We start from the raw sequence: 111566 nt of genomic DNA on the forward strand, positions 1-111566 counted from the left end.
CGCCTCATCGTCCCCGGCAAGCAGAACCTGTCCATCGCCATGACGATCGTCATCGGGATCATCGGGTCGTTCGTCGGCGGGTTCCTGGGCTACCTGCTGTTCCACAAGGACGCCGACGACGGCTTCCTGCAGCCCGCCGGCCTCATCGGATCGATCATCGGCGCGATCATCGTGCTGCTGATCTGGATCCGCGTCGGCGGACGCCGCTCGATCACCAACTGACCCCGCGCCGGGTCACCCGCAAGGATGAAGAGTGGCGCGCGCCGCGCCGTCGTCGTCCTGCAGTGCCATTTTCCTGTCATGGGAGATGAGCGCGGACCCGCACCTACGCGGCCCAAACGTGAAAGCGAGTTCTTCTTTGGGGCGGCTGCTCGATGGGCGCCGGGCGACATCCCGAGGACGTGATCTGTGCCGAACCGCAATCCCGGCCTGACGACAGGAGCGGCTAACGATGACGAACGTGCACAACGATGGCTTTGAGTCTCTGGATGAGCTGGCGCCCGCGCTCGACGTCGACGCCCGGCTGACCGAGATCGAGCGCCGCGTGAACCTGCTCGTCAACGTCACGCCACTCAACGCGGCGGAGGCCTGGGCGGACTTCGAACGCAGTGACTTCGGCACGGCCCCCACGCTGCGGCTGCGGCCGTTGGACTTCGACCCGGACCTGGCGCAGCGGGACCTGTACGACCTCGAGGTCGAGAAGGTGGACGACCCGGCGCTGCACACGCTCTTCCGGGCGAAGAGGGACGAGATCGCCCGGCAGATCACCGCGTTGGAGGACCGCGACACGTCACGGTTCCTCTACGGGTCGCTCCAGCTCTACGGAACGGTGGCCCCTCCGCTGGCCGCGGTGGCCCAGGAACTGCTCGAGACCATCCCCCCGCAGGCGCCCAGCACGCAGACCGTCACCGCCGGGGCGTTCGCCGACGCGGCCCGTGCGGAGTTCGAGCGCTACCGCGCCGTGTACCCGGACTTCCCGGTCCGTGTCGAGGTACGGGACGACATCTCCGAGCTGATGGTCTCCTTCGGCCGCTTGCTCATCCCGGAGTCCGCGGCCTTCCGGGCCGACCGGGTCGAGCCGTTGCTGCACCACGAGGTCGGCACCCACGTGGTCACCTACCAGAACGGTGCCCGACAGCCACTGACGCTGCTGACTATCGGCCTGCCCGGCTACGACGAGACGCAGGAGGGCCTCGCCGTGCTCGCCGAGTACCTGACCGGCGGGTTGGACCCGCGGCGACTGCGCGTGCTCGCGGCGCGAGTGGTCGCGGTCGGCAAGCTGCTCGACGGCGCCGGATTCCTGGACATCTTCGAGTCGCTGCGGGCCGACCACCGGATCCCGGCACGGACCGCGTGGTCCATCGCTATCCGTGTCGTCGTCGGGGGCGGTTGGGTCAAGGACGCGATCTACCTGCGCGGGATCTCGCGCATCCTCGACGCACTCGCCGAGGGCAGCAGCCTCGACGTCCTGCTCGTCGGCAAGCTCGCGTTGGACCACATCCCCCTGGTGCAGGACCTGCTCGACCGCGAGGTGCTCCACGCGCCGTGGGTTCGACCACGATGGCTGGACATGCCCGGTACGCACGAGCGTCTGGAGAGGCTGCGCGCGGGGGCGACGGTCACCGACCTCTACGAGGGAGACGTGGCGGCATGAGGATTGCATTTCTCGTCAACGACGTCGAGACCGAGGTGGACGAGTACACGACCACCCGACTCGCCAGAGCCGCAGCCAAGGGCGGGCACGAAACCTGGTATGTCGGCCTCGGGGACCTCGAGCTCGGCAGCAGCGACGGGCTGCTCACTGCCGGGGCTCGCGCCGCGAGATGGAAGAACGACGACACCCTCGCGACCTTCATGCAGGGGATCAAGGCGCGCGACGCCGAGCGGGTCGTCATGGACGACCTGGATGCACTGTTCCTGCGCAACGAGTCGATCGACGACCTCCAGCAGCGCCCGTGGGCCAGCCCGATGGGCGTGGTGTTCGGACAGATGCTCGCGGCCCGAGGTGTGACGGTGGTCAACGACCCGAACACCCTCCATCGAGCGACCAGCAAGCTCTACCTGGAGGAGTTCCCCGAGAAGATCCGGCCACGGTCGCTGGTCACACGAAATCCGGAGGCGATCGAGCAGTTCGTCGCCGAAGTCGGCCATTGCGTCGTCAAACCGCTGTACGGGGCCAAGGGCCGCAACGTCTTCATGATCGAGGGCCCGGGCGAGACCAACCTCGCGCAGATGACGGAGGCGGTGCTGCAGGACGGCTACGCCATCGTCCAGGAGTTCATCGACGGAGCCACGGACGGCGATGCCCGGATCTTCCTGCTGGAGGGCCGCATCCTCGAGCGCGACGGCAGGCCGGCCGCCTTCCGACGCGTGCCCACCGGCAACGACCCGCGCGCCAACATCAGCACCGGCGGTCGGTCGGTGCCCCTCGAGGTCGGTGAGGCCGAGCTCGCCGTCGTCGAGGCGATGGGCGACAAGCTCGTCGCCGACGGCTTGTTCCTCGTGGGCATCGACGTGATCGGCAGCCAGGTGGTCGAGATCAACCCGGAGAGTCCCGGTGGGTTCCAGAGCGTCGAGAGGCTGTACGACATCGACATCGCCGAGACCGTCATCGAAGCCCTCGAGAGCCGCGCGAGCCCGAGGTCCTGACCCGTACCGCCGGTCATCCGGCGACGGGGCTTCCGCGGCCGGGTCGCGAAGGACCCTGTGGGCCTTCGGCGAGCGGCCTCACCGCACGTGAACCTGCAACTCGCGCTCCCGCGGGCGGTCCGCCGCTGGCCGCTCTACCCCTCCCACCAGGCGCAACGCGGCTCCCAGATGCTGCGAGTACCGCGAAAAAATCGTCGACGATATAGATTCCCGAAACCGAAGGTGCGTGGCATTGATGACCGTGGCACAGAGCTTGTGGGCCTCCATCCAGGAGGACCCCGTGTTCATGCGCAAGATCAACGGGTGGTTGACGATCTTCTGGCTGCTGAACTTCCCGCCCGTGATCGCGGTCTACATCTGGGCACCCGATGCGTGGAAGCAGGCGTCGATCCTCTACCTAGCTTTGGTGTCCATCTACGCCAACGTCGCAGGTCACCTCGCGGCGTGGCAGGCGTCCCGCATCGAGGTCATCCAGAACGAGGACGCCAACGTCGCCGACGTCCTGGAAAAGGTCGACGAGATCCATGAGCTCACCGTCATCAAGAGCGCCCCCGAAGCATGACCCCAGCGGCACCGGAGAAGTGACACCCCACACCAGCCACCCGGTCACCGCTACCCCGAGCCGCAACCAGCGCACCGACCCTTACCGGCGGCGAACAAGGTCCGCGTGGATCTAGGTCCACTGCCGCCGCCGTGCGAATCGCTCACACCGAACGACACGGGACGCCGAGTGAGGAGCTTCGACGCGGTCGCTCACGTCAGTCCGAGTGCACTGAGGTACGCGGGCCACGCGAGCCTCTCTTGCTCGAGCCACACGCCGCCGAGCGCACGGTCTCGGTTGACTCCCCGGCGGCGGAGCGTGACTCCCCAAACGAGATCAGGGGCCGTCTCCGTGACTACGGAAACGGCCCCTGACCTGTGCGTTCACCGGTCGGGCTGACAGGATTTGAACCTGCGACACCTTGAAGAATCCCGGGGCGGACAACCTCTCCCCCGACTTCTCGCACCATCTGGTGAAACCGTGTGTGATCTGCGCATTTACGCGATCCGCGGCGGTCAACATCGCGCATCGTTGACTGTTGTTGAGCGTCGCCGAGCCTTGAATTCGTGGGGTAAACGCGGGGCTTCGCTCCCCGCCGACCGCGCGCTCGCCGACCTCTCAAGCATGCCGCAAAACGAGTGGCCCGCGCGGGATGTACACGAGATGTGGCAGGGACAACCACCTGGCGGGTCGTCGTCAGCTATCGCCGCGGATGTTGTTGCAGCGCTCGCCACGAACCTCCGCGCCATCGCGGACGCGGAGATCGAAACCCACATTCTTCCCTCTATGAAGGAGTCGAGACGCCCGTCATCGACACGCTGACCCGGCCCCTCAGCCTGAGCGCCCGCGGGTAGTTCACCGCATCCGTGTGCGGCGTTATGGCGGGAGCCGCCGCGGGTGAGCTCGCCGGTTCGTCACCGACGGGCGGCCGCGCCGATGCGGCTGCCACGTTGACACGCAGGTCTAGCAGGATGACGTCAGCCCACCACCGGTATCCGGCCCCAGGACCGCGACCAACACATCTGCTCAAGCTGCCCAGCCCTCATCGCTGCGCACCCCCAAACGGTGGCGACTGAGGCGGCGCCGGACGCACACGGGCCGTGCGCCCATGCTCAGCACGTGCACGCTCCGCCACCGCGCGGGCACCCTCACGGCGGCGTTGCTCCAGGAGCTGCCCCAGCTCGACATACACGGCGTCCTCAAGCATTCCGCCCCGCAGCATCTGCTCCGCGATCGTCGGGACCGTGTCCTGCCCGGGGAACACCACCACTCCTAGATCCGCGAGCGCCTGGTCCAGACGCCGCGTGAGGAACCCGTCCGACTTCTTCAACCCGAGCAGGTCGTCAACCATGTGCCCCACCAGCTTCGCCGACCCGATCGACTGCACCGGACCCGGCCACCCGCACGCCAGCACGCAAAGCGCCGCGACCGTCCGTGCCGGCACCGCGGGGTTGAACACGTCCCGCCGCGACCACCGCGGCGCCGTTCCATCTATCTGCCCGTCAACCCCCGGCGGTCGCACATCACCCAACCCGGTCGTCACCGCGAATTTCGCCAACGACCCCCCATTGACTAGCTCAACCGTGAACACCCCCGACCGGAGCACGTGCTCCCCACCGAACGGCAGACTTGCCTCCTGCCCCCACCGATGCCGGTCAAGCAGCACCGTCCCGTGCCGCTGCGCAGCCACGACCCGCACCGCACCGTCGTGGCGTCCCTCGAGCCACACCGCGGACCGCGACAACGTCCGCGGCGCCCCCGGCGCAACACCAGCACCGACCACGACCGGGACGACAACGGCCCCCGCAGCGTCCGCCGGTGCACCCGTCGAGTCACCCGACGGTGCGCTGCCCAAGACCACCCACACACCCGGGCTAAGGTCCGCGATCACAGACCCGCCCGGCTCATCAAGAACAGCGCTCATTCCCCACGTTCTACCTGGTCACACCCCACACGCGTAACCCTCCCGCCACGAGAGCACCCTCCCGTGCGAATCGTCCCCGCGGGAGCGGGCTCTCGCGCGTCCGGTCCACTCACGGGACCTGGACCAATCCACGCTTGAGGGACTCCCACTGAACGCTCACCACCAGCGACAGGACAGGCGACATGACGACCACCACAACGCCGACCGAAACCCGCCCGACGATCGTGCTCGTACAGGGCGCCTGGGCCGACGTATCCAGCTGGGACGCGGTGGTCCCACGCCTCCGCCAGGGACGAGGTCACTGCCGCCGGTCATGACCCACCCCGACCGCTGGCGACTCGACCACCTGCTCGACTGGGAGGAGAACCGCATCGCGCGGCAGAAGGCTCACTGCAATCCTTGGTCGCTCGGCCCTCCCGTCCGGCGGCGACACGGTGGACGAACCGAAGTCGCAGCAGCGACGGCGGACCGTCCCGGTCGAGACGATCCACCCGGGCGCCGTCGCAGCTCTGCGGGCCAGGCGTGCCGCCCAGGCGGCAGACCGGCTCGACGCCATGGAGCGCGTCGGGGACGGGCCGGAGGGCGAGCAGTAGGCCAGGCGGCGCTCCGATGCGCGAGGTAGCGTGCGGGTTGCCCACGGCGGACGCAGAACAGGTAGGGAGCCCGATGCCCCGCGTCAAGACATGGAAGGCGCCGCTCGCCCTGTTCCTTGTGGGCTTGTTCGTGGCGAAGCCGGTCCTGAGCTTGCTCATCGACGACACCGCGGGGAACTGGGCGGCCGGAGCTTTCGGGTTCGTGGGGATGGTCACCTTCGTCCTGTACCTCTGGGACCGGGAGCACCCCGCTGAAGGCGGCCCTCCGAGTCCCTGGGCGGTGTAGGGCATCGCGCCCCTTCGATGGGTGTAGGCCGCTACACAGGGCGAGGCCCCTCCCTGGCGACCGTCCGGGAGGGGCCTCGCTGTACGACACCCCACGGCCCAAGCTACGGGGCACCACTGACACTCTGAGCCTCCGCCGCCAGGGCTTCCTTCAGGGCCCGCCGCATGGCTGGTGAGCGTGGGATGCCGCCCCAGATGCCGTCCGGCTCGTCGTTCGCCCGCAGCTCGGAAGTGCTCCGTGACCGGGCAGGTGCTGCACAGCTGAACAGCGCCCAGGACGCGGGCCGGGTCGAGGAGAGCGGCCTGGTGGCCGTGGACGCGCTCGGGCGGCCTGTCAGCCCCCGGTGCTCGGACCGGTTCAAGGCGATGTGCCGGACAGCTGGCGTGCCGGTGGTTCGCCTGCACGACGCCCGGCACGCCTTGGGCTCCAACCTGATCGACGTTGGGCTATCGATCCCGCTGGTGTCCACGATCATGGGGCACGCCTCGGTGCACATCACGACGCAGGTGTACGCCCGCGCGATGAAGGACGGGCAAGCACGAACGGGTGCGCGACGCGATGCAGCGGGCGGGCCTGTGACACACCCGGCGTAGTTCGTGTCAGTTTCGTGTCATCACGGTTCCGGGCAGCAGCAGAGGCCGATCCCAGAACTCCGGAAACGGCCTCTGACCTGCAAGTACATCGGTCGGGCTGACAGGATTTGAACCTGCGACCCCTTGACCCCCAGAGCGCCCGCGGCGTCCGTCCGGGGTGGCCCTGGTGCGGTTTCATGCGGCGCCATAGTCGCGGAGTGTGGTCCCGTCCGGTGCCGTCGGCCCGTGTCTGCCGCCGTTTGTGAGGGGCGCTGTGAGAGGTACACCCGGGCGCAGGCGCTCACGTGCGAGCGTCCTCCAGCGTCTCCAGGATCTTCCCGGTCCAGTTCTCGATCCGTCGCAGCACGTCGCCGACCGGGCCGCCGATCAGTTCAGGGTCGCGGTCGTCGGTTGTCGAGATGTGCAGCATCGGTCGAGACACGCCGAGCCAGTCGCCCGGGTCTTGGAAGTCGTCAGGAACATCGGCAACGCGGACGGCAATCGCCGTACCGGCAATGAGTTCCTCAGCCTTGTACAGAGTGACCTGGCGGTTCTCCATGCCAACGGTCGTCACCATCTGAACCGTGTCAATGGACGGACCTACCCGAACGACGGATCGGTGCTTGCCCACGACGTTGAGCCGGTGCAACAGCCAGAGGAGGCTGTTCCGATACGTCTGCGGAGCCACCATGTTGTACGGCTGGAGAGCCTCGACTCGTGCGAAGACGAGCGTCGTCGTACCGGCGATCGCGCGAGCGAAGTCGTGCGGACTCGCCTTCGTGAGAACCGGGAAGGCTTGGCGGTCCTGCGTCGACCCGTTGTCAGCGACGAGTTGCCAGATCGCGTGATCGAGCGCCGAGCGTAGGTGGTGCAGCGCCTCATCTACACCGATCACCAGTTCCGACGGAAGCGGCGCTAACCCCTCGATCCGGACCACCAGGTCCCGTTGCCCGACGACCGTCGGCGATGCCTCGACGGTGTTGGAAAGGTGGGGCGTAGAGGCCGTCTCCCATGTCGAGGCAGACGCGGTGATGCTCCCAATCAGTTCGCCTGCACGGACAGCCTTCAGTCGCGCGGAGGCGAATCCATCCATGCCGCCATCGTCCTTGGTCACGTCGCCATCGCGGGCCAGACACGCGCGGCGGACGCAACGGTCGATCTCGCGTGGCACGCCGTCGTGGGAGGCTGCGGCCATGCATGACGGAGGCGCGATCGACCCTGACGACCTGGACACCTGGCCCGACGCGCTCCGCGAGGCGCTGGAGCCCTACGCAGCCGACGTGCCCATCGATACCCCTACCGCTGAACTATCCGTGCCCCTAGACGACTCCTACGTGACAGAACTCCTCGACGGCCGCCCAATGCGCGCCTACCACTGCACGCGCCTACTCCCCCATGAGGTGGCGGGGGTCCGGCGTGACGGACTGCGCGCTCTTTCCCGCGATCACGCGGACGGGCGGATCGCCGCCGCCCTCGATGCCGGAGCCCTCAGTTCCGCGGATGCCGCGCGCGTGCTCGCAGCAACCCTCTACGCGACCGACGACGGCGAGTGGGGCAGTGCGACTGAGCACCGCGATGGTCGAGTCTTCGGCGTCGTCGGATCGACACAGTTCCGAGAGCGACCCCATGGCTTCGACTCCCTGCTGTCGACCTGGGGAGGCGAGGCGGTCTACTTCCCGAGCGAGCGCACCCCGCTCGCTGCGACCCTTCGGGCGCTCGGCCGGCCGTCCGTTGTCGTCCTCGATCTCGACCTGCACGACGGCGTGCGCACCGATGTTGGCTGGACCCTGGCCGACGTGCTGACTGCTCACGTTGCGCTCCTCGCCGATCGAGGAGGCACATTCACTCGGTTCGGAGACGTACCGCGCTCGCAGATTGTCGACATCTGGCAGCCCGGCAGCCCGGCCTATGACCGTTTCGTGGGGCTGCCGACGGTCTGAGCCGGCGCGTCGGTTCGTGCCACCAGCCCGCACATCACGACGAGTTCCCGCTACCCCGCGACGGTCGGTACGAGCCCGTCAGCGGCCGCAAGGTCGCAGCCACCCCAGCCATTCGGCGACTTCCAAACTGCCTGAATCCCAATCGAGTTGAGCAGCGCCACGTACGCATCACCGACTGGCTCGGTGAAGAGGGCGACCATCCGCACGTTCGAGTCGGCCGGATACAGAAAGTGTCGATACTGGAGCAGTTGACCGATTGTCTCGCGGACGGCGTTCGTCGCGTTACCGCTGTAGACCACCTTGGCCTCAATCAGCCACTCTGCGGCCGCCTTGACAAGAGTGAGATCGCGCGGGTGCACGTTCGTAGCGGCCGAGAAACCGTGGCCCACGGCCAGGGAGCCGTAATCGCGCACCAGCGTTTCGTGTCGCCGGCTCTTGACGAGCGACTGCCCCACCAAGTGCACGACGTACTCGTGATCATCTTTTGGTGCGAAGTGGCGAAGTGGATCCGACCCGGCTGAAGTCCTTTCGACACTCGACGACGAGACCGTGCCCGGCTCGCTCTGAAGAAGGGCCCGCTTCACTACGATCGCGTCCTGATAGAGCTTGACGAAGCGGATGAGGTCGGCGACCACCCGCGATTCGTCGTTCAGGTCGTCGCGACGATACTCAATCGCCGCAATCGTTCCGGCTTCGTATGCCCTCTGCAGCGCGCGACTCGTTCCGAAACTGACGGAGTCGGCGGTGCCCGCCGCCGAGTCGCCCAGACCGGCGCGGACTGCGTCGGCATCGGCGCGGAGCCTGCGCCGCGCTTCAGCGTCCGGAAATCTCTGTCGCAGCTTCGTCACGCCCTGGTTCAAGGTCAGGACAACGCGGTCGAGCTGCTCGGCGAAGATGTACACGAGATAGATGCCCTCTTGGGGTGTCTCTGTCTCGTCGGGATCAAACACCCCAATCCAGGGCGTGAACGTCGCTACGCCCTTGCCGCCGCTCCCCTCAACCCGGAGACCTGCTGGCAACAGCGGCAGAAGTTCGTCCGATGCCCGAGCCAACAGCGCGTGCCCGGCACTACGCATGGAGTCTCGCGAATAACCAGCAGCAATGCTGTTCAGATAGGACCCGAGAGGCATGCGCACACCATAGGACCGAACACCAACAGCCCGTGATGAACCGCGTGCAACGCCCGGGCGGCGAGTCGCGGTTGTTACCGCCGTCGCCGGGGGCKCGGCGACGGCGGCGCGATCCCGCCGCCCGGCAGCCCTCGCGGCATCCCCCGCGCGGCTCGGGCGACGGCGAATCGTGACGGCAGCGCCGGGCGGGCGTCGTGCGTCGCCCTGATGACCGGGCGCCCGCTGGCAGCGCCCGGCACCGTGACCGAACCCCGGCCAACCTCCGACCGCTCGGTCAGCGCCAGCGCCGCCAGGCCGAGCGCCACCGCCCGGTCGTCGTGCGCGTTCGCGTCGTGGTCCATCCGGTACACCCCCGGGGCGGACTCGCGCAGCCGCACGGTGCCTAGTTCGTCCAACAGCGCGGCCTCCGGTGGCAGCGCCAGCCGGTGCTCCCGCAGCAGCAGGTGCAGCGTCGCGGCGAGGTGCCCGACCGACGTGGCGGTGAACCCCCACGGGTCCGCCCGGACGCCGCGGTCCGTGAGCCGCTGCCCGAGACCGATCGCCTGCCACGGGTCAAACCGGATCGGCGCGCGGTACGCCGTGGCCGCCTCGTACGCCAGCGCCTCGATGTCCGCCAACTGCACCGGAGCGGCGGCGGTCCCGGCCAGCACGTGCATCCGGTCCAACACCACCCGCTGGGGCGGCGGCGCGTAGCGCGAGGCGGTGGGCGCAGCGTGGGCGGGGTCCGGCACGACCGGCTCGCTGTGGCACACCGCGAGCACGGTGCGGTCGTTCTTCAGGCCGAGGTCCAGCCCGATCACGTAGCGGTGCCGCGGGTCCGGGTCCTGCGGCCCGTCCAGCGTCACGCACGCCGCCAGGTCGTCCGGGGACACCAGCCGGTCCTCCGCGGCCGTCCATAGGTTCAGGTGCAGCCGCGCGTACGCCGAGGCGGGCAGCAGGCGGCGCTGCTCCGCGAGGTCGTCGGGGCTCACCCACGGCACCGGCCCGGGCATCTCCGACACCCGCCAGGCCGGGCTGGTGCGTGCGCCCGCGAGCACGGCCGCCGACCAGTGCACCGGGTCGCCCGCCGTGGTCAGGACGGCCAGCCGCGAGTCCGCCCGCTTGGGCAGCCCCGACACCAGCGCCTCCCACAGCGCACGCGCCTCGCGCGTCGTCGGCCACTGCGCCAACTCGTCAGCGATGACCAGCCACGGCAGGTGGCCGTACGCGCTGGCGGCGTCCGCGGACTCCACCACGAGCCGGGCGCGGGAGGCGCGCATCGTGACCGCACCCGCGGCGACGTCCACCAGCGAGCCGAGGCCGGTGCGGCCGACCAGGGCCGCCATAGCGTCCACCAGCAGCCCCGCCTGCCCGAGATCGCGTGCGTAGGCGTGCGAGGTGGAGCGCGGGGGCGCCTGCGTCACGAGCGCCGCCAGCGCGACCCCGGCGGCGTCGGTGGTCTTGCTGCCGCCGCGTGGGCGCGTCTGGTAATGCATCCGAGGGGCGGCGGGGTCCCGTGAGAGCAGCGCCGCCGCGTCGGCGCGCTGGTGCTCGGTGGCGACCTCGCCCCACAGCGCCCCGGACTCCAGCACGAGCCCGCCGAGCAGGTCCAGGGCGTCCAGCCCGCCGCCCGGGCTGTCCGCCGCGGGCGTCACGGCTGGCCGCCGTCGGCGGATGGCACGTCGTGGCGGCGGAAGTCCGGGGACCGGACGACCGGCGGGGCGCTGGCGCGCACGGCAGTCAGCGCCTCCCCCGCGAGGTCCCGCGTCGCCGGGAGCCCCGAGGCCTCCCGCGCCGCCAGTGCCGCCCGTCCCCGCTCGGCGAGCGCATCCAGGTCCACCGCGGACGCCAGCACCGACGCCGACGCCCGCTCTCGTGCCAGCCGCGCCTCACTCATCGGGTCGAGCCCGAGCGTGGCGCGGTGCCGCATGGCGGCGTTCTCGGTCCGGTTCAGCCACTCCAGCACGGGGGTGCGCGGCTGGCCGTCGTCGTCGAGTGCCCCCACCTCGTCGAGATGCCGCCGCATCAGCGCGGCCTGCGCCTCGGCTGTGGCCCACGCCGCGACAGCCTCCGGGTAGACGGCCAGGTCCGGGCGGTCGTCCATCAGCCCCGCGGCGAGCGCGGTTGCGAGGGTGCCGTACACCCGCGGCGAGCGGGCGCCGTGCCCGAGCGTGACCACCTGCCCGTGCTGCCCGGGCTCCACGCGGTCAGCGACGGCCACGCCTGCGCCCTTGGCGGGGATGCCAGAGGCGGGCAGGCCGGAGGCGGGCTTGGGCGTGGCCCACACCATCAGGCCACCCCCACGGCACGGCGCAGCGCGACGGCCAGCGCGTCCAGGTCCCCCGCGTGCGCCCACGGGGTCGCGTTCGGCGCCGGGGTAGGGCGTCCAGCCCGGTCCGCGTCCGCGACGAGCGCGCCCCAGCCGCGCACGCCCTCAACTTCCACCGTCGAGTATGGGCCGAGGCGCGCGGCGGCGTCGGGCGCAAGGTGGGCGAACAGTGCGCCCTCCAGTGCGGTCGGACCGAGCGCGCCCGCAGCGTCCATCGCCGTCGAGCACGCCGGGCACAAGTGACCGTGCAGGCGACTGCCAGACGCGGCGCCGAGCGCCGAGACCGAGGCGCTGACCGGGCGCCACACGTCGCGCGCCGCGCGGGGCAGCGCCAGGACGGAGGCGACCCCGCAGAGCAGGCACCCGCGAGGGCCGTCGCCCGGGGGCCGCGTGGGGTGGGGAACCTGCACCCGGTCGGCGAGCAGCGCGCCGTACCCCTCGCGCAGCGCCGCAGCGACGCCGCCGCCGTCGTCCCCGGTCAGGTGCGACCAGGGCGCCACGGCGCACGTGCTCGGGTGTGCTCCGGCGAGTGTGACGGGCGTGAGCCGCGACGCCCACTGCGCCGCTGCGCCGGGGCTCGTCAGGTGCCGTAGCGCCGCCGCCAGGTCGGCCGGAGTCTCCAGAGGCAGGTGCACGCCGAGGGCGTCGGCGGCGGCCAGTGCGCTCGCCACCCGGTGCGAGGCAACCGACGGCGAGCCGATCCGGGCGACGATCCGCGCGTGCGCCGGGTCGGCGACGAGCGCGGCAGCCCGGTCGAGCCGGTCGGTGCACGCGGCGCACGTGGCGAGGTGGACCGTCCCGAGCCTCCGGGCTGGCTGATCCGGGTGCGGTGGCAGGTCGCCGACGCGCCCGAGCACGTCGAAAGGGACCGGCGGCGAGCCGGTGCCGGGAGCCACCTCGCAGCCGCACCACTGGCACCCATGGGCGCCCTCGGGCAGCGGCCGGACGGTGGGCGCGGTGGGGGTGCGGGGGTCGCTCGTGGTCGTGGTCATCGCTCGTCCTCGTGTCGGGTGGGAAACGGCCTCCGCAGGGCGCGGGTTGTGAGAGCAGGTGTGAGAGGGCGCCGGGTCGTGCCACCTGACCTGCGGTGAGGCGGCCTGACCCCTTGACTCGGCATCAGGTGACGGCCTCCGGCGCGGTTGTCGCGGTTCACTGCGGCACCGCCTCACGAGCCCGTCCGGTCCTGCCCTTGCGGATGATCTCGGCGAGGAAGTCCACCTCCGCCGGGGTGAGGTCGATCGGCTGCGGATCGTTCGCGCTCGCCCGCCGCGCCCTCTCGGCGATCCACTCCGCGAGGTCGTGCGGGTCGTCGGGCGGGGGCGGCAGTGGCTCGCCTGGCGCGACGGACGGGCCGGGCGTCGGTGCGGCCCCGGCCAAGAGTGCGAGCACGGTCGGCAGCACGGCCGCCGCGGTGGGCGTGGCCGTAGGCGTGGCCTGCGCCGAGGCTCGGGCGCCCAGAAACTCGCGGACGCTCGCGGCGTCCCGCAAGGCGCGGGCTCGGCGGTGGGCGGCCAGCGCCTCGGGCGTGGGCTTGGCGTAGGTCATCACCGCACCGCCCTACGCGACGACGCCGCTCGGGACGCAGCCACAGCGGGGGCGAACCTGACCCGTCGGGCGCGCTCCAACCGGTCGCCGCACAGCCCGGTGAGCCTGCGCACGCCGGTGGAGGCGGCCACCGTCCAGCACGGCACACCGGCTGGGGCGTCATGGATGGGGCACGACACGGCCTCCACCACGACGAGCATCCGGCGCGTGTACGCGAGGTCGCCGAGCAGGTCGTGGTGCGGGCGGTAGTCGGACCGTGGCGGTGCGGGCGCCGGTGGTGGTGCGGCGGGCGGCACGACCGCGCGTGGGGCAGGTGTCCAGCCGGGCGCGTACATCAGTGAGCCCGGGTCGACGGGGCGGGCGTCGGGCTCGGGTGGTCGGTGCGCTCGGCGGCGGGCTCGTCTGCCGCCGGAGGCCGAGCGAGCGGGTGCGTGGGTGGGGGTCATCGGTCTGTCCTTCCGTTGGGTCGGGCGGGGTCAGTTCGTGACGCGCGCGCGTGGTCCGGCAGGGCTCGGGTCGGGCCGCTCGCGGCAGCGGAGCGCGTGTCCCTCTCCCCCGTCCACGGGGTCTGTCGGGAGCGCGTTCGGCGGCCCCACTGGTGTGCGCCTCCCAGGGGTGGAGAGGGTGGAGACCTCCACCCCTGGGGCGCGAGAACGCGAAAACGAGAACGGCCGGCAGCGCACGAGCTCGTCCAAGAAAGGAAAGGAGGGGGCTTTCGCGTGTAGCGCGAGAGAGGGCCGGGGGTGGAGCCCTCCACCCCTCCACCCCTGGCGGCCCGCGGTCTCCACCCCTGGGTCGCTCACGGTCGCCACCCCGCCACCGCCGCGTAATACGCCGTGCCCGCCTGCCTGCCCTCGCCGTGTCTGAGGACCGCGCCGCCCTCCGCCACGAGCAGCGCCAGCGCCGCGTCGGCGAGGTCGCGGTCCTTGCCCTGGGCCGCCTTGCGCAGCCTGCCGCGGGCGACCGCCACGGCCGCCGCGGTCAGGTGACGGTGCAGCACGCGCGCCACGCGGCGCGGGGCGTCGTCAGCGACTGCGCGCTGGACGACCACCGCGGTCCGCCCGGCCTGCGCTGCCCTCGTGGCGGCCTCTCGCGCACGCACGCCGGACAGCACAGCCTCCACGGCCGCCCGGGTCGCGTCCGACACCTCCAGCACCACGGCGGCCAGTTCCCAGTCCGCATCGCTCACCGTGGTGCGGCCCTCCGCGACGGCCAGCAGCGCGGCCACCTTCAGCCGCGACAGCAGGGCGTGGCCGTCCAGCGCGTCGCCGGGCAGCGGCGCGCCGATCGGGACGTTGCGGGCCGCCGCAGCCGCGGCGATCGTCGCGCGGGCCACCTCCGGCACGGTCAGCAGCACCGGCCCGCGCCCGCCCAGAGGCACCGGCCAGGGCACGGCGTGGTCCAGCACGTCGGCGTCGAACGTCAGCGCCGGGCCGGGCACCTGCCACGACCACCGCGCCGCCACGTCGCGCTCGTCCGAGGGCGCCAGCCCCTGCGGGTCGTACGTGGGCAGCCACAGGAAACGCTGTGCGAAACCGGAGGCAGTGGCCTCCTGGCCGATGAGGACGTCGGCCAGTTCAGGCTGCACACCCACCACGAGTGCGAGGCGGTAGTGGTGGGCGTCCAGGTGACGGCGGCGGGTCGGGTCGGCGTTCTGGGTGCCGAGCATCCCGCCCGTCCACGCCGTGCGCAGGAACGGCCCGAGCGTCGCCCCGTCGCGGCGGGTCAGCGCGGCGAGGCCACCCACCTCGTCGGCGTGCAGCAGCACGGAGGCCGCGTGCTGGACCATCCGTGCCCGCTTGGCGCCGGTCGCCTTCTCGGTGCGCACGTACGCGCCCAGCAGACCCTCACCGGTGCCGGGACTGGTCACGAGGTAGGGCAAGGCGCCCCGCGGGTCCAGAACCTCCCCCGCTGCGGTCAGCGCCGCCGACTTGCCCGACCCGGACACTCCGACGAGCGCGACGAACAGGTTGAGCGACGCGGCGGCGGGCGGCCCCGGGAGCGCCAGCGTCGGCGGGACCGACGCGGCGACCCGGGCGAGCACGGTCCCGAGCAGCGACCAGGGCGACAGCCCCCGCGCCCGGGCGTGCGCGTGCACAGTCGAGAGGAACCCTCGCGCTTGCCAGAACGCCTCAACTTCGGCGCCGGTCAGCACCTCGTCCAGCAGCCTCGCGGCTGGGGTCACCTGGTCGGCCACGCCGCCCCGTCCCTGCGGCTCACGGTCGTCGTCGCGCCMCGGCTGGCGCCMGCCGACGGCCCACCCGTCCGCCACCGTGCGCTCGGCGTCGGCGTGCTCCAGCCCGGCGGACACGAGGGCGGCCACGAACGCGGCGCGCACGGGCGCCGGGGCCAGGTCCCCCGTGCGGGCTTGCGGATCGACGCGGACGACCAGACCCGCGGCCATGCGGCCGAGGTCGTAGGCGCCCGTGTGCCGCCTGCCGTCCGCCTTGCCTGCGGCGGACCGGATGAGCCCAGCCAGCCGCCGCAGGGCGCTCGGCGGGTCCAGCGGTTGCCCGCGCCGGGCGCCGTCGTCATCCCCGTCGCCCGCGAGCGTCGGCCGCCCCACGCCGCTGCCGTCCGGCGCGGTCGCCACTTCGGGCGGGCGGAGGGGCACGGCCAGGCCGTCCAAGATCGCGCCAGGGATCGGGCGGACGAGCGACCAGACAGCGACCGGACCGCTAGCGGGGTCGATCTCCACGCCGCGGTAGACGGCCACGGTGCCGGGCACGTCCGGACGCTCCCCTGCCGTGCGGACCGTGCCCGCCTCGCCGGTCACGTCCGTGTAGCGCGTCCCGCGCGGGTGCGGGTTGCCAGGCAGCACGACGTACCCGCCGACAGCCTTCACGTCGAGGGCGTCGCGCTCCGTCTCCCCGGACCACGGGCGGCAGGTGGCCAGAGGCTCGCGGACGAGCCCGTAGTGGTGCCACCCGCGGCTCGTGCGGACGGTCAGGGTGGAGTCGAGCCACGCGGCGCCCTCAGGGGTGGCACGGCACAGGTCCACCAGTCGGGCGTCTGCCGCCACCGTGTCCGCGTCCAGCACGACTACACGCCACCCGTCGGCGTCGGCCTCGCCAAGCACGATCCCCCACGAGCACGACCAGACGACGGCGGCGCCGTACTGCGCCGGGAAGTCGTCGGCGGTGGCGAGCACGTCCACGTCGGTGGTGCGCCACAGCCGCGCGTGCCGGGGGCCGCTCTTGCCGTCCGGGGTGCGGGGGTCGGACGGGTCGGTCAGCGGCGTGCGGGTGTCGGGGCGCAGCGGGATCACGGGGCGTCCGGGGGCGGCCAGGGAGGCGGCCACCAGGGCAGCGTCCGAGTGATCCCCGGGGCGCAGTCGCGGCCCGTCCGTATCGTGTGTCGTGTCGGTCATCGTTCGTTCGTCCGTCCCTGGGTAGCGGTGGCTGTAGACCGGTCGGCTCCGGTCCGTTCTCGGCGCCCGTCCTCCGCGAGAGGGCGGGCGCTGGCGTGTGTCACGGCAGGTGCTCCAGCCAGAGGTCGGCGTACGTGCGCGTTCGGACGCCCGGCGCGACCTGATGCACGACGACACGCCCGCGAGCCGTGACCAGCAGAGGGTCCAGCCCGACCGCGATGACCAGGGCGACCGCCTCGGCGTCAGTGATCGGCCGTCGGTAGGTGGCGGCGGAAGGGTGCGCGGCGAACCATGCGCGGTCGGCGGCGCTCACGGCGTCCTCAGCAAGCGCGGCCGGGCACGAGTCCTCGTGCTCCAGCGCCTTGTCCGTGACACGGGCGCCACAGTCGGGGCACCGATGGTCAGCGGCGAGGCGGGGCGGGTGCGTCGTCGTCATGGTCCGTCCTAACGGCAAGGGCCGGAGCCCTCTGGTGAGAGCCCCGGCCCATGGCCAGCAGGCAGCGTGCGTGTGCGGTTGTCGGGCGGCGAGCGATGCCGAGTCAGGTTGTCGGCCCGGTGTCGCCGAGCATCGCCAGGAGGCGCGGCACCGGGACGACGACACGGCGGCCGAGCCGGATCGTGGGCAGGTCACCGGTGCGGGCCATGCTGTATGCGAGATCGCGGGAGACGCCGAGGACACGGGCCGCGCAGGGGCGGCTGGGGTGCCAGACGTCGATGGTCGAGAGGTTGCGGAGGTCCGCGAGCCCGTCCGATCGGGCGGGGTCGCGTCCTGCGATGGTCGTCGTCATGCGCACACTGTCGTCCGCCTCAGCCGCAGTTGCAAGACTGGTAAACTGCGGTTTGTGAGACCAATACACCGCAACTGGTCGGCCGTTCCGTGGTGGCGCCGGGAGTACGTGCCCGACCCCAAAGGCGGCCCCGGCCGCACCCGCCGCCACCCCGGTGCCGAGGTGCACGACCCGGATCGCCGGGTGACCTACCGGGTGTCCGTCGGCGTTCGCGACGGGCGCGCGGTTGTCCGGACGCTGGAGATCGAGCCGGACGACGACACCACACCGGTCGACGTCGCGATGCTGCGAGTGCCGGTCGATGCGCTCGCGCGGTTCGTCCAGGTGTTCCTCGCCGAGCACGAGAGCGCGGGCGGCGGATTCTTCATGGTCCGCCCCGGCGGCATCTCGCTCCCAGACGACGTGCCGACCCCTGAGGAGATCGCGGCCTTGCGCTCGCGGGGGGTGTCCCGCGAGGACATCGCCAAGCAATACAGCCGCAGTCTGTCGACCGTTGACGACTGGATCGGCCGCGCGTACCGCGAGGTGCCCGACCTCATGCCGCCCCGACGGCGTGGCCCACGCCCCAAGACTTCCGAGCCGACCACCGGCCCGGACCAGCCCGACGGACCGACCGCCGGGCACGACACCGAAGGAGCACAACCATGAGCACCACGACACGCGACCCGGGGCAGACGGCCCCGCCGCCCGTGCTGACCGACGAACAGTGCGCGAGGGTCGCGGCGCTGCTCACCCTGGCGACGACCCAGCCGACCGCGCCCGCGCCGAGTGCCGAGGTGACCGCGTGAGCACCGGCAACCGGCAGCGGCTGCCCGAGAACGCCGACGGCGTGTGTGCGGCCTGTAGCACGCGGCGCGGCAACCAACGGCGCGACTGGCACCGGATCACCGAGCGGGCCGCCGACGGCGCCGAGCGCGTCGTGGGCTGGACGTGCCCCCAGTGCCCGCAGTGGTCCGAGCCGATCCGGCGCCTCGGCGCCGACCGATTCCGGGTCGTCGTGGACGCCACCGCGCCCAAGGCGGCGCGGCGCAGGCAGGTGACGCGCACGCTGCCGACGCTGGAGGCCGCGCGCGCGTTCGTCGAGCAGGTCCGGGCCGAGGTCGCCGACGCGGGCGGCCTGCGGGGGCCGGAGACCATCGCGGCGCTGTGCGACCGCTGGCTGGAGTCGCGCAGCGACGTGCGGCCGGTCACTGTCGAGGGCTATCGCAACGCGCTGGCGCCCGTCCTGCGGCACCTTGGCGCCCGTGACGTCCGTGAGGTCACAGTGCGCGACATCGAGAGCCTGGCGGCGTGGATGGGCCGTGAGGGTGGCAAGCGTGGGCAGGCGCTCGGGCCGCGGTCGGTGCGGGCGGCGCTCGTCGCGCTGGCGCAGGCGCTCGACGTGGCGACGTATGAGGGCGTCGTCCCGCGCAACGTGGTGCGCCTCGCCCGTCGTCCACGGCAGCGGGCGCTGGTCGGGCGCGACCTAGAGCACTGGCAAGCCGCGGAACTGCTCACGTTCCGCGACACAGCCGACACCGACGCCCTGGCGGCGGCGTGGCGTCTCACGCTGTGCGGCCTGACCCGGGCCGACGTCATGGGGCTGCGCTGGTCTGACGTCGACCTGGCTGCCGGTGTTGTCACGATCCGTCAGGGTCGCGTCGCGCTGGACGGCGGTGACCACGTGGACGAGCCCAAGAGTGCGCAGCGTCGGCGGGCCGTGCCGGTCGAGACGATCCACGCCGGGACCGTGGCGGCGCTCCGCTCGCTGCGGGCTGCGCAGGCGGCCGACCGGCTGCGGGCGGGTGGCGCGTGGACGGACAGCGGCCTGGCGGTCGTGGACGCCCTCGGGCTCGGGCTGCGGCCAGAGGTCTACTCCGACCGCTTCCGGCGGCTCGCCCGCGCGGCAGGCGTGCCGCCGATCCGGCTGCACAGCGTCCGGCACTCGCTGGCGTTCTGGCTGCACTCGCTCGGCGTCCCGCCCGCGGACGCTGCGGCCTTGCTCGGGCACACGGTGGAGGTCCATCTGGCGACGTACCTGCCCGAGTCGGGTGCGACCGGAATCGCCGCAGCAGCGGCTGCGCTCGGCAGGGCCACGACAGCAGCGAGCACCATCGCGCAGTGACTGTGTAGGCGTCGGTGGGGGTCTAGCCGCGCGACGCCATTTGTGAGAGCCGCTGTGAGAAGCAACGAGAGAGGGCCGTACCGGGGTCTAGTCCGGTACGGCCCTCTCGTCATGTTTCCGCAGGTCGGGAGCGGTGTCCCGCCTCTGCGAATCTGTCGGGCTGACAGGATTTGAACCTGCGACCCCTTGACCCCCAGTCAAGTGCGCTACCAAGCTGCGCTACAGCCCGTTGGCCCCCGCAGGAGCCTCGGAAACTCTACCTCAGAGTCAGGGGCGTCCCTGCACGCAATCGGCCGATCAGCGCTTGCGCTTCTCGCGGACGCGCACCGAGATCGAGATCGGCGTGCCCTCGAAGCCGAACGTCTCGCGCAGGCGACGCTCGATGTACCGGCGGTAGCCGGGGTCGAGGAAGCCCGTCGCGAAGATCACGAAGCGCGGCGGGCGGGTGGATGCCTGGGTGGCGAACAGGATGCGGGGCTGCTTGCCGCCGCGCAGCGGGTGCGGGTGCGACGCGACGAGCTCGCCGAGGAACGCGTTCAGGCGGCCCGTCGAGATGCGGGTGTCCCAGGACGCCAGGGACTTCTCCAGGGCGGGGACCAGGCGGTCGGTGTGCCAGCCGGTCATCGCGGAGATGTTCACGCGCGGGGCCCAGGTCACCTGGACCAGGTCCTGCTCGATCTCGCGCTCGAGGAACGGACGACGGTCCTCGTCCATGAGGTCCCACTTGTTGTAGGCGATGACCAGGGCGCGGCCGGCCTCGATGACCTGCGAGATCACGCGCGTGTCCTGCTCGGTCATCTTCACGGACGCGTCGACCAGGACGACGGCGACCTCGGCCTTCTCGATCGCGGCCTGGGTGCGCAGCGAGGCGTAGAAGTCGGCACCGGAGGTCTGGTGCACGCGGCGCCGGATGCCGGCGGTGTCGACGAACACCCAGGGCTTGCCCTTGAGCGCGACGAGCTCGTCGACGGGGTCCCGCGTGGTGCCGGCGACGGAGTCGACGACGACGCGCTCGGAGCCGAGCACCTTGTTGAGCAGCGACGACTTGCCGACGTTCGGGCGGCCGATCAGGGCCACGCGGCGCGGGCCGTCGGGGATCGGGGTGCCGTGCGCGGAGACCTCGGGCAGCACGTCGATCGCAGCGTCGAGCAGGTCGCCGGTGCCGCGGCCGTGCAGGGCGGAGACCGGGAACGGCTCCCCCAGGCCCAAGGACCAGAGGTTCGCGGCGTCGGCCTCGCCCGCGGGACCGTCGACCTTGTTGGCGCAGAGCACGACGGGCTTGCCCGAGCGGCGGAGCAGCCGCACGACCTGGGTGTCGGTCTCGGTCACGCCGACGGTCGCGTCGACGACGAAGATCACGGCGTCGGCCAGCGAGATCGCGACCTCGGCCTGCTGGGCGACCCGCGCCTCGATGCCGGCGACGTCGACCTCCCAGCCACCGGTGTCGACGAGCGTGAACCGGCGTCCCGACCAGTCGGCGGGGTAGCTCACGCGGTCGCGGGTGACGCCCGGCTTGTCCTCGACGACGGCCTCGCGGCGGCCGAGGATGCGGTTGACGAGGGTCGACTTGCCGACGTTCGGGCGGCCGACGACGGCCAGCACCGGGTAGACGACGACGCGCTCGTCGGCGCCGTCCCCGTCGCCGTCGGAGTGCAGGAGGGCAAGGTCCTCGTCCTCGAGCTCGTACTCGGTCAGGCCGGCGCGCAGAGCCTGCTCGCGTTGGGCGTCGCCTTCTTCGTCGGGCAGCACCAGGGCAGGATCAGTCTCGGTCATGCGCCCATTGTCCCAGGTGCTGGCACCGCGGGACGACCCCGGCGCTCACGGGGTCCAGATCACGAGCTCGACGTCCACCGTGCGCTCCACGAACCGGCCCTCCGGCGAGGCTCGTCCGAGCAGCGCGCGCAGGTCGGACTCGAACGCCGCCAGCCGGTCCTCGAACAGGTGCGGGGCCGAGCTGGACAGGGAGAGCACGGCCGCGACGACCTCGTCGGTGGACCGCTCCACGAGATCTCCGCGCGCGATCTCGATGCGTCGCGGCCCCCGGTAGCCGGCCGCTCTCATCACGTCCTCCTCGCCACCGGCCGTGCCGTCCGGCAGCACCGACGTGCCCGCGCGGCGCACCGGGCCGAGATAGCGGACGACGAGCTCGTCGACGAGGTCCCAGGGCGGCGCACCGGCGGTACCGGGCACGCCGCGGTGGGTCATCGCTCTCACGTGCACCCACGCCCCCGCCGGATCGAGCAGCCCGCGGACCTTCTGCGCGACCAGCGGGCGATCCATCCAGTGGAAGGACTGCGCGAAGGCCGCCACCCGGAAGGTGCCGAGCTCGGCGGACAGGTCCTCAGCCCGCAGGTGACGCCACTGCACGTTCGTGACGCCCGCGCGCGACGCCGCGGCGTCAGCCTCGTGCAGCATGTCGCGGTCCGCGTCGACGCCGACCGCCTGCTCGACCAGCGGTGCGAGCAGCAGCGTGAGCGAGCCCGGCCCGCAGCCCACGTCGAGGAGCCGACCGGACCCGTCGAGCCCGAGCGCGTCGCGGACGACGTCGGCGAGCTGCGGTGGGTAGGCCATCCGCCCGACGCCGTAGTGGCGGGCGCTCCCGGCGTACAGGGAGTCGTCCATGCCGGGCACCCTACTCGGGCGTGCCGCTCCGCTCGCGCTGAGGGTCGTCGGTGGGCAGCGGGATGCCCGAGCGCGCCACGGCCGCCGCGACGACCTCCGCCAGCGCGATCCGGATCGCCTCGTTCGCCGCCTCGATGGCGACCTTGCCGGACATGCCAGGGGCGCGCTCGATGACCAGCGGCTCGCCGAACTCGATCGCGAGGCGTCGTCGCAAACCCGGGACCTTGTTCACGGATTCCCCCGTCCGTCGCGTCCCGAGCACCGCGACCGGCACGACCGGTGCGTGCCCGTTCAGCGCGAGCCACGCGATGCCGGCCCGCGCGCTCGTCGCGTCACCGCGGCCGCGGTTGCCCTCGGGAAAGACGCCCACGAGTCCGCCGCGCTTCAGCACGCCCAGCGCCTCCGTCAGGGCGGTCCGGCCACCCTCGCGGTCCACGGGGATCTGGCCGGCGGCGTGCAGGATCCACCCGATCGGTCCCCAGAACATCTCTTCCTTGACGAGCACGTGAGACGGCCGCGGCGCGACTCCGTGCAGCAGCGGGCCGTCGAGGATGCCGGTGTGGTTCGCGGCCATGAGCACGGGCCCGGTCGTGGGCACGTTCGAGGCACCCGTGACCGTCGTGTTCCAGACGACGCGCGCGAGGAACCTGCCGATCCACCGGGACCAGCGCGGCCCCCACACCGACGGGGCGCTCACGGCCGAGGGCCGACTTCGGTCTCGACGACCTCCAGCACCGCCTGCACCGTCTCCTCGAAGTTCAGGTGCGACGAGTCGACCGTCACCACGCCGTCGGCGGCGACGTGGAACTGCACGACCGTCGAGTCGTCGCGATCGCGGCGCAGCACCTGGTCCTTGGTGGCCTCGACCGCCGCGGCGTCGGCCGTGCCGTGGACGTCGCGAGCGCGGCGGGCCAGCCGGGCCTCCTCGCTCGCGGTCAGCAGCACCCGCACGTCGGCGTCGGGCGCGATCACGGTGGTGATGTCGCGACCTTCCGCGACGATCCCCCGCCCCTGCGAGAACGAGTCGGGCTCCTTCGAGGCCGCGATGGCGTCGCGCTGCAGCCGGGCCAGGAGCGCGCGCACCTCGAGGTTCGTCGCGATCGCGCTGACGACGGCGGTGATCTCGGTCGTCCGGATCGCCTCGTGGACGTCGATGCCGCCCACGTGCACCGTCGGGTGCGCGGGGTCCAGGCCCATGACCAGAGGGAACCCGTCCACCGCGGCGGCGACCGCGGCGTGGTCCGTCAGGTCCAGCCCCTGCTCCACGCACCACCAGGTGGCCGCGCGGTACATCGCGCCGGTGTCCAGGTAGGCCAGCTCGAGGGCGCTCGCCACGGCCCGGGACACGCTGGACTTGCCGGAACCCGAGGGCCCGTCGATCGCCACGACAACGGTCGTGCTCAACTCACCAGTCTCCAACCGCGGGCCGTGAGCTCCGCCTCCAGGTGCTCGACGCTGCCGGGCAGCACCGAGATCTCCGCCATGCCGACCGGTCGTCCGGCCGCGTGCTCGAGGTGCAGGTCCTCGAGGTTGACCCCTGCAACGCCCACGTCGGTGAGCAGCCGTGCCAGCTCGCCCGGCGCGTCCGGCACGAGGACGGAGACCACCGCGTACGTGCGCTGCGCACCACCGTGCTTGCCGGGGATCCGTGCGACGCCGGCGTTGCCCTCGCTGATGGCCCGCGCGATCGCGGAGAGCGCTCCGAGCTCGACAGTCTCGGGTCCGTCCGCCTTCGCGGCGTGCGAGAGGGCGTCGATCACGGCGTCGAGGTCCGTGCGCAGCCCGACGAGAACCTCGTGCACCGCGGCCGCGTTCGCCGCCAGGATCGAGGTCCACAGCGCGGGGTCCGAGGCGGCGAGGCGCGTGACGTCCCGCAGGCCCTGCCCGGCCAGGCCGAGCGCCTCGTCGTCCGCGTCGCGCAGGCGTGCGGCCACCAGGCTCGCGGCGACCTGCGGCACGTGCGAGACGGCCGCGACGGCGGCGTCGTGGGCGTCCGCGTCCATCGCCACCGGCACCGCGCCGAGGTCGACGGCGAGCGAGCGGACCGCCAGCACGGCGTCGGGTCGCGACGAACCCGAGTCGGCGATCACCCACGGTCGTCCGAGGAACAGGTCGGGCACCGCGGCGCTCGGCCCGGACCGCTCACGGCCGGCCATCGGGTGCGAGCCGACGTACCGGGTCAGGTCGGCCCCGGCGGCGCGCAGCTCGGCGAGCACGTAGCCCTTCACGCTGGCGACGTCGGTCACGACCGCGTCGGGGTACGCCTCGAGCTCGGCGCGCACCACGTCGGCGGTGACGTCCGGCGGGGCGGCGACGACGATGATCGCGGGCGGCAGGTCGCCGGCCGACGCGGGGCGTCCCGCACCGACGTCGCGGGCGAGCGCCAGCGCCGTGCGGGACGGGTCGTGCAGGACGACGTCGACGCCCTGGGTGGTCAGGGCGAGCCCGACCGACGTGCCGAGCAGCCCGGTGCCGACGATGCGCACCGGCCCACGGGTCGCCAGGGTCACATGCCCACCCGAACCATCAGGGAGCCCACCTCGGTCTTCGACAGGACGCGCGTGCGGCCGGTCTTCAGGTCGCCGAGCCGGATCGGGCCGATCTGCGTGCGGACCAGGCCGGTGACCGGGTACCCGGCCTCCTCGAAGATGCGCCGGACGATGCGGTTGCGCCCCTCGTGCAGCTCGACCTCGACCAGGCTGGCCTGCGGGGTCGTCTGCACGATCTGGAACTTGTCCAGCTTGGCCGGCCCGTCCTCGAGCTCGATGCCCTTGAGCAGGCGGCCGCCCAGGGAGTTGGTGACGCGACCCTCGAGCTGGACCAGGTAGACCTTGGGGACCGCGTGGGCCGGGTGCGCCAGCCGGTTGGCCAGCTCGCCGTCATTGGTCAGCAGGATCAGGCCCTCGGTCTCGGCGTCGAGCCGACCGACGTGGAACAGGCGCTCGGTGCGGTCCTGGACGTACTGGCCGATCGACGGGCGGCCCTCCGGGTCGTGCATCGTCGAGACGACGCCCTTGGGCTTGTTCAGCGCGATCGTGACGATCGAGGTGTCCAGCTGCACGCGCAGGCCGTCGACGTGGATCACGGCGCTCAGCGGGTCGACTCGCACGCCGAGCTCGCGGACGACGTTGTTGTCGACGGTCACACGACCGGCCGAGATGAGGTCCTCGCAGGCGCGGCGCGAGCCGAGGCCGGCCGCGGCGAGCACCTTCTGCAGGCGCACGCCGTCGGGGTCGTGGACGTCGATCGTGACCTCGGGGACGCGCTGGCGCGGCGGTCGTGCCGGGGTGCGGGACCGGCTGGCGCCGGCCGGAGCGCTGCTGCGCGGGTAGCCCGACTTCGCGCGCGGAGCACCACCGCGCGACGAGCTCGGAGCACCACCGCGCGACGAGCCACCGGTGCTCGCCCCACCACGCGACGAACCTCCGGTCCCGGCCGCGCCCCGCGAGGCGCCGCCGCTGGTAGAACCGCGCGACGAGCCGCCGCCCGACCCACCGCTGCTGCGGTAGCCGTCGCCGCCGCCCGTGCTCCCCCGGTAGCCCTCGCCGCCGCCCGAGCCGCGGTAGCCGCCGGAGCTTCCGCCGCGCGAGCCGCCGCCGCTGCTGCCGGAGCCGGAGCTGCGCGAGCCGCCGGAGCTGGGCTTCGAGCCGCCGCTGCGGCTCGCGCCCGACCCGCCGCTGCGGCCCTGACCAGAGCTCGAGCCTCCGGACCGTCCGCCGGTCGACCCGGTACCTCCCGAGCGTGGTGCCTGCGGGGTCATCATCTGTCTCCGATCGCCTGGTCGACGCCGTCGAAGGCGTCGATGTCCGGCAGGTAGGGCGCGAGCGGAGGCATCTCGTCCAGGCTGGACAGCCCCATCCGCTCCAAGAAGTATCCCGTGGTCGAGTACAGGACCGCACCGCTCGACGGGTCGGTGCCGACCTCGGCCACCAGCCCGCGGGTGGTGAGGGTGCGCACGACGCCGTCGACGTTCACGCCACGCACCGCCGAGACCTGCCCGCGCGTGACGGGCTGTCGGTACGCGATCACCGCGAGGGTCTCCAGCGCGGCCTGCGTGAGCCGCGCGGTCTGGCCGTCGAGCACGAACCGGCCGACCACGTCCGCGTAGACCGGTGCCGAGTAGATCCGCCACCCGTCGCCGGCCCGCCGCACCTCGAAGCCACGGGGACGGCCACCGTGCTCGCCGCGGTACTCGGCGGCGAGCGTCTGGAGCAGCTGCTCGACGCGGTCCGTCGGGAGCGCGAGGACGGTGGCGAGGCGGATGGCCGGGATCGGCTCGTCGGCCACCATGAGGACGGCCTCGAGGGCGGACAGGGCGCCGCCGGGCAGGTCGTCGACGTCGAAGGCGAGCTCGTCGGCGGCAGCGGCGTCGACCCCGGGGTCTGCAGCGGCCACGACGGCCTCGTCGGTGGTCGGCTCTGTCATGCGTCCTCCTGCGGCGCCTCGTCGGGCACGGTCTCGATGGTGGTGTCGAGCTGGTCGAAGTCGTCGGACACCTCGATGTCCCCCTCGGCCGAACCCGTCCAGCGCACGGTCAGCTCGCCCAGGGGCGTGACCTGGTCGAACGCGACGGCACCCTCACGGAACAACTCCAGCAGCGCGAGGAAGCGGGCCACGACGACGATCGTCGCGTCGGCATCCGCAGTCAGGGCACGGAACGACATCGCGCCGCCGTGCCGCAGCCGGTCGACGAGCACGGCGGCCTGCTCGCGCACGCTGACGGCCGGTGCGTGCAGGTGGCTGATGTCGACGCCGGGCGCGGCTGCCCGCGGCTGCTCCGCCTTCGCGGCGAGCGCGGCGAGCTCCTCGGGACCGATCTGCCAGACGAGCTCGGGCAGCAGGGCGGCGAGGTGCGGCTCGAGCGTCACCAGGCGCGGGAACCGGCGACCCTCGGTGGAGAACCGCTCGGCCAGGTCGGCTGCGACGAGCTTGTAGGCGCGGTACTGCAGCAGTCGGGCGAACAGCAGGTCGCGGGCCTCGAGGAGCTCGATGTCCTCCTGGTCCTCGACGTCGGCCGACGGCAGCAGGCGGGCCGCCTTGAGGTCGAGCAGCGTCGCGGCGATGACCAGGAACTCGCTCGCCTGGCCGAGGTCCCACTCCTTCTCGGCGGCGCGCAGGTACCCGATGAACTCGTCGGTGACCTGCGCGAGCGCGACCTCGGTGATGTCGAGCTTGTGCTTGGCGATCAGGCCCAGCAGCAGGTCGAACGGCCCGCTGAAGTTGCTCAGGTGGACGTTGAAGGCCTGGGTCCCCGCGGGCGACGTCGCCTCCGGCGACCCGTGTACAGCCTCGGAGAGCGGGGCCGCGCGCTCGTCAGGCGGCGTCGCCACGGGCGACGAGCTCACGTGCCAGCTGCCGGTAGGCCGCCGCACCGGAGTGCGTCGGGGCGTACGTGGTGATGGGCTCGGCGGCCACCGTCGCGTCGGGGAACTTCACCGTGCGGCTGATGACCGTGTGCAGGAGCGCGTCCCCGAACGCCTCGTGCACCCGCGCCACGACCTCGCGGGCGTGCAGCGTGCGGGGGTCGTACATCGTCGCCAGGATGCCGTCGAGCTCGAGACGAGGGTTGAGCCGGTCGCGGATCTTGTCGATCGTCTCGACCAGGAGCGCGACGCCGCGCAGCGCGAAGAACTCGCACTCGAGCGGGATGAGGACGCCGTGCGCGGCGGTCAGGGCGTTCACCGCGAGCAGGCCCAGCGACGGCTGGCAGTCGATGAAGATGACGTCGTAGTCGTCGAGGACCGGTCGCAGCGCACGCGCCAGCACCGTCTCCCGGGCCACCTCCCCCACCAGCTGCACCTCGGCGGCGGACAGGTCGATGTTCGCGGGCAGCAGGTCCAGGTTCGGCGTGGCGGTCTGCTGGATCAGCGTGTGGATGTCCGCGTCCCGCTCCATGAGCAGGTTGTAGACCGTGCGGTCCAGCTCGTGCGGGCTGACCCCCAGCCCGACCGACGCGGCGCCCTGCGGGTCGAAGTCGACGATCAGCACCTTGCGCCCGTACTCGGCCAGCGCGGCACCCAGGTTGATCGTGGTGGTCGTCTTGCCGACGCCACCCTTCTGGTTGCACAGGGCGATCACACGGGCGGGACCGTGCGAGGCGAGCGGAGCGGGGTCCGGGAACTCAGGCATCGGCCGCCCGACGGCGTCGAGCTGGGGGTCGGTCGTCTGCTGGCTCACCACGCCGCACAACCTACCGGAGCCGATGCCCCCGGCGCCGCGCGACAGACCGTGGGCGCCACAACGGTCATCGGGCGCGGGGGTGGGACGCGGCGTACACCTCGCGCAACGTGTCCGGCGTCACCAGCGTGTAGATCTGCGTGGTCGTCACGGACGCGTGCCCGAGCAGCTCCTGGACCACCCGCACGTCCGCGCCGCCGGCCAGCAGGTGCGTCGCGAACGAGTGCCGCAGCGTGTGCGGGGACACGTGCTCCGCACCGGCGAGCCCGGCCCTCTCGGCGGCAGACCGCAGCACCGCCCAGGCGCTCTGCCGGCTCAGCCGCGCACCGCGCGTGTTCAGGAACAGCCCCGGCGACCCGCCCTTGCTGCCGGTCGCCAGCCCGGGCCGACCGCGGACCAGGTACGCGTCCACGGCCTCCAGCGCGAACGTGCCGACGGGCACGACCCGTTCCTTGCGGCCCTTGCCGAACAGCCGGACCGACGCGAACCCGGGCGTCCGGTCGAGGTCGTCGACATCGAGGCCGACAGCCTCCGATATGCGGGCGCCGGTGCCGTAGACGAGCTCGAGCAGCGCCCGGTCGCGCAGCGGGACCGGTCCGTCGCCCAGCCCGGCCGCGTCCAGCAGCCGCTCGACGTCGTCGACCGAGATCGCCTTGGGCAGGCGCTTGGGCTGCGCCGGCGGACGGACCGCGCTGGCGGCATCCGTGCCGGTCACGCCGTCCAGCAGCAGGAACCGGTGCCACCCCCGCACGGCCACGACCGACCGAGCAGCTGACGACGCCGACAACGCGGTCCGTCCATCGGTTCCCGTCCGGACGGCCAGGAGGTAGTCCTCGACGTCCCGCTCACGGATCAGCCCCGGCTCGTCGCAGCCGCGGGAGGCGAGGAACGCGACGTACCGGGAGAGGTCGCGCCGATAGGCGAGCAGCGTGTTGGTGGACAGGCCCCGCTCGACGGTGAGGTGGGCCAGATAGGTCTCGAGGGAGACCTCGATGGTCGTCACGGCGTCAGAGCGGCAGGAACACGTCCACTGCCAGCGCGATCGACAGCAGCGTGAGGTAGGTGATCGACGCGTGGAAGACGGTCATCGCCTTGAGCTTGCCGCGGGTGGGGTCCTCGGCGCGGCGCAGCAGGCTGATGTTGGTCCAGAGGAACCAGATGCCGAGCCCGGTCGCGACGACCCCGTAGACCCAGGTCATGCCCTGCACCGGCCAGATCAGCAGGGAGCAGGCGATCATCGCCAGCGTGTAGCCGATCATCTCCCGCGCGACCTTGGTGTCCTTGGCGACGACCGGGAGCATCGGGACGCCCGCGGCGGCGTAGTCCTTCTTGAACTTCATCGACAGCGGCCAGTAGTGCGGCGGCGTCCAGAAGAAGATGACGCCGAACAGCAGCACGGCCGTCCACGAGAGGCCACCGGTCACCGCGGACCAGCCGATCAGCACCGGCATGCACCCCGCGGCGCCGCCCCACACGATGTTCTGCGGGGTACGACGCTTGAGGATCATGGTGTAGCCGACGACGTAGATCAGGATCGCGGCCGCGGTCAGCCAGGCCGACGCGGGATTGACGACGAGCCACAGCCAGGCCAGCGAGAACACGCCGAGCGCGGTCCCGAAGATCAGCGCCGCCCGCGGGCTGACCTCGCCGGTGACCAGCGGACGCCGCTTGGTGCGGTTCATGATCTTGTCGATGTCGCGATCGAGGTAGCAGTTCAGCACGTTGGCCGACCCGGCAGCCGCGGCACCGCCGACGAGCGTCGCGAGCACGAGCCCGAGCCCCGGCCAGCCACCGGCCGCGAGGATCATCGTCGGGACGGTCGTGACCAGCAGCAGCTCGATCACGCGCGGCTTGGTCAGCGCGACGTACGGGCCGACGACACGGCGCACCCGGTTCGTCGGGACGGACGTGGTGACCGCCGGCGAGCCGTGCAGCGGGCCGACAGCGGCCTGGTCGTCCGACGCTCCGGCGTCTTCGACTGACAGAGGGCTGCTGAGGCGCACGCGCTGCGGTTTCCGTTCGTGTCCGGCGGGGGTTATGTCGCGCAGCCATGCTACGGCCTGCACCTGGCGCCGGTGCGACAGGCCCGCCCGATTCGTCGCGGACCACGTGTGAGATCGGTCGCTCGGGCGGGTACGTGACCACCGGCACATGCGCGGTCCTGGTCACGCCCGGCGAGCATGGTCACGTGCGCTATAAGGTCGAGATGCACGGTCCGACGACCGCCGCGAAGGCGCGACGCCGACCCTGCCCGGCAGCCCGTTGTGGCTGCTCGATCTCGTCCGACACGTCACCCGGCCGCCTCGGTCAGGGTGGGAATGAGGTGCGGTGAACGCGAAGGCTCCCCTGGCGCAGACGGTCGGTTGGACCGATCTTGACGTGAAGGCGGTGGACACGGTCCGTGTCCTGGCCGCAGACGCGGTCGAGAAGGTCGGCAACGGCCACCCGGGGACGGCGATCAGCCTGGCCCCCGCCGCCTACCTGCTCTACCAGAACGTGCTGCGGCACGACCCGGCCGACCCCCACTGGCTGGGACGCGACCGCTTCATCCTGTCGGCGGGCCACTCCAGCCTCACGCAGTACATCCAGCTCTACCTGGCGGGCTTCGGGCTCGAGCTGTCCGACCTCGAGGCGCTGCGTACGTGGGGCTCCAAGACCCCCGGCCACCCCGAGTACAAGCACACGACCGGCGTCGAGATCACGACCGGCCCGCTCGGTCAGGGCCTCGCGTCCGCGGTCGGCTTCGCGATGGCCGCCCGCCGTGAGCGCGGCCTGCTCGACCCCGAGGCGGCACCGGGCACCAGCCCGTTCGACCATTTCGTGTACGTCATCGCCTCCGACGGCGACCTGCAGGAGGGCGTCACCAGCGAGGCGTCGTCGATCGCCGGCACCCAGGAGCTGGGCAACCTCATCGTGCTGTGGGACGACAACCACATCTCGATCGAGGGCGACACCGAGATCGCGTTCACCGAGGACGTCGTCGCGCGCTACGAGGCCTACGGCTGGCACACGCAGTTCGTCGACTGGACCGCCGGGCCCGACGGCTATGTCGAAGACGTCGACTCGCTGCACGCCGCGATCGAGGCCGCCAAGGCCGTCACGGACCGCCCGTCGTTCATCGGCCTGCGCACCCTGATCGCGTGGCCGACGCCCGGCAAGACGAACGAGCACTCGGCGCACGGTTCCAAGCTCGGCGGCGACGCGGTGCGCGGCCTGAAGGAGGTCCTCGGGTTCGACCCGGACCGGTCCTTCGACGTGGACCCCGAGGTGCTCGCGCACACGCGCGGGCTGAGCGAGCGCACCGCGCCGGTCAAGGCCGCGTGGCAGGAGTCGTTCGACGCCTGGCGCGCCGCCAACCCGGACAGCGCCGCCCTGCTCGACCGGCTCGTCGCGGGCGGGCTGCCCGACGGCTGGACCGACGCGCTGCCCGTGTTCCCCGCCGGCAAGTCGGTGGCCACCCGTGCGGCTTCGGGCGAGGTCCTCTCGGCGCTCGCCTCGGTGCTGCCCGAGCTGTGGGGCGGCTCGGCCGACCTCGCCGGCTCGAACAACACGACCATGAAGGGCGAGCCGTCCTTCCTCCCGGCCAAGCGCTCCACCACCGAGTTCGCCGGCGACCAGTTCGGCCGCACGCTGCACTTCGGCATCCGCGAGCACGCGATGGGCTCGATCCTGTCGGGCATCCGGCTGCACGGCCTGACCCGGCCGTACGGCGGCACGTTCTTCACGTTCAGCGACTACATGCGCGGGGCCGTGCGGCTCGCCTCGCTCATGGGGGTGCCGGCCGTCTACGTGTGGACGCACGACTCGATCGGTCTCGGCGAGGACGGCCCGACGCACCAGCCGATCGAGCACCTCGCCGCGGTCCGTGCGATCCCCGGCCTCACGGTCGTCCGGCCCGCCGACGCCAACGAGACGTCCGCGGCCTGGAAGGCCACGCTCGAGCACACCACCGGCCCCGTCGCCCTGATCCTCACCCGGCAGAACGTCCCGACGTTCCCCCGCGGCGAGGACGGCTTCGCGTCCGCGGACGGCGTCGCGCGCGGTGCGTACGTGCTCCTCGAGGCGAGCAAGCCCACGCCGTCGGTGATCCTCATCGCCACGGGTTCCGAGGTCCAGCTCGCCGTCGAGGCCCGCACGATCCTCGAGGCCGCCGGTGTGGCCACGCGCGTCGTGTCCGCGCCGTCGCTCGAGTGGTTCGCCGAGCAGGACAACGCGTACCGCGAGTCGGTCCTGCCGTCCACGGTGCGCGCCCGCGTCTCCGTCGAGGCCGGCATCGCGCTCTCGTGGCACAAGATCGTCGGCGACGCCGGCCGGTCGGTGTCCATCGAGCACTACGGCGCCTCGGCCGCGGCGGAGAAGCTGTTCGAGGAGTTCGGTTTCACGGCCGAGCACGTCGTCGCGGCCGCGCACGAGTCCATCGCGGCGGCGAACAGCGGCCCCGCCAACACACCCGGGCTGCCGCKCGCGMGCGGCACGGGCGACCAGCAGGTCTGAGTCTGACCGGACGCGCCGGCCCCGGGTCGACCGGGGCCAACCTCGCCGAGCTCGTCTCGGACAGCGGCGTGGTCGGCGTGACCACCAACCCGTCGATCTTCGCCGCCGCCCTGTCCAAGGGCGACGCCTACGACGCGCAGCTGCGTGAGCTCGTGGCCGCAGGCGTCAGCGACGTGGACGACGCGGTCTTCACCATCACGACCGACGACGTGCGGCAGGCGGCCGACGTCCTGCGCCCGGTGTACGACCGCACCGACGGCGTCGACGGGCGCGTCTCCATCGAGGTGGACCCGCGGCTCGCCAAGGACACCGACGCCACCATCGCGTCGGCGAAGTCGCTGTGGGCGACCGTCGACCGGCCCAACGTCTTCATCAAGATCCCTGCGACGGTCGAGGGCCTCCCGGCCATCACCGCCGTGCTCGCCGAGGGGATCAGCGTCAACGTCACGCTGATCTTCTCGCTCGACCGGTACCGCGCGGTCCTCAACGCCTTCGAGACCGGCCTGGAGCGCGCAGCCGCGGCCGGGCACGACCTCGCGCCGATCGCGTCCGTCGCCTCGTTCTTCGTCTCCCGCGTCGACACCGCGATCGACCCGCTCCTCGACGAGCTCGGCACCCCCGAGGCCGCGGGCCTGCGCGGGACGGCGGCGATCGCGAACGCCCGGCTCGCCTACGGCGTCTTCGAGGAGGTCGTCGCCTCGGACCGCTGGCGCGCGCTCGCCGCGGCCGGCGCCCATCCGCAGCGCCCGCTGTGGGCGTCCACCGGCGTCAAGGACAAGGCCTACCCCGACACGCTCTACGTGGACGAGCTGGTCGTCGCGGGCGTCGTGAACACCATGCCGGAGGCCACGCTCAAGGCCGTGGCCGACCACGGCGGCGACGGCAGCGACACGGTCACCGGGACGCAGGAGGCCGCGCAGTCGGTCATCGACCGGCTCGGCGGCCTGGGCATCGACATCGACCAGGTCACCCAGCAGCTGGAGGACGAGGGCGTCGAGAAGTTCACCACCGCGTGGGGACAGCTGCTCTCGACGGTGTCCGACGGCCTCGCGGCCGCCGCGAAGCAGATCGAGTCGGGAGACGCCAGGTGAGCCCCAGCAAGGTCAGCGCCGGGAACAACCCGCTCCGCGACGCACGGGACCGACGACTCCCGCGGATCGCGGGGCCCTGCGGCCTCGTGATCTTCGGGGTCACCGGTGACCTCGCGCGCAAGAAGCTCATGCCGGCCGTGTACGACCTGACCAACCGCGGCCTGCTCCCGCCCGGTTTCGCGCTCACGGGCTTCGCCCGGCGTGACTGGGCGACGCAGGACTTCGCGAAGATCGTGCACGACTCCGTCCGCGAGCACGCCCGCACGCCGTTCCGCGAGGCGACCTGGCGTCAGATGGCCGAGGGCATTCGGTTCGTGCAGGGCACGTTCGACGACGACGACGCGTTCGATCGGCTGCGGGAGACCGTCGAGGAGCTCGACGTGAACCGCGGCACCGGCGGCAACCACGCGTTCTACCTCTCGGTCCCGCCGAGCTCGTTCCCCGTGGTGTGCAAGCAGCTCGCCCGGTCGGGCCTGTCGCAGCCGACCGAGGGCACGTGGCGCCGCGTCGTCATCGAGAAGCCGTTCGGTCACGACCTGGCCAGCGCGCGCGAGCTGAACGACATCGTCTCGGACGTCTTCAACCCCGACGACATCTTCCGGATCGACCACTACCTGGGCAAGGAGACGGTGCAGAACCTGCTGGCGCTGCGCTTCGCCAACCAGCTGTTCGAGCCGATCTGGAACGCCAACTACGTCGACCACGTCCAGATCACGATGGCCGAGGACATCGGCATCGGCGGGCGGGCGTCGTACTACGACGGCATCGGCGCGGCGCGCGACGTCATCCAGAACCACCTCATGCAGCTGCTCGCGCTCACGGCGATGGAGGAGCCCGCGTCGTTCGAGGCGGACGGCCTGCGCGCCGAGAAGATCAAGGTCCTCTCGGCGGTCAAGGTCCCCCGCGACATCGGCAAGCACACCTCGCGAGGGCAGTACGCGGCCGGCTGGCAGGGTGGCGAGAAGGTCGTCGGCTACCTCGAGGAGGAGGGCTTCGACAAGGAGTCCACCACCGAGACGTTCGCCGCGATCCGCGTCGACATCGACAACCGCCGCTGGGCCGGGGTGCCGTTCTACCTGCGCACCGGCAAGCGCCTGGGCCGACGCGTCACCGAGATCGCCGTCGTCTTCAAGCGCGCCCCGCACCTGCCCTTCGAGTCCACAGCGACCGAGGAGCTCGGCAAGAACGCGCTGGTCATCCGCGTGCAGCCCGACGAGGGTGTCACCCTCCGGTTCGGCGCCAAGGTGCCGGGGACCGCGATGGAGGTCCGCGACGTCACGATGGACTTCGGGTACGGCCACGCGTTCACCGAGTCCTCCCCCGAGGCCTACGAGCGGCTGATCCTCGACGTCCTGCTCGGCGACCCTCCCCTGTTCCCGCGGCACGAGGAGGTCGAGCTCTCCTGGAAGGTGCTCGACCCGATCACCGCCTACTGGGCGGCGCACGGTAAGCCCGACCAGTACCGCTCGGGCACCTGGGGACCCGAGTCGGCGGACAAGATGATGGCGCGCGACGGACGAGCCTGGAGACGGCCATGATCATCGAGATGCCAGCGACGACCACCCGTGACGTCAACAAGCGGCTGCTCAAGGAGCGTGACGAAGGCGGGGCGATCGCTCTCGGCCGGGTCCTGACGCTCGTCGTGTCCGTCGGCGACCACGACCCGGAGGAGGCGATCGAGGCCGCGAACGACGCCAGCCGCGAGCACCCGTGCCGGGTCATCGTCATCGCGAACGACGTGGCCGACAAGGAGTCGAACCTCGACGTGCAGATCCGGCTCGGCGGCGACGCGGGCGCCAGCGAGGTGCTCGTCCTGCGCCCGTCCGGCGCGCTCGAGCGGCACCTCGACACGCTCCTGATCCCTCTGCTGCTGCCCGACGCCCCGATCGTGGCCTGGTGGCCGTACGAGGTGCCCGCCAACGTCGCTGAGGACCCGATCGGTCGCATGGCGACCCGACGGATCACCGACTCGACGCAGGTGCTGCACCCGTCGGCCACGCTCAAGCAGCTGGCGGAGACCTACGTCGCGGGAGACACCGACCTCGCCTGGACCCGCGCAACCCTCTGGCGCGGCCTCATCGCGGCGACGCTCGACCAGCCGCCGTTCGAGCCGGTGCACAAGGCCGTGGTGGTCGGGCAGTCGAACCACCCGTCCGTCGACCTCATGGCCGCCTGGCTAGCGCAGTCGCTGCGCTGCCCGGTCGAGATCGAGCGCGTCAGCGAGGCGCTCGCCATCACGCAGGTCCGGCTCGAGCGGACCTCCGGTGACATCGTCCTGGACCGGCCCGACGGCAAGACGGCCGCGCTGCACCAGCCCGACCAGCCGGAGCACCGCATCGCCCTGCCCATCCGCCAGCTGCGCGAGTGCCTGGCGGAGGAGCTGCGGCGCCTCGACGCCGACGAGGTCTACGGCGAGGTGCTGCAGAAGGGGCTTGCGAGGCTCCAGGCGTGACCGGCCCGCGCCTCCCCGCGCACGCTCCCCGCGACGTCGTGGTCCACCCCTCCGCCGAGGTCCTCGCGGAGGCGGTGGCCGCACGTCTGCTCACGCGCCTGGTCGACCTCCAGTCGCACCGGGCGCCGCTGCACGTCGTCCTGACCGGCGGCACCGTCGGCATCGCCTCGCTGCGTGCCGTCGCGGCGAGTCCGGTGCGCGACGCCGTCGACTGGTCGGGCGTGCACCTGTGGTGGGGCGACGAGCGGTTCGTGCCGGACGGCCACGCCGACCGCAACGAGACCCAGGCGCGCGAGGCGCTCATCGACGCGCTCGGCGACGCCCTGCCCGCCGAGAACGTGCACCCGATGCCCGCGCTCAGCGACGAGGTCCCGACGCCCGAGGTGTCGGCGTCCCTGTACGCCTCGGAGCTGGCGGCGGCCGGCGACCCCGCGTTCGACGTCCTGCTGCTCGGCATGGGACCCGACGGGCACGTGGCGTCGCTGTTCCCGGGTCACGAGGCGCTCGGTGCCCAGTACTCCACGACCGTCGGCGTGCACGGCTCCCCCAAGCCTCCCCCGCTGCGCGTCTCGTTGACGTTCGACGCGATCCGGGCCGCCCGTGAGGTGTGGGTCGTGGCCGCCGGCGCCGAGAAGGCCGACGCGGTCGCGTCCGCCCTCGGCGGTGCGTCGGTGACCGTGACGCCCGCGGCGGGCGCCGTGGGCACCGAGCGCACCCTCTGGCTGGTCGACGCCGCAGCGACGGCCGCGCTCGCCATTGCCGAGGCCCCGCCCGCCGGGCCGGCCAAGGACCTCTGGACGGCCGTCGACGACTACTTCGGCGTCCTCGTGCCCGAGGACGTCGCGCTCGCGGACACGCGCGCGAGCGCCGTCTCCGCCGGGCTGCCGGACATCGCCGTCGCCCCCAACCAGGGCAAGCTCCTTCACCTCGTGGCCCAGGCCGTCGGCGCGCGCCGGATCCTCGAGATCGGCACGCTCGGCGGGTACAGCACCGTCTGGCTCGCCCGCGCCCTGCCGGCGGACGGGTCGCTGACGACGCTCGAGATCTCCCCGGAGCACGCCGCGGTCGCCGCGGACTCCCTGGAGCGCGCCGGCCTCGGCGATGCCACGCAGGTGCTCGTCGGACCGGCCATCGAGACGCTCGACCGGCTGATCGCCGACGGCACCGAGGCGTTCGACCTGGTCTTCATCGACGCCGACAAGGAGTCGATCCCGCGGTATCTCGGGCAGTCGCTCGAGCTGACGCACCCCGGGTCGCTGATCATCGTCGACAACGTCGTGCGCGGCGGCGGGGTCCTCGACCCCGACCACCCGGACGGGCGGGTCCAGGGCGTGCGCACGATGGTCGACCTGCTCACGGACAACCCCAGCTTCGACTCGACCGTGATCCAGACGGTGGGCGCCAAGGGCTACGACGGGTTCGCCCTGCTGCGCGTCCTCTGACCGCCGCTCCTGTTGCGATGTGGTCCCACCGTGTCGAAAGTCGGTACGGGTGGACGTCGTAGTACGACGCCACTCGTACCGCGACACCGGAGGACAACCATGACGACCACGCCCACCCAGCCGAGCGCCCGCCCGCCCGTCGTCGACCTCGCCACCTGGCAGGCCGCCCGCGACGAGCTCCTCGTCCGCGAGAAGGCGCACACCCACGAGGGCGACGCGATCGCCGCCGCACGCCGCGGGCTGCCCATGGTCGAGCTCGACGGCACGGCCCAGGTCGTCGGGCCGGATGGTCCGGTGCCGTTCCTCGATCTCTTCCAGGGCCGCGACGAGCTCCTCGTCTACAAGCACATGTGGCACGACGGTGCGCCGCACCAGGGGCAGTGCGAGGGGTGCACGGTGTCGGCCTGGCACCTGCGGGACGCCGTCTACCTCAACGCCCGGGGCGTCTCGTTCGCCATCCTCACCGAGGGCCCGTGGAACGAGGTCGAGCCCTACCTGGCCTTCATGGGCTACACCCAGCCGTGGTTCTCCGTGCGCGGGCTGGACGCGCCCGTCGGCGGTGACATGGGGATGTTCAGCTGCTTCCTGCGCGTCGGCGACCGCGTCTTCCTGACGTACGACACCACGGGCCGCGGCACCGAGCCGGCCAGCGGGTCGTTCGCCCTGCTCGACATGACGCCCTACGGCCGCGGCGAGGCGTGGCAGGACACCCCCGACGGCTGGCCCGAGGGCGACGGCCCCTGCTGGTACTGGCGCATCGACGTGGACGGGAACGGCACGTGGGGCGGGACGGGTCGGCCTGCGCCGCAGTGGACGCGACCCGGCGCGACGCCCGAGACCACGCTCGGCCGGAACGGGCACCACCACTGACGACGCCGGACATGACGAAGGGCCCGGCGCCATTGCCGGGCCCCTCGTGGTCCGTCGGTCAGCCGCCGCGCTTGGCGCGCAGTGCCGCCAGGGCCTCGTCGAGGATCGCCGCGCCGTCCTCGTCGGAACGCCGCTCCTTCACGTAGGCCAGGTGCGTCTTGTACGGCTCGTTCTTGCTGGGGGACGGCGGGTTCGCCTGGTCCTGGCCGGCGGGGAACCCGCAGCGCGGGCAGTCCCACGTCAGCGGTGCCTCGAGCGCGGCCTCCTCAGCGAAGCTAGGACGCGTCTCGTGCCCGTTGGCACACCAGTAGGACACCCAGATCCGGGGAGCGGTGTCGCCACGCTCCGCCTCGCCCATCGGTCCGGCTCCGACTCGCGACCCCCTGATCGCACTTCCGCTCGCCATTGCCGACCGCCTCAGACCGTGCGCTCGAGAAGACCGAGCAGGATGATGATGACCGTCCAGAGGAGCGCCGTCCCGACCGTGATGCGGTTGAGGTTCCGCTCCGCGACGCCGGAGCTGCCGGCGCTGCTGGAGATGCCGCCGCCGAACATGTCGGACAGGCCACCGCCCTTGCCCTTGTGCAGCAGGACGAGCGGGATGAGCAGGAGGCTGGTGAGCACCAGCAGCACCTGGAGTGAGATACGCAAGGCGTCCACGTCGGTGTCGGTTCCTTACTGGGGAGGGCACGTCACGGGCTGACTGGCCTGCGACGCTGCGGTTGACCGCGGTACAGGGTAGGCGACGAGCGGCCGCAAAGCCACCATGCCACCGGCACGGCCCCCGCCCGGACGAATCGGACCGTCACGGTCCGGAACGAGCGGGGGCCACGCCGCGCGCTCGGATCAGAGACCGACCGCGTGCGACTGGTAGCGCGCGATCGCGGCGAACTCGTCGGGGTCGAGGCTCGCGCCCCCGACCAGCGCACCGTCGACGTCGGGCTTCGCCATGATCGACGCGACGTTCGACGACTTCACCGAACCGCCGTAGAGCACGCGGACCGCGTCGGCCGTCTCGGCGTCGTACAGCTCGGAGATCCGCGTGCGGATCGCCTCGCACAGCTCCTGCGCGTCCTCGGGCGTCGCCGTCTCGCCCGTGCCGATGGCCCAGACGGGCTCGTAGGCGACGACGATCGTCTTGACCTGCTCGGCCGTCAGACCGGCCAGGGCGCCGTCCAGCTGCGCGAGCGTGTGCGGGACGTGCTCGCCCGCCTTGCGGACCTCGAGCGGCTCACCGACGCACAGGATCGGGACGATGCCCGAGCTCAGCGCGTTGAGGACCTTCTTGTTGATGAGCTCGTCGGACTCGTCGTGGTACTGCCGACGCTCCGAGTGGCCGACCGCGACGTAGGTGACGCCGAGCTTGGCCAGGAACACCGGCGAGATCTCGCCGGTGTAGGCGCCCGACTGGTACGCCGAGCAGTCCTGCGCGCCGTAGACGAGCTCGAGCTTGTCGGCGTCGACCAACGTCTGCACGCTGCGCAGGTCGGTGAACGGCGGCAGCACCGCCACCTCGACCTTGGAGAAGTCGTGCTTCCCGTCCCGCAGCGCCCACGCGAGCTTCTGCACGGTGTGCGTGGCCTGGTGGTGGTCCAGGTTCATCTTCCAGTTGCCCGCCATCAGCGGGATGCGAGTCGCCACGATCAGTCCTCCAGAACCGCGATGCCGGGGAGCGTCTTGCCCTCGAGGAACTCGAGGCTCGCGCCACCACCGGTCGAGATGTGTCCGAACCCGGCCTCGTCGAAGCCGAGCGTCCGCACGGCAGCGGCGGAGTCGCCACCGCCGACGATGGTGAAGCCGCCGTTGGCGCCGGCGTCGATCAGGGCCTGCGCCACGGCACGGGTGCCGCCGGAGAACGCCTCGAACTCGAACACGCCGGCAGGGCCGTTCCAGACGACCGTCTTGGCGTCCACGATCTTGCTCGCGAACAGCTTGCTCGAGTCGGGGCCGATGTCCAGGCCGATCTTGCCGTCGGGGATCGCGTCGGCGGCCACGACGAGGGCCGGGGAGTCCGCCTTGAACTCGTCGGCGACGACGATGTCCGTGGGCAGGACGATCTCGACACCGGCCGCCTCGGCCTGCGCCAGGTAGCCCTTGACGGTCTCGATCTGGTCCTCTTCGAGGAGCGAGTTGCCCACCGGGTAGCCCTTGGCCGCGAGGAACGTGAACAGCATGCCGCCGCCGATGAGCAGGCGGTCCGCCTTGGTCAGCAGGTTCGCGATGACACCGAGCTTGTCGGAGACCTTCGAGCCGCCCAGGACCACGACGTACGGGCGCGCCGGGTCGTCGGTCGCCTTGCGCAGCGACGCGACCTCCTTGAGCACGAGCGAGCCGACCGCGTGCGGGAGCACGAGCGCGACGTCGTACACCGAGGCCTGCTTGCGGTGTACAACACCGAAGCCGTCGGAGACGTACACGTCGGCCAGCTCGGCGAGCTCGGCGGCCAGGGAGGCCCGCTCCTCGTCGACCTTCGACGTCTCGCGAGGGTCGAACCGGATGTTCTCGAGCAGGGCGATCTCGCCGTCCTGCAGCGCGGCGACCGTCGCCTTGGCGGAGTCACCGACGACGTCGCTCGCCAGCGCGACCGGCTGGCCGAGCAGCTCGGCGAGGCGGTCGGCGACCGGCTTGAGCGAGTACTTGTCCTCGGGCGCGCCCTTGGGGCGGCCCAGGTGGGCGGTGACGACGACGCGGGCGCCGGCGGACAGCAGCGCCTGGAGCGTCGGGAGGGCGGCACGCACGCGGCCGTCGTCGGTGATCGTCGTGCCGTCGAGCGGCACGTTGAAGTCGGAACGGACCAGTACGCGCTTGCCGCGCAGGTCTCCGAGGTCCTCGATGGTCTTCATCTGTTCTCCTAGCTCGAGCGGTGGGGCGGCCCAGACACGACAGCGTCCGCGTGCGCCGGGGCCGGTGGGCCGGGGCGCACGCGGACGCTGGACGTCAGTCGTGAAGCTCGTCGTCAGGCATGGACGAGGTCAGAGACGCTCGCCGACGTACGTGGTGAGGGCCACGAGGCTGTTGGAGTAGCCCCACTCGTTGTCGTACCAGGCGATGATCTTGACCAGGTCGCCGCTCACCTTGGTGAGCTTCGAGTCGAAGATGCTCTGGTGCGGGTTGGTGACGATGTCGCTCGAGACGATCTCGTCCTCGACGTACTCGAGGATGCCCTTGAGCGGGCCGTCGGCGGCGGCCTTGACAGCCGCGTTGACCTCGTCGACCGTGACCTCGCGCGAGGCGGTGAAGGTCAGGTCCGTGGCGGAGCCGGTGATGACCGGCACGCGCAGCGCGAAGCCGTCGAGCTTGCCCTTGAGCTCCGGGAGGACGAGCGCCACGGCCTTGGCCGCGCCGGTCGACGTGGGGACGATGTTCTGCGCGGCCGCACGGGCACGACGCAGGTCCTTGTGCGGACCGTCCTGGAGGTTCTGGTCGCCCGTGTAGGCGTGGATCGTGGTCATGAGACCACGCTCGATGCCGATCGAGTCGTTGAGCGCCTTGGCGACGGGCGCCAGGCAGTTCGTGGTGCACGACGCGTTCGAGATGATGTTGTGCGCGGCCGGGTCGTAGTCCGTGTGGTTCACACCGACGACGAACGTCGCGTCCTCGTTGGACGCGGGGGCCGAGATGATGACCTTCTTGGCGCCGGCGGCGAGGTGCGCCTTGGCCTTCTCGGCGTTGGTGAAGAAGCCGGTCGACTCGATGACGATGTCCGCGCCGAGCTCGGCCCAGGGAAGGTTCGCGGGGTCGCGCTCCTCGAGGGCACGGATCTTCTTGCCGTCGACGATGATGTTGTCGTCGTCGTAGCTCACGCTCAGCGGGAAACGACCGAGCACCGTGTCGTACTTCAGCAGGTGCGCGAGCGTCTTGTTGTCCGTCAGGTCGTTGACTCCGACGATCTCGATGTCCGCACCGGACGCCACGATGGCCCGGTAGAAGTTGCGACCGATACGGCCGAAGCCGTTGATGCCGACCTTGATGGTCACTTGCCCTCCTCGGCAGCGCCGACGGGGGGCCGGCGCACACATGTTGACGATGGGTTCCGCACGCCGCTGTGCGTTCCGACCGCTACCCCGCCCACCCGAACCGTGCCTGGCACGTGGCCTGAGCACAGCACGAACGCACGTGTGGCGATCGGATAAGACGACCCTATACCCGTGACGACGGTCACGCGGACACCGTCCGCCGGGACCAAAGACCCTTTCTCGGGGCCCTAGAGATCGAGCAGGTCCGGGCTCAGACCGGCCTCGGTGTCGGGGATGCCCAGGTCGGACGCCCGCTTGTCGGCGGTCGCCAGGAGGCGACGGATCCGGCCGGCCACCGCGTCCTTGGTGAGCGGCGGGACGGCGAGCTTGCCCAGCTCCTCCAGGGAGGCCTCCTTGTGCGCGAGGCGCAGCTCGCCCGCCTCGCGCAGGTGCTCCGGCAGCTCGTCGCCGAGGATCTCGAACGCGCGCTCGACGCGGGCTCCGGCGGCAACCGCCGCCCGGGCCGACCGGCGCAGGTTCGCGTCGTCGAAGTTGGCCAGCCGGTTGGCGGTGCCGCGCACCTCGCGACGGACGCGGCGCTCCTCCCAGAGCAGCATGGTCTCGTGCGCACCGAGCCGCGCCAGCATCGCGCTGATCGCGTCACCGTCGCGGATGACCACGCGGTCCACACCGCGCACCTCGCGAGCCTTGGCGGCGATGCCGAGCCGGCGGGCGGCGCCGACGAGCGCGAGGGCGGCCTCCGGTCCCGGGCACGTGACCTCGAGGGCCGACGAGCGTCCGGGCTCGGTGAGCGAGCCGTGCGCGAGGAACGCGCCACGCCAGGCGGACTCCGCCTCGGCGACGCCCGCGGACACCACCTGCGGCGGCAGACCACGCACCGGGCGTCCGCGGTTGTCGAGCAGACCCGTCTGCCGGGCCAGCGACTCGCCGTCCTTGACGACGCGCACGACGTACCGGCTGCCGCGGCGCAGTCCGCCGCCGGAGACGACGATGATCTCGCTCTCGTGCCCGTAGACCTCCGAGATCGCCTGCCGGAGCCGGCGGGCAGCGATGCCCGTGTCCAGCTCCGCCTCGATGACGATCCGCCCCGAGATGATGTGCAAGCCGCCCGCGAACCTCAGGGTGGCCGAGACCTCGGCCTTCCGTGAGGACGTCTTGTCCACCTTCAGACGGGCGAGCTCGTCCTTCACCTGTGCCGTCAACGCCATGGCTGCATCCTGCCATCCGGGACAGCCGTCCGGGACCGCTCGGGGCAGCTAGTCCGACGGGGTTCCGACGTCCCCGAGGAATCCTTCGACCACGTCGGAGTACGCCCCGGCCAGTCGCAGCGGGTCGTGGCGAGCGGTCCCATCCCCCCGGCTGACCTGACGGAGCAGCAGGCGTGCTCCCAGGTCGGCGGCGCGGGCCGACAGCGCGGAGACGTCCTCGACTGCCGTCGGATCGGCGACGACGGCGTCGACCGACAGCTCCGGGGCGTGCGTGCGCAGGACCTCCAGGTAGTCCTCGGCGCGCATGCCCGCCGTCTCCCCCGATTCACCCGACGCGAGGTTGAGCGTCAGGATCGTGCGTGCCCTCGTTCGGCCCAGCGCCTCGCGAAGACCGGGCACGAGCAGGTGCGGGAGCACGGAGGTGTACCAGGAGCCGGGTCCCAGCACGATCCAGTCGGCCGCGCCGATCGCGTCGACGGCCTCCGGGCACGCGGGCGGGTCGGCCGGGTCCAGCCGGAGGCTCTCGATGGTCCCGCTGGTGACGGCGACCGCGCTCTGGCCGACGACGAGCGAGCGGTTGCCGGCCTCGTCGACGACGTCGGCCTCGATCCGCAGCGGCACCGACGTCATCGGGAGGACCCGGCCGCGGGCGCCGAGCAGCCTGCCCACCCAGTCCAGACCCTCGACGGTGTCGCCGAGCTGCTCCCACAGGGCGACGATCAGGAGGTTCCCGACGGCGTGCTGGTCGAGGTCGCCCGACGAGCGGAACCGGTGCTGCAGCAGGTCACGCCACGTGCGACCCCACTCGGAGTCGTCGCACAAGGCGGCCAGAGCCATGCGCAGGTCGCCGGGCGGGAGCACGCCGAGCTCCTCGCGCAGCCGGCCCGAGGAGCCACCGTCGTCGGCGACCGTGACCACCGCGGTGATCCGGTCGGTCATCAGGCGCAGCGCGGACAGCGACGCCGACAGGCCGTGGCCCCCGCCGAGCGCGACGACCGCGGGTGACGAGCTGCCTCTCGAGGCCCTCATTCCTTGCCGAGGTCGCGGGCCGAGACGGCGACGTGGTGCCCCTGGTCCCGCAGCCGGGCCGCGATCGCCTCGCTGATGGCGACGGAGCGGTGCTTGCCTCCCGTGCACCCGACGGCGATGGTCACGTACCGCTTCTCCTCGTTCAGGTACCCGGCGAGCACCGGCTCGAGAGCGTCGACGTAGCGGTCGATGAACGTCACCGCTCCAGGCAGCCCGAGCACGTAGTCGCGGACCGGCGCGTCGCGGCCGGTCAGGTGCCGCAGCTCGGTGATCCAGTACGGGTTGGCCAGGAAGCGCACGTCGACCACGTGGTCGGCGTCCAGCGGCAGGCCGTACTTGAAGCCGAACGACAGGACCGACACCTGCAGGACGTCCTCGCCGGCGGTGGTGACGACCGTGCGGACCTCGCGGGCCAGGTCGTGCACGTTGAGCTCGGACGTGTCGATGAGCGTGTCCGCGCGCTCCCGCAGGTCGACCAGGGCCGCACGCTCCGCGGCGATGCCGTCGAGGATCCGTCCCGAGCCCTGGAGCGGGTGCGGCCGGCGCACCTGCTCGAACCGGCGGACGAGAACCTCGTCGGACGCGTCCAGGAAGAGGATCCGGTAGTCGACACCCGACTCGCGCAGGCCCTCGAGCACCGGGGCGAGGTCGCGGAAGAACTCGCGGCCGCGGACGTCGATCACCGCGGCGAGCCGCTGCGCACGGCCGGCCGCGGCCCCGCTGGTGAGCATGCCGACGAGGTGCGTGAGCATCTGCGCCGGCAGGTTGTCGATCACGTACCAGTCGAGGTCCTCCAGCACCGCGGCCGCGCGCGAACGTCCCGCGCCGGACATGCCGGTGATGATCAGGACCTGCGGCTGGACCAGGTGCGGTGCCTCGGTCGCCGCCTCGAGCGCGGGTATCCCTGCAGGCACCGTGATCGGCGAAGGCTCGTCGCTCATGCGTCCAGCATGCCAGCCGGCGCGCTCACCTGGTCCGACGCGCCCGGCTGGGGCGCGCCCTGTGTCGGGTTGAGGGCCGCGACGACGGCGGCGGCCGTCCGCTCCCCCATCCCCTGCACCGAGGCGATCTCCTCGACCGACGCCGCCCGCAGCCGCTTGACCGAGCCGAACTGCCGAAGCAGCGCGGCCTGCCGGGCGGGACCCAGACCGGGCACGTCGTCGAGCACCGACGTCGTCATGCCCTTGCTCCGCCGCTTGCGGTGCGCGGTGATCGCGAACCGGTGAGCCTCGTCGCGCAGCCGCTGGAGCAGGTACAGGCCCTCCGAGGAGCGCTGCAGGATCACCGGGTACTCCTCGCCCGGCAGCCAGACCTCCTCGAGCCGCTTGGCCAGCCCGCAGAGGGCCACGTCGTCGATCCCGAGCTCCGCCATCGCCGCCGCGGCAGCCGCCACCTGCGGCGGACCGCCGTCGACCACGACGAGGTTGGGCGGGTAGGCGAACCGGACCGGCCTGCCCGTGACCTCGTCGATCGGGCCCGAGCGCACCAGGTGGTCGTCGTCCTCGTCGCCCGTGTCGAGCTCGACGTCGCGGGAGTCCGCGCGGTCGGCGAGGTAGCGCTTGAACCGGCGGGTGATCACCTCGTGCATCGCCGCGGTGTCGTCGCGGGCACCCTGACCCTCGGGGCCACGGATGTTGAACATCCGGTACTCGCTCTTGCGCGCCAAGCCGTCCTCGAACACCACCATCGACGCCGACTGGAACGTCCCCTGGTTGTGCGAGACGTCGTAGCACTCGATGCGCAGCGGTGCCGACGAGAGGTCCAGCGCCTCCTGGATCTCCTGCAGCGCCTGGCTCCGCGTGGTCAGGTCCCCAGCCCGACGGGTGCGGTGCAGCACGAGGGAGTGCTCCGCGTTGCGCAGGACCGTCGCAGCGAGCTCGCGCTTGTCTCCCCGCTGGGGCACGCGGACCGAGACCCTGCTGCCGCGCAGCCCCGCGAGCCACGCCTGCACCTGCTCGACGTCCGGTGGCAGCACGGGCACGAGCACCTCGCGCGGGACCGCCGACGAGCCGGCCCCACCGTCGCCAGACGCCTCGTTGCCGTAGATCTGCTGCAGCAGGTGCTCCACCAGCTCGGCGTCCGTGACGTCCTCGACCTTCTCGACCACCCAACCCCGCTGACCGCGGATGCGGCCGTCGCGGACGTGGAACACCTGCACCGCGGCCTCGAGCTCGTCGCCGGAGAGGGCGAAGATGTCCGCGTCGGTGCCGTCGGCGAGGACGACCGCGTTCTTCTCGGTCGCCTTCTCGAGCGTCTGGATGTCGTCCCGCAGCCGCGCGGCCTGCTCGTAGTCGAGCTCGTTGGCCGCCTCCTTCATTCGCGTGGTCAGGCGACGCGTGAACTTGGCCGTGTCCCCCGCCATGAAGTCGCAGAAGTCCTGCGCCAGAGCATGGTGGTCGTCCGGCGAGATCCGCCCGACGCACGGCGCCGAGCACTTGTCGATGTACCCGAGCAGGCACGGCCGCCCCTGCTGCTTGGCGCGCCGGAACACGCCCGCCGAGCACGTGCGTACCGGGAAGACACGCAGCAGCAGGTCGACCGTCTCGCGGATCGCCCACGCGTGCGCGTACGGCCCGAAGTAGCGGGTCCCCTTGCGCTTGGCGCCGCGCATGACCTGCACCCGCGGGAACTCGTCGGCCATCGTCACGGCGAGGTACGGGTACGACTTGTCGTCGCGGTACTTGACGTTGAACCGCGGGTCGAACTCCTTGATCCACGAGTACTCGAGGGCCAGCGCCTCGACCTCGGTGCCGACGACCGTCCACTGCACCGACGCCGCCGTCGTCACCATCTGCTGGGTGCGCGAGTGCAGGCCGGACAGGTCCTGGAAGTAGCTGGACAGGCGCTGCCGCAGGCTCTTGGCCTTGCCGACGTAGATGACGCGGCCGTGCTCGTCGCGGAAGCGGTAGACCCCGGGCTCGTCGGGGATCTCCCCCGGCGCGGGACGGTAGGTGGCGGGATCAGCCATGCGTTCGAGCCTAGTTCGCACTACTGACGTCGGTGACCGGACGGGACACCCCGGGCGCGGCTACCGTGGGGCGATGGGCCCCCTGCACACGTACTCGGTCGACGTCACCTGGACCGGCGCCGGCGCCACCGGGACGTCGAGCTACACCGCCTACAGCCGCGACCACGAGGTGCGGATCGGCTCCAAGCCGCCGCTGCTGGGCTCGTCGGACCCCGCGTTCCGAGGCGACCCGTCTCGGTTCAACCCCGAGGAGCTGCTCGTCAGCGCGCTCGCGCAGTGCCACATGCTCTGGTTCCTGCACCTCGCGTCGGCCGCCGGCGTCGTGGTCGTGGGGTACGAGGACAGCGCCGTCGGCACCATGCGCATCGAGGCCGCCGGGCAGGGCCAGTTCCGCGAGGTCGTGCTCCGACCGCGCGTCACCGTGGCGCCCGGCGCGCACCTTCCCGAGGGCGGCGCGGTGACCGACGCCGTCCTCGGCGGGATCCACCACAAGGCGCACGAGCACTGCTTCATCTCGCGTTCCGTGAACTTCCCCGTCCGGCACGAGCCCGTACCCGTGCGGATGGCGCAGGCCGTCCCGCGCTGACGCCGGTCACGCCGAGACGCGCTCCGCGACCGGCTCCAGCACCTCGGCGAGGAAGCGGCCGGTGTGCGAGTCCGGCGACATCGCGATCTGCTCCGGCGTCCCCTCGGCGATCACCAGGCCGCCGCCGCTGCCGCCTTCGGGCCCCATGTCGATGACCCAGTCGGCGTTCTTGATCACGTCGAGGTTGTGCTCGATCACGATGACCGAGTTCCCCTTGTCGACCAGCGACTGGAGCACGCCGAGCAGCTTGCGGATGTCCTCGAAGTGCAGACCGGTCGTCGGCTCGTCGAGCACGTAGATCGTGCGACCGGTCGAGCGTCGCTGCAGCTCCGCGGCGAGCTTGACGCGCTGCGCCTCGCCGCCCGAGAGCGTCGGCGCCGGCTGACCGAGCCGCACGTACCCGAGCCCGACGTCGACCAGCGTCCGCAGGTGTCGCGAGATCGCCGGGACCGCGGCGAAGAAGTCGGCGGCCTCCTCGATAGGCATCGACAGCACGTCGGCCACCGTCTTGCCCTTGAAGTGCACCTCGAGCGTCTCGCGGTTGTAACGGTCGCCGTGGCAGACCTCGCACGGCACGTAGACGTCGGGCAGGAAGTTCATCTCGATCTTGAGCGTGCCGTCGCCCGAGCACGCCTCGCAGCGGCCGCCCTTGACGTTGAACGAGAACCGGCCGGGCGTGTAGCCGCGGACCTTCGCCTCGGTCGTCTCGGCGAAGAGCCGGCGCACGTGGTCCCACACGCCCGTGTAGGTGGCCGGGTTGGACCGCGGCGTGCGCCCGATCGGTCCCTGGTCCACGTGCACGACCTTGTCGAGGTGCTCCAGTCCGGTGACGCGCTTGTGCCGTCCGGCCACCTGGCGCGCACCGTTGAGCTCGTTCGCCATCACCGTGTAGAGGATGTGGTTCACGAGCGTGGACTTGCCCGAGCCGGACACCCCCGTCACCGCAGTGAGGGTGCCGAGCGGGAACGACACGTCGATGCCCTGCAGGTTGTGCTCGCGCGCGCCGACGACGGTGACCTGGCGCTTCTTGTCGATCGGGCGCCTGACCTGCGGCATCGGGATGGTCCGACGGCCCGAGAGGTACGCCCCCGTCACCGACTCGGCCGACGCGAGGAGCCCGTCCAGGTCGCCGGAGTGCACGACGCGACCGCCGTGTTCCCCCGCACCGGGGCCGATGTCGACGATCCAGTCGGCGGTGCGGATGGTGTCCTCGTCGTGCTCGACGACGATCAGGGTGTTGCCCAGGTCGCGCAGGCGCGTGAGGGTCTCGATGAGGCGCCGGTTGTCGCGCTGGTGCAGGCCGATCGACGGCTCGTCCAGGACGTAGAGCACGCCGACGAGGCCGGAGCCGATCTGCGTCGCGAGCCGGATCCGCTGCGCCTCGCCGCCGGAGAGCGTGCCGGCCGGACGCATGAGCGAGAGGTAGTCGAGGCCGACGTCCAGCAGGAACCCGAGCCGTGCCTGGATCTCCTTGAGCACCTGCGTCGCGATCGCGCGCTCGCGCTCGCCGAGCTCGAGGGTGTCGAGGAACTCGCGCGCCTCACGGATGGGCAGGGCGCAGACCTCGGCGATCGACCGACCGCCCACCCGCACCGCGAGCACCTCGGGCTTGAGCCGGGCGCCGCCACACACGGGGCACGGGACCTCCCGCATGTACGCCTCGTACTTCTCCTTGCTCCAGTCCGAGTCGGTCTCGTTGTGCCGGCGCTCGAGGAACGTGATGACACCCTCGAAGCCCGTCGAGTACTGCCGCTCACGGCCCCAGCGGTTCTTGTAGCGGACCTTCACCTCGTGGTTCTGGCCGTGCAGGACCGCATCCCGGGCACGCTGCGGCAGCGCGCGCCACGGCACGCTCGTCGAGAAGCCCATGTCCGCCGCCAGCGCCGTCAGCACCCGGCCGAAGTACTCGCTGGAGATCTGTGCCCACGGCGCGACCGCGCCCTCGTCGAGCGACAGGTCCTCGTCGGGGACGACCAGGTCCGGGTCCACCTCGAGCTTCGAGCCGAGGCCCGTGCACTCGGGGCAGGCGCCGTAGGGCGCGTTGAACGAGAACGTGCGCGGTTCGATCTCGTCGAGCGCCAGCACGTGGTCGTTCGGGCAGGCGCGGTGCTCAGAGAATCGCCGCTCGCGGTTCAGGTCGTCGATGTCGGCGTCCACCAGCTCGACGACGAGCAGGCCGCCGGCCAGGCCGAGCGCGGTCTCGACCGAGTCGGTGAGCCGCCGCTGGACGCCCTCGCGAGCCACGAGACGGTCGATGACCACCTCGATGTCGTGCTTGAGCTTCTTCTCGAGCGTCGGCGGCTCGGTGAGCTGGACGACCTCGCCGTCGACGCGCGCGCGGGCGAAGCCCTTGCTCTGCAGCTCCTTGAAGAGGTCGGCATACTCGCCCTTGCGGCCACGGACGACCGGCGCGAGCACCTGGTAGCGCGTGCCCTCGGGCAGCTCGAGCAGCCGGTCCACGATCTGCTGCGGCGTCTGAGCGGTGACGCGCTCGCCGCAGATCGGGCAGAACTGCGTGCCGGCGCGGGCGAACAGGAGGCGCAGGTAGTCGTACACCTCGGTGATCGTGCCGACCGTCGACCGCGGGTTCCGGTTGGTCGACTTCTGGTCGATCGACACCGCGGGCGACAGGCCCTCGATGAAGTCGACGTCGGGCTTGTCCATCTGCCCGAGGAACTGGCGCGCGTATGCCGACAGCGACTCGACGTAGCGCCGCTGCCCCTCCGCGAAGATGGTGTCGAACGCCAACGACGACTTGCCCGACCCCGACAGCCCCGTGAACACGATGAGCTTGTCGCGCGGGAGATCGAGGTCGACGTTGCGGAGGTTGTGCTCGCGGGCGCCCTGCACCACCAGACGTTCGTTCACGCCCGGGAGTCTACGTCGCGCCACCGACAATCGCACATCTGTTCGACGTGAGCGAACGCACATCGCGCTCGACGTGCTGGCCGACAACCTCCGGGCCATGCTCACGCCATGGACCGTGACGACGACCCGGCACCGGTGCCGATCGAGGAGTACGCCGTGCTCGGCGACGGCGCGACGGCGGCCCTCGTGAGCCGACGCGGGTCGATCGACTGGATGTGCCTGCCGGCCTTCGACTCGGCCGCGTGCTTCGCGCGGCTGCTGGGCACGCCGGACAACGGGCGCTGGCTGCTGACGGTCCGCGGAGCGACGTCCGTGACGCGCCGCTACCTCGACGACTCGTTCGTCCTGGAGACGACGTACGAGACACCGACCGGGTCGGCGGTCGCGCTGGAGGCGATGCCGCTCAACGACGGCCGGTCGGACATCGTGCGCCGTCTGGAGTGCACGCGCGGGCAGGTCGAGGTCGAGCACGAGTGGATCGTCAGGTTCGGCTACGGCGCGATCGAGCCCTGGGTGCACCACGTCACGGACCCCGACGGTGCCGACACGATCCGGGCCATCGCCGGTCCGGACTCGCTGCTGCTGCGGGGCGACCGGCTCCCCAAGGCCCACGACCACCGCCACTCCGACCGGTTCACGCTGCGGGAGGGTGAGGCCGTCGAGCTGGCGCTGACGTGGACGCGCTCGTGGGACTCCGTCCCGCCGCGGCTCACCATCCCGGACCGGCTCGACGAGACCCGGATCGACTGGGGGCTCTGGGCGCGCAGCTGCGCCTATCAGGGCTCGTACCGCGAGGTCGTCGTCCGCTCGCTCCTCGTCCTTCGCATGCTGACCGACCAGGAGACCGGGGGCATCGTCGCCGCCGCGACGACGTCCCTGCCCGAGGACTTCGGCGGCAGCCGCAACTGGGACTACCGGTACTGCTGGCTGCGCGACGCGGCCATGACGCTCGAGGCGCTCCTCGAGCACGGGTACGAGGACGAGGCCTCGGACTGGCGCGGCTGGCTGCTGCGGGCGGTGGCAGGCAGCTCGGCGGACCTGCAGATCATGTACCGGGTCGACGGGGGCCGGGAGCTGCCCGAGCGCGAGCTCGACCACCTCGCGGGCTATGCGGGGAGCCGACCCGTCCGGGTAGGGAACGCGGCCGTCGGGCAGATGCAGAACGACGTGCTCGGCGAGGTCATGTGCGCCCTCGAGCAGGCTCGGGAGGCCGGGGTCGCGGAGACCGACGACTCCTGGGCCCTGCAGCGGCACCTCGTCGACCATCTGCTGGGGCACTGGCGTGAGCCGGACCGCGGGATCTGGGAGGTCCGCGGCGACCCGCAGCACTTCACGCACTCGAAGGTCATGGCGTGGGCGGCCGTCGACCGGGCCGTGAGGGCCGCCGAGCGCTACGGGCTCGACGCTCCGACGGACCGGTGGCGCACGGAGCGCGACGCGATCCACGCGGACGTGCTCGAGAACGGGTGGGACGCGGAGCGGGAGACCTTCGTTCAGTCGTACGGCTCGTCGCACACCGACGCCGCACTGCTGCAGCTCGCCCAGGTCGGGTTCTTGCCGCCGGATGACCCGCGCATCCGGAGCACCGTCCGCGCCATCCGCGCCGAGCTCGAGATGGCGCCGGGGCTGCTGCGCCGCTACCGCACCGAGCACACCGACGACGGCGTCCCCGGGGACGAGCACGCGTTCCTGGCCTGCTCGTTCTGGCTTGCGGACGCTCTCGCGCGGGTGGACGACGTGGACGCCTCGACCGAGGTGCTCGACATCCTCACCGGCCTCGCGAACGACGTCGGCCTGCTCGCCGAGCAGTACGACCCCGTCGGTCGCAGGATGGCCGGGAACATGCCGCAGGCCCTGTCCCACCTGGCCCTCGTACGCGCGGTGCACAGCCACGACCTGGCGGTCGAACGGAGGGGTTCATGACGTCCGACGACGAGGTCCTCGAGATCCGGTCCGTGTCCGTCGGCCCGATGGACAACAACGCCTACCTCCTGACCGAGCGCAAGGACGGCGCGCAGCTGCTCGTCGACGCCGCCGACGAGCCCGAGCGACTGCTGGAACTGCTGCGCGAGGGCTCGTCGTCGGCCCGGCTGGATGCGGTCGTCACCACCCACCGCCACCCCGACCACCACCGCGCGCTGGCCTCGGTCGTCGCGCTCACCGGCGCACCGTCCTTCACGGGGGCCGACGACGCCGACGCGATCCACGAGGCCACCGACGTCCCGGTGACCCGCCGCCTGCACCACGGCGACGTCGTCACGGTCGGTCACGTGACCCTCGAGGTCATTGCGCTGCGCGGCCACACCCCCGGCTCCGTCGCGCTCGCCTACCGCGAGCCTGTCGGACGGGTCCACCTGTTCACGGGCGACTCGCTGTTCCCGGGCGGTCCCGGCGCGACGAGGTCCCCGGAGGCGTTCGCGTCGCTGATGGCGGACCTCACGGAACGGGTCTTCGACCGGTTCGACGACGACACCGTCGTCCACCCGGGCCACGGCCGCGGCACCACGCTCGGCGACGAGCGCCCTCACCTCGACGAGTGGCGCGCCCGCGGCTGGTGACCTACTGCGCGAGCACCTGCTCGCGCACCTGCCGGCGCAGAACCTTGCCGACCTGCGAGCGGGGCAGCTCGTCGAGGACCTCGAGCCGGCGCGGCAGCGCGTACCGAGCGACACGCTGCTCGCACCATGCGCGGACCGACTCGAGGTCGACGCCCGTCGCACCGGGCTCGAGCACGACGGCGGCCACGACGGTCTCGCCGAGGTCGCCACCCGGGATGCCCACGACGGCGACGTCCGAGACGCCCGGCATCTGTCGCAGGGCGTCCTCGACCTGCGACGGGTAGACCTTGAACCCGCCGCTGACGATGAGCTCCTTGAGGCGGTCGACCAGGACGACCCACCCGGTCTCGTCGATGGTCACCATGTCCCCGGTCCGCAGCCACCCGTCGTCGAGCAGCTGCTCGGCGGTCTCGTCGGGCCGCTGCCAGTAGCCGGCGAAGACCTGAGGCCCGCGGATCAGCAGCTCGCCGCGCTCCCCCGGCGGGACGTCGCGCGAGGCGTCGGTCGGGTCGACGACCCGGATCTGCGTGCTCGGGAACGGGAGTCCGAGGGTTCCGGGCCGACGACCGTCGGTCAGCGGGTTGCCGAGGGCCACGGGCGAGGTCTCGGTCATCCCGTACCCCTCGATCACGAGCCCGCCGGTGGCACGCTCCCACCGCTCGGCCGTCTCGGCGGGGAGGGCCATGGCGCCGGAGATCGCGTACCGGAAGGACCCGAGGTCGCCGGGCTTCGCGGCACCCGCCAGGCGGTCGAGCATCGGCGGGACGGCCGGCAGGAAGGTGCCGGGCAGTCGCTGCTGGGCCTCCAGGACCATCGCCGGGTCGAAGTTCGGGAACACGACGAGCGTGGCCCCGACGCGGATCGCGTAGCTGAGGCAGAGCGTCAGCCCGAACGCGTGGAAGAACGGGAGGCAGCCGTAGACGACCTCCGTGTCCGGCTCGGCAGCCGTCCACGCCTGGCCCTGGACGGCGTTGGCGACGAGGTTGCGGTGCGTGAGCATCGCGCCCTTCGGCGTCCCCGTCGTCCCCCCGGTGTACTGCAGGAGCGCGAGGTCGGTCGACTCCGGACCGGGATGCGCAGGGTCGATCGGCTCGGTCTTCGCGACGAGCCGGTGCCACATCGGGAACGCGGGCGGGACGGGACCGCGCATCGCCGCTCGGACCTTGCGCGCCCGGGGCACGGGCAGCCGCAGCTTCCACCGGCTGGCCAGCGGCAGGTCGGCGGTCAGGTCGACCGCGACGACGGCGCGCAACCGCGTCGTCGTGAGCGAGGAGAGCACGGCCGGGACCGCCTTCTCCCAGACGAGGGCGACGACCGCGCCGGAGTCGGCGAGCTGGTGGGCGAGCTCCCCGGGCGTGTAGGTCGGGTTGTGCTCCACGACGACGGCACCGATGCGCAGCACCGCGTAGAACGCGACGACGTGCGCGGTGCAGTTCGGGATCACCAGCGCGACGCGGTCCCCGGGCTGGACGCCGAGATCGAGGAGCGCCTGAGCACCGCGGGCTACCCGGTCCGACAGCTCGCGGTAGGACGTCTGGCCGGCGAGGAAGTCGACCGCGACGCGTTCGGGGCACCGCTGCGCCGCGCGGTCCAGCGCTGCACCCAGGGGCTCGTCGGGGATGGTGACCTCGTCCGGAGGATGCGCCGTCGTCATAAGCCCACCCTAACCTACGGTTGCGTAAGTTACGCGCCAGTAACCCAGCGGGTGACGGTCACCCCGTCCGGCTCCACCTCGAGCCCGACGCGGGCGAACGAGGCGCGCTGAAGCACCCGCTCGCTGGCCGTGTTGTCCCGCATCGTCAGGGCGTGCACCTGTGGCGCGCCCGCGGCGAAGGCCCAGGCCGACAGGGCCAGGACGGCCGAGGTGGCCAGCCCTCGTCCGCGCCCCTCGGGAAGCAGCGCGTAGTACAGGTACGGGCCGTCGACTCGTACGGAGAGCCCGATCGTCCCGACGGGCACCCCCGCGGTCTCGACGACGAACCGGCCGCCGCGGCCGTCCCGCCGCAGGTCCACGTTCCGGATGATCCGAGCACGCGCCTCCTGCTCGCTCACGTCCGCGGGGTAGTACGTCCACCGCGTCACGTCGGGCACCCGCGAGAGCGCGTGGTCGAGCGGCCAGTCCGCTTCGGCCACCGGGCGCAGCCGGCCGCCGTCGAGGTCGAGGACGTCGGGCATCTCCATGTCAGGCCTCCGGCGGCCCGAGCACGGAGTTGGCCACGGTCGAGTGGGCGGACTCGTCGTCCGACGGGTGGAAGAGCCCCGCGAGCACGTCGCGGTACAGCCGGCCGAGCTCGTTTCCGCTGAAGTACGAGCCGCCCCCGGAGACGCGGATGGCATCGTCGACGACCACCCGGGCCGACTCGGTCGCGCGGACCTTGAGCCCGACGAGCTGGGCGAACCAGCGCGCGCCGTGGTCGGCCTGCTCGTCGACGTCCCGCGCCAGCGCGAAGACCTGCAGCTCGGCTCCGTCCTGCGCCAGCACCGCGTCGGCGATCCGCCAGCGGATGTCGGGGTCCTGCGCGTAGGCACGCCCGTCGTACTTGAGCGACGTCCGGCGCTGCGCCGCCGCCACCCCGAGCTCGATCGCACGGCGGCCGATCCCCGTGTAGACGGCGGCCAGGAGCACCTCGAACACGGCGAAGAGCGCGAAGATGAACGGGTCGGCGCTCGGGCCGGGCGGCAGCGAGCGGTAGACGCGGTCGGCGGGTGCGAAGGCACCGTCGAGCACGGTGGTGGCGGACTGGGTGGCCCGCATGCCCAGGGTGTCCCAGTCGTCGCGGGTCTGCACCTCGCCGTCGGCGCGCGAGACCACCCCGTGCACCAACAGCGGGTTCTGCAGGTCCGACTCGTCCAGGCCGAAGGTCGCCAGGCGAGTCCACACCGGGGAGAGCGACGTGAAGATCTTCGTGCCGAAGTACCGGTACCCGCCGTCGTCCTGCCGCTCCGCACGCGTCCGGGAGCCGAACATCACCAGGTCGTTGCCCGCCTCCGAGTTGCCGAACGCGAAGACCTCCCCCGCCGCGGCGTCCCGCAGGATGAACTCGACCGAGTCGTCGCCGCGGCCGGCGAGGAGTGCAGCCAGCCCGGTCACCACCAGGTGCATGTTGACGGCCAGTGCGGTCGCCGGCGCCGCCGCCGCGAGGCGCACCTGCTCGCGCGCGACCTCCTCGAGGGTCAGGCCCGCGCCGCCCAGCGCTTCGGGGACGAACGCTCTCAGGTAGCCGGCCGCGACCAGGTCGGCCAGATCGTCGTGCGGGAACGTGTTGTCGCGGTCGTGCCCGGGCGCGCGCTCGTGGACGCGGGCCAGGAGGTCGTCGGTGAGCAGGGTGCGCAGCGTGCGTGGCATGCGAAACACTCTGCCACCACGGTCAGGCAGGATGTGCTCCATGCCTACCTACGCCGTCCGCTACACCTACGACCGGACCAAGGACGACACGCGCGACGCGGTCCGCCCGGTGCACCGGGCGTACCTGAGCAGCCTCGGTGAGCTCCTCGGCTCAGGACCGCTCGTCGACGGGGCTCCCGGAGCGCTCCTCGTCCTCCGGACCGCCGACCGGGCGTCGCTGGACAGGATCCTCGCGGCCGACCCGTTCGCCCTCGACGACGTCATCAGCGAGACCGACGTCCGCGAGTGGGACCTCGTCCTCGGCCCGTGGAGCGCCTGACGCCTCGGCGCGAGCGTCCCGCCGGGCCTTCCAGAGGCTCGCGATCGTCGTCACCCCGAGGATGAGGACGATCGAGACCAGCGACGCCCAGGTGGGAATCTCGGGAGCCCACGGCACCGGCTCCCCGCCGTTGATGAAGGGCACCTCGTTCTCGGCCAGCGCGTGGAAGATCAGCTTGAGCCCGATGAAGCCGAGCAGCACCGCGAGGCCGATGTTCAGGTAGACGAGCTTCTTCAGCAGGTCGCCCAGCAGGAAGTACAGCTGCCGCAGGCCCATGAGCGCGAACAGGTTCGCCATCAGCACGAGGTACGGCTCGCTCGTCAGCCCGAAGATCGCCGGGATCGAGTCGAACGCGAAGAGCAGGTCCGTGGCACCGAGGGCGACGAGCACGATGAGCATCGGCGTGATCAGCCGGCGCCCGTTCTCCACGATCGTCAGTTTCACGCCGTGGTACTCGTCCGTCGCCGGGAACCAGCGCTGGACCAGCCGCAGGATCAGCGGTGGCTTGAACTCGTCGTCGTCGGACTCCCCCTCGCGCCCCACCCGGAACGCGGTCCAGACGAGGAACGCGCCGAAGAGGTAGAACACCCAGCTGAACGCGTCGATGACGGCTGCGCCGGCCCAGATGAAGATGCCGCGGAAGATCAGCGCCAGGATGATGCCGACCAGGAGCGCGGTCTGCTGGTACTGCCGGGGAACCGCGAACTTGCCCATGATCAGCAGGAACACGAAGAGGTTGTCCACCGAGAGCGAGTACTCGGTGAGCCAGCCGGCGTAGAACTGCCCCGCGTAGTCGGCGCCGGCGGTGAGCCACACGCCGATGCCGAAGAGCACCGCGAGCCCGATGTAGAACGCCAGGTAGCGCACGCACTCGGCGGTCGTCGGGATGTGGGGCCGACGGGCGACCACCGCGACGTCGACGACGAGCAGAGCGCCGACGAGGCCGAGCGAGACCGCCCAGATCAGGGGTGTGACATCCACGTGCTAGCCGTCAGCTCTCGTTCGCGGGAACGACGCGCACGTCGTTCCGGGTCTTGATCAGGCTCGCGACCGTCGCCACGGCGAGCGTGCCGAGGATGAAGGTCAGCGACACCCAGATGGGGATCTCGGGGGCCCAGTCCACGGGTTCGCCGCCGTTGATGAAGGGCAGCTCGTTCACGTGCAGCGCGTGCAGGACGAGCTTGACGCCGATGAAGCCGAGGATCACGGCGAGCCCCTGCGACAGGTACACCAGGCGATCCAGCAGCCCGCCGATCAGGAAGTACAGCTGGCGCAGGCCGAGCAGGGCGAACGCGTTCGCGGTGAAGACGATGAACGCCTCGTTGGTCAGGCCGTAGATCGCCGGGATCGAGTCGAGCGCGAAGAGCACGTCGGTCGAGCCGATCGCGACCATGACGACGAGCATCGGCGTGAAGAGCCGCTTGCCGTCGATCCGGACGCTCAGCCTGTCGCCGTGGTACTCCTCCGTGGTCGGCAGGACCTTCTTGAGCATCCGCACGGCCATGCCGTCGGGCTGGTCCTTCGGCGCGTGCTCCTTGTCGTGGTGCTCGCGGGCCAGCTTGACGGCCGTGTACACGAGGAACGCGCCGAAGATGTAGAACACCCAGGAGAACTGCTCGATCGCCGCGGCGCCGGCCAGGATGAAGATCGTGCGGAGCACCAGCGCGATGACCACGCCGACGAGCAGCACCTTCTGCTGGTAGATCCGGGGCACCGCGAACTTCGTCATGATGATGAGGAAGACGAAGAGGTTGTCGACCGACAGGCTCTTCTCGGTGATGTACCCGGCGAAGTACTGGGTGCCGAAGTCCCAGCCCCAGACCATGCCGAGCGCGACCCCGAAGACCAGGGCGATGGCGATGTAGAAGATCGACCACTTCACCGACTCGGAGAACGTCGGCTCGTGCGGTGTGCGCACGTGGGCGTAGAAGTCGAAGATGATCAGCCCGACGACGAAAACCGCCGTCCCTGCCCAGACCCAGCCGGACACATCCATGGATACACCTCCGGTACGAGAACATCGTGACCGAAGGTCTCCCCCGCCCGCGCGTGCTGCGTGTCGCGGACCGATCGCGCCGGGCCCCGTGCGGACAGGTCCGTGATGACGACGTGATCGTGACTGGGGTACTCCCCTTCAACGTCGGCAAGCATAGGCCACGCCGCCCGTGCGTCCCATGTGACGCTCACTGCAGGCAGAACTCGTTGCCCTCCGGGTCCGCCATGACGATCCAGAAGCTGTCCGGTCCCTCCTGGCCGTCGAACACCTGGAGCTGGATCGCTCCGAGCGCCTCGAGCTCCGCCGCCCGCGCACGGACGAAGGCCGCCCGCTCCGGCGGGGCGATCTTCGCGGCGACGTTCACGTCGAGGTGCACGCGGTTCTTGGCGGTCTTGCCCTCGGGCACCCCCTGGAACAGCAGACGCGGTCCGACGCCCTCGGGGTCGACCGCCGCGAAGATGTTCTCCTCGGGCGCCCCGACGGACTCCAGGAAGTCGCTCCACGTCGCGTGCCCGTCCGGTGGCGGCTGCTGGACGTAGCCCAGCACCTCGATCCAGAACCGGCCGAGCGCCTCCGCGTCGCCGGCGTCGAACGTCACCTGCACCTCGACAGCCATCGCGTCCTCCTCCTAGGCCGTGGCGGCCTGCATCTGGCGCAGCTCCTTCTTCATGCCCGAGATCTCGTCGCGCAGCCGCGCCGCGAGCTCGAACTGCAGCTCCGCGGCCGCCGCGTGCATCTGGTCGGACAGCTGCTGGATCAGGTCCGCGAGCTCGCCGGCCGCCGCACCGGTCAGGCGCGTGCGCTCGTCGCGCGGAGCGCCCCTCGAACCGAACCCCGGCACGGGCGCCTTGCCGCGGCTGGTCTGCCGCCCACCGCCGCCCAGCAGCTCGGCCGTGTCGGCGTCCTCACGGGCCAGCAGGTCCGTGATGTCGCCGATCTTCTTGCGCAGGGGCGTCGGGTCGATGCCGTTCTCGAGGTTGTAGGCGATCTGCCGGTCGCGGCGTCGGGTGGTCTCGTCGAGGGCTTGCGCCATGCCGTCCGTGATCCGGTCGGCGTACATGTGCACCTCGCCCGACACGTTGCGGGCCGCGCGGCCGATCGTCTGGATGAGCGAGCGCCCCGAGCGCAGGAAGCCCTCCTTGTCGGCGTCGAGGATGGCCACGAGCGACACCTCGGGCAGGTCGAGACCCTCGCGCAGGAGGTTGATCCCGACCAGCACGTCGTACTCGCCGAGCCGCAGCTCGCGCAGCAGCTCGACGCGCCGCAGCGTGTCCACCTCGGAGTGCAGGTACCGGACGCGGACGCCCTTCTCCAGGAAGTAGTCCGTGAGGTCCTCGGCCATCTTCTTGGTGAGCGTGGTGACGAGCACGCGCTCGTCCTTCTCGACGCGGTCGTGGATCTCGCCGAGCAGGTCGTCGATCTGACCGGTGGTCGGCTTGACGATCACCTGCGGGTCGACCAGTCCGGTGGGCCGGATGATCTGCTCGACGAAGCCGTCGGAGATGGACAGCTCGTAGTTGCCCGGCGTGGCCGAGAGGTAGACCGTCTGCCCGATCCGCTCGACGAACTCCTCCCAGCGCAGCGGACGGTTGTCGGTGGCGCTGGGCAGCCGGAAGCCGTGGTCCACCAGCGCGCGCTTGCGCGACATGTCGCCCTCGAACATCGCGCCGATCTGGGGCACCGTCACGTGCGACTCGTCGATGACCAGCAGGAAGTCCTCGGGGAAGTAGTCGAGCAGCGTGTTGGGCGCCGTCCCCGCGGACCGGCCGTCGATGTGCCGCGAGTAGTTCTCGATGCCGGAGCACGAGCCGATCTGGCGCATCATCTCGATGTCGTACGTGGTGCGCATGCGCAGCCGCTGGGCCTCGAGCAGCTTGTTCTGCCGCTCCAGCTCGCTCAGCCGGTCCTCCAGCTCCACCTCGATGCCCGCGATCGCGCGCTCCATGCGCTCGGGGCCGGCCACGTAGTGCGTGGCCGGGAAGATGTGGATCTGCTGCTCCGCGCGCACCACGTCGCCGGTCAGCGGGTGCAGCGTGGCGATCGCCTCGATCTCGTCGCCGAAGAACTCGATCCGGATGGCGAGCTCCTCGTACACCGGGATGATCTCGACGGTGTCGCCGCGGACGCGGAAGGTGCCGCGCGTGAACGCCATGTCGTTGCGGGTGTACTGCATGGTCACGAACTTGCGCAGCAGCTGGTCGCGGTCCACCCGGTCGCCCACGGACAGGGCGACCATGCGGTCCACGTACTCCTGCGGCGTACCGAGACCGTAGATGCAGCTCACGGACGCGACCACGATCACGTCCCGGCGGGTCAGGAGCGAGCTCGTCGCCGAGTGCCGCAGGCGCTCCACCTCGTCGTTGATCGACGAGTCCTTCTCGATGTAGGTGTCCGTCTGCGCGATGTACGCCTCGGGCTGGTAGTAGTCGTAGTACGAGACGAAGTACTCGACCGCGTTGTTGGGCAGCAGCTCCCGGAACTCCGTGGCCAGCTGGGCGGCGAGCGTCTTGTTGGGCGCCATGACCAGCGTGGGCCGTTGCAGCTTCTCGATCAGCCAGGCCGTCGTCGCCGACTTGCCGGTGCCGGTGGCGCCCAGCAGCACGACGTCCTTCTCGCCCGCGGTGATGCGCGCCGCGAGCTCCTTGATCGCCTTGGGCTGGTCGCCGGACGGCGTGTACTCGGAGATGACCTCGAACGGGGCGACGGTCCGCTGCAGATCGGTGACGGGACGCATACGACAACCGTACGGTCCTCCACCGACACCCGCGGGCCCGGGAGCTCAGTCGAGCGTGCCGGCCGTGACCCGCAGGTCGCTCTCGACGCTGGCCGCGGTCCCCACGATCGCGAGCAGCGCCGTCGCCGCGGCGTCCGTCGACAGCCCCGCGCGCGGCACGTGCACGAACCCGCTGCGCACCTCGGGCCGCGACGCGAGCAGGTGCTGGAGCGCGTAGAAGGTCGCGTTGCAGACGTAGGTGCCCGCCGAGTACGAGACCTCGGTCGGCGTCCCGGTCGCCTGCCCCGCAGCGAGGCACGCCTTGACCGGCAAGGTCGTGAAGAACGCCGCGGGCGCGCCCGCGATCACGGGCACGTCGACAGGCGCCGACCCGTCGTTGTCGGGGATCCGCGCGTCGATGAGGTTCACCGCGACCCGCTCGATCCCCACGGCCTCCCGTCGCCCGGCCTCGCCCACGGCGACCACGAGCGTCGGGGACAGCTCGGCGATCGCCGTCCGCAGCACCTGCCGGGCGCCGCGGAACGAGACCGGCAGCTCCCGCACCGCGAGGTCGTCGCCGGTCCACCGGGCCGCGACCTCCTGCACCGCCAGCCACGACGCGTTGACCGGCTGCTCCTCGAACGGCGCGAACCCTGTCAGCAGGATCACGGGGTCTCCGCCGAGAGCTCGTCAGCCCGCTCGACCGCGAGCCGCTCCCAGAGCGCGTCCACCTGGACGCGCAGGTCGTCGTCGCTGCCGGTCCCGTCCAGCACGACGTCCGCGACCGCGAGCCGCTCGGCGTCCGTCGCCTGGGCGCCGACCCGCGCCTCGGCCGCGCCGCGGTCCATGCCGCGCAGTCGGACCAGCCGCTCGACGCGCAGGAGGGCGGGTGCGTCGACGACGACCACCACATGGAAGTCGTCGGCCTGCCCGGTCTCGACCAGCAGCGGGATGTCGTGCACGACGACCGCCCCGTGGTCGACGGCGGCCGCCGCCGCGGAGCGCTCGGCCGAGAGCCGGCGCACGATCGGGTGCACGATCGCGTCGAGCCGCGCGCGGGCCGCGGGATCGGCGAAGACGATCGATGCCAGGGCGCTGCGGTCCAGGGAGCCGTCCGCGGCCTGCACGCCGGTACCGAACTCCTCGACGACCGCGTCCAGGCCGGCCGAGCCCGGCGCGACGGCCTCCCGCGCCAGGAGGTCGGAGTCGATCACCACCGCTCCGAGCTCCGCCAGTCGCCGTGCCGCGACGGACTTGCCGGCCGCGATCCCGCCTGTGAGTCCGATGCGTTGCATCCGTCCATACTGCCGTGCCCGTCGAGCCGCGCGCACAGGCAGGGGAAAAGCCAGCGGGCCGGCCACCCGAAGGTGACCGGCCCGCCGTGGACTGCTGTGATCAGTTGCCCGTGAGCTTCTCGCGCAGAGCGGCGAGCGCCTCGTCGGAAGCCAGCGTGCCCGCGGCCTCCTCGGTGCTCGACGAGTACGAGGAGGGAACCGGACCCGCGGAGGACGAGGACGAGGAGGACGTCGCCGTCGCCCCACCCTCGGCAGCCGTGAGAGCAGCCTCGGCGTCGGCCTTCGCGGCGTCGGCGACCTGCTTGCGGTGCGCCTCCCAGCGCTCGTGGGCCTGCGCGTACTGCGCCTCCCACACCTCGCGCTGTGCCTCGAAGCCCTCGAGCCACTCGTTCGTGGCCGGGTCGAAGCCCTCGGGGTACTTGTAGTTGCCGGCCTCGTCGTACTCCGCCGCCATGCCGTACAGCGCGGGGTCGAAGTCGTCGCTCGTCGGGTCGAAGCCCTCGTTCGCCTGCTTCAGCGAGAGCGAGATGCGGCGACGCTCGAGGTCGATGTCGATGACCTTGACGAAGACGTCGTCGCCCACCTGGACGACCTGCTCCGGGATCTCGACGTGGCGCACGGCCAGCTCCGAGATGTGCACGAGGCCCTCGATGCCGTCCTCGACGCGCACGAACGCACCGAACGGAACCAGCTTGGTGACCTTGCCCGGGACGACCTGGCCGATGGCGTGCGTGCGGGCGAATGCCTGCCACGGGTCCTCCTGCGTCGCCTTCAGCGACAGGGAGACACGCTCGCGGTCGAAGTCGACGTCGAGAACCTCGACGGTGACCTCCTGGCCGACCTCGACGACCTCGGACGGGTGGTCGATGTGCTTCCAGGACAGCTCGGAGACGTGCACGAGCCCGTCCACGCCACCCAGGTCCACGAACGCACCGAAGTTGACGATCGAGGACACGACGCCGGGGCGGACCTGACCCTTCTGCAGCGTCTGCAGGAAGGTGGAGCGCACCTCGGACTGCGTCTGCTCGAGCCAGGCGCGGCGCGACAGGACCACGTTGTTGCGGTTCTTGTCGAGCTCGATGATCTTGGCCTCGATCTCCTTGCCGACGTACGGCTGGAGGTCGCGGACGCGACGCATCTCCACCAGCGACGCGGGCAGGAAGCCGCGCAGACCGATGTCGAGGATGAGGCCGCCCTTGACGACCTCGATGACGGTGCCGGTGACGACGCCGTCCTCTTCCTTGATCTTCTCGATCGTGCCCCAGGCGCGCTCGTACTGTGCGCGCTTCTTGGACAGGATCAGCCGGCCTTCCTTGTCCTCCTTCTGGAGGACGAGGGCCTCGACTGCGTCGCCGACCTTGACAACGTCTCCGGGGTCCACGTCGTGCTTGATGGACAGCTCACGGGACGGGATGACGCCCTCGGTCTTGTAACCGATGTCGAGAAGGACCTCGTCGCGGTCGACCTTGACGATGGTGCCCTCGACGATGTCGCCATCGTTGAAGTACTTGATGGTGGCGTCGATCGCGGCGAGGAAGTCCTCGGCCGAGCCGATGTCGTTGATCGCGACCTGCGGGGAGGCGGGCTTCGCGGGGGTGGTGATGCTCATGTAGGGATGGGCTCCGATGCGGACAGGGAAGTTGTACGGACACGAATGGTGTGCCGGACGGCACGGTGGAAAGCGCTGGTGACCACGTGATGATGGGGCGTCCCCGGTCCGCATCCAGCAGTGCGATGTGAGACCACGTACGAGCAGCACGTTCGGGATGAGCCGCCGCAACAAGGCGCGCGGCACCGCCGTCTACCCTATCTGGGCGACCGAGGGTGGGTCAAAGCGCGGTCATGCTGCTCAACCGAGCGCGCGCGCGACCGCCAGCAGCTCGTCCGGCACGTACTTGACCTTCCCGGCGACCTCGTCGAGAGAGATCATCTGCACGGTCTCCCCGCGCAGCGCAGTCATGACGTTCGACATGCCCTGGCTGGCCGCGTCGATCGCCGCGACGCCGAACCGCGAGCCGAGGATCCGGTCCACGTGGGACGGGATGCCGCCGCGCTGGATGTGCCCGAGCACGACCGTCCGGGTGTCGAAGCCGGTGCGCTTCTCGATCTCGATCTTGAGACGCTCGCCGATGGCTCCCGCGACGATGTCGCCGAACTTCCCCAGCTGCGTCTCGTAGTGCATCGAGGTGCCCTCCGCGGGGACCGCGCCCTCGGCGACGACGATGATCGAGAAGCTCGCGTGCGCGCGGTGCCGGTGCTTGAGGAAGCGCTCGATCTTGTCGATGTCGAAGGGCTGCTCGGGGGCGAGCACGAGCTCGGCTCCCCCGGCGATGCCCGACGTCGCGGCGATCCAGCCCGCGTGCCGGCCCATGACCTCGACGATCATGACGCGGTTGTGGCTCTCCGCGGTGGTGTGGATGCGGTCGATGGCCTCGGTCGCGATGCCGACGGCGGTGTCGAAGCCGATCGACTGGTCGGTGCCCCAGACGTCGTTGTCGATCGTCTTCGGGATCGCGACGATGCGCACGCCCGCCTCGGCCACCTTGCTGGCCGCGTGCAGCGTCCCGTCGCCGCCGATGCAGATGAGGACCTCGATGCGCTCCGACTCGAGGGTGGACAGGACCGCGTCCAGTCCGCCGTCCGAGGAGTGCGGGTGGTACCGCGCGGTCCCGAGCAGCGTGCCGCCGACGGCCAGCTGGTTGCGGATGTGCTGCCGGGTGAGCGGGAGGCTGAAGCCGTCGACGACGCCGCGCCAGCCGTTGCGGAACCCGATGATCGAGTGGCCGTACTCGCCCTCGCCACGCTTCACGACGGCACGGATCGCGGCGTTCAGCCCGGGGACGTCGCCCCCACCGGTGAGCAGTCCGACACGCACGTTGGCACTCCTTCGACCTCAGGAAACTGGTGGCCGGAGCGCATCGTCGGGCTGCCGTCGCTCACACCATAACCATCCCGTGCGTCACGCAGATGACAGACGTGCTGATCAAGCGCGCGACACTGGTCGCATGACCGACGACCCGCTCGCCGAGGCCGGCTATCTCGACATCCCGCCGTCCGCGGGCGGCGCCGCGGGACGCGGCTGGTGGGACGCCAACGCGAACGAGTACCTCGACGAGCACGGCGCGTTCCTCGGGCCGGCCGACTTCTGCTGGTGCCCTGAGGGCCTGCGCGAGGCGGACGCCCGGCTCCTCGGCGACCTGTCGGGCGCGCGGGTGCTCGAGGTGGGCGCAGGAGCCGCGCAGTGCTCGCGGTGGCTCGTGGCGCAGGGGGTCTCGGTGGTCGCGACGGACCTGTCCGCCGGGATGCTGGCGGCCGGTGCCGGGTACGACGAGTCCGTCGGTCGGACGACGCCGCTCGTACAGGCGGACGCGCGGGAGCTGCCCTTCGCCGACGCGTCCTTCGACGTCGCCTTCACCGCCTTCGGTGCGCTGCCGTTCGTCCCCGACGCCGGCCGTGTCCACGAGTCCGTCGCGCGGGTGCTGCGACCGGGCGGCCGCTGGGTGTTCGCCGTGACGCACCCGGTCCGGTGGGCGTTCCCCGACGACCCCGGCGAGGCCGGCCTGACCGCCACACGCTCGTACTTCGACCGCACCCCGTACGCGGAGATCGGCGAGTCCGGGTCCGTCCTCTACGCCGAGTACCACCGGACGCTGGGCGACCACGTGGCCGAGCTGACGGCCGCAGGCTTCGTGCTCGACCGGCTCGTCGAGCCGGAGTGGCCCGCCGGGCACGAGCGGACCTGGGGCGGCTGGGGACCGGTCCGCGGCGCGCGGCTGCCGGGCACCGCGATCTTCGTGACGCACCTGGGGCGGTGACGACCGGCGTCACCGCCCCGGTGCCTCAGTGCACGACCGCCTTCTCCGAGCCGGCGCCGGTCAGCGACCGGACCTCCATCTCGGCGTACTTGGCCGGGTCGCCCTTCACCCTGCTCACGTAGGTCCCGAAGATGCCGAGCAGGAACCCGAGCGGGATCGAGATCAGGCCGGGGTTCTCCAGCGGGATCAGGTGGAAGTCGATGTCGGTGTTCTTGATCATCGACAGGCTCGCGCCGGTCACGGGGTCGACCTTGCCGGACACCACGGGCGAGAACGTGATGAGCACGAGGCAGGAGATCAGCCCGCCGTAGATGCTCCACAAGGCGCCGGAGGTGTTGAACCGCTTCCAGAACAGCGAGTACAGGATCGTCGGCAGGTTGGCGCTCGCCGCGACCGCGAACGCCAGCGCCACGAGGAACGCGACGTTCTGACCGTTGGCGAAGATGCCGCCGATGATCGCCAGGATCCCGATGACCACCACGGTGATCCGCGCGACCCGCACCTCACCGTCCGGCTTGACCTCGCCGTGCTTGATCACCGACGCGTAGATGTCGTGCGCGAACGACGCCGCCGCCGTGATCGTCAGGCCCGCCACGACCGCGAGGATCGTCGCGAACGCGATGGCGGAGATGAGCCCGAGCAGGATCGTCCCGCCCAGCTCGTACGCCAGCAGCGGTGCGGCGGAGTTGACGCCGCCCGGTGCCGCCTTGATGGCCTCTGGTCCGACGAGGGCCGCCGCGCCGTAGCCGAGCACCAGCGTCAGCAGGTAGAAGATGCCGATGAGCCAGATGGCCCAGACCACCGAACGCCGGGCCTCCTTGGCCGTCGGCACCGTGTAGAAGCGCATCAGGACGTGCGGCAGGCCAGCGGTGCCCAGAACGAGCGCGAGGGCCAGCGAGAGGAAGTTCAGCTGGCTCATCGACGTCGCGCCGTACTGCTTGCCCGGACCGAGCATCGACTCCCCGCCCTCGCCGGCCGCGTCGACAGCACCCTGCAGCAGGTCGGAGAAGTTGAAGCCGTACTCCGAGAGCACCCAGACGGTCATCACGGCCGCGCCGATGATCAGCAGCACCGCCTTGATGATCTGGACCCACGTGGTGCCCTTCATGCCGCCGATGAGCACGTACAGGATCATCAGCGCACCGACGACGGCGATCACGACGCCCTGCGCGGCCGTTCCCTCGACGCCGAGCAGGAGGGCGACCAGGCCACCGGCACCCGCCATCTGCGCGAGCAGGTAGAAGAAGACGACCGTCAGCGTGGCCAGCGCCGCCGCCATGCGGACCGGACGCTGCTTGAGGCGGAACGACAGGACGTCAGCCATCGTGAACCGGCCGGTGTTGCGCAGCAGCTCGGCGACCAGGAGCAGTGCCACGAGCCAGGCGACCAGGAAGCCGATCGAGTAGAGGAAGCCGTCGTAGCCGTTGATCGCGATCGCACCGCAGATGCCGAGGAACGACGCCGCGGAGAGGTAGTCGCCCGCGATGGCCGTGCCGTTCTGAGGACCGGTGAACGATCGGCCCGCGGCGTAGTAGTCGGCCGCGGTCTTGTTGTTGCGCGACGCCCGGAACACGATGACGAGCGTGATGGCCACGAAGCCGGCGAAGATCGCGATGTTGACCGCGGGGCTGCCGACGTCCTCGGACGTTGCCGAGTGCAGGAGGGAACGCAACGAGTCGATCATGCGCCCTCACCGTCCAGCGACGCGCCCTCCTCGATGTGCCGACGCAGTCGTTCGGCCACCGGGTCCTGACGGTTGTTCGCCCAGCGGGCGTAGATCATCGTGATGGCGAACGTGCTCACGAACTGCCCGAGCCCGAACAGCAGGCCGACCGTGACGTTGCCCCACACCTTCTGGGACATGAAGTCGTGGGCGTAGTCCGCCAGGAGCACGTACAGGAAGTACCAGGCCAGGAAGAAGGCCGTCATCGGGAACACGAAGCGGCGGAACCGCCGCTTGAGCGCCTGGAACTCGGCGCTTCTCTGTACTCGTTCGTAGTCGGTCTCTGGTTGTCCGAGCGTGTCGGTCACGAGCGCCTCCTCGAAGGAAGTCGCGGCTCCTTTGCCGCTGTGTGGCCGACACTGTGGCGCAGTTCACCCGACCCCGCACGGCGAGCCGCAAACAGAAACCCGCTCGAAACACCAGGAACGGACGGACGCCGACCCGCCCGCTGCCCCGTTCTGCGGCTCAGTGACCTGCGTCGTGCCAGGACCCGCCGACGCCGACCGTGACGTCGAGCGGCACGTCCAGCGGCCCGTCGGTCGCTCCGTCGCCCGCCGCCCCCATCTGCTCGCGGACGAGTGCCTCGACCTCGTCGCGCTCGCCGGGTGCGACCTCGAGCACGAGCTCGTCGTGCACCTGGAGCAGCATGCGCGACGACAGCCCCCGGCGCGTGATCTCCCGGTCGACACCGAGCATCGCGACCTTGATGAGGTCCGCCGCGCTGCCCTGGATCGGCGCGTTGAGCGCCATGCGCTCGGCCATGTCGCGGCGCTGCCGGTTGTCGCTGGTCAGGTCGGGCAGGTAGCGGCGTCGGCCGAGGATCGTGGCCGTGTAACCCGTCGTCCGGGCGACCTTCACGACGCCCTCGAGGTAGTCGCGCACGCCGCCGAACCGCTCGAAGTAGTCCCGCATCAGCGACGACGCCTCGGACACCTCGATGGCCAGCTGCTGCGACAGTCCGTACGCCGACAGCCCGTACGCGAGGCCGTAGCTCATCGCCTTGATCTTGGACCGCATGGCGGGCGTGACCTGGTCGGTGGGGACGTCGAACACGTGCGAGCCCACGTAGCTGTGCAGGTCCTCGCCGGAGTTGAACGCCTCGATCAGGCCCTCGTCGCCCGACAGGTGCGCCATGATCCGCATCTCGATCTGCGAGTAGTCCGCGGTCAGGAGCGTCTCGTACCCCTCGCCGACGACGAACGCGCGGCGGATCTGCCGGCCCGCGTCGGTGCGGATCGGGATGTTCTGCAGGTTCGGGTCCGCCGACGACAGCCGGCCGGTCGCCGCGATCGTCTGCTGGAACGTGGTGTGGATCCGCCCGCCGGGCGCGATCGACCGGAGCAGGCCCTCGACGGTCTGCCGCAGCCGGATGGCGTCGCGGTGCGCGAGGAGGTGCTCGAGGAACGGGTGCTGCGTCCGCGCGAAGAGGTCGGTCAGCGCGTTCGCGTCGGTGGTGTAGCCCGTCTTGTTCTTCTTGGTCTTGGGCATGCCGAGCTGGTCGAACAGGACCTCCTGCAGCTGCTTGGGCGAGCCGAGGTTCACCTCGCGCCCGATCACCGCGTACGCGTCGGCGGCCGCCTCCTGCACCTGGGCGTCGAACGACTTCTCGAGGCTGCTCAGGTACGGCTGGTCGATCGCGATGCCGGTGCTCTCCATGCGCGCGAGCACGTCCACGAGCGGCAGCTCGAGGTCCCTGAGCAGCCCGGTGGCGCCGCGGTCGGCGATCTCGCCGCCGAGCACGTCCGACAGGTCGCGGACCGCCGCGGCGCGCACGGCGGCGCGCCGGCCCTCGTCGGTCCCGTCGATCTCGAGGTCCAGGAGTCCCTGCCCGCCGTCGCCGGCCTCGGTGGCACCGAGCTCACGCCGCAGGTACCCGATGGCGAGGTCGGCGAGGTCGTACGCGCGACGGTCCGGCTGGCACAGGTAGGCCGAGAGCTCGGTGTCGAACACGACGCCCGCGAGCGGCAGGCCGCGACCGGCCAGCGCGTGCCACGCCTCCTTGGACGCGTGCACGACCTTCGGCGCGTCCGGGTCCGCGAGCCAGGCGGCGAGGGCCGTCTCGTCGACCGGGTCGATCTGCTGCAGGTCGAACGCGGCCGCGTCGCCGTCCTGGTCCGCCAGGGCGATCCCCCAGGCGTCCCCGCGGGCGGGCGCACCGGACCCGCGGATGTCGAGCCCGAGCGGCTGCCCTGCCCGCTCGCCGAGCCAGCCGCCGAGGTGCCCGGCACCGAGCACCGTCATGTTCAGCTCGGCGGCTGCGACGGCGGTCGCGGAGTTCTCGCCCTCGTCGGGGAGCATGGCGAAGAGCCGGTCGCGGATGGCGCGGAACTCGAGCTCCTCGAGGATCGCGTGCAGCGCGTGACGGTCCCACGGACGGGCGGCCAGGTCCTCGGGACCGAGCGGCAGCTCGACGTCCGTCAGGAGCCGGTTGAGCTGGCGGTTCAGGGCGACCTGCTCGAGATTGTCGCGCAGCGACTCGCCCGCCTTGCCGGGCACCTCGGCGGCGTTCGCGAGGATCCCTGGCAAGCCGTCGTACTGGCCGATCCACTTGGCCGCGGTCTTCGGACCGACCCCGGGGATGCCGGGCAGGTTGTCGCTCGACTCCCCCACCAGCGCCGCGAGGTCCGGGTACCGCTCAGGCGGCACGCCGTACTTCGTCTCGACCGCGGCGGGCGTCATCCGCGCGAGCTCCGAGACCCCCTTCACGGGGTACAGCACCGTGACGTCCTCGTTGACCAGCTGGAGCGCGTCGCGGTCGCCGGTGCAGATGAGCACCTGCATGCCCTGCGCGCGCGCCTGCACCGACAGGGTGGCCAGGATGTCGTCGGCCTCGAACTGGGGCTTGGACAGGTACGGGATGTGCATGGTGTCCAGCACGCGCTGGATCACCTCGACCTGGCCACGGAACGGCGCCGGCGTGGCGTCGCGGTTGCCCTTGTACTCCTCGTAGACCTCGGTCCGGAACGTCGTCCGGCCCGCGTCGAACGCCACCGCGACGTGCGTCGGCTCCTCGTCGCGCAGGAGGTTGGCGATCATCGAGAAGAACCCGAACACCGCGTTGGTCGGCTCTCCGGCCGACGTGGCGAACTTGTCCACGGGGAGCGCGAAGAACGCCCGGTAGGCCATCGAGTGACCGTCGATGAGGAGAAGTCTCGCGGGGGTGGTCGGGGTGGCCGCTGGCAGGACGTCGTTCACGGGTGCCAACCTATCTGCCATGTCCGACACCGACGCCCTCGCCACCGTCCCCTCCGTCGCAGGAACCCTCATCGAGAGGCTGGGCATCGAGATGATCGAGCTCTCGGCCGGTCGCGCCGTGGGGACCATGCCCGTGGAGGGCAACACGCAGCCCTACGGGCTCCTGCACGGAGGCGCGTCCGCGGCGCTGGCCGAGACGCTCGGCTCCTACGCGGCGCAGGTGCACGCCGGTCCTGGACGGGCGGCGGTCGGCATCGAGATCAACGCGACGCACCACCGGTCGGCGCGCTCGGGACTGGTCACCGGGACCGCGACCGCGATCCACCTCGGTGGCCGGCTGGCGACCTACCAGGTCGTCGTCGAGGACGAGGGCGGTCGCTTGCTCTGCACGGCGCGGTTGACCTGCATGGTGATCGACGCGCGCGACTGATCGGCGGCCTTGGCCGCGGCGGTCGGTGCCTCGTCGGGAGCCTGACGGGCCTCGCGCACCTGCCGGCGACGCGCGATGAGGTCCTCGAGCCGGCGCGTCGTGCCCGGCGCGTGGTCCTGCGCGAGCCGGCGCTGCAGGACGGCGGTCGAGACGGCGCGGTGCGAGGCGGCGGGCGCGAACCCGATCCGCGCGAGGAAGCGCTGCATGCCACGGGCGCCCGGGAGCGGCGACGAGTAGAGCTCGGTCACGCCGGCCTCCTCCGCCATCGTCACCGCCGCGATCAGCATGGCGCGGCCCAGACCGCGCCGACGCGCGTCGGGCTGCACGTAGACGGCCTCGATGTCCATCGCCACCACGTCGGTGAACGGACCGGGGCCGACGATCCGCGCGAGCATCAGACCGGCGGGCTCGCCGTCGAGCTGCGCCAGGAGGATGCGTCCGCCGGGTACGCCGAGGAGCGTGCCGAGCTGGTCGTGCAGCCGCGCCGCGTCGTCCGTGCAGAGCTGCGAGCCCACGCCCGCTTCCTGGCGGGCGGTGAGGACGAGCGCGACAAGGCTGTCGAGGTCACCCGGTTGGGCTCCGCGGACTTGCACACCGATTCGCACGGCAGTCAGACCTCCGGACGGGACGAGGGGGATCCGGTCGGGGTGACGACATCCCTGCCCGCGATGGCGTCGTCGTCGATCATGGACCACCGTGGACCGCGGTGCCTAGTCCCAGGTGGTCCCTGGCGTCCCCCGTACGGGTGCAATTCTTGGACATTTGACCAGATACTTGGTGTCGATCGGGACACGCCGGAGGTTCGGGAGCCCGATACCTCGCGTTCACGAAACGAAAGCGACACAATCCCTGCCTATCGTCCTCCCACCCGGCGGACGTCACCTGGGGGTCGGGCAACGACGCCCGGCCCTCGTGACAATCGCTTCACACGACACAGACGGACGGAGGTCCCAGGTGCGAGAACTCGCCAACCTGGACCGTGCCCGCACTCCCGACGGTTCGGCCGCCGCACGACGAGGCGCCGGAGCGCTTCTCGTGCTCCTGCTCGCGTCGCTGGTCCTGCTCTTCGCACCGTCTCCTGCGCACGCCGCCACCACGGCACCGTGCGTGGCCGACGTCGCGACCGGCTGCATCAACGGCACGATCCGCACCTCGGCAGGCGAACCCGCGACGGGCATCACGCTCACCATCGCCGGACCGGGCACCACCACGACCGCGACCACGGACGCCGAGGGCAAGTGGACCGTCGCCGTGACCACGGCCGGCGACTACACGGTCACCCTCGACACCGCGACGCTCCCCGCCGGCGAGAGCCTGCGCAACCCGGAGGCGAACCCGCGGACGGTCACCGTCACGCTCGGATCGTCGAGCGGCGCGCTGTTCCCGCTCGGCGAGCCGTCGGCCGGGGGCGGCAGCGGCTCGAACCCGAGCTCGACCAGCGCACCGGGCGGCACGGGCGACAACGGTGAGACCGGCGCACCGACGGGATCGTCGACGGAGGGCGGGTTCAGCTGGCAGCGCCTCGCGCAGCAGATCACCAGCGGCCTCGTCTTCGGCGTCCTGCTCGCGCTCGCGTCCGTCGGCCTCTCGCTCATCTACGGCACGACGGGGCTGAGCAACTTCGCTCATGGCGAGCAGGTCACGCTCGGCGCGATCATCGCCTACATCGGCGTGCAGACCTTCGGTCTGCCACTGCTCGTCTCCGGCATCATCGCGGTGCTGGTCGGTGCGCTCTCCGGATACGTCCAGGACGCCGGGATCTGGCACCCCCTGCGCAAGCGCCGCGTCGGCACGACCCAGCAGATGATCGTCACGATCGGGCTGGCCATGGCGCTGCAGTACACGTACCAGTTCTTCTTCGGCGCGAGCGCGCTGCGCATCGTCACGGCGAACCCGAACATCGTCCACCTCGGCACCGTCCGGATCTCGGTCGCGTCGATCTGGTCGGTGATCATCGCGTGCGCCGCGCTCGGTGCGGTCGCCTACTTCCTGCTCGCGACCCGCGTCGGTCGGGCCACGCGCGCCGTGTCCGACAACCCCGCTCTCGCGGCGGCCTCGGGCATCACCGTCGAGCGGATCATCCGTCTCGTCTGGGTGATCGGTGGCGCGCTCGCCGCGCTCGGCGGCGTGCTCATGGGCCTCTACCTGAACGCGACGAGCTGGAACATGGGAGGCGCACTGCTGCTCCTCATGTTCTCTGCCGTCACGCTCGGCGGGCTCGGTGCCCCGTTCGGCGCACTCGTCGGCTCGATCGTCATCGGTCTCGTCGTCGAGCTCTCCAACCTCGTGCTTCCCAGCGACATGCGGTACGCCGGGGCGCTCCTCATCCTCATCCTCGTGCTTCTGCTACGCCCCCAGGGACTTCTGGGCCGCGCCGAGCGGATCGGTTAAGGAGTAGCCATGGACTGGTCCCGGATCTTCACCAACGTCGTCGCAGAGGCGTTCGCACCCACCACCGCCGCCTACGCTCTCGGCGCCATCGGACTCAACATCCACTTCGGCCTCACCGGGCTGCTCAACATGGGCCAGGCAGGCTTCGTCCTCCTCGGCGCCTACGGTTTCGCCATCGCGACGATCGCCGGCTGGCCGCTGTGGGCGGCTGTGCTCGTCGCGATGGCCGCGGCCGCCGTCTTCGCGCTCGTTCTCGGCATCCCCACCCTGAAGCTGCGCGGCGACTACCTGGCCATCGTCACCATCGCCGCGGCGGAGATCGTCCGGCTCGTCGGCCGTTCGACGGCGCTCACCGAGCTGACGGGCGCGTCGTCCGGCCTTCGCGGCAAGGACTACAAGGAGACGTTCCAGGGAGCCTCTCCCCTGCCGGACGGGACCTGGGACCTCGGACCCTTCAGCTACCAGACGAACGCCTCCAACGGCTGGTGGATCAGGATCGTCGCCTGGGTCGTCGTCGGACTGGCCTGCTGGCTCGTGTGGCTGCTCATCCGGTCCCCGTGGGGCCGCGTGCTCAAGGGCATCCGCGAGGACGAGGACGCCGTCCGCTCGCTGGGCAAGAACGTCTACTCGTACAAGATGCAGTCACTGATCCTCGGCGGCGTCATCGGTGCGATCGCCGGCATCATCTACGTGCTCCCCCGAGCCGTGCAGCCCGACTCGATGGGCCGCACCATGACGTTCCTCATGTGGACGATCCTGCTGCTCGGCGGTGCGGCCACCGTGTTCGGACCGGTGCTCGGCTCGATCATCTTCTGGGTCGGTCTCATGTTCATCAAGACGGTGATGCGTGACGGCGTGCCGGAGACGGTGATGCGCGGCGAGCAGATCGAGGCGTTCGGCTGGATCATCGTCGGGATCACGCTCATGCTGCTGGTGATCTTCAGGCCACAAGGCATCCTGGGCGACAAGAAGGAGCTGGCGATCAATGTCCGCTGACCTCCCCCCTGGCGACGTCAAGGTGGCCGCCGAGAGCCGTCGCGCCGCCGTCGCTGCCGAGCTGGCGAACGTGGAGCGGGTCCCCGGCGCGGCCAAGCCCGACTCGATCGTCGTGGCCGACCACGTCACCCGTCACTTCGGTGGCATGACGGCGGTCGACGTCGACCACATCGAGGTCCAGCGCGGGGCGATCACCGCGCTGATCGGCCCGAACGGTGCCGGCAAGACCACGCTGTTCAACCTCCTGACCGGCTTCGACAAGCCGAGCACGGGGACGTGGTCGTTCGAGGGGCGCTCCCTGGCGGGCGTCTCGGCGGCCCGGGTCGCGCAGTCCGGCATGGTCCGCACGTTCCAGCTGACCAAGGCGCTCAGCCGCATGACGGTCATCGAGAACATGCGGCTCGGCGCCACCAAGCAGCCCGGCGAGAACCTGGCCACGGCACTCGTGCCGGCCCTCTGGCGCAAGCGCGAGGCCGAGATCACCCTGCAGGCCGAGGAGCTGCTCGCGCGGTTCAAGCTCGACACCAAGCGCGACGACTTCGCGGGCAGCCTGTCCGGCGGACAGCGCAAGCTGCTCGAGATGGCCCGTGCGCTGATGAGCAAGCCGACCATGGTCATGCTCGACGAGCCGATGGCCGGGGTGAACCCGGCCCTGACGCAGTCGCTGCTCGGCCACGTCGAGGCGCTGCGCGACGAGGGCACCACGGTGCTGTTCGTCGAGCACGACATGCACATGGTCCGGCACATCTCGGACTGGGTCATCGTCATGGCCGAGGGCCGGATCGTCGCCGAGGGGCCGCCCGAGACCGTCATGCAGGACCAGGCCGTCATCGACGCCTACCTGGGCAAGCACCACGACACGGACCTGGGCGACGACAGCCTCCTGGACGACGAGACGACCGAGCAGCTCGAGGCCGAGGTCCAGGCCGAGGAAGAGGCTCGCACCCAGCACGAGGAGACCCCGTGACCACCGAGACCACCGACGCCGCCTCCGTCCACCGCGGCGCTCCCACCGGTGAGCCCCTGCTCGACGCGCGCGACGTGTACGCGGGCTACATCCCGGGCGTCGACATCCTCAACGGCTGCAACCTCGTGGTGCACCCCGGCGAGCTCGTCGGCATCATCGGGCCCAACGGCGCCGGCAAGTCGACGCTCCTCAAGGCCCTGTTCGGGCTCGTGACGGTCCGCACCGGCTCGGTCACGCTCAAGGGCGAGGACATCACGCACCTGCGCGCGGACTCTCTCGTCCGTCGCGGCGTCGGCTTCGTGCCGCAGTCCAACAACGTGTTCCCCTCGCTGAGCATCGAGGAGAACCTGCAGATGGGCCTGTTCCAGGCGCCCAAGAAGTACGCCGAGCGGTTCGAGTTCATCGTCAGCCTCTTCCCGACCCTCGGCGACCGCCGCAAGCAGCGTGCGGGGTCCCTGTCGGGCGGCGAGCGGCAGATGGTGGCGATGGCGCGGGCGCTCATGATGGACCCGTCGGTCCTGCTCCTCGACGAGCCGTCGGCGGGGCTGTCCCCCGTCCGCCAGGACGAGACGTTCATCCGGACGCGCAAGATCAACAAGGCCGGCGTCTCGATCGTCATCGTCGAGCAGAACGCGCGCCGGGCGCTGCAGATCTGCGACCGCGCGTACGTGCTCGACCAGGGGCGCAACGCGTACTCCGGGCCCGGTCGCCAGCTCATGAACGACCCCAAGGTCATCGAGCTCTACCTGGGCACCCTGGCCACCGACGTCGAGGCCGCGCACAAGCCGCCGGAGGCCTAGTCCCCGGTGGTCCGTCCCGGCTCCACGTCGGTACCCGGGACGAGGCCGACGTCGGTGATGCCCAGCTCGTCGGCCAGGAACAGGAACGCGCGTCCGTAGGGGTGCTCCCCCACGTCCGTGCGCACCTGGTCCCAGTCGATCTGCTCGCGCAGCGCGCGCACGATGGCCAGCAGGCGCCCGAAGTCGCAGGCGTGCTCGCCCAGCACGCGCAGCTTCGCCGAGACGATGTCCGTGGCGCCCAGGACCGGCATCCGCACCGCCAGGACCTCCAGGACGTCGCTGCGGGCCAGCAGCTCGTCCGTGACGGGCTCCCCGACCATGCGGAACAGCACGTCGACCAGCTGCCCGTGGTGGAACGCCTTGAACAGCCAGTTCTCGGCGGGCTCCGACACCTCGAGGCCCTTGGCCGCGATCGCCTCCTTGGCCCGGTCGATGTCACGCTCGGTGATCGCGAAGTCGGCGTCGTGGCTGGGCTCGGGAGCGCCGCGGGCCCACGCCGCGTAGCCGCCGACGAGGGCGAACGGGATCTCGGCGTCCATGAGGGCGACCGCGGTGAGCCGCAGGCCGTCCTGGAGCGCGGAGCGGTCGTCGATGGCGTCCGTCTGCGTCATGGCACGCAGGTCTACACCCCGACGCGCGCTCCCGCAGGCCGACGGGTTGAATCGTCGGGGTGCGCATCGCGACGTTCAACATCCTGCACGGCCGGTCCCTCGACGACGGCGAGGTGGACCTGGACCGCTTCGCGAAGGCGGTCCACGCCCTCGATGCGGACGTGCTGGCGCTCCAGGAGGTCGACCGGGACCAGCCCCGCTCCCACGGCGCCGACCTGACCCTCGTGGCCGCCGAGGCGATGGGGGCGACCGAGCACCGGTTCGCGGCCGTCCTGCACGGCGAGCCGGGCGTCTGGACCGCGCCGACGGGCGACCGTCAGCCCGCGGCCGCGAGTTACGGCATCGCGCTGCTGAGCCGGTTCCCGGTGGAGCGGTGGCAGGTGATCGACCTGCCGCTCCTGCGGCGCCGTGCGCCGGTGCGGTGGCCGGGGAGCCGGTGGCCGACGCTGGTGCGCGACGAGCCCCGTGCGGCGCTCGCGGCCCGCGTACGGACGCCACAGGGGGACGTCACGGTCGTCGCGACCCACCTGACGTACATCCCCGGCCACAACGTCCGGCAGCTGAGGCACCTCGCGGGGCAGGCGCGGGCTCTCCCCCGCCCCGTCGTCCTGCTGGGCGACCTGAACCTCGACCTGGGCACCGCGACGAGCGTGTCGGAGTTCGAGCCGCTGGCGACCGGGCCCACGTACCCCGTCGGCCGTCCGACCCAGCAGCTCGACCACGTCCTGGCGTACGGCCCCGTCCACGCGTCCGGGCCGGCCCGGACGATCGACACGGGCGTCTCCGACCACCGGGCCCTCGTCGTGGACCTCGAGCTCGGCTAGACGCGACGAAGGCCGGCGTGGATCGCTCCGCGCCGGCCTCCGCCGATGTCACGCCAGGTGAGGCGTCAGGTCAGGTCAGTCCTCGACCTTGCCCTCGACGGCCTTGACCCAGACGTTCTTGTTGTCGGCCCCGTACTTGTAGACGCCGATGAACGCGCTGGACGGGTCGTTGTCGGCGTTGAACGGTCCGACACCGGCCTGGCCCTTGTACTGGATGTCCTTGCCGTCCTCGATGAGGGCGACGCAGTCCTTGAACGACGAGCACTCCTCGCCACCGTCGGCACCCGAGACCGCAGCCAGGTTCGCCTGGATGGTCTCGCCGTCGGTGCCGCCGCCCTTGACCGCCGCGAGGGCGGCGAGGATGGCCGCGTCGTACGACTCGGGGCCGTACGCGAAGTCCTTGAGGTTCGGGTCGACCGTCTTGAGGGACGCCTGGAACTCGGCGCTCGGGAAGGCGCCCGGGATGGTGCCCTGGGCACCCTCGAGCGTTCCGGGCTGGAAGTCCGCGGAGTAGTCGGCCGTGTTGCCGTCGACCAGGTAGATGTTCGCCGGGGAGACGCCGGCGGCGACCAGCCCGGGGATGATCTGCTTGGTCTGCTCGAACGCCAGGACCGCGACGGAGTCGGGGTTCGTGGCGAGCAGGGCCGTGATGTCGGAGTCGAAGCTGCTCGCAGCCGGGTCGAACTCCTGGCCGGCACCGTTGGCACCGTAGGTGACCGTGCCACCCGCGGCCTCGATCGTCTTCTGCGCCACGTCGCGCAGCGACGTGCCGTAGTCGTCGTTGAACACGAGGATGCCGACGTTCGCGTGCCCGTCACCCGTGATCAGGTTGCCGAGCGCCGCGCCCTGGACCGTGTCCGGCGGGGCGGTGCGGAAGTAGTACGGCGAGTAGCCGGACAGCTTCGTGGCCGTGTTGGCCGGCGAGATCTGCACGACCTTCGCGGCGGTGATGTCGTCGACGACGTTCAGGGTGACCGACGAGGATGCCGCGCCGATGATGACCTGGACCTTCTTGGAGAGAAGGTCGGTCACCGACTGCGTCGCAACCTCGGCGTGGTCGGCGTCGGACGAGTCCGCGTCCTCCTGGACGACGTCCTTGCCCAGGACGCCACCGGCCTCGTTGATCTCCTTGACGGCCAGGCCGACGCCCGCGATCTCGGGCGGGCCGAGGTAGGCCAGGGATCCCGTCTGCGGAAGGAGCGTGCCGATGATCAGCGCATCGGCGGACGGCGCCGCGGCGGACTCGGACGAGCCGTCACCGCTGTCGTCGCTGCTGCCGCATGCGGCCAGCACGAGCGCCGTAGCGCCTGCCAGGGCCGCGAGCCGGACTGCGTGTGTCGAACGAATCATGCGTGGTACCCCTCTGTGAGTACTGCGATCCGCGGGATCTCGGTAGAGATCCTGCAGTGTGGCGTGAAAGTACTCATAGTTTGTGTCCAGCGTGTGAAACCGGAAGTTACCGGGGCGTGTTGTTGCCGAGTTGTGACACGGAGCGAACCAATTCGGGCGCCACCGCGACGTCGGCGTGACCTGCTGTCTTGCCTGACGAGACTCAGGCCGAGCCGCCACCGACCTGCTCGATGACCGCGTCGGCCACCTCGCGCATGGTCAGGCGACGGTCCATCGAGGTCTTCTGGATCCACCGGAACGACTCCGGCTCGGTCAGGCCCATCTTCGTCATGAGCAGGCCCTTGGCCCGGTCCACGCGCTTGCGGGTCTCGAACCGCTCCGCCAGGTCGGCGACCTCGGACTCGAGCGCGGCGATCTGCGCGTACCGCGAGATGGCGATCTCGACGGCGGGCAGCAGGTCGGCGGGGCTGAACGGCTTGATGACGTACGCCATGGCGCCCGCCTCGTTGGCGCGCTCGACGAGCTCCTTCTGCGAGAAGGCCGTCAGCAGCACCACGGGTGCCAGGTGCGCCTTGCCGATGCGCTCCGCCGCGGAGATCCCGTCGAGAATCGGCATCTTGACGTCCATGACGACGACGTCCGGCTTGAGGTCGGTGACGAGCTGGACGGCGGTCTCGCCGTCGCCGGCCTCGCCGACCACGTCGAAGCCCGCGTCGCGCAGCGTCTCGACGACGTCCATGCGGATGAGCGCCTCGTCCTCGGCCACCACCGCCCGGCGAGCGGCGCGCGCCGGCGTCGGCGTCGGCTCCGCCTCGGGAGCGGTCGAGCTCAGGTCGAGGGCGGCCTGCGTGGGATCGGGCTTGGCGTCGGTGCTCACGTGCACAGAGTAGTAGGCGCCACCCGTCCGTTCGCAGCAGGTGCGCCTGTGAGCCCGCCCACCTGCGTCTCGGTCCTGTGCTCGGCCGGTATCCTGCTGCACGGCCCCGATAGCCCAACCGGCAGAGGCGTTCGGCTCAAACCCGATCCAGTGTGGGTTCGAATCCCACTCGGGGCACTTCGTCGCGACGCAAAACCGCAGGTCAAGACAAGATTCTCCCTGTGCGACGGGCACACTGTGGGGACGGTGGTAAGCCCCGCGGGGGGCAGCCACGGGCGAACCTGCAGGTCACACGCCCTACCCGACTGGGATCCGGTCCCCCACCGGTGCGCTTGCCCAGACTGCGCGGCACCGTCTTCCGCACCCCCGCGCGAGCCTGGAGCCCCCTCGAACGACACCGCCGCCGTCGCCTCTCCGCCCTCGCAGCTGGTTGCTGAATGAAGCTACGCCGCTCTACGGTGACGATCCTCCACCCGACACCCACCGACACGTGCGCTGCTAGGTGCCGGACGCGTCGAAGCCTGTGGTTCGGATCAGTCGGGCCGGGACGCCGGCCACGACCGCATTGCCCTGCACGTCCTTGGTGACGACCGCCCCGGCGCCGACGATCGCACCGTCGCCGATCGTCACGCCCGGGACGATCGTGACGCCCGCACCCAGCCAGACCTTGCGCCCGATGACGACCGGTGCCGGGATCATGTCGGCACGGCGGGCGGGGTCGACCGCGTGGTTGAGGGTGACCACCGTGCAGCCGTGACCGATGAGCGTGCCGGCGCCGATGGTGATGCCCCCGGCGTCCTGGAACGTGCAGCCCATGTTGATGAAGACGTCGTCGCCGAGCGTGAGGTTCTTGCCGAACTCGCAGTGGAACGGCGGGAAGACGGTCACCGAGTCCGGCACCGCTCGGCCGGTCAGCCGCGACAGCAGGGCGCGGACCTCCTCCGGCGGGTGGAACCCGGTGTTCAGCTCGGCGGTGATCCGCAGGGCGTCCTGGGCTGCCTGGTGCAGGAAGGCGTGCTCCGCGGAGCCGCCCACCAGGACGGCGCCGGTCCGCACGTGGTCGAGGAAGTCCTGAAGGCTCATCTGCTGGCCCTGTGGTCGAAGTGGTGTGGTCACGACGATGCGTCGGCGCGCGCCGGGTCGGCCGCCCAGGAGGCGAGCAGGCGGAGGCGTTCGGCCGACGGCGAGCCGGGTTCGGCGGTGTAGACCATGAGCACCTGGCCGGGCTCGGCGGTGATGGCGAGCTCCTCGTAGGCGAGGGTGAGCTCGCCGACCACGGGGTGGTGGAACCGTTTGGTGCCGGCTCCGTGCGTGCGGACGTCGTGCGCGCCCCAGAGCGTGCGGAAGGTCTCGCTGCGGGTGGAGAGCTCGCCGACGAGGTCCTGCAGCCCCTTGTCGTGCGGGTCGCGGCCCGCCTCGGCGCGCATGATCGCGACGCACATCTCGGCGAACAGGTCCCAGTCGGGGTAGAAGTCGCGGGCGGCGGGATCGAGGAACTGGAACCGCGCGAGGTTCGGTGTCCGGCCGCCGTCGCCGAGGACGGGCGAGTAGAAGGCGCGGCCGAGCGCGTTGGTGGCCAGCAGGTCCTGGCGCTGGTCGCGGACGAACGCGACCCCGTCGGTGATCGCCGAGAGCGTCCACTGCAGGCTCGGTCGGGGTGCCGACGAGCGCGTGCCGCGCCGGCGGGACCGGCCCGACGAGGGGATGCCGTCCGCGGCGCGGGCGAGGTCGAACAGGTGCGCGCGCTCGGAGTCGTCGAGCTGCAGGGCCTGCGCGACGGAGTCCAGGACGGAGGCCGACGCGCCGCCGATCGCCCCGCGCTCGAGCTTGGCGTAGTACTCGACGCTCACGCCCGCCAGGGCCGCGACCTCGCTGCGGCGCAGGCCGGGCACGCGCCGGTTGGTCCCGCCGATGACGCCCGCGGCGTCGGGGGTGACCTTCGCGCGCCGCGACATGAGGAACTCGCGCACGTCCGCTCGGTTGTCCATGCACTCGACCGTAGGCCCGGTCCGTCGGCGGAGGGAGTCCATGGTGAGAGGTGCACCGGCGGTACACCCCTCGTTAGGGACTCCCCGACGCTCGCGGGCGGGGGTGGGGTGGGGGCATACCGACAGAGAGGCACCACCACCATGCGCGCAGTCGTCATGTACGCCCCGGGCGACGTCCGGGTCGACCAGACCGAGCGGCCGACGATCGTCGAGCCCACCGACGCGATCCTCAAGCTCGCGGCCACCTGCATCTGCGGGTCCGACCTCTGGCCCTACCGAGGGGCCGACGACGTGGACCACCAACCCATGGGCCACGAATACGTCGGTGTCGTCGAGCAGGTCGGCACAGACGTGGCGAACGTCAAGGTCGGTGACTTCGTCGTCGGATCGTTCTTCGCCTCCGACAACACCTGCGACATCTGCAAGGCCGGCTACCAGACGCACTGCGTGCACCGGCAGCCCGGCGCGCTCCCCGGCGCCCAGGCCGAGTACGCGCGGATCCCGCACGCCGACGGCACGCTCGTCGCCACTCCCGGGACGCCGGACCCCGACCTCATCCCGTCGCTCCTGGCCGCCTCCGACGTGCTGGGCACCGGTTGGTTCGCCGCCGTCGCGGCCGAGGTCGGCCCGGGCAAGACCGTTGTCGTCGTCGGGGACGGCGCGGTCGGCCTGCTCGGCGTCCTCGCCGCCAAGCAGCTCGGCGCCGAGCGGATCATCGCGATGTCGCGTCACGCCGACCGGCAGGCCCTCGCCCGCGAGTTCGGCGCCACCGACATCGTCGAGGAGCGCGGGGACGAGGGTGTGTCACGCATCAAGGAGCTCACCGGTGGCCTCGGCGCGCACAGCACGATCGAGGCCGTCGGCACCCAGGAGTCGATGATGCAGGCCATCCGCGCGACCCGGGCCGGCGGACACGTCGGCTACGTCGGCGTCTCCCACGACGTGTCGTTGCCCGGTCAGGAGCTCTTCTTCTCCGGCGTGCACCTGCACGGCGGGCCCGCCCCCGTGCGCCGCTTCCTGCCCGAGCTCATCCAGCTCATCTGGGACCGCGCCATCGACCCTGGCAAGGTCTTCGACCTGATCCTGCCCCTCGAGCAGGCCGCCGACGGCTACCAGGCCATGGACGAGCGGCGCGCCACCAAGGTCCTGCTCACCCTCTGACGAACAGGGTCAGGCCCACACCATCCCGCTGCGTGTGGGCCTGGCTCCGACCCGAAGGAAGTACCCCGTGCGATCAACCTCGGCCAGAGCCGTCCTGATCCTGACCGCGGCCGCCACCCTGCTCGCGTTGGGCCCGACAGCCTGCTCCGGCTCCGGCACGCGCGAGTCGGTCTCGACTCTCGAGAGCCAGCCCACATCCGCGGCGTCGTCGCGGCAGCAGACCCACCCGACCATGGCGACGACCCCCACAGCCACTCGCGACTGCACGGCCTCGCAGGATCCTCTCGGCGTGACTCCGGGGGCTCGTGCGACTGCGCGGCCGCGAGCGTTGCGGAAGGATGGGCGGGTTCCCGCAGCAGTCCCGGCGTGACGAGAGATGAGAGCCCATGCGGTCCGACATCGTGCCCGGCGGCGTCTTTCCCGACTACGAGCTCCCGGATCAGACGGGAGCCCGTCGCCGGCTGAGCGAGATCCAGGGCGAGGACCCGATGATCCTCACGCTCGCCCGCGGCCACTACTGCCCGAAGGAGCACCAGCAGCATCTCGACCTCGCCGCTATGCAGCCCAAGCTGGGGGTGGCGTACACGCGCATCGCCACCATCGCGACGGATGAGCGCCACACGCTCCAGGAGTTTCGCGCCTCGGTGGGCGCGCACTGGCCGTTCCTCTCCGACCCCGGCCGCATCGTGCAGCAGGATCTCGACATCCAGGAGTACACGGACCCGGCGAACGACCCGATGATCCCCCACACGCTCGTGCTGAAGCCGGGGCTTGTGGTCCACAGCGTCTACAACGGCTACTGGTTCTGGGGGCGTCCGTCGGTCGACGAGCTCTGGCGCGACCTGCGTGCCGCCACGAGCGAGGCCCGGCCGGACTGGGACCTCAGCAGCCCGGGACTACGCGAGGCGTGGGACGCGGGTGACGTCTCGAGCTTCCACGGCTGGGAGCGGTGGTCGCCCGAGCAGGTCCGGCAGGCCCGCGGCCTGAGCGATCCAGACCTGGCCGGCTGACGCGATGGCCACGCTCCTGTCGGTGAACGTCGGGATGCCCCAGGACGTCCCCTGGCGCGGCCGGACAGTGCACACCGGCGTCTGGAAGAGCGGGGTGCACGGCCCGCGGATGGTCCGCCGCCTCAACATCGACGGCGACGGGCAGGGCGACCTGGCCGGCCACGGCGGCGAGCAGCGCGCCGTCCTCGTCTACCAGATCGAGTCCTACCGCCACTGGCAGGAGGTCTTCGGGCGCGACGACCTCGAGCACGGCGCGTTCGGCGAGAACTTCACGGTCGACGGGCTCGGCGACGACGAGGTCTGCATCGGCGACCGCTATCGCATCGGCGAGGCGGAGTTCGAGGTCACGCAACCGCGCGTCACCTGTTTCCGCGTGGGGATGCGCCTGGGACAGCCGCAGCTCCCGTCCTTGCTCGTCGCCCACCACCGCCCGGGCTTCTACATGCGTGTGCTGACCGAGGGCCGTGTCCGCGCCGGCGACCCGATCGAACGCACCGGGCGCGGACCGCACGAGCTGACCGTGGCGGACGTCGACGCGCTGCTGTACCTGCCGGGGCACGACGCGAGGCGGCTCGAGACCGCGCTCGACATCCCGGCTCTGAGCCCCGGTTGGCGCCAGTCGTTCCGGAGCATGCTCGACGGCGGCGCCCAACCCGCCGGCGTCGCGGTCGCGACGAAGCCGTCGTGGCCGGGCTTCCGCACGCTGACCGTGACGGACGTCGTCGCCGAGTCCGCCACCGTGACGTCGTTCCGGCTGACGGCCGACGACGCCCTGCCCGCGTTCGAGGCCGGCCAGTTCGTCAGTGTGCGCGTGCGGGGGGCCGGCGACCCGGCGCCCGTGCGGACGTACTCGCTCTCGGGCGACCCGGGCGGCGGCGAGTACCGGATCAGCGTGAAGGCCGAGCCCGACGGCGGGATCAGCGGTCGCCTGCGTGCGCTCCTGCACCCCGGGGACCGGATCGAGGTCGCGGCGCCGCGCGGCGGCTTCGTGCTCGACGACGGCGACGGCCCGGTCGTGCTCGTCTCCGCGGGCATCGGGGTGACGCCCGTGCTCGCGATGCTGCACCGGCTCGCGAGCACGCGCAGCACGCGCGAGGTGTGGTGGATCCACACGGCCCACGACGAGCAGACGCAGGTCCTCGGCTCCGAGGCGGCCGACCTGGTGGCACACCTCCCGCGAGCTCGTTCGCTCGTCCTCTACACGACGCCGAGCCGCCCGCTGCCGGCGGGAGCCCGGGCTGGGCGGCTCACCGCGGCAGTGATCACCGGGCTCGAGCTTCCTATCGACGCGATCGCCTACGTCTGCGGTCCGGAGCCGTTCATGGACGACATCGTGGCCGCCGTCACCGCCGTCGGCCTCGACCCGAGCCGGGTCCGCACCGAGCAGTTCGGCTCGCGCTCCCCGATCAACCCCGGCGTCGTCGCGGCGGACGCGCCGCCGCCCCACCAGCCACCGGTTCCGCCGGGGACCGGCCCGGCCGTGACGTTCGCCCGTTCCGGGCTCTCGACCGGGTGGTCCGACAGGTACGACTCCGTGCTCGAGCTCGCCGAAGCCTGCGACGTCCCGACGCAGTGGTCGTGCCGCACGGGCGTGTGCCACACGTGCGTGACCGCCGTGCTGGCAGGCTCGGCGTCGTACGGGACCCCGCCGCTCGAGCCGCCCGGCGACGACGAGCTGCTCATCTGCTCGGCCCGGCCGACCACGGACCTCGTGATCGACCTCTGACGGATCTACCCGCGGAGGACCTGCTGGCCGCCGTCGACGTCGAACGTCGCCCCGGTCAGGGCCGTGTTCGCCATGACGTGGACCGCCAGCGCCGCGACGTCGTCGGGCCCGACGACGGAGCTCGAGCGCGAGGTTGGCCGCCAGCACTGGCAGGGCCGCGGTCAGGGCCGCGGTGATCGACAGACCCACGGCCGGCTGGCGCGCGCCCGTGCCGCCCATGAACAGCAGCGTCCCGCCCTGACGGATCCGGCCCACGGTGAAGCGGGCCACGCCGAGCATCACCATCGGGTGCTCGGCGAGGGCGCGGCGCGCGTCCTCGAGGTCCATGTCGAACAGCGGCGCGTAGAACGGCGTACCGGCGGTGACCATGACGTGGTCGATCGGGGCGGCGAGCCCGGCGAAGAAGCTCTCCAGGGCAGCGAGGTCGTTCGCGTCGAACGCGGCGGTGCTCCGCGCGCCGACCTCGTCGGCCGCACGGCGGAGCCGGTCGGGGTCGCGAGCCGTCAGCACCACGTCGGCGCCCTCGGACCGCGCCAGCCGTGCGGTCGCCAGCCCGATGCCCGCGCTCCCGCCGATCACGACGACCGTCTGGCCCGCCAGCGCGGGCTCACGCGCAGCCCGGCTCATCGGGCGATCTCGCCGCGCAGGGCCTTCAGCGCGGGGACGTAGATCTCCGAGAAGGTCGGGAAGGGCTGGATCGTGTCGGCCAGGACGTCGATCGGCACGTGGGCGCGTATGGCCAGCGTGGCCTGCTGCAGCCACTCGCCCGCCTCCGGTCCCAGCGCGTAGGCGCCGGTCAGCCGCTCGCCGTCGCTGACGAGCGTGAGGAACCCGTTGCTCTCGGCGTAGGCGCGCGTGTAGGTCGACGTCTTCGCCACGCCGGACACCGGGACGGTCGCCTGGTAGCGGTCGTCCGCGATGCCCACGGCCGCCGCCTGCGGGTCGGTGTACGTCACCCGCGGGACGGCCTCGTAGCTGGCGGCCCGTCGCTCCCCCAGGATGTTCGCCGCGACCACGTCGCCCTGGTACTTGCCGACGTGCGTCAGCGGCCAGAGCCCGGTCACGTCGCCGATCGCCCACAGGCCGTCGGTGACGCGCAGGCGCTCGTCGACGGGCACGCCCTTGTCGTCGGGCTCGATGCCGACGGTCTCGAGGCCGAGGTCGTGCACGCGCGGCCGGCGTCCCGTGGCGACGAGCAGCTTGTCGCCGCGCAGCTCGCGCCCGTCGTCGAGCTCGAGGACGTAGTCGTCCGCGTCGCGCCGCGCTCGGGCCACACCGGCCGACAGGACGAGCTCGACGCCCTCGCCGCGCAGCACCTCGCCGAGCGCCTCACCGAGCGGCGCGGGCTCCCGCCCGAGCACGTGCGCGGACCGGTCGACCAAGGCCACCTCGCCCCCGAGCCGGCGGACGACCTGTGCGATCTCCACCCCGACCGGTCCGCCGCCCATGATGAGCAGGCGACGCGGGACCGCCGTCATGGAGGTGGCCTCACGGCTGGTCCAGAGGCCGTCCAGCTCACGTAGTCCGGGCACCGGGGGAACGATCGGCGAGGCGCCGTTGGCGAGCACGACGTGGTCGGCCGTGTGCCGCACGCCGTCGACCTCCACGGCACCGGGTCCGGCGAGCCGTCCGTCCCCCCGCAGCAGGTCGATGCCGTTGTCCGCGAGCCACGTCACCTGACCGGCGTCGGAGTAGTCCGAGACCTGGAAGTTGCGCCAGGCGAACACGGCCTCGAGGTCGACCTCGGCCGTCGCAGCGGCCTCGCGAGCGGCGTGCACGGCCTCGCCCGGCCGCAGCAGGGTCTTCGACGGGATGCACGCCCAGTACGAGCACTCCCCGCCGACCAGCTCCCGCTCGACGACGGCGACGCGCAGCCCACCCTCGGCCAGGGCGCCTGCGCAGTGCTCACCGGGCGAACCCCCGCCGAGCACGATCACGTCGTAGTCGGCGGTCACGTCGGCAGCTCGTCGCCGGCGCGCTCGCGGACCATGTAGAGCGCGTACCAGTCGGGCCAGTCCGGGTCGTCCTGGCCCGTCCGCGCCTCGTGCTCGCCGTGGGCCGCGGCGGCGCGGCGCAGGGCGGCGGCGAGATCGCTCACGGACTCGTAGCTCGTGTCCATCGGGTCATCCCCCTCATCGACCGGGCAGGCGCGTCTTGATCTCCTGGAGCAGCCAGCCGTTGCCGTCCGGATCGTTGAACGCGACGAACGAGCCGTAGTCGGCGTGACCGGGTGCGGCGCCGTCGACCCGTCCCGCGGTGCCGGCGTGATGGAAGATGCCGGTCTCGTCGTGGAACGGCTCGCTCACCTCGACGCCCCGCCCGACCAGGTCGGCGCGCGCAGCGTCGATGTCGTAGACAGAGAGCTGCAGGCCCTCGAACGAGCCGGGCGCCGCCGCCGTCAGGCCCGTGCCGAAGATGATGGAGCACGCCGACCCCGGCGGCGTCAGCTGCACCACCCGGTAGCCCTCGTCGACCGCGAGGTCGGCGTCGAGCCGCCAGCCCAGCGACTCGTAGAAGCCCTTGGCGCGGTCGACGTCGGAAACCGGGATGACCACCACCTCGAGCCTCACCTGCCCCGGCTCCACCGGCGGGCTCGCGGCCGAGCTCGCACTGTTCATGTCGGTGCTGATCATCCCCTGCTCCTTCGCGTAGCTGTCTCCGCGAGAGAAACCCCCACGGCGACGTGGTCTGGTGCTCGTGTCACAACATGCTCTCGGCAACAGGCGTCGTCAAGAGTTCACCGCGCCCCTGTCGCCGGCGTCGGCGAGGGTGCATTGTGACGGGATGCCGTGGTTCCCGGAGTTCGTCTCCGCCGCCGAGCTGGCCCGCAAGCAGGCGCGCGAACAGGTGCATGCCGACCCGGTCGCGCAGTACCTGAGGGCTCTGGACACGGGCGACTCCCGCGACCTGGAGTACGTGTGGCCCGGCCACGTGGTGGTCCACGACCCGCGCGTCGGCGAGGTGCACGGCCACTCGCAGCTCCGGCAGTTCGTCAAGCGCAACACGGCCTGGCTCGCCGGCCACCACGCCCGCGTCGAGACCGTCGCCTCCACCACCGACGGGCGACGCGCCGTAGTGGAGCTGCTGGCCCGCGTCGACGACGACGAGGGGAACGCCACGGACTGGCCCGTCGCCGTCGTCGCCGAGTCTCCGGACGACCGGTCGGTCGTCTTCCGCACCTACTGCAGCCAGTGGCCGGTCGACGGCCGGCGGCACGTCCGGCCCCCCGTCCTGTCGGCGAGCCACGACGCCCTCGACGGCGTCGTCGGGCGCTTCCAGACGGCGCTGGCCGGTGCCGACCTCGACGCCGTCATGACGGCGTTCGCCGACGACGCGTACCTGCGCGAGTCCTTCGGTCCGCACGCGGCGCACCGCGGGAGCGAGCAGCTGCGTGCCTACTTCACGACGAGTTTCAGCGCGGGGGGCGGCATCGAGCTGCAGCCTTGCACCGTGACCGACGACGGTGCTCGGTCCGCGGTCGAGTACAACTGCGTCCGCTGGGGCGACGGGGAGTTCCCGCCCCAGGCAGGCGTGGCCGTCTACGAGCGGGATGCGGACGACCGGCTGACGGCGGTGCGCATCTATGACGACGTCGAGCCTCCGGTCGAGCGGTTCTCGCGTGCGGCTCAGCCGAGCTGACCTGGACTCGTACCGTGGCCAGGGCCTTCCCGACCTCCTCGGGAGCCCGACGCGGCTGCTCTTCGTCGGCATCAACCCCGGGCTGCGGGCCGTCGCGGTCCAGGCGCACTTCGGCGGAGGCGGGCTGCCGGGACTCTCGTTCAAGGACAACGTGTTCGGCCGGAACACGAGGGTCGCCGACTGCGCGATCATCGCGCCGGGCACCACGGCCCCGCTGCTCTCGCTGAGCAACAACGTGTACACCGACGGTGTGACGGTCACCGTCCACCGCGGCTGACGCACGCAGGACCGCACGGGCTTCACCGGCACCCGCATCGGTGCCCTGCCCCTCAGCAGACACACCTCACGTGACGGCACGAGCGTTCAACGCACGATCGACAGCACCTCGCAGGCCGCGGCCGCCAGAGCCGGGTCGCCGGCGACGGCGGCCCTCGCCAGCGCCTCGGACGGTTCGATGCCGCGCACGCACAAGCGCCACGCGGACTCCGGATCGAGCTCTACCGATGCTGCGGGCACGCCCTGGTACGGGACAGCCAGCGACCAGCCCGTCGTCGCGCGGGTCACGGTCCACGCCCAGGGGCCGACCCGGACCTGGACCTGCGTCCCGACGTCGGCCGTGGTCGAGCGCAGGGTGTGGGGCAACGCCCGCATGAACGTGTCGAGCACGAACGCCAGCCTGTGTGCGTCCGGGTCGGTGACCTGCCCGACCGCGTGGCGGATCTGCTGGCGGTGCGTCCAGAGCTCGGTGTACTCACGAGCCGTGTCCAGCCACATCGGCGCAGGATCGATCCCTGCCCAGGAGACACCGATCGACGGCCTGTCGAGATCGGCCGCCTCGAAGAACTCGACCGCCTGGCCACCGATGAGCTCGAGCGTGTCGATCAGCACACCTGGGCTGACCCGGGCGAACGCGGTCACCCACTGCTGGTTCATGCGGTCGATGTACCGCGGCAGGGGCTCGTCGGCAGCTGGCGCGGGGCCGTCGCGATACCCGTCGCGACCTCCGCTCAGCCGCCCGTAGCAGTCGCCGAGCAGGTGTGCGGTGACGTCGTGCACGGTCCACCCAGGAACAGCTGGTCGCTGCCAGTCCTGCGGACCCAGGGCGCGCAGAGTCCGCAGCAGCTCGGCGAGCTCGGGGGCGAAGAGTGGCCGTGCGTCGAGCCGCGGGCCAAGGTGCGCACCATCCATGGAGACCGACTATCGCAGGCCCGCGCCAGCCCTTTTGGCACGGGCACGGGCACGGGAGCCACCGCACAGCAGGAGCGCGGACAGCTGACCGGGTCAGGGCGCAGGGCGGCCCTCAGCCAGGTGGGCGAGTCGCTGGAGGGCCTCGGTGTTGCGACGAGTGAGCACCGCCGTGCGCAGCACCCGGGGCACCAGCAGGCCGGGTCCGCGCACGGCATCCTCGTCCATCCGCACCGAGCAGCCGCCCTTGTCGGGACGCACGTCGATTCGGACCCGCGCCTCTCCTGCCGGCCAGCCGCGGGCCTGCAGCTCGATGCCGCGGTCCGGACGCCACGCCCGCACGATCGTCTCGTCGTCGATCACCGCGGGCCACACACCGAACGAGTGGGCGATCACGGACCCGGGCGCCGGAAAGTCCGCGTCGACGGTGCGCAGCCGCGACGTCCCGACCACCCACGTGGCGTAGGTCCAGCCGTCGGCCAGCACGTCCAGGACGGCCTGCGACGAACAGCCCATCACCCTGGTGACCGTCGCCATCAGCTCGCCGGCTCCGCCGGGTCCAGGACGACCTTGATGCAGCCGTCCTCCTTGGCCTGGAACATCGCATAGGCCTCAGGAGCCTGCTCCAGCGGGAGCCGGTGCGTGCGCAGGTCGAGCACGCCGAGCGGGTCGTCGTCCCCCGAGACCAGGGGCAGGAGGTCGTCGACCCAGCGACGGACGTTCGCCTGCCCCATCCGCAGGGTCAGCTGGCGGTCGAAGAGGTCCATCATGGGCATGGGGTCCACCGCACCGCCGTAGACGCCGGAGATCGACACCGTGCCGCCGCGCCGCGCCAGCCGGATGGCCGTCTGCAAGGCGGCCAGGCGGTCGATCCCGGCCTTCTCGATCATCGGTCGCGCCAGGACGTCCGGCAGGAGGCCGGCGACCTTCTGGGCGCCTGTCGCTGCGGGCGACCCGTGCGCCTCCATCCCGACGGCGTCGATCGTGGCGTCGGCACCGCGCCCGTCCGTGAGGTCGCGCACGGCGGACTCGAGGTCGTCGACCTCCGTCACGTCGAGCACGTCGATGCCGTGCCGGCGGGCCATGGCCAGACGTTCCGGAACGAGGTCCAGGCCGATCACCCGCCCGACTCCGCGGTGCGCAGCGATGCGCGCCGCCATCTGCCCGATCGGCCCCAGCCCCACGACGACCACCGAGCCGCCCGGCCGCACCTGCGCGTACTCGACCGCCTGCCACGCGGTCGGCAGGACGTCCGAGAGGTACAGGTAGCGCTCGTCGGGCGAGCCGTCGTCCGGAATGACCACGGGTCCGAACTGTGCCTGCGGGACCCGCAGGTACTGCGCCTGCCCGCCCGGGACCTGGCCGTACAGCTTGGTGTACCCGAAGAGGGCGGCACCCTTGTCCTGGTCGCGCACCTGCGTCGTCTCGCACTGCGAGGTGAGGCCGTGCGTGCACATCCAGCAGGTCCCGCACGCGATCCCGAACGGCACGACGACCCGGTCGCCGGGCTTGAGCCGTGACGCCTGTGGCCCGACCTCCTCGACGACGCCCATCGTCTCGTGCCCGAGGATGTCGCCCTTGTCGAGGTACATCCCGAGCACGCTGTACAGGTGCAGGTCCGATCCGCAGATCGCGGTCGACGTGACCCGCACGATCGCGTCGGTCGGCTCCTCGATACGGGGGTCGGGGACGGTCTCGACCCGGACGTCCTCGCGTCCTTGCCAGGTGAGTGCTCGCACGTCGGTCCTCCTGGTCGTCAGGCCGGCGACGTCTCTGCACCTGACACGCATCGTGCGCTCCCCCGTCGGCCATCGCGACTCGAGCCGGGACCGCACGCCGCTCGGCGCCGTCGGAAGGTCCGGACCGGCGTACCTCAGGCGAGCGCGTCGATCCGGGCCATCTCCGAGGCTGTGAGCTCGAACCCGAGCACGTCGAGGTTGGCGGCGATCCGGTCCCGGTCGGTCGACTTGGGGATCACGACCACCTCGTGCTGCAGATGCCAGCGGATCACCACCTGGGCGGGCGTGACGTCGTGCGCACTGGCCGCCTCGGCCAGGGCCGGAGCCCGCAGGTCGGAGCGCTTCAGCGGGCTGTAGCCCTCGACGACGATCCCCCGCTCGCGGTGCGCGGCGAGCAGCTCCGGGTCATGGTCCGCCGGGCTGTACGGGATCTGGTTCACGGCGGGCGTCTCGCCGGTCGCGTCGATCAGCTCGTCGATCTGCGCGATGGAGTAGTTCGAGACGCCGATCGAGCGGACCAGTCCCTCGTCCCGGGCTGCGCGGAACGCGTCCCACGTCCGCGGCGCCGCAGCACCGCCGGGCGGCCAGTGGATGAGCCAGAGGTCCAGGTGGTCGAGATGGAGCGCGGCCAGCGACTCCATGAGCGTCCGCCGTTCGCGCCCGACGCGTTCGGGCGGGAGCTTGCTGGTGACGAAGACGTCGTCGCGCTCGATGCCGACCGTCGCGAGCGCGCGTCCCACCTCGGCCTCGTTGCGGTACATGGTGGCGGTGTCGATGTGGCGGTAGCCCAGCTGCAGAGCGGCGCTGACGGCCCGCTCGGCCGCGCCACCGCCCGCCTGCCAGGTACCGAGACCGACGACGGGGATCGCCCCGCCCGGCAGAGCGAGGGTGGGCACGTGGACGTGGATCACCGATCCAGGATGCGTGGCGTTCCACCGGCGCGCGAGCGAACCCGCGAAGGATCTGCGGCCGGTTGCGCCGGCCGGTCGGCCGGATACCGTGAAATCCCGGTCGAGCAGCGGGCCGGCACCGGGGCTCGGCACAACGCGCGGGCCGCTGTGCGAGCTCACGACGGACGGCACCGGAGCGCATCGATGACCGCAGGACAGCAACGCGACGAGAACAGGCCACCCGAACCGCTGGTCGAGGAGCGCGGTGACGGCCCGTCGCCCACCATCGCCCAGGCCGGAGACGACGTGGCGGAGCTGGTGGTCGGTGACCGGCGCGCGCACGCCGACCCCGATGACGACCGGCCGATCACCGACGAACCGGCTGACGCGCCGTGAGGGCGCCCGATCGGACCCGCAGCGGTGCCCGGGAGCTGATCCTCGTCCGCCACGGTGAGAGCGTCGGCAACGTCGCGGCGACACGCGCTGAGCGGGCAGGGCACGAGGAGCTCGAGCTCGAGACCCGGGACGCGGACACCCCGCTGTCGTCGCTCGGCGAGCAGCAGGCAGCGGCGTTCGGGGCCTGGCTCGCCGAGCAGGCCGCGGACTCCGGCCCCGAGGTGGTCTGGTGCTCGCCGTACGTGCGGGCCGTGCAGACCGCGACGATCGCGCTGCGGGCTGCCGGCTCCGACCTGTCCCTGCGTCAGGACGAGCGCCTGCGCGATCGCGAGCTGGGCATCCTCGATCGACTCACGGCGACCGGTGTGGACGCCCGGTTCCCGGCGGAGAGCGCACGGCGACGGCAGCTCGGCAAGTTCTACTACCGGCCACCGGGCGGGGAGTCCTGGGCGGACCTCGTGCTCCGGGTTCGGGCGTTCCTGGGGGACCTGGCCCGGATCGAGGACGGGCGCCGTGTGCTCGTGGTGGCCCACGACGCGGTGATCATGTGCATCCGCTACGCATGCGAGGGCCTGTCCGAGCGAGAGGTGCTCGATCTCGCTCGCCACGCCCCGGTGCGCAACGCCGCCGTCACTCGCCTCGTCCGTGGAGCGGGCGGCTGGGAGGCACGCGAGGAGAACGAGGACGAGCACCTGGTCCGGCAGGACACGCCCGTCACCCAGCACGCCGGAGACCGCGATGCCCTCCCACATTGAGCCGCTCACGGTGGCGGTGCTGCGCGACTGGCCGCTGCCCGCGCCAGGTGGCTCCAAGTACTCCCGGGGGGAGGTCGTGGTCGTCGGCGGTGCTCGGTCCGCGCCCGGTGCGGCCCTGCTGGCGGGCAGGTCCGCACTCCGGGCGGGAGCCGGTCGACTGACGGTCGCCGTGGCACGGACGGTCGCCGTCCAGCTGGCGGTCGCACTCCCCGAGGCGGGCGTCCACGGTCTTCCCGAGACGGAGTCCGGCGCCCCGGACGGCACCGGGACGGAGATCCTCGACGAGGATCTCGCCGCGGCGGATGCCGTGCTCGTCGGGCCCGGGCTCGACGACGCCGACCGGACGGTCGACCTCTTGCGTGCGATCACCCCCAGGATCGGCAAGACGACTCCCGTGCTGGTGGACGCCTACGCCCTCGGCGTCCTGCCCCGGGTCACCGAGGTGGCCGAGTCCCTTGCCGGCCGCCTCGTGCTCACGCCCAACCAGACCGAGGCGGCGATCCTGCTCGGGGTCGACGACGTCACGGACGACGCTCCCCGACGTATCGCGGAGAAGTACGGCGCCGTCGTGTCCTGCCGGGGCACCGTCGCCGCAGCGGACGGGCGCTCGTGGCAGATGACGACGGGGTCGCCCGGGCTGGCCACCTCGGGCAGCGGGGACGTCCTCGCCGGCATCCTCGTCGGCCTGCTGGCCCGGGGCGCCGACGCCGACCAGGCGGCATGCTGGGCCACGCACCTGCATGCCGCCGCCGGCGATCGGCTGGCCGTCCGCGTCGGCCGGGTCGGATACCTGGCCGGCGAGCTCGTCGACGAGGTCCCGGGTCTTCTGACCGAGCTGTCTGCCTAGGTCTCGTCAGCGAGGCCGGCGAGGTGACGACGCCGTCACAGCTGCGCAGCCCTCGCAGGCGCGATCGACGATGCCTAGGCTTGCGGGCGGGTCGAGAACGTGGCCGCCCGTCGCTCCCGAGGCCGTGACGATGACAGATTCCCCGACCCAGACCCCCACCGTCGACCTGCCCGACCCCACGCAGGGGCGCGGTCCCCGCCGCGTGCTCGTCACCGGCGCGGACTCGGGCATCGGCAAGGCGATCGCGGTGACGCTCGCCGACGAGGCCGACCATGTCGCGACCACCTGGCACGGCGACGAGGACGGGGCGCGCCGGACCGCGGACGAGATCGCGGCGCACGGCGCCACCGCGCACGTGCTGCACCTCGATCTCACGGACCCGACGCGCGCGCCGACCGCGGTCGACGCCGCAGTCACCGCCATGGGGGGCCTCGACGCCGTCGTGCTCAACGCCGGCACGGGTACGGCTACACCGTTGCTCGACGTCACCTGGCAGCAGTGGCGCGACGTCGTGGCCGTCGACCTGGACGGCGCCTTCCTGTGCCTGCAGCGCAGCGCCCGGCACATGGTCGACCAGGGCACGGGTGGACGGATCGTCGCCATCACGAGCGTCCACGAGCACGCGCCGCGCGTCGGCAGTGCTCCCTACTGCGCGGCCAAGGGCGGCCTGGGCCTGCTCGTGAAGGTTGCCGCCCTCGAGCTCGCCGAGCACGGGATCACCGTGAACGCCGTCGCACCCGGCGAGATAGCGACACCGATGACCGGCCAGGAGGACGAGTCGGTCCTGGAGGGCAAGGCACGCCCGGGCATCCCCCTCGGGCGTCCGGGTGACGCACGCGAGATCGCCGCGGTCGTGCGGCTCCTGTGCCGGCCCGACGGCGGCTACGTCACGGGCGCATCATGGGCCGTTGACGGCGGCATGCTCACGATGGGCCCGATGGCGGGCTCGCACCTGCGATCCGACGACTGGCGCCACGCCTGACGGCTGCGCCTCACGCCTGGATCAGGGGACCGTGCGCGTCCGGGTCAGCCGGGTCCTCCGTCGCCGGCGGCGAGTCGGCGGGCTCCCTGTCCGGCAGCCCGTCGAGCGCGTCGGGCAGTTCCGGGACGTCCGTCCGGTCGGGTGTGTTCTCGCTCATCATCGACCTCCTCATTCTTCGTGCACGGCTCCCGCGCATACGGCTCCCACAGACCTCCGCCGTCCGGACCGATGGCCGAGCGTCGCCCCGGGCGGGGCTCGCTAGTGCGCTCGCAGCAGCGACCGAGCCTTCGTCGCCGACGACTCGACCACGTGGAGGCCGCGCGATCCGAGCGTCGGACCCTCCTGATGACGCTCGACCCTGAGCGCGAGCCGCCGGGCGATGGTCGCGACGAGGGGAAGGAGGACGACGACGACGAGCAGCAGGCGTACCCGCCGAAGGAGCAGAAACCACATGGGTGCCTCCAGTGATCCGGTGAACCACCGACGCGCCCTGTTCGACGTCGACCTCCATGGTCGGTCGGCGAGCGCATGCTCGCACCCCGGCGCTGCCGGTATCAGTCCTCGCAGACGGCAGCGAGCGCGGTAGGGGCGCGCAGGTCCGGCTCGTCCGCACAGGACGTCCCTCGCCTCGTCGGCGGCGCTCTCGCAGTCCGCGCCGCGCCCCCACCGATCGCTCTGCTATGCGGTGGCGTCCGCCGCCGCGGTGATCTCGGCTGCCTCGCTGCCGTGCTGGACCGTGATCCGGCGCGGCTTGGCTTCCTCCGCGACCGGGATGCTGAGCGTCAGGACACCGTCGGCGTACGTGGCGGAGATGTCGTCCAGAGCCAGGCCGCGGCCTACCGTCAGCTGCCTCGCGTAGGTTCCGACGGCGCGCTCCTTGGCCAGCCACTGCACGCCCTCGTCCGGCCTCGCGGTGCGCTGCGCCCTGATCGTCAGGGTCCGGTCCTCGACGTTCACGTCGATGGTCCCGGGGTCGGCGCCCGGAAGGTCCATGTGGAGGACGTAGTGGTCGCCGGCTCGGTACAGGTCCATCGGCATCGTCGCCGAGGACCGCTCGGCGGTGACCAGCTGGCCGAAGATCCGGTCGAGCTCCTGGAACGGGTCGAATCGCGTAGCCATGATCCTCACCTCCCTCTCGGTGGGCGTCGGACGGTCCGGCGCCCGGATGCTCTCCGGCCTCGGCCGGAGCGGCTACAGCAGAAGAATTAGCACTCGGCCACCGCGAGTGCCAGCGGAGATCGGTCACTGTTCGCGCTCGGCGAACCTCCGCGCCCAGACCGACCTCGGCGCGCGCACGACGAGCACGGCGGCGAGCACGCTGCCCAGGACTCCTGCGGCCAGGTCCCCCATCGTGTCCTCGTATCCCACCTGGATCCGGCCGTCGAGATACGTGTGCCCGAACCACTCCCCCAGCTCCCAGAGGATGGCGAGCGCGGCGCCTGCGCCCACGACCAGCACGGACGTGCCGAGACGGCCCAAGATCCCGGCCTCGGGGCCCCGGCGCGCCACCAGCAGCCACGCCACGATCGCCAGGAGCCCGGTCGCCGCCGCGTGCACGACGACGTCCAGCCAGCTCACCGCCACGTACCAGTCGAGCTGAGCCGCCCAGGCGGCGAAGAGCAGGGTGCTGCAGCACGCGACGTCCAGCGCGTCCGGCGCGCCGAGCACCCGCGGCAGGATCGTCCCGCCGAGGACGAGGAGGAACAGAGCCGCGCCGACGAGGCCCCACTGCGTCGCTGCGACCAGCAGGCTCGAGGCGGCGAGACCTCGCACGACGTCCCCGACGACCAGCCGAGAACGTCGGGCTGGGGCACGGGAGCGACCCATTCGCGTCCTTCGGCTCGGATGTGGCGTGCAGGATGGGCAGCTTTCGGACCCGCCGGCACGTCGGCAGGGCACAGGCGGCGTCACCTCCTCGTGCGGGCAGCTCCGAGGCGCGAACAACCACTGGTCCGGCGGCTCGACGGACCGTCCGGGACCCTGCCAGGGTCGGGGACCGGGCTGCTCATGGTGTCTTCCGTGCAGGAGCAGGTGACATGGCACCGACGAGAGGTCGACGGTCGACGCGGCCGCGCCGTCGGCTCCAGCGCCTCCAGGGTGCCTCGTCGGGCCAGTGCGTCAGGACGGATCGCACGCCTCTACGCCAGCGCAGCATTAGTCCTCGGGCGGATCGTAGGGGTCGCGCCGAGATGCCGACGCGTAACGACCGGTCGTACCGGACGACGCTCAGGTCACCGAGGTGGTAGCTCAGGTCGATGTCGTCGTGAAGGTGCGTTCCGTTGTGGACCTCGTCTCGCACGGTGAGCCAGAGCGAGCGTCGGAAGGCGACGTTCGAGCCGAACAGCGCCGGGTGCCCGAGCGTCACCCGCATGATGGCGAAGTACGCGCGCATGTAGAGCACGTCGCCGACGCACCGTGCCAGCCAGGGAGCGCCGTAGAACGTGCCTGGCCCCGTCACGGCGCCCAGCTCGTCGCTCTCGACGAACGAGAGGGCGATCCGGTCGATCCAGTCCACCGGCAGGAGGCTGTCGGCGTCGCATCGGGCGACGACCTCGCCGCGGGCGGCGTCGTACCCGGTCGACGCCGCGTACCCGATCCCCGTCCGGCGCTCGGCGATGACCGTCGCGCCGTGCGCACGAGCCACCAGGACTGTGTGGTCGGAGCTCCCGTTGTCCACCACGATCACCTCGTGCGGCATCATCCGCTGCGCCGCGAGCGTCTCCAGGCATCGCTCGAGCATCTCCGCGTCGTCGAGTGCTGGGATGACGACGGAGACCGTCACGGGCTGCTGAACACCGTCACCGGACACCAAGGGTTCCCGTCTGTGGCAGGAGCACCGGGCTCTCGATGCACGGCCGATCGTCGGATGGATGGCGCGACTCGGCAATCCGAGCGGGCACATCGGTCCAGACGCACGCTCGCTCGATGCTGACCGGCCGCAGCCGGTGGCGCGCGATCACGCGGGGAAGTACCTACGCTCGTGCCAGGTCAAGGAGCGGCCGTCGAGACCGGCGGGCTTGCCACGCCGGAGAACGAGAGGCCGGCCCATGCCCCAGCGACATCCAGGTCCCAGCGCCGGGAACGGTTGCGGGCCGTCCATGACCACGCTCGACCTCGTCCACACCCCGCGGTCCCGTTGAGCACGACCATGCGGCCGGCGGCGCCGGCAGGCGTCGGCCCGGTGGGCGTTCGCATCGGGTCCGGCCCGGCCCGGCCCCTCTCGGGACTCCCCGGCAGCGTCGACGAGGCCTTGCGGGACGTCCCGGACTGGCCCGACGACCTGCTGCCCGGGCACGGCGACACGATGCGACTGTGGGAGCTGCTGGCGTCGCTCGCGGCCTCGGACCTGGCCGTGGCCCGCGCGGTCGAGCCGCACCTCGACGCGCGAGCGATCCTGGACCAGGCCCAGCCCGCCGAGATCACCAGCGGCCCGCTGGGGACGTGGGGCGTGTTCGCCGCCCAGACGCCCACCCAGCGGTTGCGCGCGACGCGAGCACCGGGCGAGCCGTGGCGGCTCCATGGGGTCAAGCCCTGGTGCTCGCTCGCGGACCGGCTGGACGGCGCGCTCGTCACCGCGCAGCTGCCCGGCGAGGCCGACGACCACGGCTTGTTCGTCGTGGACCTGCGCGACCCGGGTCTCACCGTCATGAGCGACGCGTGGGTGTCACGTGGACTGCGCGAGATCCCGAGCACCGCCGTCCAGTTCTCCGACGTGCGTGCGGAGTTCGTCCGCGACAGCGACTGGTACGTGCGACGACCGGGCTTCTGGTGGGGTGGGATCGGCGTCGCCGCGTGCTGGTACGGAGGGGCGGTCGGCATCGCCCGACGAGTCCTGAACGAGGTGCGCCGACGGCCCGACGACCGCCTGCTCGCCATGCACGTCGGCCAGATCGACGAACGGCTCGCGGCGGCGCGCTACGCCCTCGCCCACGCCGCACGCGCCGTCGATGCCTCCGGGCGCGCGACCGACGGCGGACGCGCGATGGCTTCCGACAGCGAACGGGAGGCCGGTCGGCTGCTGGCCCGCCGCGTGCGCGCGGTCGTCGCGCGGGCCTGCGAGGACGTCCTGCAGAGCTCGGCTCACGCCCTGGGCCCGGCACCGCTGACGCAGGAGGAGGACCACGCCAAGCGCGTGGTGGACCTGCAGGTGTACGTCCGACAGCACCACGCCGAGCGCGACGACGCGTCACTGGGCGTGGCGTTGGCAGCGTCGTCGGACGAGCCATGGTGACGTTCGACGGACGCGCGCCCGGCACGTCGGCGGACGACTGGTCGACGGACTGCCGGCTCGCGGACCTCGACCCGATCACCCTGCCCGGACGTGGCCGCGTGGTCGTCGTGGCGGCACACCCGGACGACGAGACGTTGGGCGCGGGTGGCCTGATCGCCGAGCTCGCCGCGGCCGGGCGTCCCCCGCAGATCGTCGTCGCGACCGACGGGAGCGCCTCTCACCCGGGTTCGGCGACCCTGCCGCCGGACAGGCTCGCCGCGCTCCGGGCAGACGAGGTCCGGCGGGCCGTCGCACTCCTGTCGCCCGACTCGCCGGTGACGCTTCTCGGCCATCGGGACGGCAGCGTCCTGGAGGAGCGTGAGCCCATCGCCGCCGAGCTGGCCGAGATCTGCGGCGCCTCCGTCGCGACCCTGGTGGCGCCGTGGCGGGGCGATGGCCACCGGGACCACCGGGTGCTGGGTGAGATCTGCGCCGAGCTCGCCGCCCAGACCAGCGCACTGCTGCTCGAGTACCCGATCTGGCTCTGGCACTGGGCGACGCCGGCGGACCCGGACGTGCCGTGGTCGCACATGCGGGCGCTGCCGCTGTCCGACCGCGCGATCGTGCTGAAGAACCGGGCGGTCCGCGCGCACGTCACGCAGGTCCGCGCGGCGTCGCCGGCAGCTGCGGACGAGGCCCCGCTGCACCCCAAGTTCCTTCGCGCGTTCGACCGGGACGTCGAGGTCTTCGTCACCGCCGGGGAGCCGTCGAACGATCTGCCCTCGGCGTTCTTCGACGCGAGCTACGCCCGCCGCGGCGACCCGTGGTACCTGGCGACGCGGTGGTACGAGCGCCGAAAGCGGGCAGCAACGCTCGCCGCGATCCCCGACGACGAGCTCGGGAGCGTCCTCGAGATCGGGTGCTCGATCGGCACGCTCACCGTCGAGCTCGCTCGGCGCTGCGACCGGCTGGTGGCGACAGACGTCTCGTCGGCAGCGTTGGCACAGGCGAAGGAACGACTCGGCCACCTGTCGAACGTCGACCTCGTCCAGCACGACATGGCGGAGGGTGTCCCGGGTGGTCCCTACGACCTGATCGTCCTCTCAGAGGTCGGGTACTACCTGACCGCGGCGCATCTGCGGCGACTGGCGTCCGAGCTGACGGGCGCGCTCACCGAGACCGGCACCCTGGTGGCGTGCCACTGGCGACACCCCGTGGCGGAGTACCCGCTGGGCGGCGACGCGGTGCACCACGTCCTGCGCCGCTCGATCGATGCGCGACGGCTCCTGGTGCACGTCGAGGACGACTTCGTCCTCGAGGCGTGGAGCCGCGATCCGCGCTCGGTCGCGAGCCGGGCGGGGCTGGCATGACGGCGCCGATCGAGCACGTGGTCGTCGTCGTGCCTGCGCGCAACGAGGAGGACCTCATCGCCCGCTGCCTGCAGTCGGTGACCCAGGCGGCTGCGGCGACCGTCGGTCCCAGCGTGCACGTCGTCGTCGTGCTCGACGACTGCGACGACGCGACCGAGGCGATCGCCGTCCGGTTCCCCGTGGACGTGCAGACGATCGCCTCGCGGTCGGTCGGTGCCGCCCGGGCGTTCGGGGTGTCCCACGGGCTGTCGGCTGCACGCTCGGACCTGGCCCGCACGTGGATCGCCAGCACGGACGCCGACTCGCAGGTGCCCACCCACTGGTTGACCCGGCAGCTCGCGCACGCCGACCTGGGCGCCGACGTGGTCGTCGGCACGGTGCGCCCTGATCCTCGCGACCTGGACGAGCAGCAGCTCGCGAGGTGGGCCGCGACACGCGTCCCCGGTCGGCCGAACGGTCACGTGCACGGGGCGAACCTGGGCGTCCGGGCGGACGCCTACGTCCGCGCAGGTGGGTTCGACCACGAGCCGGAGCACGAGGACGTCCACCTCGTGCAGCGGATCGCGTCGACCGGGTCGGCGGTCCTCGTCGCCTGCGACGACGGGGACGTGCTCACGTCCGGCCGCACGACGGGACGCACGCCGGGCGGCTACGCCCGGTACCTGCGCTCGGCCCTGTCGGGCTGACCTCTCCCGACCGGCGGACGCCGTCGTCCGTCTATACGCTCGGACGGCAGCAAGCTCGAGCAGCAGGGCTGGCACGCCGAGCAAGGGGTGAACGATGAGCATCAACGACGACGACATCACGACCGAGCAGCCGTCCGAGGGCGAAGGACCTGCCGACGGCGGGGCGAACCCCACAGGCCACGACGGTGGAGCGGACGGCTCGGCGGGCGAGGGCCCGGCGGACGGCGGCGCCAACCCGAGCGGGCACGACGGCGGAGCCGACGGCTCGGCGGGCGAGGGTCCCGCGGACGGCGGGGCCAACGCCGAGGGCCACGACGGCGGCGCCGACGGCTCGGCGTAGTGGTCGGGCTCACGACCGGCCCAGGCTCGGTCCTGGGCCGGTGTCTCGGCATCCCCACCGAGCAGTTCGCGCGCGAGTTCTGGGCGCAGGCGCCGCTGCTCTCGCGCGCTGACACGCTCGGGGACGGCGGCTTCAAGGACCTCTTCTCGGTCGACGCGGTGGACGAGCTCGTCGCCCGCCGGGGGGTCCGGACGCCGTTCGTGCGGCTCGCTCACGAAGGCACGGTCCTGCCTCCGGGCCGGTTCACCGCGCCCGGCGGCTACGGTGCCGAGGTCGGCGACCAGATCTCGTCCGACAAGGTCCTGACCGAGTTCGGCGCGGGAGCGACCATCGTGCTCCAGGGCCTGCACCGCCTGTGGCCGCCCCTGATCGACTTCACACGACGGCTCGTCGCGGAGATCGGCCATCCGGCCCAGGTCAACGCCTACGTCACGCCGCCCTCGTCGCAGGGCTTCGACCCGCACTACGACACGCACGACGTGTTCGTCCTGCAGGTCGCCGGGGAGAAGCACTGGACCATCCACGCGCCCGTCCACCCTGACCCGCTCGCGGACCAGCCGTGGACCGAGCACCGCGACGAGGTCGCACTCGCCGCGCAGGGCGCTCCGGTGATCGACGAGGTCCTGCGGCCGGGCGACGCCCTCTACCTGCCGCGCGGATGGATCCACTCGGCGAAGGCGCTGGGCGACACCTCCGTGCACCTGACGGTCGGCATGTCGGCCTATACCCGCGCCGACGTCGTCGATGCACTGGTCAGCACGATCGGGGACAGCGCCGGCCTGCGGTCCTCGCTGCCACTCGGCGTGGACGTCAGCGACCCCGAGCAGCTGCGCCCGCTCGTCGACGAGGTCGCCGACCTGCTCGTCGACGCGCTCACCGGCAGCGCCGACGACTCTCCAGCCCTCGTCGCCGACCGGCTGGGCGCGCGATTCCGACGCGACACCCGGCCGGAGCCTGTCGGGCCTGTCGGCACGCTCGCCCGGGCTGCATCGATGACTGCGACGACACGAGTCCGGCTCCGCGAGGCGCTCGATCCGGAGCTGCGCACGGTCGGCGGCCGAGTCAGGCTGGCAGCCCGAGGCAAGGTGGTGACGCTGCCCGCGGAGGCGGAGCCCGCGCTACGTCGGATCCTGACGGGCGAACCGGTCGCGGTGGGTGCGCTCCCTGGGCTCGACCCGGCCAGCGGCGTGGTCGTCGGCCGACGCCTGCTGCGCGAGGGGTACGTGGTGACCGCGGAGTGAGCGACTGGGCACCGTGCAGCGACCGTGCCCGCGAACGCGTCGATCCGCTCGCCGGCACGGCGTCCCGGGGGGACACGTGGTTCCTGGTCGAGAGCCCGGCCGGCTGGGGAGCCCACGCGTTCCTGGACCCGCCGTACGACGTGCGCCTCGGCCGCGAGCTCGTTCGACGGGTGGAAGACGCCGGCGTCCGTCCGCTCGCGATCCGTCGGGTCGACCGGCGACGGGCCCCCTCCACCGTGCGCTGGGCCTGGGTCGACTCCCGGCCCGGGACGGAGACCGTCGTCTGGGGCGAGGTCGACCACCCCGGCGAGCTCCTCGAGGTGCCTCTCGACGGCTCGAGCGGGAGGTCGTCCGACGAGCCCGTCTTCGCGGTGTGCACGCACGGTCGCCATGACCAGTGCTGCGCCGTCCGGGGCAGGCCCGTCGCGCGGCGGCTCGCCGAGCGCTACCCCGAGCAGACCTGGGAGTGCTCCCACCTGGGCGGCGACCGGTTCGCGGGCACCATGGTCGTGCTGCCGCACGGGCTGCACTACGGGCGGGTGGACGACGCAGACGCCGTGGACGTCGCCGACGCCTACCTGGACGCCCGGGTCGTGCCGGCTCTGCTGCGCGGCCGCAGCTGCTTCTCGCACGCCGTCCAGTCGGCCCAGGACGCCGCTCGGCGACTGCTGGGAGACCTGCGCATCGACGCGTTCCCCCCGGTGCTGGAGGAGCGTCGCGGGGACGGTTGGTACGTCGAGCTGGCGACCGCGGACGGCCTCGTCGCCGTGACGTTGGCGCAGGTCACGTCAGATCCGCTCCTCTCGACGTGCCGTGCCACCCGCGCGGTCTCGGTGCCCGGCCTCGTCGCCGTCGACGTCCGTGTCCGACGACCGTGACCGGCGTAGCGTTCAGAGTGCAGACACGCGGGACGGGCGTGCTCCGAGAGCCGCCCCGGTGGGACGCAAGGAGATGCGCTGAGATGAACGAGGCCGAGCAGGTCACCGCCTACAGGGAGCTCCAGGACGTCCTGCTGACGACCACGACGGTGGAGGACTTCCTCGACGGCGTCGCCGAAGCGGCTGCGCGCCACGTGGGCGCCGCGACCTCCGCGACCATCACCCTGCGCCGCAACGGCCGCCCGACGCTCGTCGCCGCGAGCGACCCCAGGGCAGCGGTGTGCGACGAGGTCGAGTACTCCGCCGATGACGGCCCGTGCCTGACCTCCATCGACATCGGAGAGATCGTGCATGTCCCCGACATCGCCGCAGAGACCCGCTGGCCAGCCTGGAGGGCCGCGGCCGAGGGCACCTTCAGGTCGGCTGCTGCCCTCCCCCGGCAGGTACGCGACGGAGCCCACATCGCACTGAACCTCTACGCCGTCGAGGCGAACGCGTGGGACGAGGCCGCGATCCGGGTGGCGGACATGTACGCCGATGAGATCGCCCGCGCCGTCTCCCTGTCCCTGAAGAGCGCGGAGCAGGTCGAGATGAACGCCGACCTTCGCGCCGCGCTCGCCTCGCGCGCGGTGATCGACCAGGCCCTCGGTGTCGTGATGGCAGAGAACCGCTGCTCAACCGATGAGGCGATGGCGATCCTGCGCGCGGCGTCGCAGCATCGCAAGGTCAAGCTGCGCGAGGTCGCGGCGACGATCGTCGAGGCCGTGACCGGCAGAGCACCGCAGCTCACGGACACCTTCCGCCAGCGCAGCTGAGCCCGGGGACCGACCTCCCGCGCGCCAGGAGCGACCTTCCGGTGGCGAGACGCACGCATCAGGCTTAGCGTCCGAGGACCGGACGGGAACTCTCCGTCCGTCGACCGTCGCCCGGGACAGGACATGTCGCCGGACATGGGTAGGTGTGCCGGCTCTCGCGCACACCGTGATGCACCACCGAGCGCGTAGCGCGCTCCCACCCCCATGCGGACGGTCGCTCCTCGCGACCAGGCCCGGCGCCCGGTCGTCCCTCGACGTCCGGTCCTCGGGCCCCGCTCGACACGAGACGAGGCCACCATGACGGACCAGTACGCAAGCCCCTATCCCGGCGCGACCGGCGCAAGGCACGACTCGCCGACCACCACCGCCGAGGCAGCGCGGGACGAAGGGGCCTCCCTCAAGGACTCGGCGGTCGAGGCAGGACATCAGCTCCTCGACGACGCCAAGAGCGAGGCCGGTGCGGTGACCGACGAGGCGAAGCGCCAGATCGGTGACCTGTGGGGACAGGCACGGGCCGAGCTCGCCGACCAGACGGGCGCGCAGCAGAGCCGGATCGCTTCGGGCCTGTCGTCCGTCGGCGACCAGCTGAACCAGATGGCGACGTCCGCGGCCGATCCCGGCGTGGGCGCCGAGGTGGTGCGGGAGCTCGGCGACCGCATCGGCCGCGCCGGGCGCTGGCTCGAGAGCCGGGGACCCGACGAGGTCCTCGACGAGATCGTCGCCTTCGCGCGACGCCGCCCCGGCACGTTCCTGATCGCGTCTGCTGCGGCCGGCGTGGTTCTCGGACGCCTCACCCGGGGGCTCCGCGATGCGTCGCCTGCGGCGCCGGAGGCTGCACGCACGGGCGGGACGCACCGCCTCGACGGTGACCCGGTCGAGGAGCGTCCGCGCTTCAGCGACGACCTCGCCACACCCGTGCCGAGCACGGTGGGTTGGGACCAGACATGACCGACCCGCTGGATGCGCCGCCCCGTCAGTCCGTCGGCGACCTCCTGGGCGATGTGACCCGAGACCTGTCGACGCTGCTCCGCCAGGAGGTCGAGCTCGCCAAGGCCGAGGTCCGACAGTCCGCGAAGCAGGCCGCCAAGGGCGGGTCGATGTTCGCCGGCGCCGCCGTCGCCGCTCACATGGTGCTGCTGTTCCTCTCGGTCGCCCTCTGGTGGGGACTCGGCGAGTCCCTCGGCTGGGGCTGGTCGGCCCTCGTCGTCGCCGGCGTCTGGGCGGTCGTCGGCGCCGTTCTCGCCGTGCGCGGTCGTGCCGAGACGCGCCGCGTCCGCGGTCTGCAGCAGACCGCCTCGTCCGTCAAGAAGATCCCCCACGCACTGCAAGGTCACGAGGAGAAGAACCGATGAGCACCGACCCGGACCAGATCCGCGAGGACATCGAGCGCACGCGTGCCGAGCTCAGCTCGGACGTCGACGCGCTCACCGACAAGGTCAGCCCCACCCAGGCCGCGCAGCGGCAGGCCGAACGGCTGCGGGGTGCCGCCGCCGGGGTGAAGGACCGACTCATGGGAGGTGTCTCCGACGGGACGGACGCCGCGGGCTCCGCCGCCAAGGGCCTCGGCGAGGCCGCCTCCGGTCTGCCCGGTGCGGCCAAGGAGCGGACGCGAGGGAACCCGCTCGCTGCAGGCTTGATCGCCTTCGGAGCGGGTTGGCTGGTGTCGTCGCTGCTTCCCAGCACCCGTCAGGAGCAGCGTCTTGCGCAGTCCGCGAAGGAGCAGGCTGCGCCGCTGGTCGAGGAGGCGAAGGGTGCCGCTCAGGATCTCGCGGAGAACCTGCGGCAGCCGGCGCAGGACGCCGCGGCCGCGGTGAAGGATCGCGCGAGCGAGGCGGGCAGCACGCTCGCCGACGAGGGCCGGTCCGCCGCCTCGGGCCTGCGGTCGGACGCGTCCGACGCGGCGGACTCGGTGCGCGGCGTGCACACCCAGACGGGGAACGGCCCGGCCGTATGACCACGCACGACACCGCGAGCACCCGCAGCACCGAGAAGGAGCGCGCGCCCGCTCCTGAGGACCCCCGCAAGCCCGACTCGCCCGACGACATCACGCGCCCGTCGTGGACCTACGTGGTCCGCAAGACGCTGCGCGAGTTCGCCAAGGACGAGTGCACCGACCTGGCGGCGGCGCTCACGTACTACGCCGTCCTGGCGATCGCCCCCGCGCTGCTGGCCCTCGTCTCGATCCTGGGCCTGCTCGGTGACCCGCAGAAGATGGTCGACGACGTCCTCGAGATCGTGGGCGACCTGGGATCGGCGTCCGCGGTCGAGAGCCTCGAGCCGATCCTCGATCAGCTGACCAAGGCACCGGCGGCGGGATTCGCGCTCGCCCTGGGGCTCGTCGTGGCCCTGTGGTCCGCGTCCGGGTACGTCGCGGCGTTCAGCCGGGGCATGAACCGCGTCTACGAGATCGACGAGGGGCGGCCGATCTGGAAGCTGCGTCCCGTCCTGCTGCTGGTCACGCTGGTCCTCGTCGTCATCGCGGTGGTCGTCGTCGCCGCGCTCGTGCTCTCGGGCGACGTCGCACGGTCGGTCGGCTCGACCGTCGGCCTCAGCGACGCGACGGTGACCGTCTGGAACATCGTGAAGTGGCCGGTCGTCCTCGTGCTCGTCGTGGCCGCCGTCGCGATCCTGTTCCACTTCACGCCGAACGTGCGCCAGCCGAAGTTCCGCTGGACCAGCATCGGCGCCGTCGTCGCGATCGTCGTGTGGGTCCTGGCGTCGGTCGGGTTCGGCCTCTACGTGTCGAACTTCTCCAGCTACGACAAGACCTACGGGTCGCTGGCCGGCGTGATCGTGCTGCTGCTGTGGCTGTGGATCACGAACCTGGCGCTGCTGTTCGGGGCCGAGCTCGACGCCGAGGTCGAGCGCGGGCGCGAGCTTCAGGGCGGGATCGCCGCCGAGAAGACCATCCAGCTCCCGCCGCGAGACACGACGGCGAGCGAGAAGAAGCAGGCCAAGCAGGACGACGACGAGCGACGGGGTCGCGCCTTGCGACAGTCGCGCGGCAAGGACGACGACACCGACCAGCGATAGCCCCCCCGATCGAAGGAGATCCGATGTACCTGCACGTGCAGCGCCTGATCAACGACATCGAGGCCGACGAGCCGGACCCGGCCGCCGCCAATGCCCTGCAGGAGGGGCTCGGCGGTCAGTTCGGCGAGATGCGCACGATGATGCAGTACCTCTTCCAGAGCATCAACTTCCGGGGACCGAAGGCCAAGCCGTACCGCGACCTGCTCCAAGGCATCGGCACCGAGGAGATCAGCCACGTCGAGCTCATCGGCACCACCATCGCGCGACTGCTCGACGGCTCCCCCGCCTACAACGGCAAGAAGTCCGACCCGCTCGACAAGCCGGGTGCAGGGGGTGCCACGCCGCTGGAGTCCGCGCTCGACCAGGGCAACATCCACCACTACCTCGTCGCCTCGCAGGGAGCACTCCCCGTGGACGCCGCCGGCAACCCCTGGAGCGGCTCCTACGTCTACAACTCCGGCAACCTCGTGCTCGACCTGCTCTACAACCTGATGCTCGAGTCCACCGGTCGTCTGCAGAAGTGCCGGATCTACGAGATGACCGCCAACAAGACGGCGCGGTCGACGATCGCCTACCTCATCGTGCGCGACCAGGCGCACGAGAACGCCTACGCGCGCGCCCTCGAGACGCTGGGCGTCGACTGGGCCAAGGTGCTGCCCATCCCCAAGACCAACGCGGAGCGGTTCCCCGAGGTCAAGAAGCTGGTCGACCTCGGGCTCCAGAGCAAGCAGTACAGCTTCGACCTGACCGCGGCCTCCGAGGCCGGGAAGATCTTCCAGGGCATGTCGCCGTCGAAGGACGGCACCCAGCTGGATGCGACCGAGCAGGCACCCGCAGGCGTCCCTTCGACGATCGCCGAGGAGCGCTACGAGGAGTTCTCCCCGGGGCTGGACACCGATCTCCTGGCTCTCATCCAGGCCACCGCCGACCTGGAG

112 protein-coding genes, 2 tRNA genes and 2 pseudogenes (1 of these 116 running past the window's edge) are annotated in these 111566 nt (G+C 71.7%); 50 read left to right on the forward strand and 66 right to left on the reverse strand.

Annotated elements, in window-relative coordinates:
- From AC1DUE_RS08445 to AC1DUE_RS08460, 4 genes are all read left to right on the forward strand, one after another.
- On the forward strand, positions 1-222 hold a 222-nt coding region (locus AC1DUE_RS08445), incomplete at its 5' end, for a GlsB/YeaQ/YmgE family stress response membrane protein (RefSeq protein ID WP_477038963.1).
- A gap of 229 nt (positions 223-451) precedes the next feature.
- Positions 452-1654, forward strand: a complete 1203-nt coding sequence (locus tag AC1DUE_RS08450) for a flavohemoglobin expression-modulating QEGLA motif protein (RefSeq protein ID WP_477038964.1) — start codon at positions 452-454, stop codon at positions 1652-1654.
- Entirely contained in the window at positions 1651-2649 is a 999-nt protein-coding gene (locus AC1DUE_RS08455) for an ATP-grasp domain-containing protein (protein ID WP_477038965.1), read from the forward strand. The genes AC1DUE_RS08450 and AC1DUE_RS08455 overlap by 4 nt, the downstream gene beginning before the upstream one ends.
- 235 nt (positions 2650-2884) lie before the next feature.
- A complete protein-coding gene (locus tag AC1DUE_RS08460) occupies positions 2885-3211 on the forward strand; it encodes a hypothetical protein (RefSeq protein WP_477038966.1) in 327 nt (108 codons plus the stop codon).
- A 1021-nt stretch (positions 3212-4232) separates the two neighbouring features.
- On the opposite strand, the gene AC1DUE_RS08465 is transcribed toward AC1DUE_RS08460, so the two are convergent.
- Positions 4233-4541, reverse strand: coding sequence for a hypothetical protein (locus tag AC1DUE_RS08465; protein WP_477038967.1), 309 nt, complete (start codon positions 4539-4541; stop codon positions 4233-4235).
- A 1007-nt stretch (positions 4542-5548) separates the two neighbouring features.
- On the opposite strand from AC1DUE_RS08465, the gene AC1DUE_RS08470 reads away from it, so the two are divergent.
- From AC1DUE_RS08470 to AC1DUE_RS08480, 3 genes are all read left to right on the forward strand, one after another.
- Positions 5549-5707 (forward strand): hypothetical protein, encoded by a 159-nt coding sequence (locus AC1DUE_RS08470; protein WP_477038968.1) that lies wholly within the window; start codon positions 5549-5551, stop codon positions 5705-5707.
- 73 nt (positions 5708-5780) lie between these two features.
- Positions 5781-5993: a hypothetical protein gene (locus AC1DUE_RS08475; protein ID WP_477038969.1), complete on the forward strand. Its 213-nt coding sequence runs from the start codon at positions 5781-5783 to the stop codon at positions 5991-5993.
- Positions 5994-6175: 182 nt separating this feature from the next.
- The gene (locus AC1DUE_RS08480) at positions 6176-6586 is read left to right on the forward strand and encodes a tyrosine-type recombinase/integrase (protein ID WP_477038970.1); all 411 of its coding nucleotides are present in this window, start codon (positions 6176-6178) and stop codon (positions 6584-6586) included.
- 280 nt (positions 6587-6866) lie between these two features.
- Here AC1DUE_RS08480 and AC1DUE_RS08485 read toward each other — a convergent pair whose 3' ends face one another.
- Positions 6867-7679: a hypothetical protein gene (locus tag AC1DUE_RS08485; protein WP_477038971.1), complete on the reverse strand. Its 813-nt coding sequence runs from the start codon at positions 7677-7679 to the stop codon at positions 6867-6869.
- A 79-nt stretch (positions 7680-7758) separates the two neighbouring features.
- On the opposite strand from AC1DUE_RS08485, the gene AC1DUE_RS08490 reads away from it, so the two are divergent.
- On the forward strand, positions 7759-8505 hold the full coding sequence (locus AC1DUE_RS08490; protein WP_477038972.1) for a hypothetical protein: 747 nt from the start codon (positions 7759-7761) through the stop codon (positions 8503-8505).
- A gap of 50 nt (positions 8506-8555) precedes the next feature.
- Here AC1DUE_RS08490 and AC1DUE_RS08495 read toward each other — a convergent pair whose 3' ends face one another.
- From AC1DUE_RS08495 to AC1DUE_RS08535, 9 genes are all read right to left on the reverse strand, one after another.
- Positions 8556-9635, reverse strand: coding sequence for an MrcB family domain-containing protein (locus AC1DUE_RS08495; RefSeq protein ID WP_477038973.1), 1080 nt, complete (start codon positions 9633-9635; stop codon positions 8556-8558).
- Positions 9636-9709: 74 nt separating this feature from the next.
- Entirely contained in the window at positions 9710-11269 is a 1560-nt protein-coding gene (locus AC1DUE_RS08500) for a hypothetical protein (protein WP_477038974.1), read from the reverse strand.
- Positions 11266-11904: a hypothetical protein gene (locus AC1DUE_RS08505; RefSeq protein ID WP_477038975.1), complete on the reverse strand. Its 639-nt coding sequence runs from the start codon at positions 11902-11904 to the stop codon at positions 11266-11268. Before AC1DUE_RS08505 ends, AC1DUE_RS08500 begins: the two co-directional genes overlap by 4 nt.
- Positions 11904-12935 (reverse strand): hypothetical protein, encoded by a 1032-nt coding sequence (locus AC1DUE_RS08510; RefSeq protein WP_477038976.1) that lies wholly within the window; start codon positions 12933-12935, stop codon positions 11904-11906. The genes AC1DUE_RS08505 and AC1DUE_RS08510 overlap by 1 nt, the downstream gene beginning before the upstream one ends.
- 157 nt (positions 12936-13092) lie before the next feature.
- The gene (locus AC1DUE_RS08515) at positions 13093-13488 is read right to left on the reverse strand and encodes a hypothetical protein (RefSeq protein ID WP_477038977.1); all 396 of its coding nucleotides are present in this window, start codon (positions 13486-13488) and stop codon (positions 13093-13095) included.
- Positions 13488-13934 carry a hypothetical protein gene (locus AC1DUE_RS08520; protein WP_477038978.1) on the reverse strand — a complete coding sequence of 149 codons (447 nt, stop codon included), beginning with the start codon at positions 13932-13934 and terminating at the stop codon, positions 13488-13490. The genes AC1DUE_RS08515 and AC1DUE_RS08520 overlap by 1 nt, the downstream gene beginning before the upstream one ends.
- Before the next feature lie 353 nt (positions 13935-14287).
- On the reverse strand, positions 14288-16789 hold the full coding sequence (locus AC1DUE_RS08525; protein WP_477038979.1) for a DUF3987 domain-containing protein: 2502 nt from the start codon (positions 16787-16789) through the stop codon (positions 14288-14290).
- Positions 16790-16958: 169 nt separating this feature from the next.
- Positions 16959-17294 (reverse strand): hypothetical protein, encoded by a 336-nt coding sequence (locus tag AC1DUE_RS08530; RefSeq protein ID WP_477038980.1) that lies wholly within the window; start codon positions 17292-17294, stop codon positions 16959-16961.
- A 103-nt stretch (positions 17295-17397) separates the two neighbouring features.
- Positions 17398-17646 (reverse strand): helix-turn-helix domain-containing protein, encoded by a 249-nt coding sequence (locus AC1DUE_RS08535; RefSeq protein WP_477038981.1) that lies wholly within the window; start codon positions 17644-17646, stop codon positions 17398-17400.
- A 54-nt stretch (positions 17647-17700) separates the two neighbouring features.
- On the opposite strand from AC1DUE_RS08535, the gene AC1DUE_RS08540 reads away from it, so the two are divergent.
- The 3 genes from AC1DUE_RS08540 to AC1DUE_RS08550 are packed head-to-tail and all read left to right on the forward strand — an operon-like array spanning position 17701 to position 19750.
- Complete coding sequence (locus AC1DUE_RS08540; RefSeq protein ID WP_477038982.1) at positions 17701-18294, forward strand: hypothetical protein; 594 nt, start codon at positions 17701-17703, stop codon at positions 18292-18294.
- On the forward strand, positions 18291-18434 hold the full coding sequence (locus AC1DUE_RS08545) for a hypothetical protein (RefSeq protein WP_477038983.1): 144 nt from the start codon (positions 18291-18293) through the stop codon (positions 18432-18434). Before AC1DUE_RS08540 ends, AC1DUE_RS08545 begins: the two co-directional genes overlap by 4 nt.
- Positions 18431-19750 carry a tyrosine-type recombinase/integrase gene (locus tag AC1DUE_RS08550; protein ID WP_477038984.1) on the forward strand — a complete coding sequence of 440 codons (1320 nt, stop codon included), beginning with the start codon at positions 18431-18433 and terminating at the stop codon, positions 19748-19750. The genes AC1DUE_RS08545 and AC1DUE_RS08550 overlap by 4 nt, the downstream gene beginning before the upstream one ends.
- Positions 19751-19905: 155 nt before the next feature.
- On the opposite strand, the gene AC1DUE_RS08555 is transcribed toward AC1DUE_RS08550, so the two are convergent.
- The 12 genes from AC1DUE_RS08555 to AC1DUE_RS08610 form a co-directional block, all read right to left on the reverse strand.
- Positions 19906-19979: transfer RNA gene (locus tag AC1DUE_RS08555), tRNA-Pro, on the reverse strand.
- Positions 19980-20047: 68 nt separating this feature from the next.
- The gene (der, locus tag AC1DUE_RS08560; RefSeq protein ID WP_477038985.1) at positions 20048-21523 is read right to left on the reverse strand and encodes a ribosome biogenesis GTPase Der; all 1476 of its coding nucleotides are present in this window, start codon (positions 21521-21523) and stop codon (positions 20048-20050) included.
- Positions 21524-21568: 45 nt separating this feature from the next.
- The gene (locus AC1DUE_RS08565; RefSeq protein ID WP_477038986.1) at positions 21569-22372 is read right to left on the reverse strand and encodes a class I SAM-dependent methyltransferase; all 804 of its coding nucleotides are present in this window, start codon (positions 22370-22372) and stop codon (positions 21569-21571) included.
- Positions 22373-22382: 10 nt separating this feature from the next.
- Complete coding sequence (locus tag AC1DUE_RS08570) at positions 22383-23069, reverse strand: lysophospholipid acyltransferase family protein (protein ID WP_477038987.1); 687 nt, start codon at positions 23067-23069, stop codon at positions 22383-22385.
- Entirely contained in the window at positions 23066-23776 is a 711-nt protein-coding gene (cmk, locus tag AC1DUE_RS08575; protein ID WP_477038988.1) for a (d)CMP kinase, read from the reverse strand. The genes AC1DUE_RS08570 and cmk overlap by 4 nt, the downstream gene beginning before the upstream one ends.
- Positions 23773-24882, reverse strand: coding sequence for a prephenate dehydrogenase (locus AC1DUE_RS08580; RefSeq protein ID WP_477038989.1), 1110 nt, complete (start codon positions 24880-24882; stop codon positions 23773-23775). The genes cmk and AC1DUE_RS08580 overlap by 4 nt, the downstream gene beginning before the upstream one ends.
- Positions 24879-26135, reverse strand: coding sequence for a pseudouridine synthase (locus AC1DUE_RS08585; protein WP_477038990.1), 1257 nt, complete (start codon positions 26133-26135; stop codon positions 24879-24881). The genes AC1DUE_RS08580 and AC1DUE_RS08585 overlap by 4 nt, the downstream gene beginning before the upstream one ends.
- The gene (gene scpB, locus AC1DUE_RS08590; protein WP_477038991.1) at positions 26132-26797 is read right to left on the reverse strand and encodes an SMC-Scp complex subunit ScpB; all 666 of its coding nucleotides are present in this window, start codon (positions 26795-26797) and stop codon (positions 26132-26134) included. The genes AC1DUE_RS08585 and scpB overlap by 4 nt, the downstream gene beginning before the upstream one ends.
- A complete protein-coding gene (locus AC1DUE_RS08595; protein WP_477038992.1) occupies positions 26794-27702 on the reverse strand; it encodes a segregation and condensation protein A in 909 nt (302 codons plus the stop codon). The genes scpB and AC1DUE_RS08595 overlap by 4 nt, the downstream gene beginning before the upstream one ends.
- Positions 27686-28501, reverse strand: coding sequence for a ParA family protein (locus tag AC1DUE_RS08600; protein WP_477039270.1), 816 nt, complete (start codon positions 28499-28501; stop codon positions 27686-27688). The genes AC1DUE_RS08595 and AC1DUE_RS08600 overlap by 17 nt, the downstream gene beginning before the upstream one ends.
- Before the next feature lie 115 nt (positions 28502-28616).
- A complete protein-coding gene (locus AC1DUE_RS08605) occupies positions 28617-29552 on the reverse strand; it encodes a site-specific tyrosine recombinase XerD (RefSeq protein WP_477038993.1) in 936 nt (311 codons plus the stop codon).
- Positions 29553-29556: 4 nt separating this feature from the next.
- On the reverse strand, positions 29557-30483 hold the full coding sequence (locus AC1DUE_RS08610) for a heme o synthase (RefSeq protein ID WP_477039271.1): 927 nt from the start codon (positions 30481-30483) through the stop codon (positions 29557-29559).
- Positions 30484-30877: 394 nt separating this feature from the next.
- Between AC1DUE_RS08610 and tkt the strand changes: the two genes are divergently transcribed.
- The 6 genes from tkt to AC1DUE_RS08640 all read left to right on the forward strand — a co-directional run bounded on the left by tkt (position 30878) and on the right by AC1DUE_RS08640 (position 38898).
- Entirely contained in the window at positions 30878-33043 is a 2166-nt protein-coding gene (gene tkt, locus AC1DUE_RS08615; RefSeq protein WP_477038994.1) for a transketolase, read from the forward strand.
- The gene (gene tal, locus AC1DUE_RS08620) at positions 33040-34134 is read left to right on the forward strand and encodes a transaldolase (RefSeq protein ID WP_477039272.1); all 1095 of its coding nucleotides are present in this window, start codon (positions 33040-33042) and stop codon (positions 34132-34134) included. Before tkt ends, tal begins: the two co-directional genes overlap by 4 nt.
- Positions 34131-35672 carry a glucose-6-phosphate dehydrogenase gene (gene zwf, locus AC1DUE_RS08625; protein WP_477038995.1) on the forward strand — a complete coding sequence of 514 codons (1542 nt, stop codon included), beginning with the start codon at positions 34131-34133 and terminating at the stop codon, positions 35670-35672. The genes tal and zwf overlap by 4 nt, the downstream gene beginning before the upstream one ends.
- Positions 35669-36586, forward strand: coding sequence for a glucose-6-phosphate dehydrogenase assembly protein OpcA (locus AC1DUE_RS08630; protein WP_477038996.1), 918 nt, complete (start codon positions 35669-35671; stop codon positions 36584-36586). The genes zwf and AC1DUE_RS08630 overlap by 4 nt, the downstream gene beginning before the upstream one ends.
- Positions 36583-38028 (forward strand): 6-phosphogluconolactonase, encoded by a 1446-nt coding sequence (gene pgl / locus AC1DUE_RS08635; protein ID WP_477038997.1) that lies wholly within the window; start codon positions 36583-36585, stop codon positions 38026-38028. The genes AC1DUE_RS08630 and pgl overlap by 4 nt, the downstream gene beginning before the upstream one ends.
- A gap of 99 nt (positions 38029-38127) precedes the next feature.
- The gene (locus AC1DUE_RS08640) at positions 38128-38898 is read left to right on the forward strand and encodes a DUF899 family protein (RefSeq protein WP_477038998.1); all 771 of its coding nucleotides are present in this window, start codon (positions 38128-38130) and stop codon (positions 38896-38898) included.
- Positions 38899-38956: 58 nt separating this feature from the next.
- On the opposite strand, the gene AC1DUE_RS08645 is transcribed toward AC1DUE_RS08640, so the two are convergent.
- The 9 genes from AC1DUE_RS08645 to uvrC form a co-directional block, all read right to left on the reverse strand.
- On the reverse strand, positions 38957-39304 hold the full coding sequence (locus AC1DUE_RS08645) for an RNA polymerase-binding protein RbpA (RefSeq protein WP_034608687.1): 348 nt from the start codon (positions 39302-39304) through the stop codon (positions 38957-38959).
- 11 nt (positions 39305-39315) lie between these two features.
- Complete coding sequence (gene secG, locus AC1DUE_RS08650) at positions 39316-39558, reverse strand: preprotein translocase subunit SecG (protein WP_477038999.1); 243 nt, start codon at positions 39556-39558, stop codon at positions 39316-39318.
- Between the two features lie 186 nt (positions 39559-39744).
- Positions 39745-40539, reverse strand: coding sequence for a triose-phosphate isomerase (tpiA, locus tag AC1DUE_RS08655; RefSeq protein WP_477039000.1), 795 nt, complete (start codon positions 40537-40539; stop codon positions 39745-39747).
- Between the two features lie 2 nt (positions 40540-40541).
- A complete protein-coding gene (locus AC1DUE_RS08660) occupies positions 40542-41741 on the reverse strand; it encodes a phosphoglycerate kinase (RefSeq protein ID WP_477039001.1) in 1200 nt (399 codons plus the stop codon).
- A 129-nt stretch (positions 41742-41870) separates the two neighbouring features.
- Complete coding sequence (gap, locus tag AC1DUE_RS08665; RefSeq protein WP_477039002.1) at positions 41871-42875, reverse strand: type I glyceraldehyde-3-phosphate dehydrogenase; 1005 nt, start codon at positions 42873-42875, stop codon at positions 41871-41873.
- Between the two features lie 227 nt (positions 42876-43102).
- Entirely contained in the window at positions 43103-44083 is a 981-nt protein-coding gene (gene whiA / locus AC1DUE_RS08670) for a DNA-binding protein WhiA (RefSeq protein WP_477039003.1), read from the reverse strand.
- 48 nt (positions 44084-44131) lie between these two features.
- The gene (locus tag AC1DUE_RS08675; protein WP_477039004.1) at positions 44132-45112 is read right to left on the reverse strand and encodes a gluconeogenesis factor YvcK family protein; all 981 of its coding nucleotides are present in this window, start codon (positions 45110-45112) and stop codon (positions 44132-44134) included.
- A complete protein-coding gene (gene rapZ, locus AC1DUE_RS08680; RefSeq protein WP_477039005.1) occupies positions 45109-46053 on the reverse strand; it encodes an RNase adapter RapZ in 945 nt (314 codons plus the stop codon). The genes AC1DUE_RS08675 and rapZ overlap by 4 nt, the downstream gene beginning before the upstream one ends.
- Positions 46050-48080 (reverse strand): excinuclease ABC subunit UvrC, encoded by a 2031-nt coding sequence (uvrC, locus tag AC1DUE_RS08685; RefSeq protein WP_477039006.1) that lies wholly within the window; start codon positions 48078-48080, stop codon positions 46050-46052. The genes rapZ and uvrC overlap by 4 nt, the downstream gene beginning before the upstream one ends.
- 73 nt (positions 48081-48153) lie before the next feature.
- Here uvrC and AC1DUE_RS08690 point away from each other — a divergent pair, with 73 nt between their 5' ends.
- The gene (locus tag AC1DUE_RS08690) at positions 48154-48666 is read left to right on the forward strand and encodes an OsmC family protein (RefSeq protein ID WP_477039007.1); all 513 of its coding nucleotides are present in this window, start codon (positions 48154-48156) and stop codon (positions 48664-48666) included.
- A 6-nt stretch (positions 48667-48672) separates the two neighbouring features.
- Here AC1DUE_RS08690 and uvrA read toward each other — a convergent pair whose 3' ends face one another.
- Positions 48673-51534 (reverse strand): excinuclease ABC subunit UvrA, encoded by a 2862-nt coding sequence (uvrA, locus tag AC1DUE_RS08695; RefSeq protein WP_477039008.1) that lies wholly within the window; start codon positions 51532-51534, stop codon positions 48673-48675.
- A gap of 108 nt (positions 51535-51642) precedes the next feature.
- On the opposite strand from uvrA, the gene AC1DUE_RS08700 reads away from it, so the two are divergent.
- Positions 51643-53457 carry a glycoside hydrolase family 15 protein gene (locus tag AC1DUE_RS08700; RefSeq protein WP_477039009.1) on the forward strand — a complete coding sequence of 605 codons (1815 nt, stop codon included), beginning with the start codon at positions 51643-51645 and terminating at the stop codon, positions 53455-53457.
- On the forward strand, positions 53454-54092 hold the full coding sequence (locus tag AC1DUE_RS08705) for an MBL fold metallo-hydrolase (protein ID WP_477039010.1): 639 nt from the start codon (positions 53454-53456) through the stop codon (positions 54090-54092). The genes AC1DUE_RS08700 and AC1DUE_RS08705 overlap by 4 nt, the downstream gene beginning before the upstream one ends.
- 1 nt (position 54093) lies before the next feature.
- Here the strand turns inward: AC1DUE_RS08705 and AC1DUE_RS08710 are convergent, their stop codons facing one another.
- The 3 genes from AC1DUE_RS08710 to AC1DUE_RS08720 are packed head-to-tail and all read right to left on the reverse strand — an operon-like array spanning position 54094 to position 57438.
- Positions 54094-55746 (reverse strand): AMP-binding protein, encoded by a 1653-nt coding sequence (locus AC1DUE_RS08710; protein ID WP_477039011.1) that lies wholly within the window; start codon positions 55744-55746, stop codon positions 54094-54096.
- A gap of 29 nt (positions 55747-55775) precedes the next feature.
- Entirely contained in the window at positions 55776-56273 is a 498-nt protein-coding gene (locus AC1DUE_RS08715; protein ID WP_477039012.1) for a GNAT family N-acetyltransferase, read from the reverse strand.
- 1 nt (position 56274) lies between these two features.
- Entirely contained in the window at positions 56275-57438 is a 1164-nt protein-coding gene (locus AC1DUE_RS08720; RefSeq protein WP_477039013.1) for an acyl-CoA dehydrogenase family protein, read from the reverse strand.
- A 40-nt stretch (positions 57439-57478) separates the two neighbouring features.
- Here AC1DUE_RS08720 and AC1DUE_RS08725 point away from each other — a divergent pair.
- Positions 57479-57667 (forward strand): annotated as a pseudogene (locus AC1DUE_RS08725) (YciI family protein); the annotation flags it as partial.
- Here the strand turns inward: AC1DUE_RS08725 and AC1DUE_RS08730 are convergent.
- From AC1DUE_RS08730 to AC1DUE_RS08765, 8 genes are all read right to left on the reverse strand, one after another.
- Positions 57590-58738 carry a TerC family protein gene (locus tag AC1DUE_RS08730; protein WP_477039014.1) on the reverse strand — a complete coding sequence of 383 codons (1149 nt, stop codon included), beginning with the start codon at positions 58736-58738 and terminating at the stop codon, positions 57590-57592. The pseudogene AC1DUE_RS08725 and the gene AC1DUE_RS08730 overlap by 78 nt on opposite strands.
- A 10-nt stretch (positions 58739-58748) precedes the next feature.
- Positions 58749-59753, reverse strand: coding sequence for a TerC family protein (locus tag AC1DUE_RS08735; protein WP_477039015.1), 1005 nt, complete (start codon positions 59751-59753; stop codon positions 58749-58751).
- 187 nt (positions 59754-59940) lie between these two features.
- Positions 59941-60369, reverse strand: coding sequence for a VOC family protein (locus tag AC1DUE_RS08740; protein ID WP_477039016.1), 429 nt, complete (start codon positions 60367-60369; stop codon positions 59941-59943).
- Between the two features lie 12 nt (positions 60370-60381).
- The gene (uvrB, locus tag AC1DUE_RS08745) at positions 60382-62487 is read right to left on the reverse strand and encodes an excinuclease ABC subunit UvrB (RefSeq protein ID WP_477039017.1); all 2106 of its coding nucleotides are present in this window, start codon (positions 62485-62487) and stop codon (positions 60382-60384) included.
- Positions 62488-62532: 45 nt separating this feature from the next.
- A complete protein-coding gene (locus AC1DUE_RS08750; protein ID WP_477039018.1) occupies positions 62533-63135 on the reverse strand; it encodes a pyroglutamyl-peptidase I in 603 nt (200 codons plus the stop codon).
- A complete protein-coding gene (coaE, locus tag AC1DUE_RS08755) occupies positions 63132-63761 on the reverse strand; it encodes a dephospho-CoA kinase (protein ID WP_477039019.1) in 630 nt (209 codons plus the stop codon). Before coaE ends, AC1DUE_RS08750 begins: the two co-directional genes overlap by 4 nt.
- 100 nt (positions 63762-63861) lie before the next feature.
- Positions 63862-65370, reverse strand: a complete 1509-nt coding sequence (gene rpsA / locus AC1DUE_RS08760) for a 30S ribosomal protein S1 (RefSeq protein ID WP_477039020.1) — start codon at positions 65368-65370, stop codon at positions 63862-63864.
- A gap of 240 nt (positions 65371-65610) precedes the next feature.
- A complete protein-coding gene (locus AC1DUE_RS08765) occupies positions 65611-66636 on the reverse strand; it encodes a 6-phosphofructokinase (RefSeq protein ID WP_477039021.1) in 1026 nt (341 codons plus the stop codon).
- Between the two features lie 130 nt (positions 66637-66766).
- Here AC1DUE_RS08765 and AC1DUE_RS08770 point away from each other — a divergent pair, with 130 nt between their 5' ends.
- The gene (locus AC1DUE_RS08770; RefSeq protein WP_477039022.1) at positions 66767-67576 is read left to right on the forward strand and encodes a class I SAM-dependent methyltransferase; all 810 of its coding nucleotides are present in this window, start codon (positions 66767-66769) and stop codon (positions 67574-67576) included.
- 25 nt (positions 67577-67601) lie between these two features.
- On the opposite strand, the gene AC1DUE_RS08775 is transcribed toward AC1DUE_RS08770, so the two are convergent.
- The 3 genes from AC1DUE_RS08775 to polA form a co-directional block, all read right to left on the reverse strand.
- A complete protein-coding gene (locus AC1DUE_RS08775; RefSeq protein ID WP_477039023.1) occupies positions 67602-69260 on the reverse strand; it encodes a solute symporter family protein in 1659 nt (552 codons plus the stop codon).
- Complete coding sequence (locus AC1DUE_RS08780) at positions 69257-69607, reverse strand: DUF485 domain-containing protein (protein WP_477039024.1); 351 nt, start codon at positions 69605-69607, stop codon at positions 69257-69259. The genes AC1DUE_RS08775 and AC1DUE_RS08780 overlap by 4 nt, the downstream gene beginning before the upstream one ends.
- A gap of 157 nt (positions 69608-69764) precedes the next feature.
- Entirely contained in the window at positions 69765-72515 is a 2751-nt protein-coding gene (gene polA / locus AC1DUE_RS08785; RefSeq protein WP_477039025.1) for a DNA polymerase I, read from the reverse strand.
- Between polA and AC1DUE_RS08790 the strand changes: the two genes are divergently transcribed.
- Positions 72514-72924, forward strand: a complete 411-nt coding sequence (locus AC1DUE_RS08790) for a PaaI family thioesterase (protein ID WP_477039026.1) — start codon at positions 72514-72516, stop codon at positions 72922-72924. The two genes, polA and AC1DUE_RS08790, sit on opposite strands and share 2 nt — an antisense overlap.
- On the opposite strand, the gene AC1DUE_RS08795 is transcribed toward AC1DUE_RS08790, so the two are convergent.
- Positions 72840-73439 carry an N-acetyltransferase family protein gene (locus tag AC1DUE_RS08795; RefSeq protein WP_477039027.1) on the reverse strand — a complete coding sequence of 200 codons (600 nt, stop codon included), beginning with the start codon at positions 73437-73439 and terminating at the stop codon, positions 72840-72842. The two genes, AC1DUE_RS08790 and AC1DUE_RS08795, sit on opposite strands and share 85 nt — an antisense overlap.
- A 439-nt stretch (positions 73440-73878) precedes the next feature.
- Between AC1DUE_RS08795 and AC1DUE_RS08800 the strand changes: the two genes are divergently transcribed.
- From AC1DUE_RS08800 to AC1DUE_RS08815, 4 genes are read left to right on the forward strand one after another with little or no spacing between them, the layout of a single operon-like run.
- Positions 73879-75315 carry a branched-chain amino acid ABC transporter permease gene (locus tag AC1DUE_RS08800; RefSeq protein WP_477039028.1) on the forward strand — a complete coding sequence of 479 codons (1437 nt, stop codon included), beginning with the start codon at positions 73879-73881 and terminating at the stop codon, positions 75313-75315.
- A gap of 9 nt (positions 75316-75324) precedes the next feature.
- The gene (locus tag AC1DUE_RS08805) at positions 75325-76311 is read left to right on the forward strand and encodes a branched-chain amino acid ABC transporter permease (RefSeq protein ID WP_477039029.1); all 987 of its coding nucleotides are present in this window, start codon (positions 75325-75327) and stop codon (positions 76309-76311) included.
- Positions 76301-77278 carry an ABC transporter ATP-binding protein gene (locus AC1DUE_RS08810; protein ID WP_477039030.1) on the forward strand — a complete coding sequence of 326 codons (978 nt, stop codon included), beginning with the start codon at positions 76301-76303 and terminating at the stop codon, positions 77276-77278. Before AC1DUE_RS08805 ends, AC1DUE_RS08810 begins: the two co-directional genes overlap by 11 nt.
- A gap of 56 nt (positions 77279-77334) precedes the next feature.
- Positions 77335-78078 (forward strand): ABC transporter ATP-binding protein, encoded by a 744-nt coding sequence (locus tag AC1DUE_RS08815; RefSeq protein ID WP_477039273.1) that lies wholly within the window; start codon positions 77335-77337, stop codon positions 78076-78078.
- Here AC1DUE_RS08815 and AC1DUE_RS08820 read toward each other — a convergent pair.
- Positions 78075-78689: a nucleotidyltransferase family protein gene (locus AC1DUE_RS08820; protein ID WP_477039031.1), complete on the reverse strand. Its 615-nt coding sequence runs from the start codon at positions 78687-78689 to the stop codon at positions 78075-78077. The two genes, AC1DUE_RS08815 and AC1DUE_RS08820, sit on opposite strands and share 4 nt — an antisense overlap.
- Positions 78690-78748: 59 nt before the next feature.
- On the opposite strand from AC1DUE_RS08820, the gene AC1DUE_RS08825 reads away from it, so the two are divergent.
- A complete protein-coding gene (locus AC1DUE_RS08825) occupies positions 78749-79513 on the forward strand; it encodes an endonuclease/exonuclease/phosphatase family protein (protein ID WP_477039032.1) in 765 nt (254 codons plus the stop codon).
- Positions 79514-79588: 75 nt separating this feature from the next.
- On the opposite strand, the gene AC1DUE_RS08830 is transcribed toward AC1DUE_RS08825, so the two are convergent.
- Positions 79589-80863 (reverse strand): ABC transporter substrate-binding protein, encoded by a 1275-nt coding sequence (locus AC1DUE_RS08830; protein ID WP_477039033.1) that lies wholly within the window; start codon positions 80861-80863, stop codon positions 79589-79591.
- 202 nt (positions 80864-81065) lie between these two features.
- Entirely contained in the window at positions 81066-81695 is a 630-nt protein-coding gene (locus AC1DUE_RS08835) for an ANTAR domain-containing response regulator (protein ID WP_477039274.1), read from the reverse strand.
- 148 nt (positions 81696-81843) lie between these two features.
- On the opposite strand from AC1DUE_RS08835, the gene AC1DUE_RS08840 reads away from it, so the two are divergent.
- Positions 81844-81917, forward strand: a tRNA-Leu gene (locus AC1DUE_RS08840).
- Between the two features lie 321 nt (positions 81918-82238).
- Here the strand turns inward: AC1DUE_RS08840 and AC1DUE_RS08845 are convergent.
- Positions 82239-82823, reverse strand: coding sequence for a sugar O-acetyltransferase (locus tag AC1DUE_RS08845; protein WP_477039034.1), 585 nt, complete (start codon positions 82821-82823; stop codon positions 82239-82241).
- A 29-nt stretch (positions 82824-82852) separates the two neighbouring features.
- The gene (locus AC1DUE_RS08850) at positions 82853-83728 is read right to left on the reverse strand and encodes a helix-turn-helix transcriptional regulator (RefSeq protein WP_477039035.1); all 876 of its coding nucleotides are present in this window, start codon (positions 83726-83728) and stop codon (positions 82853-82855) included.
- Positions 83729-83869: 141 nt separating this feature from the next.
- Between AC1DUE_RS08850 and AC1DUE_RS08855 the strand changes: the two genes are divergently transcribed.
- The 3 genes from AC1DUE_RS08855 to AC1DUE_RS08865 all read left to right on the forward strand — a co-directional run bounded on the left by AC1DUE_RS08855 (position 83870) and on the right by AC1DUE_RS08865 (position 87625).
- Entirely contained in the window at positions 83870-84889 is a 1020-nt protein-coding gene (locus AC1DUE_RS08855) for a zinc-dependent alcohol dehydrogenase family protein (protein WP_477039036.1), read from the forward strand.
- A gap of 386 nt (positions 84890-85275) precedes the next feature.
- A complete protein-coding gene (locus tag AC1DUE_RS08860; protein WP_477039037.1) occupies positions 85276-85899 on the forward strand; it encodes a redoxin domain-containing protein in 624 nt (207 codons plus the stop codon).
- A 4-nt stretch (positions 85900-85903) separates the two neighbouring features.
- A complete protein-coding gene (locus AC1DUE_RS08865) occupies positions 85904-87625 on the forward strand; it encodes an MOSC domain-containing protein (protein WP_477039038.1) in 1722 nt (573 codons plus the stop codon).
- Positions 87626-87790: 165 nt separating this feature from the next.
- Here the strand turns inward: AC1DUE_RS08865 and AC1DUE_RS08870 are convergent.
- From AC1DUE_RS08870 to AC1DUE_RS08885, 4 genes and pseudogenes are all read right to left on the reverse strand, one after another.
- Positions 87791-88252: pseudogene (locus AC1DUE_RS08870) on the reverse strand (SDR family NAD(P)-dependent oxidoreductase); the annotation flags it as partial.
- The gene (locus AC1DUE_RS08875; RefSeq protein ID WP_477039039.1) at positions 88249-89580 is read right to left on the reverse strand and encodes a dihydrolipoyl dehydrogenase family protein; all 1332 of its coding nucleotides are present in this window, start codon (positions 89578-89580) and stop codon (positions 88249-88251) included. The pseudogene AC1DUE_RS08870 and the gene AC1DUE_RS08875, both read right to left, overlap by 4 nt.
- Complete coding sequence (locus AC1DUE_RS08880; protein ID WP_477039040.1) at positions 89577-89744, reverse strand: hypothetical protein; 168 nt, start codon at positions 89742-89744, stop codon at positions 89577-89579. Before AC1DUE_RS08880 ends, AC1DUE_RS08875 begins: the two co-directional genes overlap by 4 nt.
- Before the next feature lie 13 nt (positions 89745-89757).
- Positions 89758-90258, reverse strand: coding sequence for a VOC family protein (locus tag AC1DUE_RS08885; protein WP_477039041.1), 501 nt, complete (start codon positions 90256-90258; stop codon positions 89758-89760).
- Positions 90259-90409: 151 nt separating this feature from the next.
- Between AC1DUE_RS08885 and AC1DUE_RS08890 the strand changes: the two genes are divergently transcribed.
- Together AC1DUE_RS08890 and AC1DUE_RS08895 are read left to right on the forward strand one after the other, a co-directional pair.
- A complete protein-coding gene (locus tag AC1DUE_RS08890) occupies positions 90410-91264 on the forward strand; it encodes a nuclear transport factor 2 family protein (RefSeq protein WP_477039042.1) in 855 nt (284 codons plus the stop codon).
- On the forward strand, positions 91245-91541 hold the full coding sequence (locus AC1DUE_RS08895; protein WP_477039043.1) for a hypothetical protein: 297 nt from the start codon (positions 91245-91247) through the stop codon (positions 91539-91541). The genes AC1DUE_RS08890 and AC1DUE_RS08895 overlap by 20 nt, the downstream gene beginning before the upstream one ends.
- A gap of 86 nt (positions 91542-91627) precedes the next feature.
- On the opposite strand, the gene AC1DUE_RS08900 is transcribed toward AC1DUE_RS08895, so the two are convergent.
- The 4 genes from AC1DUE_RS08900 to AC1DUE_RS08915 form a co-directional block, all read right to left on the reverse strand.
- On the reverse strand, positions 91628-92452 hold the full coding sequence (locus AC1DUE_RS08900) for a maleylpyruvate isomerase family mycothiol-dependent enzyme (protein ID WP_477039044.1): 825 nt from the start codon (positions 92450-92452) through the stop codon (positions 91628-91630).
- Between the two features lie 93 nt (positions 92453-92545).
- On the reverse strand, positions 92546-92986 hold the full coding sequence (locus AC1DUE_RS08905; RefSeq protein ID WP_477039045.1) for an SRPBCC family protein: 441 nt from the start codon (positions 92984-92986) through the stop codon (positions 92546-92548).
- Positions 92986-94188: a zinc-dependent alcohol dehydrogenase gene (locus AC1DUE_RS08910; protein ID WP_477039046.1), complete on the reverse strand. Its 1203-nt coding sequence runs from the start codon at positions 94186-94188 to the stop codon at positions 92986-92988. Before AC1DUE_RS08910 ends, AC1DUE_RS08905 begins: the two co-directional genes overlap by 1 nt.
- Positions 94189-94322: 134 nt before the next feature.
- Entirely contained in the window at positions 94323-95099 is a 777-nt protein-coding gene (locus AC1DUE_RS08915; RefSeq protein WP_477039047.1) for an aldo/keto reductase, read from the reverse strand.
- Here AC1DUE_RS08915 and AC1DUE_RS08920 point away from each other — a divergent pair.
- The 4 genes from AC1DUE_RS08920 to AC1DUE_RS08935 all read left to right on the forward strand — a co-directional run bounded on the left by AC1DUE_RS08920 (position 95085) and on the right by AC1DUE_RS08935 (position 98058).
- Positions 95085-95474 carry a hypothetical protein gene (locus tag AC1DUE_RS08920; protein ID WP_477039048.1) on the forward strand — a complete coding sequence of 130 codons (390 nt, stop codon included), beginning with the start codon at positions 95085-95087 and terminating at the stop codon, positions 95472-95474. The genes AC1DUE_RS08915 and AC1DUE_RS08920 overlap by 15 nt on opposite strands.
- Positions 95471-96229, forward strand: a complete 759-nt coding sequence (locus AC1DUE_RS08925; RefSeq protein ID WP_477039049.1) for a histidine phosphatase family protein — start codon at positions 95471-95473, stop codon at positions 96227-96229. The genes AC1DUE_RS08920 and AC1DUE_RS08925 overlap by 4 nt, the downstream gene beginning before the upstream one ends.
- Positions 96213-97076, forward strand: coding sequence for an NAD(P)H-hydrate dehydratase (locus tag AC1DUE_RS08930; RefSeq protein WP_477039050.1), 864 nt, complete (start codon positions 96213-96215; stop codon positions 97074-97076). The genes AC1DUE_RS08925 and AC1DUE_RS08930 overlap by 17 nt, the downstream gene beginning before the upstream one ends.
- Positions 97077-97206: 130 nt before the next feature.
- Positions 97207-98058 (forward strand): SDR family oxidoreductase, encoded by an 852-nt coding sequence (locus tag AC1DUE_RS08935; protein ID WP_477039051.1) that lies wholly within the window; start codon positions 97207-97209, stop codon positions 98056-98058.
- 10 nt (positions 98059-98068) lie between these two features.
- Here the strand turns inward: AC1DUE_RS08935 and AC1DUE_RS08940 are convergent, their stop codons facing one another.
- From AC1DUE_RS08940 to AC1DUE_RS08960, 5 genes are all read right to left on the reverse strand, one after another.
- The gene (locus AC1DUE_RS08940; protein WP_477039052.1) at positions 98069-98215 is read right to left on the reverse strand and encodes a hypothetical protein; all 147 of its coding nucleotides are present in this window, start codon (positions 98213-98215) and stop codon (positions 98069-98071) included.
- 101 nt (positions 98216-98316) lie between these two features.
- The gene (locus tag AC1DUE_RS08945) at positions 98317-98511 is read right to left on the reverse strand and encodes a hypothetical protein (protein ID WP_477039053.1); all 195 of its coding nucleotides are present in this window, start codon (positions 98509-98511) and stop codon (positions 98317-98319) included.
- A gap of 225 nt (positions 98512-98736) precedes the next feature.
- A complete protein-coding gene (locus tag AC1DUE_RS08950; protein WP_477039054.1) occupies positions 98737-99177 on the reverse strand; it encodes an Hsp20/alpha crystallin family protein in 441 nt (146 codons plus the stop codon).
- 123 nt (positions 99178-99300) lie between these two features.
- The gene (locus tag AC1DUE_RS08955; RefSeq protein ID WP_477039055.1) at positions 99301-99831 is read right to left on the reverse strand and encodes a DUF2238 domain-containing protein; all 531 of its coding nucleotides are present in this window, start codon (positions 99829-99831) and stop codon (positions 99301-99303) included.
- Positions 99832-100063: 232 nt separating this feature from the next.
- On the reverse strand, positions 100064-100840 hold the full coding sequence (locus AC1DUE_RS08960; protein ID WP_477039056.1) for a glycosyltransferase family 2 protein: 777 nt from the start codon (positions 100838-100840) through the stop codon (positions 100064-100066).
- A gap of 399 nt (positions 100841-101239) precedes the next feature.
- Between AC1DUE_RS08960 and AC1DUE_RS08965 the strand changes: the two genes are divergently transcribed.
- The 12 genes from AC1DUE_RS08965 to AC1DUE_RS09020 form a co-directional block, all read left to right on the forward strand.
- Entirely contained in the window at positions 101240-102289 is a 1050-nt protein-coding gene (locus AC1DUE_RS08965; protein ID WP_477039057.1) for an acyl-CoA dehydrogenase family protein, read from the forward strand.
- Positions 102283-103638, forward strand: a complete 1356-nt coding sequence (locus tag AC1DUE_RS08970; RefSeq protein ID WP_477039058.1) for a PIG-L family deacetylase — start codon at positions 102283-102285, stop codon at positions 103636-103638. The genes AC1DUE_RS08965 and AC1DUE_RS08970 overlap by 7 nt, the downstream gene beginning before the upstream one ends.
- Positions 103635-104324 carry a glycosyltransferase family 2 protein gene (locus AC1DUE_RS08975; protein WP_477039059.1) on the forward strand — a complete coding sequence of 230 codons (690 nt, stop codon included), beginning with the start codon at positions 103635-103637 and terminating at the stop codon, positions 104322-104324. Before AC1DUE_RS08970 ends, AC1DUE_RS08975 begins: the two co-directional genes overlap by 4 nt.
- Positions 104325-104418: 94 nt before the next feature.
- A complete protein-coding gene (locus AC1DUE_RS08980; protein WP_477039060.1) occupies positions 104419-104664 on the forward strand; it encodes a BatC protein in 246 nt (81 codons plus the stop codon).
- Positions 104664-105905: a cupin domain-containing protein gene (locus tag AC1DUE_RS08985; RefSeq protein ID WP_477039061.1), complete on the forward strand. Its 1242-nt coding sequence runs from the start codon at positions 104664-104666 to the stop codon at positions 105903-105905. The genes AC1DUE_RS08980 and AC1DUE_RS08985 overlap by 1 nt, the downstream gene beginning before the upstream one ends.
- A complete protein-coding gene (locus AC1DUE_RS08990) occupies positions 105902-106783 on the forward strand; it encodes a sucrase ferredoxin (RefSeq protein ID WP_477039062.1) in 882 nt (293 codons plus the stop codon). Before AC1DUE_RS08985 ends, AC1DUE_RS08990 begins: the two co-directional genes overlap by 4 nt.
- Positions 106784-106932: 149 nt before the next feature.
- Positions 106933-107598 carry a GAF and ANTAR domain-containing protein gene (locus AC1DUE_RS08995; protein WP_477039063.1) on the forward strand — a complete coding sequence of 222 codons (666 nt, stop codon included), beginning with the start codon at positions 106933-106935 and terminating at the stop codon, positions 107596-107598.
- A 297-nt stretch (positions 107599-107895) separates the two neighbouring features.
- Positions 107896-108546 carry a hypothetical protein gene (locus AC1DUE_RS09000; protein ID WP_477039064.1) on the forward strand — a complete coding sequence of 217 codons (651 nt, stop codon included), beginning with the start codon at positions 107896-107898 and terminating at the stop codon, positions 108544-108546.
- Complete coding sequence (locus tag AC1DUE_RS09005) at positions 108543-108950, forward strand: phage holin family protein (RefSeq protein WP_477039065.1); 408 nt, start codon at positions 108543-108545, stop codon at positions 108948-108950. The genes AC1DUE_RS09000 and AC1DUE_RS09005 overlap by 4 nt, the downstream gene beginning before the upstream one ends.
- Positions 108947-109552, forward strand: a complete 606-nt coding sequence (locus AC1DUE_RS09010; RefSeq protein ID WP_477039066.1) for a DUF3618 domain-containing protein — start codon at positions 108947-108949, stop codon at positions 109550-109552. Before AC1DUE_RS09005 ends, AC1DUE_RS09010 begins: the two co-directional genes overlap by 4 nt.
- Positions 109549-110631, forward strand: a complete 1083-nt coding sequence (locus AC1DUE_RS09015; RefSeq protein ID WP_477039067.1) for a YihY/virulence factor BrkB family protein — start codon at positions 109549-109551, stop codon at positions 110629-110631. The genes AC1DUE_RS09010 and AC1DUE_RS09015 overlap by 4 nt, the downstream gene beginning before the upstream one ends.
- A gap of 23 nt (positions 110632-110654) precedes the next feature.
- Positions 110655-111566 carry the 5' portion of a manganese catalase family protein gene (locus AC1DUE_RS09020; protein WP_477039068.1) on the forward strand. 63 nt of this gene lie beyond the right edge of the window, so only the first 912 of its 975 coding nucleotides appear in the window; it begins with the start codon at positions 110655-110657; its stop codon lies off the right edge, out of view.

The sequence above is a fragment of the Cellulomonas sp. P4_A2 genome, assembly GCF_056402515.1.

What these genes read in the sequence shown, in the direction of transcription:
- AC1DUE_RS08890 (WP_477039042.1), top strand. Translation starts at nt 90,410, where the DNA reads ATGCCGTGGTTCCCGGAGTTCGTCTCCGCCGCCGAGCTGGCCCGCAAG.
- AC1DUE_RS08465 (WP_477038967.1), bottom strand. Translation starts at nt 4,541, where the DNA reads ATGGTTGACGACCTGCTCGGGTTGAAGAAGTCGGACGGGTTCCTCACG.
- AC1DUE_RS08975 (WP_477039059.1), top strand. Translation starts at nt 103,635, where the DNA reads ATGACGGCGCCGATCGAGCACGTGGTCGTCGTCGTGCCTGCGCGCAAC.
- scpB (WP_477038991.1), bottom strand. Translation starts at nt 26,797, where the DNA reads ATGACAGAGCCGACCACCGACGAGGCCGTCGTGGCCGCTGCAGACCCC.
- AC1DUE_RS08640 (WP_477038998.1), top strand. Translation starts at nt 38,128, where the DNA reads ATGACGACCACGCCCACCCAGCCGAGCGCCCGCCCGCCCGTCGTCGAC.
- uvrB (WP_477039017.1), bottom strand. Translation starts at nt 62,487, where the DNA reads ATGCGTCCCGTCACCGATCTGCAGCGGACCGTCGCCCCGTTCGAGGTC.
- rpsA (WP_477039020.1), bottom strand. Translation starts at nt 65,370, where the DNA reads ATGAGCATCACCACCCCCGCGAAGCCCGCCTCCCCGCAGGTCGCGATC.
- AC1DUE_RS08740 (WP_477039016.1), bottom strand. Translation starts at nt 60,369, where the DNA reads ATGGCTGTCGAGGTGCAGGTGACGTTCGACGCCGGCGACGCGGAGGCG.
- AC1DUE_RS08970 (WP_477039058.1), top strand. Translation starts at nt 102,283, where the DNA reads ATGGTGACGTTCGACGGACGCGCGCCCGGCACGTCGGCGGACGACTGG.
- AC1DUE_RS08455 (WP_477038965.1), top strand. Translation starts at nt 1,651, where the DNA reads ATGAGGATTGCATTTCTCGTCAACGACGTCGAGACCGAGGTGGACGAG.
- AC1DUE_RS08770 (WP_477039022.1), top strand. Translation starts at nt 66,767, where the DNA reads ATGACCGACGACCCGCTCGCCGAGGCCGGCTATCTCGACATCCCGCCG.
- AC1DUE_RS08690 (WP_477039007.1), top strand. Translation starts at nt 48,154, where the DNA reads ATGGGCCCCCTGCACACGTACTCGGTCGACGTCACCTGGACCGGCGCC.
- AC1DUE_RS08660 (WP_477039001.1), bottom strand. Translation starts at nt 41,741, where the DNA reads ATGAAGACCATCGAGGACCTCGGAGACCTGCGCGGCAAGCGCGTACTG.
- AC1DUE_RS08480 (WP_477038970.1), top strand. Translation starts at nt 6,176, where the DNA reads ATGCCGCCCCAGATGCCGTCCGGCTCGTCGTTCGCCCGCAGCTCGGAA.
- AC1DUE_RS09000 (WP_477039064.1), top strand. Translation starts at nt 107,896, where the DNA reads ATGACGGACCAGTACGCAAGCCCCTATCCCGGCGCGACCGGCGCAAGG.
- AC1DUE_RS08775 (WP_477039023.1), bottom strand. Translation starts at nt 69,260, where the DNA reads ATGATCGACTCGTTGCGTTCCCTCCTGCACTCGGCAACGTCCGAGGAC.
- AC1DUE_RS08700 (WP_477039009.1), top strand. Translation starts at nt 51,643, where the DNA reads ATGGACCGTGACGACGACCCGGCACCGGTGCCGATCGAGGAGTACGCC.
- AC1DUE_RS08535 (WP_477038981.1), bottom strand. Translation starts at nt 17,646, where the DNA reads ATGACGACGACCATCGCAGGACGCGACCCCGCCCGATCGGACGGGCTC.
- AC1DUE_RS09010 (WP_477039066.1), top strand. Translation starts at nt 108,947, where the DNA reads ATGAGCACCGACCCGGACCAGATCCGCGAGGACATCGAGCGCACGCGT.
- AC1DUE_RS08790 (WP_477039026.1), top strand. Translation starts at nt 72,514, where the DNA reads ATGTCCGACACCGACGCCCTCGCCACCGTCCCCTCCGTCGCAGGAACC.
- AC1DUE_RS08515 (WP_477038977.1), bottom strand. Translation starts at nt 13,488, where the DNA reads ATGACCTACGCCAAGCCCACGCCCGAGGCGCTGGCCGCCCACCGCCGA.
- AC1DUE_RS08495 (WP_477038973.1), bottom strand. Translation starts at nt 9,635, where the DNA reads ATGCCTCTCGGGTCCTATCTGAACAGCATTGCTGCTGGTTATTCGCGA.
- AC1DUE_RS08585 (WP_477038990.1), bottom strand. Translation starts at nt 26,135, where the DNA reads ATGATGACCCCGCAGGCACCACGCTCGGGAGGTACCGGGTCGACCGGC.
- AC1DUE_RS08490 (WP_477038972.1), top strand. Translation starts at nt 7,759, where the DNA reads ATGCATGACGGAGGCGCGATCGACCCTGACGACCTGGACACCTGGCCC.
- rapZ (WP_477039005.1), bottom strand. Translation starts at nt 46,053, where the DNA reads ATGAGCGACGAGCCTTCGCCGATCACGGTGCCTGCAGGGATACCCGCG.
- uvrC (WP_477039006.1), bottom strand. Translation starts at nt 48,080, where the DNA reads ATGGCTGATCCCGCCACCTACCGTCCCGCGCCGGGGGAGATCCCCGAC.
- AC1DUE_RS09005 (WP_477039065.1), top strand. Translation starts at nt 108,543, where the DNA reads ATGACCGACCCGCTGGATGCGCCGCCCCGTCAGTCCGTCGGCGACCTC.
- AC1DUE_RS08705 (WP_477039010.1), top strand. Translation starts at nt 53,454, where the DNA reads ATGACGTCCGACGACGAGGTCCTCGAGATCCGGTCCGTGTCCGTCGGC.
- AC1DUE_RS08450 (WP_477038964.1), top strand. Translation starts at nt 452, where the DNA reads ATGACGAACGTGCACAACGATGGCTTTGAGTCTCTGGATGAGCTGGCG.
- AC1DUE_RS08905 (WP_477039045.1), bottom strand. Translation starts at nt 92,986, where the DNA reads ATGGCGACGGTCACCAGGGTGATGGGCTGTTCGTCGCAGGCCGTCCTG.
- AC1DUE_RS08510 (WP_477038976.1), bottom strand. Translation starts at nt 12,935, where the DNA reads ATGACCACGACCACGAGCGACCCCCGCACCCCCACCGCGCCCACCGTC.
- AC1DUE_RS08675 (WP_477039004.1), bottom strand. Translation starts at nt 45,112, where the DNA reads ATGAGGGCCTCGAGAGGCAGCTCGTCACCCGCGGTCGTCGCGCTCGGC.
- AC1DUE_RS08805 (WP_477039029.1), top strand. Translation starts at nt 75,325, where the DNA reads ATGGACTGGTCCCGGATCTTCACCAACGTCGTCGCAGAGGCGTTCGCA.
- AC1DUE_RS08845 (WP_477039034.1), bottom strand. Translation starts at nt 82,823, where the DNA reads ATGAGCCTTCAGGACTTCCTCGACCACGTGCGGACCGGCGCCGTCCTG.
- AC1DUE_RS08710 (WP_477039011.1), bottom strand. Translation starts at nt 55,746, where the DNA reads ATGACGACGGCGCATCCTCCGGACGAGGTCACCATCCCCGACGAGCCC.
- AC1DUE_RS08630 (WP_477038996.1), top strand. Translation starts at nt 35,669, where the DNA reads ATGATCATCGAGATGCCAGCGACGACCACCCGTGACGTCAACAAGCGG.
- polA (WP_477039025.1), bottom strand. Translation starts at nt 72,515, where the DNA reads ATGGCAGATAGGTTGGCACCCGTGAACGACGTCCTGCCAGCGGCCACC.
- whiA (WP_477039003.1), bottom strand. Translation starts at nt 44,083, where the DNA reads ATGGCGTTGACGGCACAGGTGAAGGACGAGCTCGCCCGTCTGAAGGTG.
- AC1DUE_RS08520 (WP_477038978.1), bottom strand. Translation starts at nt 13,934, where the DNA reads ATGACCCCCACCCACGCACCCGCTCGCTCGGCCTCCGGCGGCAGACGA.
- AC1DUE_RS09015 (WP_477039067.1), top strand. Translation starts at nt 109,549, where the DNA reads ATGACCACGCACGACACCGCGAGCACCCGCAGCACCGAGAAGGAGCGC.
- AC1DUE_RS08930 (WP_477039050.1), top strand. Translation starts at nt 96,213, where the DNA reads ATGCCCTCCCACATTGAGCCGCTCACGGTGGCGGTGCTGCGCGACTGG.
- AC1DUE_RS08715 (WP_477039012.1), bottom strand. Translation starts at nt 56,273, where the DNA reads ATGGAGATGCCCGACGTCCTCGACCTCGACGGCGGCCGGCTGCGCCCG.
- AC1DUE_RS08530 (WP_477038980.1), bottom strand. Translation starts at nt 17,294, where the DNA reads ATGACGACGACGCACCCGCCCCGCCTCGCCGCTGACCATCGGTGCCCC.
- coaE (WP_477039019.1), bottom strand. Translation starts at nt 63,761, where the DNA reads ATGCAACGCATCGGACTCACAGGCGGGATCGCGGCCGGCAAGTCCGTC.
- AC1DUE_RS08950 (WP_477039054.1), bottom strand. Translation starts at nt 99,177, where the DNA reads ATGGCTACGCGATTCGACCCGTTCCAGGAGCTCGACCGGATCTTCGGC.
- AC1DUE_RS08460 (WP_477038966.1), top strand. Translation starts at nt 2,885, where the DNA reads ATGACCGTGGCACAGAGCTTGTGGGCCTCCATCCAGGAGGACCCCGTG.
- AC1DUE_RS08645 (WP_034608687.1), bottom strand. Translation starts at nt 39,304, where the DNA reads ATGGCGAGCGGAAGTGCGATCAGGGGGTCGCGAGTCGGAGCCGGACCG.
- AC1DUE_RS08865 (WP_477039038.1), top strand. Translation starts at nt 85,904, where the DNA reads ATGGCCACGCTCCTGTCGGTGAACGTCGGGATGCCCCAGGACGTCCCC.
- AC1DUE_RS08880 (WP_477039040.1), bottom strand. Translation starts at nt 89,744, where the DNA reads ATGGACACGAGCTACGAGTCCGTGAGCGATCTCGCCGCCGCCCTGCGC.
- AC1DUE_RS08860 (WP_477039037.1), top strand. Translation starts at nt 85,276, where the DNA reads ATGCGGTCCGACATCGTGCCCGGCGGCGTCTTTCCCGACTACGAGCTC.
- AC1DUE_RS08545 (WP_477038983.1), top strand. Translation starts at nt 18,291, where the DNA reads ATGAGCACCACGACACGCGACCCGGGGCAGACGGCCCCGCCGCCCGTG.
- AC1DUE_RS08820 (WP_477039031.1), bottom strand. Translation starts at nt 78,689, where the DNA reads ATGACGCAGACGGACGCCATCGACGACCGCTCCGCGCTCCAGGACGGC.
- AC1DUE_RS08935 (WP_477039051.1), top strand. Translation starts at nt 97,207, where the DNA reads ATGACAGATTCCCCGACCCAGACCCCCACCGTCGACCTGCCCGACCCC.
- AC1DUE_RS08940 (WP_477039052.1), bottom strand. Translation starts at nt 98,215, where the DNA reads ATGAGCGAGAACACACCCGACCGGACGGACGTCCCGGAACTGCCCGAC.
- AC1DUE_RS08600 (WP_477039270.1), bottom strand. Translation starts at nt 28,501, where the DNA reads ATGCCTGAGTTCCCGGACCCCGCTCCGCTCGCCTCGCACGGTCCCGCC.
- der (WP_477038985.1), bottom strand. Translation starts at nt 21,523, where the DNA reads ATGACCGAGACTGATCCTGCCCTGGTGCTGCCCGACGAAGAAGGCGAC.
- AC1DUE_RS08565 (WP_477038986.1), bottom strand. Translation starts at nt 22,372, where the DNA reads ATGGACGACTCCCTGTACGCCGGGAGCGCCCGCCACTACGGCGTCGGG.
- AC1DUE_RS08720 (WP_477039013.1), bottom strand. Translation starts at nt 57,438, where the DNA reads ATGCCACGCACGCTGCGCACCCTGCTCACCGACGACCTCCTGGCCCGC.
- AC1DUE_RS08830 (WP_477039033.1), bottom strand. Translation starts at nt 80,863, where the DNA reads ATGATTCGTTCGACACACGCAGTCCGGCTCGCGGCCCTGGCAGGCGCT.
- AC1DUE_RS08475 (WP_477038969.1), top strand. Translation starts at nt 5,781, where the DNA reads ATGCCCCGCGTCAAGACATGGAAGGCGCCGCTCGCCCTGTTCCTTGTG.
- AC1DUE_RS08980 (WP_477039060.1), top strand. Translation starts at nt 104,419, where the DNA reads ATGAGCATCAACGACGACGACATCACGACCGAGCAGCCGTCCGAGGGC.
- AC1DUE_RS08735 (WP_477039015.1), bottom strand. Translation starts at nt 59,753, where the DNA reads ATGGATGTGTCCGGCTGGGTCTGGGCAGGGACGGCGGTTTTCGTCGTC.
- AC1DUE_RS08900 (WP_477039044.1), bottom strand. Translation starts at nt 92,452, where the DNA reads ATGGATGGTGCGCACCTTGGCCCGCGGCTCGACGCACGGCCACTCTTC.
- AC1DUE_RS08505 (WP_477038975.1), bottom strand. Translation starts at nt 11,904, where the DNA reads ATGGTGTGGGCCACGCCCAAGCCCGCCTCCGGCCTGCCCGCCTCTGGC.
- AC1DUE_RS08855 (WP_477039036.1), top strand. Translation starts at nt 83,870, where the DNA reads ATGCGCGCAGTCGTCATGTACGCCCCGGGCGACGTCCGGGTCGACCAG.
- AC1DUE_RS08850 (WP_477039035.1), bottom strand. Translation starts at nt 83,728, where the DNA reads ATGGACAACCGAGCGGACGTGCGCGAGTTCCTCATGTCGCGGCGCGCG.
- AC1DUE_RS08945 (WP_477039053.1), bottom strand. Translation starts at nt 98,511, where the DNA reads ATGTGGTTTCTGCTCCTTCGGCGGGTACGCCTGCTGCTCGTCGTCGTC.
- AC1DUE_RS08885 (WP_477039041.1), bottom strand. Translation starts at nt 90,258, where the DNA reads ATGATCAGCACCGACATGAACAGTGCGAGCTCGGCCGCGAGCCCGCCG.
- AC1DUE_RS08810 (WP_477039030.1), top strand. Translation starts at nt 76,301, where the DNA reads ATGTCCGCTGACCTCCCCCCTGGCGACGTCAAGGTGGCCGCCGAGAGC.